At 63.4% G+C, this 114,252-nt stretch carries 99 protein-coding genes, 1 pseudogene and 1 riboswitch (2 of these 101 only partly in view); of the genes and pseudogenes, 61 read left to right on the top strand and 39 right to left on the bottom strand.

What is annotated here, in order from left to right; translation table 11 throughout:
• Together GE253_RS02130 and GE253_RS02125 are read right to left on the bottom strand one after the other, a co-directional pair.
• A protein-coding gene (locus GE253_RS02130) for an SPFH domain-containing protein (protein ID WP_153202465.1) crosses the window boundary here: on the bottom strand, nt 1–159 show its 5' portion. Its footprint begins 861 nt before the window's first position; only the first 159 of its 1,020 coding nucleotides appear in the window; the start codon lies at nt 157–159; its stop codon lies beyond the left edge, outside the window.
• An 86-nt stretch (nt 160–245) separates the two neighbouring features.
• Nucleotides 246–1,388 carry an AI-2E family transporter gene (locus GE253_RS02125; RefSeq protein WP_153202464.1) on the bottom strand — a complete coding sequence of 381 codons (1,143 nt, stop codon included), beginning with the start codon at nt 1,386–1,388 and terminating at the stop codon, nt 246–248.
• A 154-nt stretch (nt 1,389–1,542) separates the two neighbouring features.
• On the opposite strand from GE253_RS02125, the gene GE253_RS02120 reads away from it, so the two are divergent.
• The 3 genes from GE253_RS02120 (at nt 1,543) to GE253_RS02110 (ending at nt 5,606) form a co-directional block, all read left to right on the top strand.
• Nucleotides 1,543–2,040 carry a CreA family protein gene (locus GE253_RS02120; RefSeq protein WP_153202463.1) on the top strand — a complete coding sequence of 166 codons (498 nt, stop codon included), beginning with the start codon at nt 1,543–1,545 and terminating at the stop codon, nt 2,038–2,040.
• A 107-nt stretch (nt 2,041–2,147) separates the two neighbouring features.
• Entirely contained in the window at nt 2,148–3,890 is a 1,743-nt protein-coding gene (locus tag GE253_RS02115) for a hypothetical protein (RefSeq protein WP_153202462.1), read from the top strand.
• Between the two features lie 609 nt (nt 3,891–4,499).
• Complete coding sequence (locus tag GE253_RS02110; protein WP_247878429.1) at nt 4,500–5,606, top strand: OmpA family protein; 1,107 nt, start codon at nt 4,500–4,502, stop codon at nt 5,604–5,606.
• A gap of 163 nt (nt 5,607–5,769) precedes the next feature.
• Here the strand turns inward: GE253_RS02110 and GE253_RS02105 are convergent, their stop codons facing one another.
• The gene (locus tag GE253_RS02105; RefSeq protein WP_211101316.1) at nt 5,770–8,697 is read right to left on the bottom strand and encodes a TonB-dependent receptor; all 2,928 of its coding nucleotides are present in this window, start codon (nt 8,695–8,697) and stop codon (nt 5,770–5,772) included.
• A gap of 340 nt (nt 8,698–9,037) precedes the next feature.
• Entirely contained in the window at nt 9,038–10,468 is a 1,431-nt protein-coding gene (locus GE253_RS02100; protein ID WP_173012451.1) for a YihY family inner membrane protein, read from the bottom strand.
• On the opposite strand from GE253_RS02100, the gene fabI reads away from it, so the two are divergent.
• Both fabI and aroC read left to right on the top strand, forming a co-directional pair.
• Entirely contained in the window at nt 10,461–11,321 is an 861-nt protein-coding gene (gene fabI, locus GE253_RS02095) for an enoyl-ACP reductase FabI (protein WP_247878428.1), read from the top strand. The genes GE253_RS02100 and fabI overlap by 8 nt on opposite strands.
• A gap of 7 nt (nt 11,322–11,328) precedes the next feature.
• The gene (gene aroC, locus GE253_RS02090) at nt 11,329–12,405 is read left to right on the top strand and encodes a chorismate synthase (RefSeq protein ID WP_153202460.1); all 1,077 of its coding nucleotides are present in this window, start codon (nt 11,329–11,331) and stop codon (nt 12,403–12,405) included.
• Nucleotides 12,406–12,440: 35 nt separating this feature from the next.
• Here aroC and GE253_RS02085 read toward each other — a convergent pair whose 3' ends face one another.
• A complete protein-coding gene (locus GE253_RS02085) occupies nt 12,441–15,386 on the bottom strand; it encodes a methyl-accepting chemotaxis protein (RefSeq protein WP_173012450.1) in 2,946 nt (981 codons plus the stop codon).
• A gap of 368 nt (nt 15,387–15,754) precedes the next feature.
• On the opposite strand from GE253_RS02085, the gene GE253_RS02080 reads away from it, so the two are divergent.
• Nucleotides 15,755–17,281, top strand: a complete 1,527-nt coding sequence (locus tag GE253_RS02080) for a UbiD family decarboxylase (RefSeq protein ID WP_153202458.1) — start codon at nt 15,755–15,757, stop codon at nt 17,279–17,281.
• Nucleotides 17,282–17,482: 201 nt separating this feature from the next.
• Here GE253_RS02080 and GE253_RS02075 read toward each other — a convergent pair whose 3' ends face one another.
• Nucleotides 17,483–18,106 carry a flavin reductase family protein gene (locus tag GE253_RS02075; RefSeq protein ID WP_153202457.1) on the bottom strand — a complete coding sequence of 208 codons (624 nt, stop codon included), beginning with the start codon at nt 18,104–18,106 and terminating at the stop codon, nt 17,483–17,485.
• A 15-nt stretch (nt 18,107–18,121) separates the two neighbouring features.
• Entirely contained in the window at nt 18,122–18,985 is an 864-nt protein-coding gene (locus tag GE253_RS02070; RefSeq protein ID WP_153202456.1) for an N-formylglutamate amidohydrolase, read from the bottom strand.
• 188 nt (nt 18,986–19,173) lie between these two features.
• Here GE253_RS02070 and GE253_RS02065 point away from each other — a divergent pair, with 188 nt between their 5' ends.
• Both GE253_RS02065 and GE253_RS02060 read left to right on the top strand, forming a co-directional pair.
• Nucleotides 19,174–20,118 (top strand): succinylglutamate desuccinylase/aspartoacylase family protein, encoded by a 945-nt coding sequence (locus GE253_RS02065; RefSeq protein ID WP_153202455.1) that lies wholly within the window; start codon nt 19,174–19,176, stop codon nt 20,116–20,118.
• Nucleotides 20,115–21,221 carry an AbrB family transcriptional regulator gene (locus tag GE253_RS02060; protein ID WP_153202454.1) on the top strand — a complete coding sequence of 369 codons (1,107 nt, stop codon included), beginning with the start codon at nt 20,115–20,117 and terminating at the stop codon, nt 21,219–21,221. Before GE253_RS02065 ends, GE253_RS02060 begins: the two co-directional genes overlap by 4 nt.
• Here GE253_RS02060 and GE253_RS02055 read toward each other — a convergent pair.
• The gene (locus GE253_RS02055; protein WP_153202453.1) at nt 21,213–22,064 is read right to left on the bottom strand and encodes a class I SAM-dependent methyltransferase; all 852 of its coding nucleotides are present in this window, start codon (nt 22,062–22,064) and stop codon (nt 21,213–21,215) included. The two genes, GE253_RS02060 and GE253_RS02055, sit on opposite strands and share 9 nt — an antisense overlap.
• Nucleotides 22,065–22,147: 83 nt before the next feature.
• On the opposite strand from GE253_RS02055, the gene GE253_RS02050 reads away from it, so the two are divergent.
• From GE253_RS02050 to GE253_RS02035, 4 genes are all read left to right on the top strand, one after another.
• Complete coding sequence (locus tag GE253_RS02050; protein WP_153202452.1) at nt 22,148–22,573, top strand: helix-turn-helix domain-containing protein; 426 nt, start codon at nt 22,148–22,150, stop codon at nt 22,571–22,573.
• Between the two features lie 195 nt (nt 22,574–22,768).
• Nucleotides 22,769–23,215, top strand: a complete 447-nt coding sequence (locus GE253_RS02045; protein WP_153202451.1) for a tripartite tricarboxylate transporter TctB family protein — start codon at nt 22,769–22,771, stop codon at nt 23,213–23,215.
• A 4-nt stretch (nt 23,216–23,219) separates the two neighbouring features.
• Entirely contained in the window at nt 23,220–24,728 is a 1,509-nt protein-coding gene (locus GE253_RS02040; RefSeq protein WP_153202450.1) for a tripartite tricarboxylate transporter permease, read from the top strand.
• A 60-nt stretch (nt 24,729–24,788) separates the two neighbouring features.
• Nucleotides 24,789–25,763 (top strand): tripartite tricarboxylate transporter substrate binding protein BugD, encoded by a 975-nt coding sequence (locus GE253_RS02035; RefSeq protein WP_153202449.1) that lies wholly within the window; start codon nt 24,789–24,791, stop codon nt 25,761–25,763.
• A gap of 81 nt (nt 25,764–25,844) precedes the next feature.
• Here GE253_RS02035 and GE253_RS02030 read toward each other — a convergent pair whose 3' ends face one another.
• The gene (locus GE253_RS02030) at nt 25,845–26,201 is read right to left on the bottom strand and encodes a VOC family protein (RefSeq protein ID WP_153202448.1); all 357 of its coding nucleotides are present in this window, start codon (nt 26,199–26,201) and stop codon (nt 25,845–25,847) included.
• A gap of 228 nt (nt 26,202–26,429) precedes the next feature.
• Between GE253_RS02030 and leuD the strand changes: the two genes are divergently transcribed.
• From leuD to GE253_RS02010, 4 genes are all read left to right on the top strand, one after another.
• Nucleotides 26,430–27,047, top strand: a complete 618-nt coding sequence (leuD, locus tag GE253_RS02025) for a 3-isopropylmalate dehydratase small subunit (RefSeq protein ID WP_153202447.1) — start codon at nt 26,430–26,432, stop codon at nt 27,045–27,047.
• Nucleotides 27,048–27,176: 129 nt separating this feature from the next.
• Complete coding sequence (leuB, locus tag GE253_RS02020) at nt 27,177–28,289, top strand: 3-isopropylmalate dehydrogenase (protein ID WP_153202446.1); 1,113 nt, start codon at nt 27,177–27,179, stop codon at nt 28,287–28,289.
• A gap of 20 nt (nt 28,290–28,309) precedes the next feature.
• A complete protein-coding gene (locus GE253_RS02015; RefSeq protein ID WP_153202445.1) occupies nt 28,310–28,795 on the top strand; it encodes a GNAT family N-acetyltransferase in 486 nt (161 codons plus the stop codon).
• A 174-nt stretch (nt 28,796–28,969) separates the two neighbouring features.
• Nucleotides 28,970–29,209, top strand: coding sequence for a hypothetical protein (locus tag GE253_RS02010; RefSeq protein WP_153202444.1), 240 nt, complete (start codon nt 28,970–28,972; stop codon nt 29,207–29,209).
• A gap of 76 nt (nt 29,210–29,285) precedes the next feature.
• Here the strand turns inward: GE253_RS02010 and GE253_RS02005 are convergent, their stop codons facing one another.
• The 4 genes from GE253_RS02005 to GE253_RS01990 form a co-directional block, all read right to left on the bottom strand.
• Nucleotides 29,286–32,432 (bottom strand): efflux RND transporter permease subunit, encoded by a 3,147-nt coding sequence (locus GE253_RS02005; RefSeq protein WP_153202443.1) that lies wholly within the window; start codon nt 32,430–32,432, stop codon nt 29,286–29,288.
• An 83-nt stretch (nt 32,433–32,515) separates the two neighbouring features.
• Entirely contained in the window at nt 32,516–33,607 is a 1,092-nt protein-coding gene (locus GE253_RS02000; protein ID WP_153202442.1) for an efflux RND transporter periplasmic adaptor subunit, read from the bottom strand.
• 299 nt (nt 33,608–33,906) lie between these two features.
• Nucleotides 33,907–34,206 carry a hypothetical protein gene (locus GE253_RS01995; RefSeq protein ID WP_153202441.1) on the bottom strand — a complete coding sequence of 100 codons (300 nt, stop codon included), beginning with the start codon at nt 34,204–34,206 and terminating at the stop codon, nt 33,907–33,909.
• A 450-nt stretch (nt 34,207–34,656) separates the two neighbouring features.
• Nucleotides 34,657–34,842, bottom strand: coding sequence for a zinc-finger domain-containing protein (locus GE253_RS01990; protein WP_089287694.1), 186 nt, complete (start codon nt 34,840–34,842; stop codon nt 34,657–34,659).
• A gap of 213 nt (nt 34,843–35,055) precedes the next feature.
• Here GE253_RS01990 and GE253_RS01985 point away from each other — a divergent pair, with 213 nt between their 5' ends.
• From GE253_RS01985 to GE253_RS01965, 5 genes are all read left to right on the top strand, one after another.
• Complete coding sequence (locus GE253_RS01985; RefSeq protein WP_153202440.1) at nt 35,056–36,057, top strand: ABC transporter ATP-binding protein; 1,002 nt, start codon at nt 35,056–35,058, stop codon at nt 36,055–36,057.
• Nucleotides 36,041–37,069, top strand: a complete 1,029-nt coding sequence (locus tag GE253_RS01980) for an alpha/beta fold hydrolase (RefSeq protein WP_153202439.1) — start codon at nt 36,041–36,043, stop codon at nt 37,067–37,069. The genes GE253_RS01985 and GE253_RS01980 overlap by 17 nt, the downstream gene beginning before the upstream one ends.
• Entirely contained in the window at nt 37,066–37,929 is an 864-nt protein-coding gene (locus GE253_RS01975) for a ChbG/HpnK family deacetylase (protein WP_153202438.1), read from the top strand. Before GE253_RS01980 ends, GE253_RS01975 begins: the two co-directional genes overlap by 4 nt.
• A gap of 102 nt (nt 37,930–38,031) precedes the next feature.
• Complete coding sequence (locus GE253_RS01970; RefSeq protein WP_153202437.1) at nt 38,032–38,568, top strand: hypothetical protein; 537 nt, start codon at nt 38,032–38,034, stop codon at nt 38,566–38,568.
• Nucleotides 38,569–38,582: 14 nt separating this feature from the next.
• Nucleotides 38,583–39,107, top strand: a complete 525-nt coding sequence (locus GE253_RS01965) for a hypothetical protein (RefSeq protein ID WP_153202436.1) — start codon at nt 38,583–38,585, stop codon at nt 39,105–39,107.
• A gap of 764 nt (nt 39,108–39,871) precedes the next feature.
• Here the strand turns inward: GE253_RS01965 and GE253_RS01960 are convergent.
• The 5 genes from GE253_RS01960 to GE253_RS01940 all read right to left on the bottom strand — a co-directional run bounded on the left by GE253_RS01960 (nt 39,872) and on the right by GE253_RS01940 (nt 43,239).
• On the bottom strand, nt 39,872–40,276 hold the full coding sequence (locus tag GE253_RS01960; protein ID WP_153202435.1) for a helix-turn-helix domain-containing protein: 405 nt from the start codon (nt 40,274–40,276) through the stop codon (nt 39,872–39,874).
• A complete protein-coding gene (locus GE253_RS01955; RefSeq protein WP_153202434.1) occupies nt 40,273–40,533 on the bottom strand; it encodes a type II toxin-antitoxin system RelE/ParE family toxin in 261 nt (86 codons plus the stop codon). The genes GE253_RS01960 and GE253_RS01955 overlap by 4 nt, the downstream gene beginning before the upstream one ends.
• 165 nt (nt 40,534–40,698) lie before the next feature.
• The gene (locus tag GE253_RS01950) at nt 40,699–41,898 is read right to left on the bottom strand and encodes an NAD(P)/FAD-dependent oxidoreductase (protein WP_153202823.1); all 1,200 of its coding nucleotides are present in this window, start codon (nt 41,896–41,898) and stop codon (nt 40,699–40,701) included.
• 2 nt (nt 41,899–41,900) lie between these two features.
• Nucleotides 41,901–42,320, bottom strand: a complete 420-nt coding sequence (arfB, locus tag GE253_RS01945) for an alternative ribosome rescue aminoacyl-tRNA hydrolase ArfB (protein ID WP_153202433.1) — start codon at nt 42,318–42,320, stop codon at nt 41,901–41,903.
• Nucleotides 42,321–42,777: 457 nt separating this feature from the next.
• Nucleotides 42,778–43,239 carry a hypothetical protein gene (locus GE253_RS01940; RefSeq protein ID WP_153202432.1) on the bottom strand — a complete coding sequence of 154 codons (462 nt, stop codon included), beginning with the start codon at nt 43,237–43,239 and terminating at the stop codon, nt 42,778–42,780.
• Nucleotides 43,240–43,340: 101 nt separating this feature from the next.
• Here GE253_RS01940 and GE253_RS01935 point away from each other — a divergent pair, with 101 nt between their 5' ends.
• The 4 genes from GE253_RS01935 (at nt 43,341) to GE253_RS01920 (ending at nt 47,135) form a co-directional block, all read left to right on the top strand.
• Nucleotides 43,341–43,580, top strand: a complete 240-nt coding sequence (locus GE253_RS01935) for a ChaB family protein (protein WP_153202431.1) — start codon at nt 43,341–43,343, stop codon at nt 43,578–43,580.
• A gap of 68 nt (nt 43,581–43,648) precedes the next feature.
• Entirely contained in the window at nt 43,649–43,810 is a 162-nt protein-coding gene (locus GE253_RS01930; RefSeq protein ID WP_153202430.1) for a YqaE/Pmp3 family membrane protein, read from the top strand.
• A gap of 498 nt (nt 43,811–44,308) precedes the next feature.
• Nucleotides 44,309–45,559 (top strand): type III PLP-dependent enzyme, encoded by a 1,251-nt coding sequence (locus GE253_RS01925; RefSeq protein WP_153202429.1) that lies wholly within the window; start codon nt 44,309–44,311, stop codon nt 45,557–45,559.
• A 151-nt stretch (nt 45,560–45,710) separates the two neighbouring features.
• Nucleotides 45,711–47,135, top strand: coding sequence for a saccharopine dehydrogenase NADP-binding domain-containing protein (locus GE253_RS01920; protein WP_153202428.1), 1,425 nt, complete (start codon nt 45,711–45,713; stop codon nt 47,133–47,135).
• A gap of 55 nt (nt 47,136–47,190) precedes the next feature.
• On the opposite strand, the pseudogene GE253_RS01915 reads toward GE253_RS01920, so the two are convergent.
• From GE253_RS01915 to GE253_RS01895, 4 genes and pseudogenes are all read right to left on the bottom strand, one after another.
• A pseudogene (locus GE253_RS01915) lies at nt 47,191–47,547 on the bottom strand (transposase); the annotation flags it as partial.
• Between the two features lie 366 nt (nt 47,548–47,913).
• The gene (locus tag GE253_RS01905) at nt 47,914–48,684 is read right to left on the bottom strand and encodes a class I SAM-dependent methyltransferase (RefSeq protein WP_153202425.1); all 771 of its coding nucleotides are present in this window, start codon (nt 48,682–48,684) and stop codon (nt 47,914–47,916) included.
• A 175-nt stretch (nt 48,685–48,859) separates the two neighbouring features.
• Nucleotides 48,860–51,103, bottom strand: coding sequence for a primosomal protein N' (locus tag GE253_RS01900; protein WP_153202424.1), 2,244 nt, complete (start codon nt 51,101–51,103; stop codon nt 48,860–48,862).
• A gap of 49 nt (nt 51,104–51,152) precedes the next feature.
• A complete protein-coding gene (locus tag GE253_RS01895) occupies nt 51,153–52,343 on the bottom strand; it encodes a Bcr/CflA family multidrug efflux MFS transporter (protein WP_153202423.1) in 1,191 nt (396 codons plus the stop codon).
• 318 nt (nt 52,344–52,661) lie between these two features.
• Between GE253_RS01895 and fsa the strand changes: the two genes are divergently transcribed.
• The 4 genes from fsa to GE253_RS01875 all read left to right on the top strand — a co-directional run bounded on the left by fsa (nt 52,662) and on the right by GE253_RS01875 (nt 55,876).
• A complete protein-coding gene (gene fsa / locus GE253_RS01890; protein ID WP_153202422.1) occupies nt 52,662–53,342 on the top strand; it encodes a fructose-6-phosphate aldolase in 681 nt (226 codons plus the stop codon).
• Between the two features lie 70 nt (nt 53,343–53,412).
• Nucleotides 53,413–54,144 (top strand): DUF484 family protein, encoded by a 732-nt coding sequence (locus GE253_RS01885; RefSeq protein ID WP_247878427.1) that lies wholly within the window; start codon nt 53,413–53,415, stop codon nt 54,142–54,144.
• 4 nt (nt 54,145–54,148) lie between these two features.
• A complete protein-coding gene (locus tag GE253_RS01880) occupies nt 54,149–55,111 on the top strand; it encodes a tyrosine recombinase XerC (RefSeq protein ID WP_153202421.1) in 963 nt (320 codons plus the stop codon).
• 192 nt (nt 55,112–55,303) lie between these two features.
• Nucleotides 55,304–55,876 (top strand): hypothetical protein, encoded by a 573-nt coding sequence (locus GE253_RS01875; RefSeq protein ID WP_153202420.1) that lies wholly within the window; start codon nt 55,304–55,306, stop codon nt 55,874–55,876.
• Nucleotides 55,877–56,015: 139 nt separating this feature from the next.
• On the opposite strand, the gene grpE is transcribed toward GE253_RS01875, so the two are convergent.
• Together grpE and hrcA are read right to left on the bottom strand one after the other, a co-directional pair.
• Nucleotides 56,016–56,594 carry a nucleotide exchange factor GrpE gene (gene grpE, locus GE253_RS01870; protein ID WP_153202419.1) on the bottom strand — a complete coding sequence of 193 codons (579 nt, stop codon included), beginning with the start codon at nt 56,592–56,594 and terminating at the stop codon, nt 56,016–56,018.
• A 154-nt stretch (nt 56,595–56,748) separates the two neighbouring features.
• Nucleotides 56,749–57,786: a heat-inducible transcriptional repressor HrcA gene (gene hrcA, locus GE253_RS01865; RefSeq protein WP_153202418.1), complete on the bottom strand. Its 1,038-nt coding sequence runs from the start codon at nt 57,784–57,786 to the stop codon at nt 56,749–56,751.
• 159 nt (nt 57,787–57,945) lie between these two features.
• Here hrcA and rph point away from each other — a divergent pair, with 159 nt between their 5' ends.
• The 8 genes from rph to GE253_RS01825 all read left to right on the top strand — a co-directional run bounded on the left by rph (nt 57,946) and on the right by GE253_RS01825 (nt 62,983).
• Nucleotides 57,946–58,665, top strand: a complete 720-nt coding sequence (gene rph, locus GE253_RS01860; protein WP_153202417.1) for a ribonuclease PH — start codon at nt 57,946–57,948, stop codon at nt 58,663–58,665.
• Nucleotides 58,666–58,759: 94 nt separating this feature from the next.
• Complete coding sequence (locus tag GE253_RS01855; RefSeq protein ID WP_153202416.1) at nt 58,760–59,005, top strand: type II toxin-antitoxin system CcdA family antitoxin; 246 nt, start codon at nt 58,760–58,762, stop codon at nt 59,003–59,005.
• On the top strand, nt 59,005–59,235 hold the full coding sequence (locus tag GE253_RS01850; RefSeq protein ID WP_153202415.1) for a CcdB family protein: 231 nt from the start codon (nt 59,005–59,007) through the stop codon (nt 59,233–59,235). The genes GE253_RS01855 and GE253_RS01850 overlap by 1 nt, the downstream gene beginning before the upstream one ends.
• Before the next feature lie 53 nt (nt 59,236–59,288).
• A complete protein-coding gene (locus tag GE253_RS01845; protein WP_153202414.1) occupies nt 59,289–60,263 on the top strand; it encodes a DUF2971 domain-containing protein in 975 nt (324 codons plus the stop codon).
• Nucleotides 60,264–60,272: 9 nt separating this feature from the next.
• Entirely contained in the window at nt 60,273–60,890 is a 618-nt protein-coding gene (gene rdgB / locus GE253_RS01840) for an RdgB/HAM1 family non-canonical purine NTP pyrophosphatase (protein ID WP_153202413.1), read from the top strand.
• A 72-nt stretch (nt 60,891–60,962) separates the two neighbouring features.
• Nucleotides 60,963–61,340 (top strand): VOC family protein, encoded by a 378-nt coding sequence (locus GE253_RS01835; protein WP_153202412.1) that lies wholly within the window; start codon nt 60,963–60,965, stop codon nt 61,338–61,340.
• Nucleotides 61,341–61,448: 108 nt separating this feature from the next.
• Nucleotides 61,449–62,663 (top strand): radical SAM family heme chaperone HemW, encoded by a 1,215-nt coding sequence (gene hemW / locus GE253_RS01830; RefSeq protein WP_153202411.1) that lies wholly within the window; start codon nt 61,449–61,451, stop codon nt 62,661–62,663.
• A gap of 83 nt (nt 62,664–62,746) precedes the next feature.
• Nucleotides 62,747–62,983 carry a type II toxin-antitoxin system prevent-host-death family antitoxin gene (locus GE253_RS01825; protein ID WP_153202410.1) on the top strand — a complete coding sequence of 79 codons (237 nt, stop codon included), beginning with the start codon at nt 62,747–62,749 and terminating at the stop codon, nt 62,981–62,983.
• A 564-nt stretch (nt 62,984–63,547) separates the two neighbouring features.
• Here GE253_RS01825 and GE253_RS01820 read toward each other — a convergent pair.
• Nucleotides 63,548–66,769: a glycoside hydrolase family 15 protein gene (locus GE253_RS01820; protein ID WP_173012447.1), complete on the bottom strand. Its 3,222-nt coding sequence runs from the start codon at nt 66,767–66,769 to the stop codon at nt 63,548–63,550.
• 190 nt (nt 66,770–66,959) lie between these two features.
• Between GE253_RS01820 and malQ the strand changes: the two genes are divergently transcribed.
• Nucleotides 66,960–68,468 carry a 4-alpha-glucanotransferase gene (gene malQ, locus GE253_RS01815; RefSeq protein WP_153202408.1) on the top strand — a complete coding sequence of 503 codons (1,509 nt, stop codon included), beginning with the start codon at nt 66,960–66,962 and terminating at the stop codon, nt 68,466–68,468.
• A gap of 232 nt (nt 68,469–68,700) precedes the next feature.
• On the opposite strand, the gene GE253_RS01810 is transcribed toward malQ, so the two are convergent.
• Nucleotides 68,701–70,503, bottom strand: a complete 1,803-nt coding sequence (locus tag GE253_RS01810; RefSeq protein WP_153202407.1) for a patatin-like phospholipase family protein — start codon at nt 70,501–70,503, stop codon at nt 68,701–68,703.
• Between the two features lie 198 nt (nt 70,504–70,701).
• Here GE253_RS01810 and GE253_RS01805 point away from each other — a divergent pair, with 198 nt between their 5' ends.
• Nucleotides 70,702–72,282 (top strand): lysine--tRNA ligase, encoded by a 1,581-nt coding sequence (locus tag GE253_RS01805; protein ID WP_153202406.1) that lies wholly within the window; start codon nt 70,702–70,704, stop codon nt 72,280–72,282.
• Nucleotides 72,283–72,329: 47 nt separating this feature from the next.
• Here the strand turns inward: GE253_RS01805 and GE253_RS01800 are convergent, their stop codons facing one another.
• Both GE253_RS01800 and GE253_RS01795 read right to left on the bottom strand, forming a co-directional pair.
• Nucleotides 72,330–72,509, bottom strand: coding sequence for a DUF1289 domain-containing protein (locus GE253_RS01800; protein ID WP_153202405.1), 180 nt, complete (start codon nt 72,507–72,509; stop codon nt 72,330–72,332).
• Nucleotides 72,506–73,510, bottom strand: a complete 1,005-nt coding sequence (locus GE253_RS01795; RefSeq protein WP_153202404.1) for an FAD-dependent oxidoreductase — start codon at nt 73,508–73,510, stop codon at nt 72,506–72,508. The genes GE253_RS01800 and GE253_RS01795 overlap by 4 nt, the downstream gene beginning before the upstream one ends.
• A gap of 278 nt (nt 73,511–73,788) precedes the next feature.
• On the opposite strand from GE253_RS01795, the gene GE253_RS01790 reads away from it, so the two are divergent.
• From GE253_RS01790 to GE253_RS01770, 5 genes are all read left to right on the top strand, one after another.
• A complete protein-coding gene (locus GE253_RS01790; protein WP_153202403.1) occupies nt 73,789–75,279 on the top strand; it encodes an ATP-binding protein in 1,491 nt (496 codons plus the stop codon).
• 305 nt (nt 75,280–75,584) lie between these two features.
• Nucleotides 75,585–76,049: a spore coat protein U domain-containing protein gene (locus GE253_RS01785; protein ID WP_247878426.1), complete on the top strand. Its 465-nt coding sequence runs from the start codon at nt 75,585–75,587 to the stop codon at nt 76,047–76,049.
• 203 nt (nt 76,050–76,252) lie between these two features.
• On the top strand, nt 76,253–77,335 hold the full coding sequence (gene prfA / locus GE253_RS01780) for a peptide chain release factor 1 (protein ID WP_153202402.1): 1,083 nt from the start codon (nt 76,253–76,255) through the stop codon (nt 77,333–77,335).
• Between the two features lie 62 nt (nt 77,336–77,397).
• Nucleotides 77,398–77,826: a thioredoxin gene (locus GE253_RS01775; RefSeq protein WP_153202401.1), complete on the top strand. Its 429-nt coding sequence runs from the start codon at nt 77,398–77,400 to the stop codon at nt 77,824–77,826.
• Between the two features lie 71 nt (nt 77,827–77,897).
• Nucleotides 77,898–78,125, top strand: coding sequence for a RebB family R body protein (locus tag GE253_RS01770; protein ID WP_153202400.1), 228 nt, complete (start codon nt 77,898–77,900; stop codon nt 78,123–78,125).
• A gap of 137 nt (nt 78,126–78,262) precedes the next feature.
• On the opposite strand, the gene GE253_RS01765 is transcribed toward GE253_RS01770, so the two are convergent.
• The 3 genes from GE253_RS01765 to GE253_RS01755 form a co-directional block, all read right to left on the bottom strand.
• Entirely contained in the window at nt 78,263–79,276 is a 1,014-nt protein-coding gene (locus tag GE253_RS01765; RefSeq protein ID WP_211101315.1) for a LacI family DNA-binding transcriptional regulator, read from the bottom strand.
• 142 nt (nt 79,277–79,418) lie between these two features.
• Entirely contained in the window at nt 79,419–80,462 is a 1,044-nt protein-coding gene (locus GE253_RS01760; protein WP_153202399.1) for a lipid A deacylase LpxR family protein, read from the bottom strand.
• Between the two features lie 113 nt (nt 80,463–80,575).
• On the bottom strand, nt 80,576–81,421 hold the full coding sequence (locus GE253_RS01755) for an alpha/beta hydrolase (protein WP_247878471.1): 846 nt from the start codon (nt 81,419–81,421) through the stop codon (nt 80,576–80,578).
• Nucleotides 81,422–81,603: 182 nt separating this feature from the next.
• On the opposite strand from GE253_RS01755, the gene ggt reads away from it, so the two are divergent.
• From ggt to GE253_RS01735, 4 genes are all read left to right on the top strand, one after another.
• The gene (gene ggt, locus GE253_RS01750; protein WP_173012445.1) at nt 81,604–83,388 is read left to right on the top strand and encodes a gamma-glutamyltransferase; all 1,785 of its coding nucleotides are present in this window, start codon (nt 81,604–81,606) and stop codon (nt 83,386–83,388) included.
• Between the two features lie 77 nt (nt 83,389–83,465).
• The gene (locus GE253_RS01745) at nt 83,466–85,334 is read left to right on the top strand and encodes a DUF885 domain-containing protein (RefSeq protein ID WP_153202397.1); all 1,869 of its coding nucleotides are present in this window, start codon (nt 83,466–83,468) and stop codon (nt 85,332–85,334) included.
• A gap of 229 nt (nt 85,335–85,563) precedes the next feature.
• Entirely contained in the window at nt 85,564–86,496 is a 933-nt protein-coding gene (locus GE253_RS01740) for a 5'-methylthioadenosine/S-adenosylhomocysteine nucleosidase (RefSeq protein WP_153202396.1), read from the top strand.
• Nucleotides 86,497–86,714: 218 nt separating this feature from the next.
• A complete protein-coding gene (locus GE253_RS01735) occupies nt 86,715–87,749 on the top strand; it encodes an ABC transporter substrate-binding protein (protein WP_173012444.1) in 1,035 nt (344 codons plus the stop codon).
• An 11-nt stretch (nt 87,750–87,760) separates the two neighbouring features.
• Here GE253_RS01735 and GE253_RS01730 read toward each other — a convergent pair whose 3' ends face one another.
• The 5 genes from GE253_RS01730 to GE253_RS01710 all read right to left on the bottom strand — a co-directional run bounded on the left by GE253_RS01730 (nt 87,761) and on the right by GE253_RS01710 (nt 91,628).
• The gene (locus tag GE253_RS01730; protein ID WP_211101314.1) at nt 87,761–88,060 is read right to left on the bottom strand and encodes a DUF6429 family protein; all 300 of its coding nucleotides are present in this window, start codon (nt 88,058–88,060) and stop codon (nt 87,761–87,763) included.
• Complete coding sequence (locus GE253_RS01725; RefSeq protein WP_160105440.1) at nt 88,060–88,647, bottom strand: Uma2 family endonuclease; 588 nt, start codon at nt 88,645–88,647, stop codon at nt 88,060–88,062. The genes GE253_RS01730 and GE253_RS01725 overlap by 1 nt, the downstream gene beginning before the upstream one ends.
• A 67-nt stretch (nt 88,648–88,714) precedes the next feature.
• Nucleotides 88,715–89,620, bottom strand: coding sequence for a peptidylprolyl isomerase (locus GE253_RS01720; RefSeq protein ID WP_153202393.1), 906 nt, complete (start codon nt 89,618–89,620; stop codon nt 88,715–88,717).
• Between the two features lie 61 nt (nt 89,621–89,681).
• Nucleotides 89,682–90,944 carry a hypothetical protein gene (locus tag GE253_RS01715; RefSeq protein WP_153202392.1) on the bottom strand — a complete coding sequence of 421 codons (1,263 nt, stop codon included), beginning with the start codon at nt 90,942–90,944 and terminating at the stop codon, nt 89,682–89,684.
• Nucleotides 90,945–91,016: 72 nt separating this feature from the next.
• Nucleotides 91,017–91,628, bottom strand: a complete 612-nt coding sequence (locus GE253_RS01710; RefSeq protein WP_153202391.1) for a TetR-like C-terminal domain-containing protein — start codon at nt 91,626–91,628, stop codon at nt 91,017–91,019.
• Between the two features lie 244 nt (nt 91,629–91,872).
• On the opposite strand from GE253_RS01710, the gene GE253_RS01705 reads away from it, so the two are divergent.
• Entirely contained in the window at nt 91,873–94,815 is a 2,943-nt protein-coding gene (locus GE253_RS01705; RefSeq protein WP_153202390.1) for a 2-oxoglutarate dehydrogenase E1 component, read from the top strand.
• 58 nt (nt 94,816–94,873) lie between these two features.
• A complete protein-coding gene (odhB, locus tag GE253_RS01700) occupies nt 94,874–96,091 on the top strand; it encodes a 2-oxoglutarate dehydrogenase complex dihydrolipoyllysine-residue succinyltransferase (RefSeq protein ID WP_153202389.1) in 1,218 nt (405 codons plus the stop codon).
• A 108-nt stretch (nt 96,092–96,199) separates the two neighbouring features.
• Here the strand turns inward: odhB and GE253_RS01695 are convergent, their stop codons facing one another.
• Nucleotides 96,200–96,664: an AraC family transcriptional regulator gene (locus GE253_RS01695; protein WP_173012443.1), complete on the bottom strand. Its 465-nt coding sequence runs from the start codon at nt 96,662–96,664 to the stop codon at nt 96,200–96,202.
• A gap of 206 nt (nt 96,665–96,870) precedes the next feature.
• On the bottom strand, nt 96,871–97,857 hold the full coding sequence (gene ispH, locus GE253_RS01690) for a 4-hydroxy-3-methylbut-2-enyl diphosphate reductase (protein WP_153202817.1): 987 nt from the start codon (nt 97,855–97,857) through the stop codon (nt 96,871–96,873).
• Nucleotides 97,858–98,056: 199 nt separating this feature from the next.
• On the opposite strand from ispH, the gene GE253_RS01685 reads away from it, so the two are divergent.
• The 10 genes from GE253_RS01685 to GE253_RS01640 all read left to right on the top strand — a co-directional run bounded on the left by GE253_RS01685 (nt 98,057) and on the right by GE253_RS01640 (nt 109,482).
• Nucleotides 98,057–98,611, top strand: coding sequence for a hypothetical protein (locus tag GE253_RS01685; RefSeq protein ID WP_153202387.1), 555 nt, complete (start codon nt 98,057–98,059; stop codon nt 98,609–98,611).
• 76 nt (nt 98,612–98,687) lie between these two features.
• Nucleotides 98,688–98,788: riboswitch (glycine riboswitch) on the top strand.
• Between the two features lie 176 nt (nt 98,789–98,964).
• Nucleotides 98,965–100,083, top strand: a complete 1,119-nt coding sequence (gcvT, locus tag GE253_RS01680; RefSeq protein ID WP_153202386.1) for a glycine cleavage system aminomethyltransferase GcvT — start codon at nt 98,965–98,967, stop codon at nt 100,081–100,083.
• 182 nt (nt 100,084–100,265) lie between these two features.
• On the top strand, nt 100,266–100,637 hold the full coding sequence (gene gcvH / locus GE253_RS01675) for a glycine cleavage system protein GcvH (protein ID WP_153202385.1): 372 nt from the start codon (nt 100,266–100,268) through the stop codon (nt 100,635–100,637).
• Nucleotides 100,637–101,983, top strand: a complete 1,347-nt coding sequence (gene gcvPA / locus GE253_RS01670) for an aminomethyl-transferring glycine dehydrogenase subunit GcvPA (protein ID WP_153202384.1) — start codon at nt 100,637–100,639, stop codon at nt 101,981–101,983. Before gcvH ends, gcvPA begins: the two co-directional genes overlap by 1 nt.
• A gap of 5 nt (nt 101,984–101,988) precedes the next feature.
• Nucleotides 101,989–103,575 (top strand): aminomethyl-transferring glycine dehydrogenase subunit GcvPB, encoded by a 1,587-nt coding sequence (gene gcvPB, locus GE253_RS01665; protein WP_247878469.1) that lies wholly within the window; start codon nt 101,989–101,991, stop codon nt 103,573–103,575.
• 214 nt (nt 103,576–103,789) lie between these two features.
• The gene (locus GE253_RS01660) at nt 103,790–105,775 is read left to right on the top strand and encodes a methyl-accepting chemotaxis protein (RefSeq protein WP_153202382.1); all 1,986 of its coding nucleotides are present in this window, start codon (nt 103,790–103,792) and stop codon (nt 105,773–105,775) included.
• Nucleotides 105,776–105,810: 35 nt separating this feature from the next.
• Nucleotides 105,811–106,794: a BMP family ABC transporter substrate-binding protein gene (locus GE253_RS01655; RefSeq protein WP_173012442.1), complete on the top strand. Its 984-nt coding sequence runs from the start codon at nt 105,811–105,813 to the stop codon at nt 106,792–106,794.
• A gap of 87 nt (nt 106,795–106,881) precedes the next feature.
• Nucleotides 106,882–107,721, top strand: coding sequence for a transporter substrate-binding domain-containing protein (locus GE253_RS01650; protein ID WP_173012441.1), 840 nt, complete (start codon nt 106,882–106,884; stop codon nt 107,719–107,721).
• Nucleotides 107,722–107,728: 7 nt separating this feature from the next.
• Complete coding sequence (locus GE253_RS01645) at nt 107,729–108,301, top strand: methyltransferase domain-containing protein (RefSeq protein ID WP_211101313.1); 573 nt, start codon at nt 107,729–107,731, stop codon at nt 108,299–108,301.
• A 14-nt stretch (nt 108,302–108,315) separates the two neighbouring features.
• Complete coding sequence (locus tag GE253_RS01640) at nt 108,316–109,482, top strand: aminotransferase (RefSeq protein ID WP_153202378.1); 1,167 nt, start codon at nt 108,316–108,318, stop codon at nt 109,480–109,482.
• A 34-nt stretch (nt 109,483–109,516) separates the two neighbouring features.
• On the opposite strand, the gene GE253_RS01635 is transcribed toward GE253_RS01640, so the two are convergent.
• Complete coding sequence (locus GE253_RS01635) at nt 109,517–110,950, bottom strand: hypothetical protein (RefSeq protein WP_153202377.1); 1,434 nt, start codon at nt 110,948–110,950, stop codon at nt 109,517–109,519.
• Nucleotides 110,951–111,162: 212 nt separating this feature from the next.
• Between GE253_RS01635 and GE253_RS01630 the strand changes: the two genes are divergently transcribed.
• Nucleotides 111,163–114,252, top strand: partial view of an alpha-2-macroglobulin gene (locus tag GE253_RS01630; RefSeq protein ID WP_153202376.1) — the 5' portion only. 1,755 nt of this gene lie beyond the right edge of the window; only the first 3,090 of its 4,845 coding nucleotides appear in the window; it begins with the start codon at nt 111,163–111,165; the stop codon falls past the right edge of the window.

Genomic DNA, 114,252 nt, shown 5'->3' with positions numbered 1-114,252 from the left:
GAAGGGCACGATGAAATGCAGGCCGGGGCGCAGCGTGTGGGTATAGCGGCCAAACCGTTCCACCGTAAATTCCTGGCCCTGGGGCACGGTCTTGATACCGGCCCAGGCCACCAGAATGCCGAAGATGGCAACGATGCTGGCGAAGATGGTGGCGTCCATATTTTCCCCCTGGATGAACCTATCAACCAATATGGGGTATGCGATGGAGGCACGCCAGAGTTTCGCAACCGTGAAACGCCGATTTTCTATAAGGGTTTAACCTCCGCCTCGCGCGCCATCCCGCCCAACAGCGCGCCGACGGTGCGCAAGGGCGGGGTGGCATCGCACAGGATCTTGGTGACAGCCAGGATCGGCACGGCCAGCAAGGCCCCGGCGATACCCCAGAGCCAACCCCAGAACAGCACGGTGGCAAAGACGAAGATCGGATTCAGGGTCAGCCGGCGGCCGACAATCATCGGCGTCAGGAAATTGCCTTCCACTGAGGTGACAGCAATAAAGCAGAGCGCAGGCAAGAGCGATTGCGTCCAATTGTCGAAACTGACCACGCCCACGGCAAACAGCACCAAAGTGGTGGCGGCCGGTCCCAGATAGGGGATGAAGTTGAACAGCCCTGCCATCGCCCCCCAGAGCAGGGGGCTGGGCACGCCCAGCGTCCACATGATGCCCGCCGTCACCAGGGCCAGCACGGCATTGATCAGGGTGATGGTGGCCAGATAGGCAGTGATATTCACCTGGACCGTCTGCACAATGTCGGAGACATGCAGCCGGTCATCCCGTCGGGGCAGGGAGGTCAGCACCGCCAGCAGCGATTGCTTGCCAAAGGCCAGGAAGAAATAGGTCAGCGCCACCACCCCAAGCCCCTGGGTGACAAAGCTCTGTGCCTTGCCCAGGATGATGTCGGCCAGGGCCGGTCCGCGCATCACCACTTCGCGCTGGCCGGCCTCTGTCCGGGTCATGCGCTGCAGCCGCTCCGTCGCCTGCCGGGCGGGGGCCAGCGCACGCTCCAGCCCGGACATGCGGGCCTGCAAGGTCTCCATCACCTGGGGTGCCCGTTCCACCCAGCCGACGGCAGGGTCGGCCACGCTGCCGGCCCCCGCCCCCAATGCCCCCAGCACCAGCAGCAGCACCAGGGCCGCCCCCAGCGGCTCCGGCAGGCGCAGCCGGTGCAGCAGTCGCACCACAGGGCGTAGCAGCAGGGCCAGCAGCACGGCCAGAAAGACCGGCAGCAGGATGTCGCGGGCGAAATAAAGCGTATACATCAGCGCCAATGCCAGCAGCCCGCCCAGCAGCCAGGTCTGCACCCGGCGCACCTGTTCAGATCCACGCGCGGTCGGTGCCGTGCGGGCCAACAGGGCCCGCGTCATTCCCGCCCGATCCACCATGCCCATTCCGTGATCCCCCGTGACAATGCTGGGGTGACAACGCGCCAGCCCGCATCAGGTTGCGCCGCTGGTTCCATCAAATCTTGGGATACTGGCATTGCTCCGCCACGGGCAGCGGCGTAGCCTGCGCCGTCTCCCGGCTTTCGAGGTCACCCGCATCATGTCCATCCGCCCGCTGCTGTCCGCTGCCTGTCTGGCCCTGTCGCTTGCCGCCGCCCTGCCTGCCGCTGCGCAGGAGGATGTGGGGGAATTCAGCAATGACTGGACCGGCAATGGCCTGAAGGTGACGGCCTTCACCGACCCCGCCGTGCAGGGGGTGACCTGTCATATTGTGGATTTCGACCGGTCGCTGATCGACCGGCTGTCCAAGGGAAACTGGTTCGAAGACCCGTCCAACGCCTCCATCGCCTGCCGGCAGACCGGGCCGGTCACGGTGGGGGAGATCAATCTCTCCAAGCGGGGGGAGGAGGTGTTCTCTGAACGCAAGAGCTTGATCTTCAAGTCGATCGCGGTGCGCCGCATCTATGACAAGTCGAACGATACGCTGATCTATGTCGTCTATAGCCGGCAGGTGAAGGATGCCTCGGCCAAGATGTCCATCAGCACAGTGCCTTTGTTTGCCGCCAATGCCACCTGGACCAAGGGGCGCCCCCGGTAACCCTTGCTTGCGTTGTTCCCCGTATGGGTTAACCCCAAAATAGATGGTTTTTTATCCAACCTGTTCGATGGTATATATCTATCAGAGGGGTATAGGGGGGACGGGCCATGTGGCTGTCCAGTCTGATCGGCACGTCCGACAAGTCGGCAGTGGGACGCAGGCTGAATTTCGAGGTGCAAAGCTTCAAGGTCGATCATTGGGTGATCGAGGATGTCTTTGCTACCGAGGAGGAGGCGCGCGATCTCGTCAAGCAATTGATGGTCAATCGGGACGGAATGCGCATTGTGCGCGATTTTGCCGGTGCCCCCGGTATGCCCGCCACCCATACGATCATCTTTTCCGAACTGCGCGCACCCAAGGCCAAACCCATCACTGTGCAGCCGGTGGACGAAGCGCCGGTCTGCACGGAAAGCCGCGACTATCTTCAGCATGACAGCCGACAGATCATCTCCCGGATGCTCCGCCAATATCTGGAGGAGAAGGCGCTGACCGCGTCGGAACTGCTCTATAATGCCGGGGAGATGAAGCGGGCGATCAATTTTGAAAATATGATCCCGGTGGCCGTGGGGCGCATTGCCACCATCCAAGGCAAGACCACCGGCCAGGATGCGCGCGAACGGCGCGACATGATCTATGGCAGTCTGACCGATCTGCGGATGAAGGCGGAGGAGGCACAGAAACGCGCCACCTTCACCGTCAAGCAGGATGGTTTCCAGGGCGTCATGACCAAGGCGGAAACGCTGGCTGCCGGCGATACCGACATGGCCGATTACCTGTCCAAGGTGGTGCTCTGCCGCGATCTGGTGCAGATCCGCAACCTGCTGGGCAAGGTGGAATGGCTGCTGGAAACGGCAGGCGATGCCGGCACCCAGGCGCCGGCCCATATCCATATTATCGACACGCTGGTGGCCGACGCGCTGAGCTTTCCCAGTGTCATCCAGGATATGCTGGGCCGCCAGCCCGATCTGGGCACGGCGCTGAACCGTATCCTGGATATTTTGGAAGGCACGTTCGAGCCGCAGGAACGGGAAATGGCGCCTGCCATCACCCAGGTGCTCAGCCGCTGGATTGCCATCGGCCATGCGCCGCAATGCCGGCAGGTGGTGTTTGAAGGGCTGCTGCGTTCCATCCGGGGCACCCAGCCCCTGGCGCGCGACCCGGAACGCAACCGCAGCGCCTATGCCGCCCTGGTGGCGCGGGCGATGACGCCGCAGGGCCTGAATGGCGGTCGCCGCATGGCGGAGGCGCTGACCACCGGCTATCTGCGCTTTCTGGAACAAGGCGGCGGGGAGGGGCGGCGGCTTTCCATCGATGGGGTGACCGCCATGCTGCCCTCTGGCCGCGACCGGGCCATCTTTCTGGCGGAACTGGCGGGCACGGATCTGGGGCAGCGGGAGAAAGACAGCGTGCTGGGCCGGCTGCGCCCGCTGCTGGGGCCGGGGCAGGATGTCAACCGGCTGGTCGGTCTTCAGGTGCCGCTGAAGCCGAAGATGCAGGCCATGGCCTCGCTCTACCGCGCCGTCAATGAGAGCGGCTTGCCGGAGGCGGCAGAACTGGCCGACCGGGTGGACAGCATTGTTGCGGATTACATCGTCACTTCCCACGTCATCGAAAAGCTGGATGACCCGTCGGCCAACCTGCGCATCCGCGCCACCCGGTTGATGCAGTTCGCCGCCAATGACGTGCTGTCCAGTCCCAAGGCGCGCAAGATGGTGCGCGACCAGATTATCGGCCATCTGCGCCAGCCCAATTTCGACGGCAAGTTCGTGGAAGGGCTCAACACGCCGCAGGAACAGGCCCAGGCCTTGCGGAATTTCTATGACCTGCTGCGTCGCGCGCAGTTCATGTGAACCAGGGCATATTGCTGTCTCTCCACCCTGACGGCCGACAACGGCCGGCGTGAAGCCGTGTTTCCGGTCAACCGAAAGCACCCTGTCAGCGCGCCCATGCACGCCGGCGGTCGCCGGGCGTCAACGGGGCCTTTTCACGCCCCTTGCCATGCCCCCCTGCCGTGTCACGCCGGACTGGTGGGGTTCATTGACCGCCGCATCCGGGATGCTGTCCCTGGCGCTATATCCTGTTGCCCCATCCTCTGCTTCTGGCATCGACCATGCGGTGGGTACTATGTGGGCCTTTCTAGGCCATAAGACATAGATAAGTTATCGGAGTGACAATCGCTAGAATGACAAGCCTGCTTCACAGTTTTGCCTCAATCCGGCAGCAGATAAAGCGGTGTCAGACGGCGTTTGTTGAAAGTTGAGTTGAGCGTTGGATCGTGGGTATTCAAGCAGATCATTATATCGAAGCAAAATAGCTTCGTTGCAATTTGGTCACACCCATCCCCGCAAACAATTCAACCTCAATTTCCATGGGAACCGCCCGTCAGAGGCGGCGTTGTTTGATCCGATACGGGAGTTACCCGGCACGAGTGCCGGTCCTTATTCTGGAGGAATATGAGAATGAAGAAGTGGCACAGCTTGTTCGCGCCGATGGTGTCGGCCGCCGCCTTGATGGTGGCGCTGCCTTCGCTGGCGATGGCGCAGGATGGCGAGATCAAGACCGCTTCCGGTCCCTATCTGGGCCTGTCGGCCGGATATAACTGGACCCGTGACACCAATGTGAATGCCGGTACGGCCTTCAACAAGATGGATTTCAGCGAAGGCTATACGGGCATTCTGGAAGGCGGCTATCGCTTCGATAATGGCCTGCGCCCGGCGCTGGAGGTTGGCTACTCCAAGGACGTTGTCGATACAATCACCGGCGGCCCGGTTGGCCGTTACGGCAGCGGCGGCAATATGAGCGCCATCACCGTCATGGGTGTGGTGAATTATGACTTCCATACCGGTACGGCCCTGCGCCCCTATGTGAATGCCGGTGTTGGTCTGGCCCGGCTGCACATGAACCGCGTCGGTTCCCTGTCCGCTCCTGGTGTGCTGTATGATGATTGGGACAGCACCTTTGCCTGGCAGGTTGGTGCCGGTTTCTCCTATGCCGTGGCCGACAATGTGGATCTGACCGTCGGCTATCGCTACCTGGACACCGACAAGGGCACCTTCAAGGCCGGCACCCAGCGGGCCAAGGCTGATTATCGCAGCCACACGGCCCTGGTCGGCGTGCGTTATGTGTTCGGTGCACCGGAGCCGGCTCCGGTCGCCACCACCCAGATCGCCCCGCCGCCGCCCCCGCCGCCGCCGCCGCCCCCGCCGCCGCCGCCGCCGGTCGCGGCCCCGTCCATCACCCGCAACTTCACGGTCTTCTTCGATTTTGATAAGGCCACCCTCTCATCCGACGCCCAGGGCGTGCTGCAGAACGTGGCGCGTGATGCGCAGGCCGGCAAGATCGTCAACATCACCGTCAGCGGTCATGCCGACACGTCCGGTTCTGCTCAGTACAATCAGCAGCTCTCGCAGCGCCGCGCCGAAGCGGTCCGCGAATATCTGTTGAGCCAGGGCCTGGGTTCCGCCCAGATCAGCGTTGAAGCCAAGGGCGAAACCGACCTGCTGGTGCCGACCGCCGATGGCGTGCGTGAGCCGTCCAACCGCCGCGCTGTCATCATCTTCCCGTAAGACCAGCCAACCCGCTGATCTGACGGTGTGATGAACATCTGAACGGGGGCGCGACCAGCCAAGGGTCGCGCCCCTTTTCTTTTATCTGCCCAGCGGCCGGGCACAAAAAAATGGCGGGGCCGAAGCCCCGCCATCCCAATCAATACTGTCCCTGTTACCAGGATCAGAACTTGATCTGCGCACCCATGAAAATGTAACGGCCCATGGCGTCGTAGGTACCCGGATAGGTATTGCCGTTGCCATAGACAGAGGCATAGGTGGAGCTGTTCATCAGCGGCGGGTCTTTGTCGAACAGGTTGTTGATACCGCCGGAGATGGTGATGTTCTCCGTCGCGGAATAGCTCACGCCCAGATCAAAATAGTTGAAGGCGTCGATCTTGCGATCGATGGCGTTGATGTCACCCTTCAGCAGCGGGTTGGACGAGGCAGCCTCGTTCTTCACCGAACCGACATAGCGCCAAGTCAGCGACAGGTTCAAATCGAACGGGGTCGCCCAGGTGGTACGCAGACGGTGACGCCACTTCGGCGTCGGAACGCCGCAGGTGGAGCCATGCAGGCCGACGCAGTTGAAGGTGCCTTCGCCCGGCAGCGGTTCCTTGACGTACTTATCCATCCAGGTACCGGCCATCAGGAAGGACAGCGCACCGGCATCATTGACGCCGATATCTTCCAGATCAAAGCTATAGCGGGCTTCCATATCGATACCGGAGCTCTTCAGCGAGCCGATATTGACATTGGTGGCTTCGACATAGGCTTCCGGAACCGTGTGCAGGATGCCGGTCAGCGGGTCACGCTTGATCAGTGCGCAGTAAGCCGGGTTGGCGGTCAGGCCGCAATTCGTCACCGCCAGCGCCGACGGCACGGTGTCGATAACGTCCTTGATCTTGATGCTGAAATAATCGACCGACAGCGAGAAGCCGTCCAGCACCGACGGGGTGGCCACGAAGCCGATGGAGTAGGTGTCGGAGGTTTCCGGCTGCAGGTTCGGGTTGCCACCATCCAGCGAACCATACTGGCCGGCGGAATTGTCCAGGATCTTGCCATACTGGGCAGCGGTCACGCCCATATTGGCGCACTGGGCGGCCGTGAAGGCCGGCGTGGTGCCCGCGCAGGGATCGGAGGTCATGTTGAACAGCCCCTTGGTCTGCGGGGTGAACAACTCCTGCACGTTCGGCGCACGAACAGCGCGGTTATAGCCGCCGCGGAAACGGAGATCGTCAACCGGCGACCAGTCACCACCGATCTTGTAGGTGTTGGTGGTGCCGAAGTTGGAATAGTCAGAATAGCGGTAACCCAGGTCCAGGGTCAGCTGCTTGACGAACGGGGCGTCTTCCACCAGCGGAACACGCATTTCGCCGAACAGTTCGGTGACATCGAAGCCACCCTCAACGCCCTTGGTCGCACCACCCTGACCGGCCAGATCGCCGCTGGCAAAGGCGGTGTCCACGGTGCGGGACATGTATTCTTCGCGATATTCTGCACCCAGCGCGATGGCAATGCCGGTGGTCGCGGTCGGCAGGGTCAGGCCATAATCGCCCAGATCCTTGGAGACGCTACCGCTGGCGATCTTCTGCTCCGTATAGCCGCGCTGGAAGCCCGGGGTCTGCAGGTAGGCCAGGGCTTCCTTCGTCACGCCATTCGGGGTGAAGATATTATAGGGGACGCAGTCGCCAGCGCTGTTGCGGCAGACGAGATTACCGGAGCTGTCACGGATGACATCCAGCGCCTGAGCGGTCCGGGAGAGCGAGAAGTCGTTATAATAGGTTTCAGAGAAATTGACGCGGGCGTACTGGCCATAGACGTCATAGTCCCAGCCACCGAAGTCGCCCTTGAAACCACCGACCATGCGATAGGAGGTGTGCTGCAGGTCATCCTGACGGCCACCGCCTTCGACGTTACGGCGATAGACGGAAGTCAGGAAAGTCTGATTGGCGGTCGGGTTGGCGCCGCAAATCTGGGTCCGCTGGGCAGCGCTCAGCAGGGCGTTATCGCAGCGGATGGTGAAACGCTGACCGAACACGCCCGACGGGGCGATCTGTGCGACCGTCTGGTCGTTCATGAACATCAGCTGCGTATAGGCAGTGACATGTTCGTTGATCTGGTACTTGCCGAAACCACCCAGCGTGTAACGTTCGTCAGGACGCTGGAAGTAGTTGATCGGGCCGTAATTATACGTGTCGTTGCCGGTGAAGGCGCGGAACTGGCCCGTGCTGTTATCCAGCACTGCGTTGGCCATCGTGCCGCTGGCGCCAACCACAACCAAGCGGGTCGGGAAGGTCGTGCCGGAACCGGAGCAGGTGAAGGCCGTATCGGTCGAACCCAGGGCGCAGGAGGAATAGTCGCGCTTGGCCTGGGTGATCGGGTCGATCTTGCGATAACCGGCATAGAGCGTGACGTTGCCGCGGCCATCCTCGGTGGAAGCACCCATCACGACGGTGGCGTCGCGGGTGAAGCCGTCGGTCACGCTGTCATCGGGCAGCGGGAAGCCGCGGGTGCGGACGACGTCGCCGACCTTGTTGTTGTTATTATGCTGGTAGAAGGAGAACTGATAGTCGAAGGACACGCCTTCGAAATTGTCCTTCATGATGAAGTTCACAACGCCGGAGATAGCGTCGGAGCCATACACGGCAGAACCGCCGCCGGTGGCCACTTCGACACGCTCCACCAGCGCGGAGGGGATCTGATTGATATCGGGGGCGGAACCGCCATCGCCCGGGGAACCGGCCGGCAGACGGCGGCCGTCAACCAGCACCAGGGTGCGGGTAGAACCGAGATTGCGCAGGTTCACCGTCGCGGTACCGGTCGAACCGTTGGAGATGCTGCTGGTCTGGGTGGCGAAAGCCTGCGGCAGCTGATTGATCAGGTCTTCAACGCGGGTGGTACCGCTCAGCTTGATTTCTTCCTGACCGACCGAGGTGATCGGGCTGGTGGAAACCAGATTGGGGGAGGCGATACGCGAACCCGTGACAACGATTTCTTCTACCTGATCCTGCGCCATGGCGGGCAGCGCCGGCAGGGTAATCATGCCAGCAGCGGCACCGGCCAGCAGAAGGCTGCGCACGGACCGCGACGGATATACGGACTGCTTCATCTATCTCTTTCCCTTGTTCAGACGCCCATGTCGAACGCCGCATTGGGTTGCCCTTAATCCCGCGATCCACCCCAGTTGCGTCCGGATAGACCGACGGGCCCCGCCCTTATGATGGGAAAGGCGGGCCGCATGGCTGCTGCCCGCAAATAACAATCTAATCGCTCGCGCTTGCAATAGGTGTTTCACATCGGTGACTCAACATTGCTCAAGACCGTTGCAGTTTTGCACTCCTCGAACCGGTATCAGGGCATTTTTGAACAAAATTTACGCAGAGAGGGCAAATTGGCAGCAATGCATGTCACCACGCCGTTACAAAGTGGCAACACGAACCCGCGGGCTGTCAAAAATCCTTCTCTTGCATTGCAAAAATCGTTGCCAATGAAACAGATAGCGCCTGCCGGTCGTGTGTATCAACATCGGCCAACAGCCGAGCCACCTCGGGTTGCCATGGTGTGCTGAGACGCCCCACGGACAGCAGATCCCCCCGAATCGTCAGGTTGAGGGAACGGCGCAGATCATCCAGCGTGGCCTGATGAAGGTCGCGGCTGGCGATCCAGGCATTGCGGCTGGTGCGGTCCACCCAATGGGCGGCGCGCAGGCTTTCCAGCATGTCTGAAATGATGATGCTGCCCACGGGAATGCGCGCCGCCAGGGTTTCCCGCCGCACCCCCACCCCCAGTTTGGCAGCGCGGTGCAGTTCGGCCAGCACGGCCAGGGCTACCACCAGCCGGTGCCCGGACAGCAGCCCGTCGGCTCCGCCCTCTGTCATCCGTCCCGCCCGCCATTCCGGCAGGGTTGCTGTCAGTTCCGCCCCAAACAAAACCACCGACCAGACGGTGTAAAGCCAGAACAGAAAGATCGGCACCACCGACAAGGCGCCATAGATGGAGGCATAGGTGGGAAACAAAGTGACGTAGAAGACAAAGCCGGCCTTGGATATTTCAGTCAGCAACGCTGCCACAGTCCCACCGGCCAGCGCATCGCGCACCCTCACATCCCGGTTGGGAATGGCCAGATACATCACGCTATAAGCCAGCACTTCTGCTGCGAAAGTAACAAGGGTCCAGAGCAGGGTCAGGCCCGGCGCGCCGGCCGCCTGGGCCTGCGCCACGATGCCGGCCCCCACCGACAGGCTGGCCCCCATCAGCAGCGGTGTCATCGTCAACACTGCCCAAAAAGAGAGCAGTCGCGTCACGAAAGCGCGCGGTTCCACTTGGCGCCAGATGCGGTTGAAGGCCGTCTCAATGGAGAAAAACAGCAGAATCGAGGTGACGAACAGGCCGATAGCGCCGAATCCGGTCAAGGCCCCTGCATTGGCCATGAATGTCGATGCATAGCTTTGCACCTGATCGCCCACCTGTGGCACCAGCGTCTGGAACAGCAGGCTTTCCGCTTGTTCGCGCATCCGGCGATAGGCTGGAAATGCCGTGAAGATGGCGAAGGTGACAGTCAGCAGCGGCACCAGGGCCAGCAGCGTTGTATAGGTCAGCGAACCGGACATGATGAAGCCGCCATCGCGGCTGAACCGGCGCACCGTATGGGCGATGATGGCTCCCGCATCGCTTAGCAACCGCCAGGGCCGCCCATTCTGCTTTCCTCCCAACCGTGCCATCATACCCCGCATCAGCGCCCCCATTTCCGCCACCCGGCTTCCAGCCGCATCCGTTTGACCCTTATGAACGTTCGTGTAGGATGCGCGCCAATTATGGCCACGCCGTACCTCCCCCGCAGGCACGGCAAAGGCCATGCTGGAGAGCAAGAGAATGAGCAATACAGCAACCGTCACGACCCCGGCCACCGGCACCCTGATGCAGGGCAAGCGCGGCCTGATCATGGGGGTCGCCAACGACCGTTCCATCGCCTGGGGCATCGCCCAGGCCGTGGCCGCCCATGGTGCACAATTGGCCTTCACCTATCAGGGCGACGCCCTGCTGAAGCGGGTGAAGCCGCTGGCCGAACAGGTGGGATCGGACATCCTGCTGCCCTGCGACGTGACGGACGAGGCCAGCATCGACGCCACCTTCAAGGAGATCGAGGCGAAGTGGGGCGAGATCGATTTCGTCGTTCACGCCATCGCCTTTTCCGACAAGAGCGAGCTGGACGGGCTGTATCTCAATACCAGCCGCGCCAATTTCCTGCGCACCATGGACATTAGCTGCTATTCCTTCACCGCCGTCGCCCAGCGCGCCGTGCCCCTGATGAAGGAAGGCGGCAGCCTGCTGACGCTCTCCTACTATGGGGCGGAAAAGGTGATGCCGCACTATAATGTGATGGGTGTGGCCAAGGCCGCCCTGGAAGCCAGCGTGATGTATCTGGCCAATGATCTGGGCCCCAAAGGCATCCGGGTCAATGCCATCTCCGCCGGCCCGATCAAGACGCTGGCCGCCAGCGGCATTGGCGATTTCCGCTATATCCTGAAATGGAACGAGCTGAACGCCCCGCTGCGCCGCAACGTGACCATCAACGAGGTCGGCAATAGCGGCCTGTACCTGCTGTCCGACCTGGGCGCCGGCGTGACGGGTGAAAACCTGCATGTCGATGCTGGCTATCATACGGTGGGCATGGTGCAGGTGGATGCCGCCGTTGAAACCGGCAAGCTGCTGGCCGGCATGGGCGAGGGCTGATCACATCATGGCGGGCAACAGCTTCGGCACCCTGTTCCGGTTCACCACCTTCGGCGAAAGCCATGGCCCCGCCATTGGCTGCATCGTGGATGGGGTGCCGTCGCGCCTGGCGCTGGATGAGGCGTTCATCCAGTCCTTCCTGGACAAGCGCAAGCCCGGCCAGAACAAGTATGTCACCCAGCGGCAGGAGCCGGACCGGGTGCAGATCAAATCCGGCGTGTTTGAAGGGGTCACCACCGGCACGCCGATCATGCTGTTCATCGAAAACGAGGACCAGCGGTCCAAGGATTACGGTGACATCAAGGACAAGTACCGCCCCGGCCATGCCGACTTCACCTATATGGCGAAGTACGGCATCCGCGATTACCGGGGCGGTGGCCGGTCCAGCGCGCGGGAAACGGCCAGCCGCGTGGCGGCCGGCGCGGTGGCCCGCCGCGTGCTGGAACAGGCCGGCCCCATCAGTATCCGCGCCGCCATGGTGCAGATGGGTCCGCACAAGATCGACCGCAGCCGCTGGGACTGGGACCAGGTCGACCAGAACCCCTTCTTCTGCCCCGATCCGCTGGCTGCCCAGCAATGGGCGGAATATCTGGAAGGCGTGCGCAAGGCCGGATCGTCGGTCGGTGCGGTGATCGAGGTTGTGGCCTCTGGCGTGCCCGCCGGCTGGGGCGAACCGATCTATGACAAGCTGGACAGCGATCTGGCCTGCGCCATGATGACCATCAACGCCGTAAAGGGCGTTGAGATCGGTGACGGGTTCGATGCCGCCGCCCTGACCGGCGAAACCAATGCCGATGAAATGCGCATGGGGCCGGACGGCAAGCCGGTTTTCCTGTCCAACCACGCCGGCGGCATCCTGGGCGGCATTTCCACCGGGCAGGATATCGTGGTGCGCTTCGCCGTGAAGCCCACCAGTTCCATCCTCACCCCGCGCCTGACCGTGGATGTGCATGGGAATGAGACGGAGATTCTGACCAAGGGCCGGCACGACCCTTGCGTCGGTATCCGTGGCGTGCCGGTGGGGGAAGCCATGATGGCAACCGTGCTGGCCGATCATTTCCTACGCGCCCGCGCGCTGGGTTGATCTTCCCGCCACCGCCGAAGCGGTGGCGGGCCCCATCATTTACGGTAGGCAAGCCGGACATTGCCCCATTGCCGGCCATTCACCTGGATCGGCGCATCAACCTCCATCAGCCTGACCATCTGCCCTGCCCCCATATCCCGAAGATAGGACTGGATCAGGAAGGGCCGGGGATTACGGGCCGCTGCCAATCCGGCATTATCGTCGAACAGGCGCCGATGCCGGCTATGCGCCATGTTCCAGTCGCGTTCGCCCATCCGATGGGGTTCAGAATATTTCTTGTTATGGGTTGGCAGATAGCCGGCGCTGTTGACCGCCGCACAGAACTGCACGGCGGGGTCCATCGCCAGCATCTCCTCTTGCACCGGCGGGAACAGGCGATCCGTCAATTCATTGAACGGCGACGTATATTGATGCGGGTTCGTGCCGGGCACCAATGTCAGGTTATTGGAAAACAGGTCGTCTTCCTTGATCTGACCGTCGCGGACCGCCTTTTCCAGAATTGACCCGATGCGACCCGCCGCCTCCTGTGCGCCCTTGATGAACCGGCTTTCCTGGTCGGTCAGCTTTTGGACGAAGGCCGCCAGTTTCTCCATCACGGTTGGCGTGCCTTCGAAATTCAGATGGATACCCTGATCACTGGCACCGACAACCCTGCCCTTCAGAACATCCAGACCGGGAATATCAACCATGATCAGCAGGCCGGGTTCAAAAACAAGATCGTCGGTTTTTGACAGCAGCCCCCCGTCATGTGAAATATCCAGCAGGCGCACGGCATGTACCTCGCCGCCCATCGTCACCTGCACCGGCAGGTCTGTCGGGATGCGATCCAGGATGCGGCGATCACCGGTGATCGACTGGCGCAGAGTGGTCAGCATCCGGTTACGCAGCGCGCCGAACGCCTGCTGACTGTCCTGAACACCGGCCTGTACCTCATCGGCGACCAATGAGGCATCATCAATCTCCTGGCTGATGCGGGTGACACTGGTTGAAACGCGCGTTGCCCCCACGGCCGATTCATCGGCATTGCGCCCGATCTCCGCACTGGCGGAGGATTGCTGCGTTACCGCCTCTGCCGTTACCGCCGCAGCCTGATTGATTTCCTCCACCACCCGGATAACCGCCCGGATTCCCTCCACACTGCCGGTGACCGCCTGCTGAACGGCGGTGATGCGCTGGGCGATGTCATCGGTGGCATTGCGCGTCTGTGTCGACAGGCTTTTCACTTCACCCGCCACAACGGCGAAGCCTTTGCCGGCGTCACCCGCACGGGCGGCCTCAATTGTCGCATTCAACGCCAGCAGGTTGGTTTGCGCGGCAATGTCGGCGATCAAACCGACCACCTGCTGAATCTCCGTGGTCGCCTCGGCCATGTGCTCCACAGCCCTCTCGGCCTCGCGGGCGCTGCTGACGGCGCGCACCACCACCTGGCTGGATAAGGCTGCCTGCCGGGCGATCTCATCGCCCGATGCGCCCAATTCCTCTGTCGCTGCGGCGACATTCTGCGCATTGGCAGAGGTCTGCACGGCCACCGCTGACAGGGAGACCGCATTGTCACGCACCTGCCCCATGGCGGAGCCAAGCCGTCTCATCCCGGTTGCCACCCGCTGGGAACTCTGTTCCACCCCCTGCCAGGTGGAGACCATGTCGGCCTCCACCGCCTGGATGGTTTCCAGCAGCCGTGATCGGGTCTCCGCCTTCGCCTTGGCGTCCAGGGTCTGGCGTTCCTCCGCATTAAAGGCCAGTTTCGCCCGCGTCGCCCGCAACTGACCAAAGATGCCCTGAAACTCCCGCAGGCGCGTCATCTCGATCCGCTGTTCATATCGCTGCGCAACAATGGCATCGAAGGCGGCGCGCATGGCCCGGAGCGGTGCGCGCACCGTCTCGGACAACCACCAGCCTGACCACAGGGTCAATATGAGGCCGACCAAACCGATCGCCACCTGCAGCCAGAATATCAAACGAAATTCCGCCGCACTTTCGGCCAGGAACCTGGGACCATGGCCAATCTGGATATCCGTCAGGTTGCTGATGACCTCCGTCACCGGATCGATAGTTTGATAAAGCTGGCTTTTGACCAGATCGTCCAGCTTCGCCCTGTCTTTCGCGCGCATGGCGGCAAGCAGATCGGCGACGGTTTGATCGGCCGGCGCGATCAGGTGGGAGAGCTTGGCAATATTCTCCTTCTCATCGACCTCCGTGGCCGCACCGGTAAACGCCGTCCATTCTTTGGCGATATCGATCTTCGCCCTTTCGATCGAATGGATGCCCTCATCCCAGGTGAAGTTGCCGTTACGCACTTTATGAGAGGCATCAACAATGAAAACGGCATAGGCATCGGAGATAATCTTCAGCCCGCGCAAATGCTGCACAGCTTGGGTATTCAGTTCAGCCAGACGGCCATGTTCGTTATTGATTCCCCGATTACCGACAAGACCGATAACCAGTTGAAGCATAAGCATCACCGCAAAGACCAGCATCAACCGGCCACGGATGGAATCAATCCAGCGGTGCGCACCCGCGACGATGCCGGTTGTCTGTACCAGCCCTCCACGCAAGCCCACCCCAGCGGAAGCACCACGGCGAAGGTTCTCGTAAAGGGCCTCTGCCGCCGCAATATCGCCGCGTGAGGGCTTGGAGCGAATGGAGATGTAGCCGGTAACCTGCCCATCCTCAATTGCCGGCGTCACATTGGCGCGCACCCAGTAATGATGGCCATTCTTGCAGCGATTTTTCACGATCCCTTCCCAGGGACGTCCCGACTTCACTGTTTCCCACAGATCGGCGAAGGCTGCCTTGGGCATGTCGGGATGGCGGATGATGTTGTGTGGCTGTCCCAGCAATTCCGCTTCCGCAAAGCCGCTGATCGCCACAAAGGCTGCGTTCACAAAGGTGATACGCCCCGCCGTATCGGTTTTCGATACCAGCAGTTCGCCGTCGGCTATCTCGATTTCACGATTGGTAACCGGCCCATTGTCCCGCATGACATGCCCCGCCATATCCCCAACTTGGGGGATGAATGAAAAATTGAACATCGTTCATTGTATGCTGAACGGAGAAAAGGGAGACCACACGAAAAGAAGCGGGAAAAAGAAGAACGAATTATTACATGTTCTTCACTTTATCCCAAAATCATGGCTGTGACCTTCAGATATCCTTAATTCCCAGATTCTCAATCAGAACAGCTCGTTTGAAAATTTAGCGGATATCTGTCGTCACGCCATGGCCAAGTACCTATACAACCGGCTAGCGCCGAGCGACCATCGAGCGGTGTTTTGGCGCGGAGCCTTGACCTTGCCGCCGCCGGCACCGATGTTACGCGCCCATCCGTACCTGCCGCAGGCCGCCCATCATGCCCTATGCCTCCTTGCGCGATTTCATCACCAAGCTGGAAGAAACCGGTCGTCTGGTCCGCGTGAAGGAGCCGGTTTCCACCCAGTTGGAAATGACGGAAATCCACACCCGCCTGCTGGCCGAAGGTGGCCCGGCGGTTCTGTTTGAGAATGTCATCAAGGCCGATGGCAGCAAAAGCACCATGCCGGTGCTGATCAACCTGTTCGGCACCGTGGAGCGCGTGGCCTGGGGTATGGAGCGCGAACCGCACCAGTTGCGGGAGGTGGGGGAGACGCTGGCCTTCCTGAAACAGCCGGAGCCGCCGCGGGGCCTGCGCGAAGCCTTCGCCATGCTGCCGCTGGCCAAACAGGTCATGGCCATGCGCCCCGGCTCCGTCTCCAAGGCGCCGTGCCAGGAGGTGGTGCTGACCGGCGATGAAATCGACCTGTCCATCCTGCCGGTGCAAAGCTGCTGGCCGGGGGAGCCCGCCCCCTTGATCACTTGGCCGCTGGTCGTCACCAAGGGGCCGACGCATGATGACAAGGACGGCAAGCGGGAGGATAATTTCAACCTCGGCATCTATCGGATGCAGGTGCTGGGGAAGAACAAGACCATCATGCGCTGGCTGAAACATCGCGGCGGTGCACAGCATCACCAGCGCTGGAAACAGGCGGGCAAGCGCGACCCGTTGCCCGCCGCGGTGGTGCTGGGAGCCGATCCCGGCACCATCCTGGCCGCCGTCACGCCGGTGCCGGACACCTTGTCGGAATATCAGTTCGCCGGCTTGCTGCGCGGCAAAAAGGTCGATCTGGTGGAATGCAAGACGGTACCGCTGAAGGTGCCGGCCCATGCTGAGATCGTGCTGGAAGGCTATGTCAGCCTGGATGAATATGCCGATGAAGGGCCCTATGGCGACCATACCGGCTATTATAACTCGGTGGAGCCGTTCCCGGTTTTCACCGTCACCGCCATCACCATGCGGCGTGACCCGATTTACCTGTCCACCTTCACCGGTCGCCCGCCCGATGAACCCAGCGTGCTGGGCGAGGCGCTGAACGAGGTGTTCATCCCCCTGTTGCAGCAGCAATTCCCCGAGATCGTGGATTTCTGGCTGCCGCCGGAAGGCTGTTCCTATCGCATCGCCGTGGTGTCGATGAAGAAGGCCTATCCCGGCCACGCCAAGCGGGTGATGATGGGCGTGTGGTCCTTCCTGCGCCAGTTCATGTACACCAAATGGGTCATCGTGGTGGATGACGACATCAATGCGCGCGACTGGAAGGACGTGATGTGGGCGATCAGCACCCGCATGGACCCCGTGCGCGACATCACCATGATCGAGGGCACACCCATCGATTACCTGGATTTCGCCAGCCCGGAAAGCGGTCTGGGCGGCAAGGTCGGCATGGACGCCACCAACAAACTGCCCCCGGAAACCCATCGGGAATGGGGGGAGAAGCTGTTCATGGATCAGGGCACGGTGGATAAGGTGAGCGACATGTGGGGCAAGCTGGGCCTGCCCGGCAGCGGCAAGCCGATCTGGAAGTAAGGATAGGAGCTGCCGGGGCGCTTCTGCTATTCTACCCGCATCTTAACCGTCATTCCCGCGCAGGCGGGAATGACGGTTACGATATTGGAAATGCAAAGAAAATTTTCAGACGGACTCAAATGCCATCGGTCAAAATTCTTGACCGATGGTAATGCTGCGACTGCCGCCGCGCGGCCCGTGCCGCTGGTATAAGCCAGCCCCTCACGTTCCCGGCCGGCCCATCTTGAATTTCGCCGCCTCTGAAATGGTGAAATAATCCGCCGGGCCGCCACCACGCAGCACGGGGGCCGATTTCACCGTGTCATAGACACCGCCCTCAATCAGGGACTGATGGATGCGGATCAGCACCGCTTCCCCCAGCACCAGCCAGGTGTCGATCGCCGCCCCCTGGTGGTTGGTCAGGCGGATCAACTGGGTCAGCCGGCATTCAAAACTGACAGGGCTTTCCGCCACATAGGCGGCGTCGATCTTCGCACAAGCGGCCGGGGTCAGCCCGGCCAGCGCGAATTCATCGGTTTCACGGGAAACCATGGCCGCCGTTTCATTCATCGGGCGGGCCAATGGCTCCGTCACCAGATTCCAGGCGAAAACCCCGGTTTCCTGGATATTGGCGACACTGTCCTTCCAGCCGGTGCTGGCAAAGCCGATGATCGGGGGGCGGTAATTGAACAGGTTGAAGAAGCTGTAAGGGGCCAGATTATTGACCCCACCCGCCCCCCGGCTGGAAATCCAGCCAATGGGCCGGGGGCCGACAATGGAATTCAGCGGGTCATGTGCCAGACCGTGACCGGCGGCGGGTTCATAGACATGAAAATCCGCCACCATCGCCCGGCCCTTCCCTTATTCCGCCGCCGCCCGCGCGGCGGCACGGCGCTGCGCATAATCGCGGATTTCCGCCACCAGCAGGGAGAGGTCGCGGCGCAGCACCTCAAACCCCTCATGAATCTCCAGCGTTTCCTCGTTCATATAGAGGCGCCGGTCGATTTCCAGTTGCAGGGAATTGCGCCCCCGCGTCGGCAGGCCATAACGGCGCACCAGTTCGACCCCCTTGTAAGGATCGTTGATGCGCACCTTATAGCCCATGGCGCGCAGCCTTTCCGCCACCATGCGGGTAAAGCCCGCCTCGCAGGTGGAACCGTCGCGGTCGCCCAGCACGAAATCCGGTGTCTCCCGCTCCGGCCCGATGACGAAGCTGGGCATGGAATGGCAGTTGATATGGTAGACGGTGCCGAACCGGCTGTGCAGATCATCCAGGGATGCCGCCAGCAGATCGTGATAAGGCCGCCAGTAATTTTCCAGCCGGTCCATCACCACCGATACCGGCAGGCGGCCATCATACATCGGCATTCCGGGGCGGCAGAGATGACGCACCAGCCCCATGCCGGCCAGGCTTTTGCCCGACGGGTTCACGGGCGAGGGCCACTCACCCTCCAGCATGGCCGGATCAATATCATCGGGCGCCCGATTGACATCGATATAGGAGCGCGGAAAAAGCGCGCAGAGATAGGTTGCCCCGAAATCCGGCACCATGTTGAACAGCTCGTCCACATGGGTATCCTCTGCCTGACGCAGCAGCGGCAGCGGGCAGACAAAATTGAAATCGGCCGGGTAGCGGGTGCCACTGTGCGGCGAATCGAAGAGGACCGGAATCGGCGCACCGACCGGATCATGCCGGACGACGACATCGTCGATTACCAGACTCATCGGCGCTCTCTCGGGCTCAAGGGGCAGGCTCCGCCTAACGGACACGGAAGGCAGGGAAACTTGCCATCCGTCTTTCATCAAACTGTCTTGGACCCTATACAGTCAAGACCGTCCCCCGTCGAGGGACAAGCCGTCATGCCAGACCGGCGCACGGGACCGCAAACCCATGATGCAAAAGGCAGTTGCGGATGAAGAGCCTTCCACCCGTCTGCGTGCCACCGCCCGATATATCCCGCCATCAGGCAGGCAATCGGGGCATTCCTTATGTCTGGCAGTTCGACAGCGTGCATCCAGGCCCGCATGTCGCCCTGGTGGCTCTGATACACGGCAATGAATATGCTGGCGCCATTGTGCTGGATCAGTTGCTGCGATGCAACATCCGCCCCTGCCAGGGCCGGCTGAGCCTGATCTTCGCCAATGTATCGGCCTTTCAGCAGTTCGATCCGCGCTACCCCGCCCAATCCCGCTATGGGGAAGAGGATATGAACCGGGTCTGGGCGCCGGAACGGCTGACGGGTCCGGCCCGCACGGCAGAACAGGCCCGCGCCCAGACCCTGTGGCCGATATTGGCCACGGCCGACCGGGTGCTGGACCTGCATTCCATGCTGCATGATCCCATTCCCCTGATGCTGGCCGGGCGCAGCGCCGCTGCGGCCGCCCTGGCGCGGGAACTGGGGCTGCCCGGCTGGATCGTGGCCGACCAGGGCCATGCCGATGGCAGCCGGCTGATCGACCATCCGCAATTTCAGGGCGGCCATGCCCTGGCGCTGCTGGCGGAATGCGGCCAGCATTGGGCCGCCGATACGCTTGCCACCGCCTGGGCCATCACCGCCCGGTTTCTGGACATGTGCGGCGTGGTGGCAAAACCCGCGCTGGCCCCATGGCTGCCATCCGGCCCGCAGCCGCCGCCAAGGCTTGTCCGGGTGACGGAAACCATTACCGTAGGCAGCGAGCAGTTCCGTTTCGTAAGGGAAATGAACGGCATGGAGATCATCCCCGCCGCCGGCACCCTGATCGCGCAGGATGGCGACCGCGCCATCCGTACCCCGCATGATGATTGCGTGCTGATCATGCCCAGCCGCCTGCCGGCCATCGGCCATACCGCCGTGCGGCTGGGCATGATCGAGAGATGAGCGCCGCCAGCACCAAGCCTGCCCGGCGCGGCATTCCCGGCCGCGCCTTTTTCACCGCCCTGTGCCTGGGGGCCGGGGGTGGCTATCTGTTCTTTCGGCTGCATGTGCCGCTGGCCTTCATGCTGGGAGCCATGCTGGCCACCACCATCGCGGCTTTGTCCCGCTTGCCGGTGGGCATTCCGCCGGCGCTGCGCAGCTGGATGGTGGCGGTGCTGGGCATCATGCTGGGCAGCGCCTTCCGCCCCTCCCTGCTCTCCCATATCGGGGAATGGGGCTATAGTCTGGCGGGGCTGGGACTCTATATCGTGATCTGCGCCAGTGCCGGCCTGTTCTATCTGAAAAAGGCCGCCGGTTATGACCGGGTGACGGCCTATTTCTCCGCCATGCCCGGCGGTTTCAATGAAATGGTCATGATGGGTGGGGCGATGGGCGGCGATGACCGCACCATTGCGCTGGGCCACAGCCTGCGGGTCATGCTGGTGGTGCTGACCATCCCCTTCGCCTTTCAGGCCCTGCCCGGCTATGACCCGGCCGGGCGGGACTGGAGCCTGCGCGGCCTGGGCCCCGGTCTGCTGGACCTGCCCTGGCAGGATTATGCCATGATGGCGCTCTGTGCCGCCGGCGCCCCGCTGGCCAAGCGGCTGCGGGTGCCGGCGGGGATGCTGGTCGGCCCGATGCTGTTGAGCGCTGCCCTGCATCTGGCCGGCATGATGTCCGGCAAGCCGCCGGGCCTGCTGGTGGCGGCGGCGCAGGTGGTGATCGGGGCCAGCATCGGCGCCCGCTTCGCCAGCGTTCCGCTGGTACAGATCGCCCGCACCTTGCTGGTCGCCATCGGGCTGACCATCCTGCTGCTGTCGGTGACGCTGGTGATGGCGACGCTGCTGCATTTGCTGACCGGGCTGCCCCTGCCGGGGCTGATCCTGGCCTATGCGCCGGGCGGGCTGGCGGAGATGAGCCTGGTGGCCCTGTCGCTGCACGCCGACGTGGCCTTCGTCGCCACCCATCATATTGTGCGCATCATGCTGATCGTGCTGCTGGCCCCACCCGCCTTCCACCTCTGGCGCCGCTGGGCGGAGAGGCGGGGTGCTCCTCCATCACGATAGGGCCGTGACCTGCCAGCAGGCAGCCGTGAACAGCACCTTCTCTGCCTGGATAAAGGGGGCGAAGGCATTCAGCAGGTGGGCCAGTACATCCTGCCGCCGGTTGGGCTCCAGCCCCTCCATCACCCGCCCCAAAGCACCGAAGCGGGTGAGATATGTTGGCAGCTGATCCGTCGGCAGGCTGCATTCCACATCAACCGGCGCGATGTCGATCCCGCCCCAGCCGGAGTCGCGCAAAATACCCAGCACATGGTCACGGTCGGCGAAGGCGAACTGGCCGGGGGCACCGGGCCGTCGGGGCGGCAATGTCGGCAAAAGGGGGGCTGCCACCTGTTCGGCCAGGGTCATGAAGCTGTTTTCCGCCACCCCGCGCCAGGCAAAGAAATGCAGCGCGCCCCCCGGCCGTGTGGCCCGGCGCAGATTGGCGAAGGCCGCCACCGGCTGACCAAAGAACATCACCCCAAAGCGCGACACCACCCTGTCAAAGCCAGCGGCGGTGAAATCATGGCTTTCCGCATCGGCCAGCAGGAAGCGCGCCGCCACACCAGCAGCAGATCGGCGCGCCTCCGCCGCGGCCAACATGAGGGCGGAAATATCAATACCCGTCACCGCGTCCACCGACTGCAGCTTGGCTAAAGCCAGGGTGACGGCACCGGTGCCGCACCCGACATCCAGCACCCGTTCCCCCTGCCGCACCGCCACGGCGGCGACCAGCCGTTCCTGGAACGGGTGCAGCATATGATCCATCATCGCCTGCCCCTCTACCCAGGCGCGGCCCGCCGCGCCATTCCAGAGCTGTGCCTGATCTTCTCCAGGACCAGGGGATGGGGCTGCTTTCTCGGTCATTCTGATCTCCCTTCACTTGCCAAACCTGTTGGAATGGCAACATGCTGCCACTTGAAGTTCACTTGAGGTCAAGGGGCGATTTCATGCTGCTGGATATTGGCGAGGTGGCGCGGAAATCCGGCCTGAGCCCGGCCACCCTGCGCTTTTACGAAGAAAAGGGCCTGATCGCCCCCGTGGGACGCCGGGGTCTGCGCCGGCTTTACGAACCTGTGGTGCTGGAACGGCTGGCGCTGGTGGCGCTGGGCCGTGCCGCCGGTTTCACCCTGGCGGAAATCGGCCCCATGCTGGGGGACGATGGCGTCCCCGCCCTGAACCGGCAGATGTTGGCCGATAAGGCCGACGCACTGGACCGCACCATTGCCCGGCTGATGGCCATGCGCGACGGTTTACGCCATGCCGCCGCCTGCCCAGCCCCCCGCCATATGGAATGCCCCACCTTCCGGCGGATCCTGGATGCGGCGGCCCATGGATTCTTCAGCCGGGACAAGGCGGAGACGGCCCCCTTCTGATCGCTCCCACGACATTGGTCGGGGACGGCAATGGTTTGTTGAGCAGCGGGATTGCCGGCTCCCAGCACCCGCGCTACCATCAATTCAATATATCGATCGGAACGAACCGGCCCCGGCCGGCATAACGTGACCGGCAAAGGGAGGGCGGCTGGATGAAGCAATCCGACGGCAATCAATCATGCCTGCGGGGGCGCCATGCGTGTACGTAGCCCCCAGGATCTGGTGGGCGGCATCGCGCTGATCGCGCTGGCCGCCCTGGCATTTTCGCAAATCGGCGATCTGCGCTTTGGCACCGCCTCACGCATGGGACCGGGTTATTTCCCCACCGTGCTGGCCGCCCTGACCGGGTTGGTCGGGCTGGTGCTGGCCGTCCGCTCGCTGGTGCTGGACGGGCATGGGCTGGAAAGCCTGAACCTGCGGCACGGGCTGCCGCTGCTGGGGGCCATCCTGGTTTTCGGGCTGACCATCCGGCCGCTGGGTCTGGTGCTGGCGTCCGGCCTGCTGTTCCTGGTCAGTGCCTTTGCCTCGCCGGAACTGAAATGGCGGGAAACGCTGGTGGCGTCGGTCGTGCTGATCGGGCTGGCGGTGCTGCTGTTCGTGGTCCTGCTGGACCTGCCCTTCCCCGTCTGGCCGCGGATGTGAGCCCATGGATAGCGTCTTTTCCAACCTGGCGCTGGGGTTCAGTGCGGCGGGCACGCCCACCAACCTGGCGCTTTGCTTCATCGGGGCCTTGGTCGGCACGCTGATCGGCGTGCTGCCGGGGCTGGGCCCCATCGCCACCATCGCCATCCTGCTGCCCATCACCTTCAGCCTGGACCCGCTGGGCGCGCTGATCATGCTGGCCGGCATCTATTATGGTGCGCAATATGGCGGCAGCACCACGGCCATTCTGGTGAATATGCCGGGGGAAACCAGTTCGGTCGTCACCACGCTGGACGGGCACCAGATGGCCCGCCAGGGCCGCGCCGGTCCGGCGCTGGCCATCGCTGCCCTGGGTTCCTTCTTCGCCGGCACCGTTGCCACCTTTCTGGTGGCCCTGTTCGGGCCGATTCTGGCGAGCTTTGCACAGAATTTCGGCCCGCCGGAATATTTCGCCCTGATGCTGACGGGGCTGATCGGCGCCATCGTGCTGGCCAGCGGATCGGTGCTGAAGGCGGTGGCGATGGTGATTGTCGGGCTGCTGCTGGGCTGTGTGGGATCGGATATCGAAACCGGTGAACAACGCCTGACCCTGGGCATCGCCCAGATCGCGGAGGGGATCAATTTCACCACGCTGGCCGTGGGCCTGTTCGGTGTGGCGGAAATCCTGCGCAATCTGGAGAAGACCCAGGACCGCACCATTCTGGGGGCGAAGATCACCGGGCTGATGCCCACCTGGGCCGATATCAAACAGAGCATCATGCCGGTGCTGCGCGGCACTGGCATCGGCTCCGTGCTGGGCATCCTGCCCGGAAACGGGGCCGTGCTGGCGCCCTATGCCAGCTATACGCTGGAAAAGAAAATCTCCCGCACGCCACAGCGTTTCGGCAAGGGTGCCATTGAAGGTGTGGCCGGGCCGGAAAGCGCCAATAATGCCGGGGCGCAGACCAGCTTCATCCCGCTGCTGACGCTGGGCATCCCCCCCAACGCGGTGATGGCGATGATGGTGGGGGCCATGACCATTCAGGGCATCGTGCCCGGCCCTGCGGTGATGACTGAAAACCCCACCTTGTTCTGGGGCATGATTGCCAGCATGTGGATCGGCAATCTGATGCTGGTCATCATCAACCTGCCGCTGGTCGGTGTCTGGGTGCGGTTGCTGAAGGTGCCCTATCGCATCCTGTTCCCGGCCATCCTGATGTTCTGCTGCATCGGGGTTTATTCCATCAATTCGTCGGGGATCGAGGTGATGCTGGTCGCCCTGTTCGGGGCGGTCGGCTACTTCCTGGTCAAGCATGGGTTTGAGCCGGCGCCCCTGCTGCTGGCCTTCGTGCTGGGCCCCTTGATGGAGGAGAACCTGCGCCGGTCCTTCCTGATCGCCCGCGGCGACCCGATGATTTTCGTCAACCGCCCGCTCTCGGCCTTCCTGCTGCTGGTGGCGGTAGGGCTGCTGATTCTGGTGCTGCTGCCCGCCATCCGCAAACGCCGGGAGGAGGTGTTCCACGAAGAAGAGTGAAGCGTAACGCCCATCCCCAAACGCAATAACGACAGAACCAATCCCTGGGAGGAAATAACCATGCGTTTCAGCACCCTTGCCGTCACCGCCTTCGCCCTGGCCCTGGGCTCTGCCCCCGCCCTGGCAGAGAATTTCCCAAGCCGCCCCGTCACCATGGTGGTGCCCTTTTCCGCTGGCGGGCCGACGGATACGGTGGCCCGCCTTGTCGCCCAATCGATGAGCCAGACGCTGGGCCAGCAGGTGATTGTGGAAAATGTCGGCGGGGCCGGCGGCACCATCGGGGCCGGTCGGGTGGCCAAGGCCGATCCGGATGGCTATACGATTCTGCTGCACCATATCGGGCAGGCGACATCCGCCACGCTCTATCGCAAGCTGGCCTATGATCCGAAAACGGATTTCGCCCCTATCGGGCTGGTCACCGATGTGCCGATGACCATCGTGGCCAAAAAGGACTTTCCGGCCAAGGATCTGAAGGAACTGGTGGCCTATGTGAAGGCCAACCCGGACAAGGTGACGCTGGCCAATGCCGGCGTGGGCGCCGCCTCCCACCTGTGTGGCATGTTGTTCATGCAGGCCCTGCAAACCCCCCTGACCACGGTGCCGTACAAGGGCACCGGTCCCGCCATGAATGATCTGGTCGGCGGTCAGGTGGATTTGATGTGCGACCAGACCACCAACACCACCGGCCAGATCAAGGGTGGGGCGGTCAAGGCCTATGCCGTCACCACCCCCACCCGCGTCGCCTCACTGCCCGACCTGCCCACCACGCGGGAGGCCGGTTTGCCGGGGGTGGAGGTGGCGGTATGGCACGGGCTTTACGCGCCGAAGGGCACGCCGGATGCCGTGGTGACCAAGCTGAACGCGGCGCTGAAGGTGGCGTTGAAGGATGCAACGGTGAAGCAGCGCTTCGCCGAGCTGGGCACCGAACCGGTGGCGGAGGCGCGCGCCACGCCCAAGGCGCTGGGTGATTTCGTGGGGACGGAGATCGACCGCTGGCGCCCGCTGATCCAGGCGGCGGGGGTTTATGCGGATTGAGGCTAAATCGATCAGCGCCCGCCCGGCGCATGGGGGAACACAAAATCGCCCTGGATCGGTCACGATCAAGGGCGATTGCCATCAGTTTGTTCTTTCCGTGCCGGCTTCGACAAAGCAGAGCGCGTTGCCTGACGGGTCGGTGCAATGGAAGCTGCGCTCGCCGGAGGGCTCCACAATAATATCGCTGGGCGTGTCGCTGCCTGCCGCCAAGACACGCTGGCGGAATTCCTTCAGATCATGCACGGCGAAACAGACGGGTTCAGAGAGGGGAATGGGCATCCCGCCGGCCACCTGCCGGCAATCCAGCCGCACCTGTCCCACCTCGAACGAATGGCGGTCGGGGGCCACACGGGTGCCGGCCTGGGCCAGAACGGTGCCATAGAAACGGGCGGCGCTTTCCACCGACGCGACCGGCAAAGTCACCCTGAACAGACGCATGATGCCTCCATAAAACAAGGGGTGGCGATCTTCCCGATAGCAGATGGGGGCGACATAGCCCCGACACCATGGTTGTGGCTGGGAAATTTCGGGGGCAGGCGAGGGAAGGGGGAGTTTACGCAAGCATCTGTCGCAGACCAGCCTTACAACGATCATGTGTTGCGCGGCCGCACTGCGACATGGCAGAAGAATGGCAGGTTCCATTGCCAATCGTCCGGGTAAAGTCACATGCAGAAATTCACCCAGCTTACCGGTGTTGCCGCCCCGCTGCGGCTGATGAATGTCGATACCGACATGATCATTGCTGCCGAATATCTGAAGACGATCCAGCGCACCGGGCTGGGTGCCGGCCTGTTCGCCTCCATGCGCTTCAAGGACGGGCAGGAAGTGGCCGATTTCGTGCTGAACAAGCCGGCCTACCGCAATGCCTCTATCCTGATCGCCGGCGACAATTTCGGCTGCGGCTCCTCGCGCGAACATGCGCCCTGGGCTTTGGCTGATTTCGGCATCCGCTGCGTCATCGCCCCCAGCTTCGCCGACATCTTCTTCAATAACAGCTTCAAGAACGGCATCCTGCCGATCCCGATGCCGGTGGACATTGTCGAGAAGCTGATGGCCGCCGCCGATAATGGCGCCAATGCCACGTTCACCGTCGATCTGGAAACCCAGCAGATCACCCTGCCGGATGGGGAGAAGATCGGCTTTGACGTGGAGCCGTTCCGCCGCGAATGCCTGCTGAATGGCTGGGACGATATCGGCCTGACGCTGCGCAACGCGCCGTCGATCGATGCGTTCGAAGCATCGAACAAGCAGTCCCAGCCCTGGCTCTGGGCTTCGGCCTCCTGACCTTGCGCCGAAGGGTCCAAAGGGCGGCTGCCGTCACACTTGGCGGCAGCCGCCAATCGGTTTAGAACTCCGGGCAGCCCAGTAGGGGCTGTCCTTCATCATGCCTATTCATTCGAGGGGTTTTCCGTCATGTCGAAGCGTTCGCTGCTGCTGCTGCCGGGCGATGGTATCGGTCCTGAAGTCATGCGCCAGCTGCGGCGTGTGATCGACTGGTACGGCCGCAAGCGCGGGGTGGAGTTCCAGCTTGAGGAAGGTCTGGTCGGCGGCTGCTCCTACGACGCGCATGGCACGCCCCTGACGGATGAGACCATGGCTCGCGCCCTGGCGGTGGATGCCGTGATCCTGGCCGCCGTGGGTGGCCCGAAATGGGAAAATCTGGGCTTTGACAAGCGCCCGGAAGCAGGCCTGCTGCGTCTGCGCAAGGAAATGGGCCTGTTTGCCAACCTGCGCCCGGCCCAGGTGTTCGACGCGCTGGTGGATGCCAGCACGCTGAAGCCGGAAGTGGTGCGCGGCCTGGATATCATGATCGTGCGCGAACTGACCGGTGGCGTTTATTTCGGGGAGCCGCGCGGCATCATCGATCTGCCGAATGGCGAACGTCGCGGCATCAACACCCAGGTCTATGACACGCACGAAATCCACCGTGTTGCTCGCGTGGCCTTTGAGCTGGCGCGCAAGCGCGGCAACAAGGTCTGCTCTTCCGACAAGGGCAATGTGATGGAGTCGGGCCTGCTGTGGCGTCAGGAAGTGAACGCCCTGCACAAGGCCGAATATCAGGATGTGGAACTGTCCCACATGCTGGCCGACGCTGCTGCCATGCAACTGGTGCGCAACCCCAAGCAGTTCGACGTGATCGTCACCGACAATCTGTTCGGCGACATCCTGTCGGACGAGGCGTCCATGCTGACCGGTTCCATCGGGATGCTGCCGTCGGCCTCTCTGGGGGCGGTGGATGCGCAGGGCAAGCGCAAGGCCCTGTATGAGCCGGTGCATGGTTCCGCCCCGGACATTGCCGGCCGCGATCTGGCCAACCCGATTGCCATGTTCCTGTCCTTCGCCATGGCGCTGCGCTGGTCGTTCGACCTGCAGGAAGATGCCGACATTCTGGAAAACGCGGTGCAGAACGTGCTGGGCACCGGCCTGCGCACCGGTGACATCATGCAGCCGGGCATGGCCAAGGTGTCCACCTCCGTCATGGCCGACAGCATCCTGCGCGAAATGGACAAGCTAATCGCCGCCTGAGCGGGCCGGGATCGTTTGTGATGGAAGAGATCGGCATCCGTGCGGCGACCCGTGCGGATGCCGATGTTGTTTGTGCCCTGCTGGCCGCCCTTTCGGCGGAAGAGGGAATGGAACCGCCGGCCCTGACCCCGGCCTTGTTCCGGCAACAGGGGTTCGGTGTCGATCCGCTGTTCACCTGCCTGCTGGCTGACCGCCGGGCCTGCGTGGCCGGGGTGGCCCTGCTGACACGGGGATATGACAGCCAATCGGCCAGGGCTGGGCTGGTGCTGGAAAATCTCTATGTCGAGCCGTTGGCCCGCCGGGCCGGGGTGGGCCGCGCCTTGGTGGGGGCCTCTGCCCGGCTGGTGCTGAATCGCGGGCTGGGCTGGCTTTCCTGGCATATGCGCCCGGTCAATCTGCGCGCCGCCCTGTTCTATCGCAGCATCGGGGCCGATGCCGAGACCGTGACGCTGATGGGGATCAGCGGTGACGGGCTGCGTCGACTTGCTGTTTGCGACGGCATATGAAACCCCTGTTCCATTGTGGGGCGGTCGATTGGAATGAAATTTCGTCTTTCTCTTTCTGTTATCCCGATTGTAATAAAAATTGGATAAAGCTGCTGCCGCTCTGGTTGTGGTTGTGTTGTCTTATGCCCTAATGTAGAACTAGTGTGCTAGATGATCTACTTATAGGGGAGGAGGATGGCGCGCAGATATTGGTTCCGTTCCAAGCGGTCCGGGCCCGGCATCACGCCCGCCACTTGGGAGGGCTGGGCGCTGGTGGTGGGGCTGGTGGTGGTTGCCTTGGGGGGGGTGGCGTTGATCTCTTATTACGTCCCCTTTCCACCCGGCCCCTGGCGTTTCTTCGGACCGCTCGCCTTTCTGCTGCCGCTGCTGGCTCTGTTCTTCTGGATCACCGACCGGCATACGGGCGGGGATTGATGGCGGTCGGCCCTTTGGCTGGCGGCCTGGACTTCCACGCTGATATGAAAAGGGCGCCCGCTGGGGCGCCCTTTCATCATTCGGCGGGAACCTGGGGCGCTTCGTGGAAGCGCCTTTCCTGCTCCTCGATCAAGCGCCGCACCGTACCAATCGGCTGTACCCCCTGGGCAAACAGGCTGTAGAGCACCGGTGTGACGAAGAGGGAGATCAGCGTGCCGACACTGACCCCGCCGACGATCACCCAGCCGATGGCCATGCGGCTTTCCGCGCCCGCCCCATCGGCCAGCGCCAGGGGCAGTGCCCCGAAGACGGTGGCGATGGAGGTCATCAGGATGGGGCGTAGACGCAGGGCCGATGCCTCCACCACCGCTTCCAGCAGGGCCTTGCCCTCCTCGCGCAGCTGGTTGGCGAACTCCACAATCATGATGGCGTTCTTGGCAATCAGGCCGATCAGCATGATCAGGCCGATCTGCGTATAGGTGTTCAGCGACATGCCGGTCAGCTGGATGGCCAGCACCCCGCCAAAGCCGGCGGGCAGCACCGACACCAGGATCATGGCCGGCAGGCGGAAATTCTCAAACTGGGCGGCCAGCACCAGGAAGGCCACCAGCATGGCCATGCCCAGGGCAAAGTAAATGGCGCTGGAGGCTTCCAGCTGCAGCCGGGCGGCCCCTTCAAAGCTGACCCGCGCTTCCGGCGGCAGGGCCTCCGCCGCGGCCTGCTGCACCGCCTTGATGGCATCACCCATGGGGGTGCCGTTGGTCAGGTTGGCGGTGATGGTGATCGACCGCAGCCGGTTATAGCGGTTCAGCTCCGTCGGGGCGGCAATGTCATGGATCTGGATCAGGTTGGCCAGCGGCACCAGCTGGCTGGTGCCGCTGGCATTGCCGCCGCGCACGAAGATATTGTTCAGGTCACGCGGATTGGCGCGGTCGCCGCTATTGGCGCGCAGCACCACATCATATTCCTCGCCCCGGTCCAGATAGCGCGTCACCTCGCGCTCGCCCAGCATGGTTTCCAGGGTGCGGCCGATGATGGTGACGGGCACCCCCAGATCGGCCGCCCGGTCGCGGTCCACCGTCACCCGCAACTGAGGCTTGGTCTCGTCATAATTGGCCTGGAAGCCGGTCAGGCCAGGATATTCCCGCAGCCGTTCGATCAGCATGTCGCGCCACTCGGCCAGTTCTTCGAACGTGTTGCCGCCGATAACGACCTGCAGCTGGTTGGCATTGCCCCCGCCGCCGCCCAGGCCCGACGGCAGCACAACATTGATGCGGGCACCGGGAATGGCATCCAGCTTGGGTGTGATTTCCGCCACCAGGGCCTGCACGGAGCGGCTGTTGGCGGGTCGCTTGTCCCAGGTGGGGGAGCGGGCGATCACCATGGCCCGGTTGACGCCGGCACTGCCGCCCCAGCCGGGATTGACGATGGTCAGCGTATTATCCAGTTCCCGCGATTGCAGATAGGGGCGCAGCACCGCCTCCACTTCCGCCACCTCCTGGTTGGTGAACTCCACGCTGGCGCCTTCCGGCGCGGTGATACTGATGCGGAACTGGCCGCGATCCTCCGTCGGTGCCAGTTCCGACGGCAACGCCAGGGCGATCAGCCCGGTCAGCACCAGGGAACCCGCCAGCAGGGCCAGTACCAGCACCCGCGCGGCCAGGGCGCCGCGCAGCAGGGCGCGATAGCCCTGCGTCACCCGATCCAGCACCCGCTCCGTATAGCGGAACAGGCCGCGCGGCGCCGCATGGCCCTTCAGCAGCTTGGAACAGAGCATGGGCGACAGGGTGAGCGCCACCACGCAGGAAAAGCCGATGGCGGCCATCAGGGCGACGGCGAATTCGCGGAACAGGCGGCCCTGATCGCCGGCCAGCATCGACAAAGGCGCGATTACCGCCAGCAACACCAGCGTGGTGGCAATCACTGCAAAGCCGATCTGCCGCGCCCCGCGATAGGAGGCCAGCAGCGGCGGTTCCCCCTCCTCAATCCGGCGGGAGATATTTTCCACCACGATGATGGCATCATCCACCACCAGACCCACGGCCAGCACAAAGGCCAGCAGGGTCAGCACATTGATGGAAAAGCCCATGGCCGCCATCACGCCAAAGGCGGCCACCATGGAAACCGGGATGGCGACAACGGGAATGATGGTGGCGCGCAGGGTGCGCAGGAACATCCAGACCACCAGCACCACCAGCCCGACGGCCACGGCAATGGCGTGGAACACCTCATAGATGGACTGACCAATGAAGGCGGCATCGTCATGCCTTACCTCCAGGATCATGCCCGCCGGCAAATTGGCCTGGAACTGGGCCAGCAGCGCGCGCACGCCCTGCGACACGTCCATCGTGTTGGCGGTGGATTGGCGGACAATGCCCATGCCGACAGCGGCCGACCCGTTGATGCGGAAATCGGAACGGTCGTCGCGGGCCGCAACCTCCACCCGTGCCACATCGCCGACGCGGACCTGATTCATGCCATCCTGGCGGATCAGGATGCGGGCGAACTGTTCGGGGCGGTTCAGCCGCGTATCGGTGCGCACGGTGAATTCGCGCTGCTGGCTTTCGATGCGACCGGCGGGCAGCTCGGCATTCTCCCGCCGGATGGCATCTTCAATATCCTGCACCGTCACCCCGCGCGCCGCCATGGCGTTGCGGTCCAGCCAGACGCGCATGGCGAATTCCCGCGACCCGCTGATGCGGACAGAGGCCACACCCGGCACCGTGGCCAGCGCATCCTGATAATAGCGGCGGACGAAATCCGTCAGCTCCAGCTGGTCCATGCCCTGGGCGCGCAGGGAAATCCACATGATCGGGTTGCTGTCGGCATCGACCTTGCTGATTTCCGGTGTATCCGCCTCTTGCGGCAGATTCTCGGCAATGCGGCCCACGCGGTCGCGCACATCATTGCTGGCGCTGTCAATATCGCGGTCGATATCGAACTCCACCGAGACGGAGGAGGAACCTTCGCGCGACCGGGATCGGATGGTCTTGATCCCCTCGATCCCGTTGATCACGCCTTCGATCCGTTCGGTGATTTCATTATCCACCACCTCCGCGCTGGCACCGGGATAGTTGGTGGAGATGGAAACGACGGGATAATCGATCTTCGGCAGCTCGCGCACCGGCAGCTTCTCATAGCCCAGCACACCGAACACAACCAGCATGGCGCTGATCACGAAGGCAAGCACCGGGCGCTGGATCGAGAGGTCGGAGAGCACCATGGCAGGCGTAGCCCCTGGATTGACATCAAGTAGGACAGGGCGCCCGTGGCGCCGACGAAAAACAAATCGGTTGGGCGGTGGCCTCAGCTGGGCCGGGCTGCCGCCTGCGGCACATCACTGCCGCCGCTGATTTTGGCATTGACCGGCAGGCCTTCGCGCACCTTCTGGGTGCCACGGGTGATGATCAACTCACCGCCCTGCAGGCCCTGGGCCGCTTCCACATTGCCGCCGGACCGGGCACCGATGGTGATTTCCTGGCGCTGCACCTTGCCATCGACCACCAGATAAACGAACTGGCGGTCGCCGACCGGCACCAGCGCTTCTTCCGGCACCAGCACCACATTGGCGCGGTTTTCCAGGGTCAGGCGCACGGTCATGAACATGCCGGGGTGCAGATGGCCATCCGTATTGGGCAGGCGGGCCAGGGCTGCCAGGGTGCGGGTGACGCTGTCGATGCGGGTATCCACCGCCGACAGCGTGCCCTGGAAGGCCTGACCCGGATAGACATTGCTGCTGGCCGCGATCTCCATGCCCAGGCGCAGTTGCGGCAGGGCCACCTCCGGCACGGTGAATTCCAGCTTCATCACGCTGGTATCATCCAGCGTGGTCACCGGCGTGCCCGGCTGCACCAGGGCACCGGGGCTGACCTGACGCAGGCCGGTGACCCCGCTGAACGGCGCGCGGATGGTCAGATCCTGCAACCGGGCCTGGGCGGCGCGTACCGATGCCTCCGCGCCCTGGAGCTGCAGGTTCAGCTCATCCACCTTCGCCTGGGCGATGGCCTGGCGCGGCAAAAGCGCCTTGGACCGTTCCAGCAGCTGGGCGGCATTGCGGCGCGTCGCCTCCGCCACCGCCAGATTGGCGCGGACTTCCGTGTCGTCCAGTTCCAGCAGCACATCGCCGGCGGAGAGCTTTTGGCCTTCCTGGAAACGGATGGTGCGCACCAGGCCGGCGGTTTTGGCGGTCACCGTCACCGCCTCATTGGCGCGCAGGGTGCCCACGGCATCGAAAACGACCTTGATCTCCCCCCGCCCGACGCGGGTGGCCACCACATCCACCGGGCGGGCGGCAACCTGGCTGGTGCCTTCAGTACGGCCGGAACCGGTGACATACCAGATGCCGCCCCCCAGGGCGACCAGGGCAATGGCGGTGGCGATCTGAAGGTGAAGACGCATAATCCTTTTTCCGTTCTTTCGCAGGACGGCCGGTCAGGAAGGGCGACCCAGCGTCAATAGGACAATGAAAGGGACATCTTAACCCGCCGACGGGCGGGAGAACCGGCTAAAATGACATGGCCGAGCGACCGGCGTGGCAATGGTGCCGACGGCCGCCATTCGCTTGAACTGGCTTGCAGATTAGGAGTTAGTGTCTCCCCCCCGGCTCATCTACCGTGGAATTGTTACGGCATTGTAACTGATGGCGCTGCGCGACACTCTTTTACAATTAAGCCGGATTTGCCTGCCCTTGATCAGGATCAGGCTGCACTGGATGTCTTGCTGGAGCGTGAACGGGTGATTTCCCACAGGAAAGCCCGGTCCACCGCCGGGTAGCGCGACGGCATCTCCCGTTCGATCTTGTCCATCAGTTCTCGCGCAGCGGGTTTGCCGTTGGCTTCCTCATACAACAGGAACCAGGCGGCATAGGTCCGCCCCTGGATGCGCGGGTCAGCATCATCCGCCAGCGCCGGCAGAACCCAGTAGCCGAAACGCCCATCCGCGCTTTCCCCGACAAAGGGCAACCGCGTTACAGAAAGACGAAGGCGGGGGGCTGTCATGATGCGGGGCAGATCGGTCCGGGGCGGGGAAGAGGATAGGAGGGAAAAATGGGTGACAAAATGGAAATGGATGGATGTTGTTAACTTCTGGTTCACAAGTAATCGTGCTCAAGATGTATTATAACACTATAGACGGTGACGCACAGTCTGCAATCGTCTTCATGTGTGGTGATCGATAAATGTACGAAAGGTTATATCAGCCGGCTGGCGGACACGGGTGGCGCAACAAGGCACCGCCGGGATCAACCTGGGCGACCGTATTCTATCGGGGGGGGCGGACTTCTGGCCGCCCAGCGGCGGTTCGGCGTGGAACCACAACACGGAAGAGAATTTTCCAAGCCAGCGGTCAGCCGCTGTCGTGTGGTCAAAGGCCGGACGGATCGCCCCCGGCCGGGGTGACATGGGGTCAGCCGGGCCGGGGGGATCAGGACAGGGAGCGTGGCGGCCGGATCAGTGGCCGTGGCCGCCGGCGGCCTTGCTTTCCTCGGTCTGGATATAGAGGCGGCTGCAATAGGGGCAGGTGACCTGACCCGTGGGGGTGAGCGGCAGATAGACCAGCGGGTGGCCCAGCGCCCCGCCACCGCCATCGCAGCCGACGGTATCATCGTCGATGTAGATGGTTTCCAGCGGCTGCATGGGACGTTCCTTTGGATGATGGTGATCACAGATGCGATTTCGCGGCCGCATCATACTACTGGCCGCCATTTGCGCAATGGGCAGGAAGCGGGCGGGATGAATGCATGGAAGCTGCCCCTGCCCCTTGCGCATAAATTGACCCTGCCTGCGGGCGGGTGTAACCCAAGGGCACGCCCGCCCGGTCCCTTTGCCTTGATCCAGGATATGATCGACATGCCCGACAGTGTAAGCCGGACCCTTGCCGCCGATCCGTCCGGCAGCCTGCCCGAAGCCGCCATTGATATCCGCGATCTGCGCAAGACCTATCGCGGCACTGGCAAGGCCCCGCCGAAGGAAGCGCTGAAGGGCATCAACCTGTCCGTGCCGCGCGGGTCCATCTATGGTCTGCTGGGGCCGAATGGCGCGGGCAAGAGTACGACGATCAACATCCTGGCCGGGCTGGTGAACAAGACTGGCGGCACGGCTGCCATCTGGGGCATCGATATCGACCGGCATCCCCGCTCGGCGCGGGCCGCCATCGGCATCGTGCCGCAGGAACTGAACCTGGACCCTTTCTTCACCCCGCGTGAAATCCTGGACCTGCAGGCCGGGCTCTATGGGGTGCCCAAGGCGGAACGCCAGACCGACCGGCTGTTGGAAGCGGTGGGGTTGAAGGACAAGGCCAATGCCTATGCCCGCACCCTGTCGGGCGGGATGCGTCGCCGGCTGATGGTGGCCAAGGCCATGGTCCATGCCCCGCCCGTGCTGGTGCTGGATGAGCCGACGGCCGGCGTGGACGTCGAACTGCGGCAAAGCCTGTGGGCCTATGTGCGCGAATTGAATCAGGCCGGCACCACCGTGGTGCTGACCACGCATTATCTCGAAGAAGCCCAAGAGCTGTGTGACACCATCGCCATTGTCAATCATGGTCAGGTGGTGGCCTGCGAATCGAAGGAGGCCCTGCTGGGCCGTATCGATGCCAAGGAAATGGTGGTGACGCTGGAAGCACCGCTGGCAGCGATGCCCGGCGAGCTGGCGGGCTATGATGTCAGCCTGCCGAATCCGCAGCGGCTGGTGGTGCGCTATCGCCCCAGCCAGACGCGGGTGGCCGACCTGCTGGGCGCCATGGCGGCCGCTGGCCTGTCGGTGAAGGATCTCTCCATCGTTGAAAGCGATCTGGAGGATGTGTTCCTGCAGCTTACCCGTGCGCCTGCCACGGATGCTGACTATCGTTGAAGCCGGCCGGCTGCGGCCGGGCCTGTTGATCCGGCTGCTGGCACTGCTGGGCTGTCTTTTGGTCAGCGGCTGTGCCGGCACCTATCAACCGATGGGGCCGGCGCGCACGCCGCCGGCCCTGGCGGCAGAACGGCTGACCCTGGCCGACGGACTGTCCGTGCCGCTGCGGCGCTGGGAACCGGCGGCTTGGGTGCGGCCGCGCGCCGTCATCCTGGCCCTGCATGGCTTCAATGATTATGGCAACGCCTTCGCCCTGCCGGGCCGTTACTGGGCTGGGCAGGGGATTGTCACCCTGGCCTATGATCAGCGTGGATTCGGCGATACACCCAACCGCGGCATCTGGCCCGGCATCCCCACGTTGCAGGCAGATCTATCTGCCGCCATTGCCGCCGTGCGCGCAGCCTATCCCGATCTGCCGCTTTATGTGTTGGGGGAGAGCATGGGGGGCGCGGTGGTGGCCAGCCGCTTTACCGGCCAACCTTTGCCGGATGGGGTGGCCGGGCTGATTCTGTCCGCGCCCGCCGTCTGGTCACGGTCGACCATGCCCTTTTACCAGCGCTGGGCCCTGGCGCTGGCCGGCTGGACCGTGCCCTGGATGGAGCTGACCCCGCCGCGCGGGCTGAAAATCCAGGCATCCGACAATATCCCCATGCTGGTGGCGCTGGGCCGCGACCCGCTGATGATCCGCGCCACGCGGGTGGATGCGGTGCGCGGGCTGACCGATCTGATGGATCAGGCCATGGCGGCCATGGGCCAGCTGCCGGGCCCCACCCTGGTGATGTATGGCCGGCATGAACAGGTGATTCCGCCGGTCCCGGTAGCCCAGGCCCTGGCCAGCCTGCCCCGGCGCGCCGATATCCGCCCTGTGCGCTATCCGCAAGGCTGGCACATGCTGTTGCGGGATTTGCAGGCGGAGATTGTCTGGCGTGATGTAGCCGCCTTTGTCGGCAACCCAGCCGCCCCGCTGCCCAGCGGGCTGGACGGGGTGCGTACGGAGGCTCCCGGATCATGAGCCCGATTCCTGTCACCCTGATCGCCGATGATTACGCGCTTTCCCCCGGCATCAGCGATGCGGTGCTGGAACTGGCGGCGGCCGGGCGGCTGTCCGGTACGGGGGCCATGGTGCCCAGCCCGCTCTGGCCCGATCATGCGCGCCTTCTGGCCGCTGCCCCCGCCGGCTTCCAGGCCGGGCTGCATCTGACCCTGACCGGCGGCCTGGCGCCGCTGGGCGATCTGGGGCGGCTGGCACCGGCGGGCCAATTGCCGGGGATCGGCCGCTGGATGGGCTGGTCGCTGAGAGGCCGGCTGCGCGATCCAGCCGCTCAGCGGTTGATCGCGGCGGAGATTGCCCGCCAGTTGGACCGGTTTGAGGATGCGCTGGGCCGGGCGCCGGACTTCGTCGACGGGCACCAGCATGTGCATCTGCTGCCCGGCATCCGGGGACCGTTGCTGGATGAAATGGCGCGGCGCTATCCAGCCGGCCGCGTCTGGTTGCGTAATTGCGCGGCGGGGCCGGGTACCATTCTGGCGCGCGGTGTCGCCCCGGCCAAGGCGGGGCTGATCGCCGCCCTGGCCCTGGGGCTGGCGGCGGCAGCGCGCCGTCGCGGCATTCCCACCAACCGTGGCTTCGCCGGGGTCTATGGATTCGACGGGGACTTTCCGGCCCGGATGCGGCGTTTCCTGAAAGGGGCCCGGCCCGGCCTGCTGGTGATGGTACATCCGGGATATCCCGATGAAATTCTGGCCGCCCTGGACCCGTTGACGGAACCGCGACTGGCCGAACTGCATTATCTGGCCAGCCCCACCTTTGCCGATGATCTGACCCGGGCCAATTTGGTTGTAGTGCGCGGCCAAACTATCCCTTTGGGTTAGGCGCTGCCGCGCGACCATGGTAATTATTGATGATATCCTGGAGGGCGTTGGCCGTTTGACGGCCGCTTATTCGCCCGTTCCTGTTGCGCGAAGGTTGCCCCGTTGGAAGTCAATCTCACCCTGTTCGTCGTCGCCCTGCTGTCCGCCATCGGCGTGGTCAGCATCGCGCTCGTCCGGCAGGTGCTGTTCTATTCCAGGCGTGCCCAATTGCTGCGCCAGAAAGAGCGCAACCGCGAACTTCACCGCAAGCAGGAAGAATTGAAGGAAAATTACCGCCAAGCCCAGGAAAGGGTGCGCCAGGCGGAAGTGGACCGCAAGGCCATGGCCAACCAGTTGGTGGAGGCCAAGCGCCGGGTGCAGCAGGCCGAACAGGATAATTACGTCATCGTGCATGAGCTGGGGGAACCGGCGGGTGGCCGCCAGCTGTTTCAGTCCACCATGACGCTGGCCAGCAGCTTCACCATCGGCCAGACGCTGGTGAAGGATTGCAAGCTGCGTAATGTCCGCCATCTGGTGGAAATCTGGGCCGACAATGCCGATGAAGCGGCCAAGATGCTGCGGGCCACCTTCTCAGCCGATGCCGGGTTCAGCCCGTCGCGTCCCATCCCGCCCCCGGCGGGTATCATGGCGGCTGAATAGGGGCGGGGGCGCGGATGTTCATCCATGTCGGCTTGATTCTGCTGATTCTGGTGTCCATCACCTATGCCGCCGCCGTGCTGCGCAAGATCGAAGGGGATGTGGTGCAGCATCAGCGCGACATGCGCACGCTGGAGGAGGAGCATCACCAGCTGGAGGTGGCGTGCAACACATTGGGCGAATTGCTGTCGCAGGTGGGGGATGAACTGGCCAGCGCCCAGGCAGAGGTGATGCGCCTGAGTGATGAGAAGGCGCAGCAGGAAGCAGCCCTTGCCGCCCTGGAGGAAGCGCCCAAGCAACGCCTGTTCCTGGTTGACCGCTCCACGCTGACCCAGGCGAAACTATGGGAAGTGACGATCCTCAATGGGGGCGCTGGCAATGGGCCGGGTGTTCCGGTGGCCACCAGCATGGAATGGGCGGCCGGCCGCACCTATCTGATCGCCGGTGCCACCGACCGTGATGCGCGGTACCGAGCAGAACCACGGTTCCCCTCCGGCCAGGGCTATCGCATCGCCAAGATCGAACGGTTCCGCCGGGCCTGAGCCGGGGGGCAGCGGGCCTGTGCCGGCCCCTTCCGGCCTTGGGCGGGTTGTCCGCCTTGTGCTGCCGTCATATTCTCACCTTGTGGTCAAGTTAGGCTATTCCTGGCATAGGCATCGGGAATGAGCTTTTGAAAAGCTGATAGCTCATCGGTTGGGACGTATGCGGGCAACAGCGGAATGCCCTTGGCGTTTGCGACCGCAGTCCGATGATGGCCACCAGCTATAGAAATGCATTGCCCTTGGAAGACGCGGAGTAGCGGTGGAGTCATGCGTTCGCCTCGCACCCACCAAGCGACTGCTCTTGCGACCTTATGGGGACTGCCAACATCCCATATCTCCTCCGGACTCCGGCGGCTGTACTCGCAAAGAACGCTCCCCAATTGTTTCATTGGGACCATTATTGAGGTTAAACCCGCTGGAAACATCTTATCGATGTTGTCTCCAGATGTACCATCAAGGAACAGATGACGAGATTTCAGATCAAAGTCCCAACGTATTTCGAACGGAGGCCACTGGTCGACCGGTTTACCTTGAATTTGGTCAGCTTCTTCCCGCAGCTTCCTGCGACCCAATATGTCGCCTGGCATTAACTGGCAGGTCAACACAAGCATGAGTTCTTCATTCGACCATCCTTCCTGCGCTGCCCTGGAATACACTGCGTCTGAGTCCACTGGCTCACCTTTTGGTCATCTCGTTGGTGCTATGCGAGAGGTATCGTGGACTATCTTCCGTTGGCACCGGCCCCAGGTCATGAGCGGAATCGGTCAGCTGACAGCATCGCCGGTGGCGGGGCTGGGGTCGGGCACCAGATCATCCATATCAACACGCAGGGCCGTGGCCAGCGCCTTCAGCGCGGCGGCGCTGCCTGGTTTGCGACCAGTTTCGATTTCCGACAGGTAACCCGTCGCAATGCCGGCGGCGGCGGCCAGGGCACGGGCGGTCATGCCACGATGTTCCCGCCAGACCCGGACCGGGTTGGCGCCGTCCAGCAGAGCCTTGGCCATGTCCCAGGGCAGTGTTTCGGTACGACCGGCAGCCAGATCGGCCTTGAACTGCCGCACGGTCGCGATGTCCCGCGCTTCCTCCAGCGCTGCCAACAGCGCATCATAGTCGGCGCGAGTCAGCAGGACGGTATCGGCGGTGATGGTCAGGGGGGTAATGGTGTTCATTTATACACCTCTCCACGGATGTCGACGATGACCACCATCATGATGTCATCGATACGCACCAGCTCATACACGGCGCGCCAGTCACCCTGGCGGATACGGTACATGTCCTTCACGCCGGTCAACGCCTTCACGTCGAACGGGTGGCTGGCGAAGGGAGATGCCGCCACCGTTTCCAGCTTCTCCATCATGGAGGTGCGGGCCTTCGGCGGCATCTTCGACAGGCCCTTCAATGCGGCTTTGCTGAGTGCGAGCTTCATGGCCGAATATTCGCTGATAGAGAACGTGCCTTCAAGAGAAAATTCTCTAATAGAGAACGCTCTCAATGGGTGCGGGCCGGCGATGCGCCATATGGTTCTATGACAACCACGAAGAAGCCGGCCAGGTGGAGATTGTCCCCCTGGCTGAACAGGCTGGCACGTAACTCAGGCAGCCATGCCGGCCGCGTGGCCGCTGGACCAGGCCCATTGGAAATTATAGCCGCCCAGCCAGCCAGTAACGTCCACCGCTTCCCCCACCACATAAAGGCCGGGGATTTTTTTCGCCTCCATGGTTTTGGAGGAAAGCTCGGCCGTATCCACGCCGCCCAGCGTCACCTCTGCCGTGCGATAGCCCTCGGTGCCATTGGGGCTGACCCGCCAATGGTGCAGCGCCTGGGCCAGGGCCGTCAGGTCGGCATCGCGCTGATCGGCCATCGGGCGGCTGACCAAGGGCTGCGGGCCGATCAAGTCGGTTTCAAACAGCCGCTCCCCAAAGCGGCGGGGCAGCAATTCACCCAGAATGGTCCGCAGCTCCGCCTTGGCCCGCGTCCGCTTCAGCCCCTTCAGATGTTCGGCCAGCGGCAGGTCGGGTGACAGGTCGATGGTCACATCCAGCCCTTCGCGCCAATAGGAGGAGATTTGCAGGATGGAGGGGCCGGACAGGCCGCGATGGGTGATCAGCAGCGCCTCGCGGAAACGGCCCTTGCCACAGGTGACGGTGGCTTCCAGGGGTACGCCGGAAAGGTCGCGCAGCTTTTCCAGGTCGCGGTCGGCAAAGGTCAGCGGCACCAGGGCCGGGCGCGGTTCCACCAGCGCCAGCCCCCATTGCCGTGCCAGCCGGAAGGCGAAATCCGTCGCCCCCATTTTGGGGATCGACGGACCGCCGGTGGCCAGGATGAAACTGTCACCTGTGATCTCGCCCCGGCTGGTGGCGAGGGCAAAGCCGCCGCCCGGTTGGGGGGACACCTTGTCGATGCGGCACTGGGTCAGGATATCCACGCCGGCATCGGCGCATTCGGCCAGCAGCAGATCAACGATCTGCCGGGCACCATCATCACAAAAGAGTTGCCCCAGCTTCTTTTCGTGCCATTTCACCCCATGCCGGTCCACCAGGGCGATGAAATCATGCTGGCTGTAGCGTTTCAGCGCGGAGATGCAGAAATGCGGGTTCTGCGACAGGAACCGGTCGGGCTTGGCGTCCAGATTGGTGAAATTGCAGCGCCCCCCGCCGGAGATCAGAATCTTCGATCCCACCTTCTCCGCATGGTCCAGCACCAATACCCGGCGGCCCCGCCGCCCGGCGAAAATGGCGGCGAACAGCCCGGCGGCCCCGCCGCCGGCAACCACGACATCATAATGCTGCATCATCAATCCAGTCCGACCTTGCCGCGCATCTTCTTGATACCGGCACGGTTGCCCTTTTCATCCAGCCGGCGGACCTTGGATGCCTTGGTGGGACGGGTCGGGCGGCGTGGGGCCTGCCGTTCCGCCGCCTTGGCCAAAATCTCCACCAACCGTTCTTTGGCTTCCTCGCGGTTACGCTCCTGGCTGCGATGCGCCTGAGCCACCAGCACCAGCACGCCGTCCGCCGTCAGCTTCCGCCCCGCCACCCCGCGCACCCGCTGTTTCAGCCAGTCGGGCAGGGAAGGGGAATTGGCCACGTCGAAGCGTAGCTGCACCGCCGTTTCCACCTTATTGACATTCTGCCCCCCTGGCCCCCCGGCGCGCAGGAAGCTTTCCTGCAGCTCCTCCTCCGCGATGGAAATATAGGGGGTGATGGGGATCATGGCGAAAGGGTCCGGCGCGGGGTGGGATTCATCCGCCCTTGCCTACAGCATATCAGGTGGGGTTGGGAAGGGTGGGTGCGACGGGGCTGGGGTGCGACCATTGTCGGAAAGGTCCGGGAAAACACATCCTAAACCGCGATCAAGCGACCCATCATGCAGATAAAAGAATAGGCAAGACGCCGGCTTTTCTCTTTTAGAGAAATCAGCGTCTTGCCTATTATCTCCTCGTGACGCGGTAGGGGGTGGATAGGCCACCCCCCGTCACACGAAGGAGCAACCGGGATGTTCGGCTTAAAACAACCCAGCTCCTTTGAACTGGAAATCTCGTTCCTCGGCGTGAAGCTGCGGATCACGATCCAGTTCTAAGGGGAAGCCGGGGCGGGTGGCACCCCACCCCGGCGACCCTCATAATATAAGGCGAACTCCCCCGCCATGCAAGCGAGCCCCCTATGGGACCTCACTGCCCCGGCGGTACCGGTTTGCGATCCGGCACGGGGGAGGATTGCACCGGCGACGGCTTGCCCGGCGCCCGGCCATGGCTGATGCGCGGGGCCGGCATCTCCGCCCCCGGCAAGGGCTGGCCCTGACCCAGCGTGTCGCGCAAGGCTTTATCGCCCGGTGTCATCGGCACCGCACCCGGCCCTTGCAGGGAGCGGGTGATCTGGTCGGCCTGCAGCCGGTTGCTGGTGGCTTCCCGCTGCTGCATCGGGTCCGGTGGCAAGACCCCCAGCGACCGGTCTTCGGCGCGGGAGCGCAAAGCATCCGCCTGGGCACGGTCACGCTCCACCGACAGGGCCGATGGGCCACGGGTGGGCGTGGTGCCGGGGGCCGGGCTCAGCAGCGGATTATCCGCCAGGGCGGGGGCCGCCAGCAGGCCAAGGGCCAGCATCGGGCCAAAGAGGTGGGTGCGGTTTGTCATCGTCCAGATATGGGTGTCGGCGGCATCGTCGCATAGGGGCGGATGGGAACCACCGCCCCTGTGCCGGGTTTTGTCACCATACCCCGTCGACGGAGGCCCCCATGCGGTATGACAGCGATAGTGACCTGCCAGACACTGTACGCAATCAGTTGCCAGCCCCGGCCCAGGCGATTTTCCGCCAGGCCTATAACGCCGCCTGGGATGATTGGCAGGCGCCGGAAGACCCGGACATCGTTCATTCCGGCCGCGACGATGCTGCCCAACTGGCCGCCTGGGCTGCCGTGCGGGAACGGTATGAACGGGACACGGCGGACATCTGGCAGCCCAAGCCGGCGGCTTGAGCCTGCGGGAACCGGTGTGACGCTCATCCGTTAGCAAACAAAGGCTTCAACGCGAAAGGGCTCAAGCCATGGACGTCATCCGCATCATCCTTTCCATCCTGCTGCCGCCGCTGGGCGTGTTTTTGCAGGTGGGGTTCGGGATGCATTTCTGGCTGAACATCCTGTTGACGATTCTGGGCTATATCCCCGGCATCATCCATGCCATCTGGGTCATTGTGAAAGTGAAATGATCAGGGTCGTCCCTGCGCATGGGCTCCATGCGCAGGGGAATTGTGAAATTTCCTGTCCTGACCTTAAAGATGCTTGCGTCCCGCAGCCATTTGCATAAATAACAAGGTCAGACGCACCCGCACGTGCCCCTGGCCCTTGCGGCATCCGCCATCCTGGCGCTGCCCCTGGTGTTTATGCAACGACGTCAGGCGTCCTTTTTGGCAGAACCGGTCAACCGTGGGCCGGTCCCGAGAGGGAAGTCGATATGAACGCCGTTATGCCCAAAGGGGCCATGTTAGGCTGAGGCCTTCTCTGGTTCCTCTCGTCTGTTGACGCTTTGAGGTTCACTGCCATCCCCATCGGGGCCGCAGGATCGACCCGGCAATCACGACGCGACGCCAGACCCTTTTCCCCACCGCACCCAGCACCGCTTGGCTTTCCGCCATTCGCGGGCCTGATCTAGTTTTTCATGCCGTCCGGCAGCCCTGAACGGGCCGGGCGGCAGCGGGGATTTTGTCATGGCGCATATCCGCTTCCGTTCCGCCGTCGCACCGCTGCGTCGCAACCTGTTCACCCGTCCGGCCACCCTGCCCACCGTCGACCGGATGGTGGCGGATTTGCAGCCGGCGGAGCCGATGCATTGCATCCGCCCGCAGGTTCTGGTCAGCACTGCCCGCCGTTTCATCGATCTGTTCGGGGCGGCCACGGGTGGCGATGTGCTGTATGCGGTGAAGTGCAATCCCGATCCGGCCTTCCTGCGGGCGCTGTATCGCGGTGGTGTGCGGCATTTCGATTGCGCCTCGCCGGCCGAAATCCGCGTCGTGCGCCAGATGTTCAGCGATGCGCAGATCCATTACATGCATCCGGTGAAGAACCGTGCCGCCATCGCCAAGGCGTGGAATGAATTCGCCGTGCGCGACTTCTCCCTGGACAGCCAGGAGGAGTTGGACAAGATCCTGGCCGTCACCGGCAAGGCGCCGGCCGATCTGGGCCTGTTCATCCGGCTGGCGATGCCCAAGTCGGCGGCGGCCTATGATCTGTCCGGCAAGTTCGGGGCCACGCTGGAACAGGCGGTCGAATTGCTGCGCCGCGCCCGCCCGCGGGCGGCACGGCTGGGCATCTGCTTCCATGTCGGCAGCCAGATGATGGACCCGGCGGCTTACGAGGCGGGGCTGGCCATTGCCGGCCGCGTCATCCAGGCGGCCGGGGTCGCCATTGACGTGGTGGATGTGGGCGGTGGTTTCCCGGTCAGCTATCCGGATATGGCGCCGCCCGACCTGCGGCTTTACATGGATGCCATCGCCCGTGGCGTTAAGGCGCTGGACCTGCCCGCCGGCACCCGCATCTGGTGCGAACCGGGCCGTGCCCTGGTGGCCAGCGGCGGTTCGGTGGTGGTGCAGGTGGAACGCCGGCGCGGGGATGAGCTGTTCATCAATGATGGCGTCTATGGCAGCCTGTCGGATGCTGGCGTGCCGGCCTTCCGCTTCCCCTGCCGTTTGATTCGCCGCAGCGATGCCGATCTGGTGGCTTTCAGCTTCTGGGGCCCCACCTGTGACAGTGCCGACCGCATGAAGGGCCCCTTCCTGCTGCCAGCCGATATTCAGGAAGGCGACTGGATCGAAATCGGCCAGTTGGGCGCCTATGGCGCGACCCTGCGGACGGAGTTCAACGGCTTCGATCAGGCCCGTCTGGTGGAGGTGGTGGACAGCCCGCTGCTGGCCACGCCGGGCCATGCCATCGCGCCACAGTTGCCAGAAATGGCCGCTTAGGTCACTCTATGGTCACAAGTTAACCACAGCACGGCGCCGACCACATGGTTGGGGCCGTGCATTCCTGTTGTCTGCGTTCACCCTGAACCGTCAACTACCACAAGCCAAGAGGCACCCATAGGCGGGTAATAGCCCCGGAGCAAAAGCGAAAATGACCCAATATCAGAAGCATTGTGCCCTTCCTGGGCGTCTTGTGATGGTCGGTTTCGGCAGCATAGGCCAAGGCGTGCTGCCCCTGATTCTGAGGCATATCGAAACCAAACCTCAGAACATCACCATCGTCACGGCGGACGAGCGTGGACACGGTGAGGCTGACTATTTCGGCATCAAGTTCGTCAAGAACCCGCTGACCCGCGAGAATTATCGTTCCATCCTGGAACCATTGCTGAACAAGGGGGATTTCCTGCTCAACCTGTCGGTTGACGTCTCCTCCGTCTCGCTGGTCGAACTGTGCGCCGAGAAGGGCGCGCTTTATCTGGACACCTGTATCGAGCCCTGGCCCGGCGGCTATACCGATCCCAGCCTGACGCCCAGCCAGCGGTCGAACTATGCCCTGCGCGAAACGGCGCTGGCGATGCGGGAAAAGCTGGGGACCAGCGCCCCGACGGCGGTGCTGACCCATGGCGCCAATCCGGGCCTGGTGTCGCATTTCGTCAAGCAGGCCATGCTGAACATCGCGGAAGATACCGGCCGCGATGTCGCGGTGCCGACGGACCGCGCCGGCTGGGCCACGCTGGCCCAGGAACTGGGCGTGAAGGTGATCCATGTCGCCGAACGCGACACCCAGATTTCCAGCGTGCCCAAGCGCCGGGGCGAATTCGTCAATACCTGGTCGATCGACGGCTTCATTTCCGAGGGCTGCCAGCCGGCGGAACTGGGCTGGGGCACGCATGAGGCGACGTTCCCGCCTGATGGCATCCGGCATGATTTCGGCTCCCAGGCCGGCATCGTCCTGAACCGGCCGGGCGTGACCCAGCGGGTGCGCACCTGGACGCCGATGGAAGGCCCCTTCCATGGCTTCCTGATCACCCATAGCGAGGCCCTGTCCATCCCCGATTACCTGACGGTGCGGGATGAGGACGGCAATGCCACCTATCGCCCCACCTGCCATTACGCCTATCACCCCTGCGATGATGCGGTGAAATCGATCCACGAATTCGCCGGCAAGAATTATGTGCAGCAGGAAACCCAGCGCCTGTTGATGAAGGAAATCATCGAGGGCGTGGACGAGCTGGGCGTGCTGCTGGCCGGGCACGAGAAGGGGGCCTATTGGTACGGTTCCCAGCTTTCCTGTGCCGAAGCGCGGGAGTTGGTGGAGTTCAACAGCGCCACCAGCCTGCAGGTGACGGTGGCGGCGTTGTCCGGCATGATCTGGGCCATTGAGAACCCGAACCGGGGCATCGTGGAAGCCGACGACATGGATTTCCAGCGCTGCCTGGATATCTGTATGCCCTATCTGGGGCCGGTGGTCGGTGCCTATACGGATTGGACGCCGCTGGAGGGCCGGAACAAGCTGTTCCCGGAGGATGTGGATACGTCCGATCCGTGGCAGTTCAAGAATATCCGGGTGTTGTGATTTTGTTGAGGCCGGGATTGCAAAGCTCCCGGCCTTGTCTAGTGCCTGTTGAGATTCACCTGGAATGAATGACAGCAGCGGCAAGATAGATCATGGCCGTAAAGTTACGGTCTGTCTTGTCGCTGCGCATGGCGATTCTCTTGATTTTTTTGATCTTGCAGAAGAAATTCTCGATGAGGTGGCGCCACTTGTACATTTCGGCGTCGATTTGGTGCGGCTTAGCACGGCGGGGATGCTGGGAAATGACGACCTTGGCGCCACGTTCATCAAGGTCAGCAAGAATGGCGTTTGAGTCGAAGGCCTTGTCGGCGAGCAATGCTCCGAACTCGATATCTTCGATAAGCGGGGCGACGCCAACAGTATCAAATCGATGGCCCAGCAGTAGGACGAAGCGTACCAAATTTGCCAGCGCACCCGGGAACCGCCGAAATTACGGTGGCCCTGGACAATGCGCGTTACAACAGATCGAATGAATTGCAGGATTGGTTGAAGACAAGCCGAATCAAGTTAGTCTATTTTCCGCCATATGCTCCCAACCTTAACTTGATCGAGCGATTCTGGGGATTCCTGAAGAAAAATATCATCTGGAACCATTACTACCCAGCATTCGCATAATTCAAAGATGCGATAGAAAGGTTCCTCCAGAATATCGGCTCTTATCGAGACGATCTCCAAACCCTTCTATCCCATAGATTCCACCTCATCGGGAAATCATAGAGCGGGGATTCTTCCAGCACTTGGGTATATTAAGTGCCAGCCCTCTAACAAAAGGGATATATTATCCCCTTTTTGCGATGAAAAAACAAGCTGGGCCATTACTATAGTCAACATTGTTGACGCCCATTGAAATATCGCCAAAGCCGAGGCTCTTGAGAAGCTTCAATATGTCGTCGAGACCCATCCAGTAGGAATAGTCTTCAGGACCACCCGAGAAATACCCAGACTTTACCTCGTTGTATGATCTCCAGTGAAGATGAATCGGAAACCCCTGGGATGTGTCGATCTTATCCTTGGTCCGGTCAAAAAACGCCTCATTCCCGGTCCCAGCAATTTTTTCCTCAATATAATATTGAGTCCAAAGAAAAATAGAATTCGAGGTCTTGGAAATTGCTTTAAGAAAATGCACCGGATCTTTCAGGTGATAAAGCACACCAGAGGCCCAACAGACATCAAAAGTATTGTTAGTCTCATCCAGGTATTTTACAAAATCACCCAGAAGAAATACCGACTTAAGATTAAACGCGTTTTTTACAACAAGACATTTCATATAATTTACAATGTTCGACTCCAAAGCCAGAACAGAGGAGGCGCCATATATCTCAAATTGATAAGTATTATAGGCTTCAAAGGGGCCCAATTCCAGAATGTTCTTTCCAGAAAAGCCCCCTAGACGCTCCGCCGCCCAAGTCACCCTAGCATCTTCAAAATGAGGCAGATGACCACCCTGCAGCCCTGAGTACACCGGAAAACTGGATGCCCAACGGGGAAACAAATCGATGCTGTTCTGGTGCGAAGGAAGTTTATGACAAAAATCGCTGGTTTCAAACATGCTCTATCCAACATTGCAGGGGTGGATGAATCATTATGAACTTCTCAAAAGGCTTTATATCCTATTTTTTGGGAGAAGGGAAGCGGTAAGGCTCTAAGTCCCTGTTCAGCGAGCGGATTCACGCTCCAACGCGATTCCGCTTTTCCGTGATCCGCTTTAGCCAGCCCGCTGGCGCTTACAAAAAACTATAAGGATCGATATCCACCTGCACCCGCACGGCGGCGGGGATGTCCACCTGGGCCAGCCAGTCGGCCAGCACCGGCTGCAGGGCCAGGTTCTTCGGCCCTTTCAGCAACAGGCGCCGCCGGTGCCGGCCGCGCAGCACGGCCAGCGGGGCGGGGGCGGGGCCCAGGATCGTCAATTCCTCCCACGTGCGCGGGGCGGTGCGGCCCAGGCGGCTGGAAATCTGGTCCACCAGCGCCTCATCCTCCCCCGACACGATCAGGGCGGCCAGCCTTCCATAGGGCGGCATGTCCAGGGCGCGGCGCTGTTCGGCCTCAATCGCCAGGAAGCCGTCGCGGTCATGGGCCAGCAGGGCCTGCATCACCGGATGTTCTGGCATATGGGTTTGCAGCATTACCCGGCCCGGCCGGCTTTCACGCCCCGCCCGTCCGGCCACCTGATGCAGAAGCTGAAAGGTGCGCTCGCCCGCCCGCAAATCGCCGCCGCCCAGCCCCAGATCGGCATCCACCACCCCCACCAGGGTCAGCAGGGGGAAATGGTGGCCCTTGGCCATCACCTGGGTGCCGATCAACAAATCCACCGCCCCGTCGCGCACCTGTTCGATCACGTTCAGCATGGCGCGGGGGCCGGCCAGCGTGTCCGATGTCATCAGCGCCACCCGCGCCTCGGGGAACAGATTGGCCACTTCCTCTGCCACCCGCTCCACCCCAGGGCCGCAGGCGACGAAACTGCCTTCCGCCTCGCATTGTGGGCAATGGTCGGGGCTGGGGGCGGTATAGCCGCAATGGTGGCATTGCAGCCGCCGGGTCAGCCGGTGTTCCACCAGCCAGGCGGTGCAATGGGGGCATTGCAGCCGGTGGCCGCAGCCCCGGCACAGGGTCAGCGGCGCATAGCCCCGGCGGTTCAGGAACAGCATCCCCTGTTCGCCCGCCGCCATGGTTTCCGCCAGCGCATTGCGCAGGATGGGGGACAGCCATTGCCGGGCCGGCGGGGCGGCATCCTTGCGGCGCAGGTCGATCAGGGTGACATCGGGCATCTGGGCCCCGCCATGCCGGGCCGGCAGGTCGATGCGGGCATAGCGGCCGGTCTCCGCATTGGCCAGCGTTTCCAGCGAGGGCGTGGCGCTGGCCAGCAGAATGGGGATTTGCCCCAGATGCGCCCGCACCACCGCCATGTCGCGGGCGTGGTAGACGACGCCTTCCTCCTGCTTGAAGGCGGCCTCGTGCTCCTCATCCACCACGATCAGGCCCAGATCGGGATAGGGCAGAAACAGGGCCGAGCGTGCGCCCACCACCACCCGCGCCTCGCCATTGGCCACGGCGCGCCAGGTGTGGCGGCGCAGGGGCGGGGCCAGTTCGGAATGCCATTCGGCGGGGCGCACGCCGAAGCGCCCGGCGAACCGGTCCAGCCACTGGCTGGAAAGGGCGATTTCCGGCAGCAGCACCAGCACCTGTTTGCCGGCACGCAGGGCGGCCGCCACCGCTTCGAAATAAACCTCCGTCTTGCCGGAACCGGTGACGCCATCCAGCAGCGTGGCGCTATAGCCGCCGGCGGACACTTTGGCGGTCAGGTCGTCGGCGGCGGCGCGCTGAATCTCCGACAGTTCCTTTGCGGCGGCATCCGGGTCCGGTACCGGAAAGCGGGGCAGGGCCCGCATGGGGACCGGCGTCAAGGCCCCGGCATCGGCCAGCGCCCGTACCACGGCGGGGCCGCAACCGGCATCATTGGCCAGATCGGCGGCCAGCCGTGGCGGCCCGTCCAGCAGCAATTCCAGAATCCGCTTGCGGGCGGGGGTCAGGCGCAGTCCGTCGGGCAACTCGCCCTCGCTGCGCATATAGGCGGTGAGGGCGCGTGGCTCCTCCAGTGCGGCGGAAACCGACACGGCCATGCGCATCACCGCACCCAGCGGTGACATGGTGTAGGTCGCCACCCAGGCGATGAAACGGCGGGTCACCGCCGGCATGGGCGGCAGGTCGAAGACGCGGATCAGCGGGCGCAGCTTGGTTTCCGCCACCCGGTCGGCGTTATGATCGGCATCATCCTGCCAGACGACGCCGAACAGGCGGCGGGGGCCCAGCGGCACCTCCACATAGGTGCCGGGCGGGGCCTCTACCCCTTCGGGCACGCGGTAATCATAGGGTTCGGCCAGCGGCAGGGGCAGCAGCACGCGCACCCGGCGCACCGCCAGCGCCACTGGCCCGTCGCCCAGAAGATCACCCTGTCCGCCTGTCGCCATAACCTGCCGGTTCCCGATATCAATCACCGGGTGTTAACACCGATTGGCGTTACTTCACCAGCACCCGGTGCAGGATCACCCCGGTGATGGCGCAGCCGCCCAGCACCAGACACATGGGCAGCGGCGTACCGTCGGACAACAGGCCGACCAGCGCCCCGGCCGCCGCCCCTGTGCAGAGCTGCAAGGCCCCGGACAAGGCCGAGGCCGACCCGGCCAGATGCGGGAAGACAGAGAGCGAGCCGGCCATGCCATTGGCCCCCACCAGACCCATGCAGCCCAGATAGAAGAACAAGGGCACCATCAGCCCGAACAGCCCGCCAAAGCCGGTGAGTGCGATCACCGGCAGCACCAGCCCGATACCCGCCGTCACATAAAGCCCCAGCTTCATCAGCCGGTCCAGACCATGGCGCATGACCAGCCGGCTGTTCACCGCGCTCATCGCCATCATGGCAATGACATTGGCCCCGAAATAGTAACCGAAATGCTCCGGCGAGACCTTGAAATACTCAATATAAACAAAGGGGGTGCCGGAGATATAGGCGAACATGCCGGCAAACACGAAGCCACCGGACAGCGAATAGCCCAGGTAGCGGCGATTGCTCAGCAGGGTCAGATAATTGCGCAACATGCCGGCATTCTGGTGCTGTCCGGGCGATCTTGTCTCCGGCAGGTACAGCAGGCCCAGCAGCGACAGCACGCCGAAGCCACAGAGAATCCAGAATACGCCGCGCCAGCCCAGATAGACCAGCACCTGCCCACCCAGAATCGGGGCCACCATGGGGGCCGCCGCCGTCACCAGCATCATCAGTGACATCACGGACGCGGCGCGGTTGCGTTGAAACAGGTCGCGGATCATGGCGCGGGCCAGCACCGGCGGCGCACAGGCACCGGCCCCCTGCACCACGCGCCAGGCCATCAGCGACCAGATATTGGTGGAAAGCGCACAACCGACCGAGGCGATGACGAACATGATGATGCCGGCCGCCGCCGGAGCCCGCCGGCCATAGCGGTCGCCGAGCGGCCCCCAGATCAGCTGGCTGATGCCTAAGCTGCCCAGAAAGGCGGACAGGGTGAGTTGAACCAGCGACGGGTCCGTGCCCAGATCGCGGGCAATCTGCGGCAGGCCCGGCAGATACATGTCAATCGACAGCGGGCCGAACATGCAGAGCAGGCCCAGAATCGTCACGAACAGCCGGAAGCTGGTGCCGGGCGGCAGGCCCGGTGATCCATCCTGTTCCATCTGTCCGCCGGCGCCGGCAGGGCTAATCGCATCCACTTGTTCGCGGCCGCGCATCGTTGAAAACCCATATATCGACGAGAGAATAGCAGGCCGGAAAGCGCATCGGCCATTATTAAAGATAACATTCCGGCACGGTCGCTTGAATGCCCCTGGCCCCATGGCAGCCGCCCTTATGCTGCATAGCAACATGAATCGCGTGCCGCCGGGCCATGCGTGGGCAATGCTGGCGGGCGGATGCTGCTTTGGGTATTGTCCGCGCCATCGTGGCGGCCCTGGTACGGGGCGCGCCCACCCATTGCCGTGCAGGACGCCCTTGCCATGAAGTTCTTTGTCGATACCGCCGACCTGGCCGAAATCCGTGATCTGGCCGCCACCGGCCTGCTGGATGGCGTGACCACCAACCCGACGCTGGTGGCCAAGGCCGGCCGCAACTTCATCGAACTGGTTGCGGAGATCTGCGACGTGGTCAGCGGCCCGGTTTCCGCCGAGGTGGCGGCCACCGATTTTGAGACCATGCTGAAGGAAGGCCGCCATCTGGCCAAGATCGCCCCGAACGTGGCGGTGAAGGTGCCGCTGACGCCGGCCGGTCTGAAGGTCTGCCGCACGTTGGCCAATGAAGGCACCATGGTCAATGTGACCCTGTGCTTCTCCGCCGCCCAGGCCATCCTGGCCGCCAAGGCTGGTGCCGCCTTCATCTCCCCCTTCGTCGGCCGCCTGGATGATATCGGCCAGAACGGCCTGACCCTGATCCAGGAAATCGTCGAGATCTATGCCAACTACCCGGCTTTCACGACCGAGGTGCTGGTGGCGTCCGTGCGCAACCCGATCCATGTGGTGGAATCGGCCCGCATGGGTGCGCATGTCGCCACCATGCCGCCGAACGTGATTCGCCAGCTGGCCGGCCATGTGCTGACCGACAAGGGCCTGGCCCAGTTCGTCTCCGACTGGGCCAAGACTGGCCAGTCGATCCTGGATCAGGAAATCCCGGTTCGTAAGTAAGTGATACAGCCCCCTCCGCCGGAATCGGGGGAGGGGGCCTGTTTTCTGCTGCCATGGAAGGTTCGCGCTCATGACCATCGGCCCCGATCCAAGCGCCAATGCCGCGATGGATGAGTTGACGGCCGATGATGTGGCGGAGTTCCTGAAAGAACATCCTGACTTTCTGACCCGCCGGCCAGATGTCATCCCGTACCTGATCCCCCCTGCCGGTCCGCATGGCGACAGCGTGGTGGATATGCGGCAATATCTGCTGGAAAAGCTGCGGGGGGAGCTGGGGCGGCTGTCCGACCAGCGGCGGGAACTGGTGGAAACCACCCGCGCCAATTTCCTCAACCAGCAGCGGGTTCATGCCGCCGTGCTGCACCTGCTGGCAGCCCAAGGGCTGGAAGAGCTGGTGCGTGCCGTGACCGGCGATCTGGCGGTGCTGCTGGACCTGGATGCCGCGGTGCTGGTGATGGAAAATCCCGATGACAAGATCGCCGTGCTGGCACCGCTGACCGGCCCGGCCGGGCTGGTGATGACCCCGCCAGGGGCGGTGAACCGCCTGCTGGGCCGGTCCGATGTGGCGTTGCGCGGGGATATTTTCGGGGCGGCCGACCTGTGGGGTCATTGCGAATTCCCCGTGCGGTCGGAAGCCCTGGTCCGCCTGCGCTTTGGCGCGACGGAGATGGGGGAGGGCACGGAAGGGCTGCTGGCTTTCGGTTCCATGGAGCCGGACATGTTCCAGCCCGGCCAGGCGACCGACCTGCTGGTCTTCCTGGCCGGCGTGGTGGAACGCGCCATCACCCTGCGGCTGGATTGAGGATATGGCAGGGCCGGCCCCCTTTCTGGGTTTCGCCGCCCAGCCAGATCTGGCAGACGCCATTGACCGCTGGCAGCGCTGGCTGGCCAATGAAAAGGGTTGTGCTCCGGCAACGCTGAAATCCTACAGCGCCGATCTGGCGGGTTTCCTGGCCTTCATCGCGGAATATCGCGGTCGTGCGCCGGGGCTGAGCGATCTGTCTGCGCTGGGGTTGGCTGATTTTCGCGCCTGGTTGTCGGCGCGGGCAGGGGAGGGGGCGGCGGCGGGCACAAGGGCGCGCGGGCTGGCGGGGGTGCGCAACCTGTTCCGTTGGCTGGACCGGCAGGGGATTGTGCATAATCCGGTCATACAGATTCTGGGCAGCCCCAAGGTGAAACGCCCGCTGCCTCGCCCGCTGACGGCACCGGACGCGGCGCAATTGCTGGATGCGGCGGCGGAGTTGCCGGAAGCGCCCTGGATCGGGCTGCGCGACCGGGCCTTGCTCACCTTGCTCTATGGCTGCGGCCTACGCATTTCCGAAGGGCTGGCCCTGAACCGCCATGATCTGCCGCCGGGGGCGGAGACCGTGCGGGTGCTGGGCAAGGGGGCCAAGGAACGGCAGGTGCCGCTACTGCCGGCGGTGCATCACGCCGTCGCCGCCTATCTGGAAGCCTGCCCCTTTCGCCTGCCGGGCAGCGCGCCCTTGTTCCTGGGGGCGCGGGGCGATCGGCTGAATGCCTCGGTGGCGCGCAAGGCGATGCAGGCGCTGCGTGGGTTGCTGGGCCTGCCGGACAGCGCCACCCCCCATGCGCTGCGCCACAGCTTTGCCACCCATCTGCTGGGCAGTGGGGCGGATCTGCGCGCCATTCAGGATTTGCTGGGCCATGCCAGCCTCTCCACCACCCAGCGCTATACCGATGTGGATGCGGAAACGCTGCTGTCCGTCTATGAAAATGCTCACCCCCGGGCCCTGAAGAAGGAAGGGTAGGACGGGTCGGCCCGATCAGCGGGGGAAGTCGTTGCGGATCAACGGGCAGGGGGAGACATTCCCTGGCAATGGGCCTTGCTGTTGCAACGTCGCGGCGGCAGGATGCCGGCCATCGAACCGCCATAGATATCGTCCAAGTTACCTTGAAATTGCTCCACCTCCCGCAAGGGAAGTCAGCATGGGAACGGAAAAATGCTGCGACGCCTTTTCATTGCCGCCTGTTTGTCTTTGGTGACCTTGCCCGCCCTGGCCCAGGGGGGAGCGCTGGATTTTACGGCGAAAGACCCGATCACGTTGGATGTGGCCAGCATCGACGTGGAAAGCGAGTATGTGGCGCCGATGAGGGAACCTAATGTCGATCACCTGATCACCATCACCCCATCGGATGCGGTGCGCCTTTGGGCTTCGCAGCGGCTGAAGGCTGGCGGCACACAGGGGCGTGCCCGTGTCATCATCCGTGATGCCTCGGTGAAGGAGAAGGAGTTGGCGCGGACCACGGGCATCAAGGGTTGGTTCACCAAGGACCAGTCCGAGCAATATGATGGTCGGCTTCAGGTTGATATCATTGTAGAGGGCACGGCGCGCGGCTTCTCTGGCAGCGTCTCGGCTATCGTCACCCGCTCCACCAGCGTGCGGGAGGATGTCAGTCTGGCAGAACGTGACAAGACCATGCTGGCCATGGTCACGGAAATGGGAACCGACCTGGATAGCCAGTTGGAGGCAGCCATCAAGGCCAACCTGTTCCCGGTGATCATCATCCAGTGATATAAAGAGCCATGGGGCATGGCTCTTTATAAGTGCGTTCGCCCTCAGGCGCCGGGCGGCGGCATCCGCCGCCCTGGCTTACGCGCACATGTGTGCGCGGGCCGGCGGTCGCCGGCCCGCGCAAGAGGGGGTAAAAGCCTTACGCGCTGGTCTTTACATGGCCGGCATCGCTGCCCTTGGCGACACCGACGATGGCTTCACGCAGCAGGCGGCCATGGATGGTGTAGCCCGCCTGCAGTACCTGCACCACAGTGCCCGGCACCTTGTCGGTGCCTTCCATCTCCATCATGATCTGATGGAAATTCGGGTCGGCCGGCTGGCCCAGGGCTTCCATGCGGGTGATGCCGGCGCGGTCGAAGGCAGCTTCCAGCTGGCGCTCCGTCGCTTCCACCCCGGTCAGCAGGTTGCTGACGCCGGCATTCTCGGCGCGGGTTTCCGGCGACACGGCTTCCACGGCGCGGCGCAGATTGTCGGCCACGGCCAGCAGATCCTTGGCGAACTTGGCCACGGCGTATTTGGCGGTGTCTTCCCGCTCCCGCTCGGCCCGGCGGCGGATATTCTCCGCTTCTGCCAGGGAACGCAGCAGCTGGTCCTTCAGTTGGGCGACCTCCGCCTCCAACGCGGCAACGCGGCCGGCATCGGCGGCGGGTGCGACCGCCTCGGCCTGTTCGGCACCGGTGGCGGTTTCGGTTTCGTTGGTGTTGGTCGTCTCACTCATCGCGGTTCCAAGCCTCGGGCTTTTTACGAAACGTCATCCGGCGGGCTGCCGGTGACAGAGGTTTAGGGGGGATTGTCCCGCCTGTCGAGATGATAGGCGGGTTGGAGATGGTGTTTCACACGGGTCGATTGCAAGGGGGGAACCGTCACCGCCCCTATCCCATCAGCCGCCCGATCACCTTGGCGGTATAATCCACCATGGGGATGATGCGGGCGTAATTGATGCGGGCGGGGCCGATCACGCCGATGGCCCCGACAATCTGTTCCTTGGTGTTCATATAGGGGCTGACGATCATGGAACAGCCGGCATGGCTGAACAGCTCGCTTTCCGCGCCGATGAAAATCTGCACCCCTTCGGCCTTGCCGGTGGCATCCAGCATCCGCATCATCTGCTCGCGGGTTTCCAGCGCTTCGAACAGGTTGCGGATGCGCTCCAGGTCGGACAGGGCCGTCACATCCTCCAGCAGCCGGGCTTGACCGCGCACGATCAGGTAACCCTGGCTGTCGCGCGTGCCGGCCCAGGTGGCCAGCCCGGTTTCCACCACCTTGGCGGTCAGCGTATCCAGCTGGCTTTTCTGCTCCTCCATCTCCTTCTGGATGAAGGCGCGGGCTTCGGCCAGGGTGCGGCCGACCACGCGGGCATTCAGGTAATTGCTGGCCATCTGCAGGGCAGAGGGTGGCAGGCCCACAGCCACCTCCACCACCCGGTTTTCCACCAAGCCATCTTCCGTCACCAGCACCACCAGGGCGCGGCCGGGCGACAGGTTGATGAATTCGATATGTTTCAGCGGCCGGTCGGTCTTGGGGGCCAGCACCAATCCTGCGCAGGAGGACAGGCCCGACAGCAGGTTCGTCGCCTCCTCCAGCATTTCCGGCATGGACCTGCCACCGGCGGCGCAGCGCGCCTCGATATCTGTGCGCTCCTTCTCCGACAGGGCGCCGATTTCCAGAATGCCATTGACGAACAGGCGCAGGCCCGCATCGGTGGGCACACGGCCCGCAGAGGTGTGCGGGGCCATCAGCAGGCCCAGATCCTCCAGATCCGCCATGACATTGCGGATGGTGGCCGGCGACAGCGCGGTGGTGAGCCGGCGCGACAGGGTGCGGGAACCCACCGGTTCCCCCGTCTGGACATAGGCTTCCACGATTTCGCGGAACACCTCACGCGAGCGCTGGTTCAGTTCGCTGATCATGCCCTTCGCAATTTATCTGCCACATTTACAAAGAAGGAGCTTAGGCGCGGGCGCGGCGCAAATCAACGGACGGTCATGCCCGGCAGGCAAGTGGACTTCGCTAGGCTGGCGTTGGTATGAGAATGCAGCGATTCAATCAGACCCGAAATGGATAATCCCATGACCCGCCCCTCCGGCCGCCTTGCCGACCAGCTCCGCGCCGTCAGCCTGGAAACCCACTTCTCCCGCCATGCCGAAGGCTCCTGCTTCGTGAAGTTCGGTGACACGCATGTGCTGTGCACCGCCAGCGTGGAAGAGAAGGTGCCGCCCTTCCTGCGCGGCAAGGGGGAGGGCTGGGTGACGGCGGAATATGGCATGTTGCCCCGCTCCACCCACACCCGCACCGACCGTGAGGCCGCCAAGGGCAAGCAGTCCGGCCGCACCCAAGAAATCCAGCGCCTGATCGGTCGTTCCTTGCGCGCCGTCACCGATGTAAAGGCGATGGGCGAGATTCAGGTGAAGGTGGATTGCGATGTGATCCAGGCCGATGGCGGCACCCGCACGGCATCGATCACCGGCGCCTATGTCGCCCTGCATCTGGCCTTTCAGCACCTGCAACGCATCGGCGTGCTGAAGGAAATCCCGCTGATCGACCAGGTGGCCGCCATTTCCTGCGGCATCTATAATGGCGTGCCGGTGCTGGACCTGGATTACCCGGAAGACAGCAATGCCGGGGCCGACGCCAATTTCGTGCTGACCGGCCGTGGCGGCATCGTGGAAATCCAGGGCACGGCAGAGGATAAGCCGTTCCAGGAGGCCGAGTTCCTGACGCTGCTGTCGCTGGCCCGCAAGGGCATCGCCGAACTGACGGCGATGCAGCGGGCTGTGCTGGGGCTGTGAGGGTGTGGCCATCGGGTGGTGTCGGTTGACGATGCCACCCCTTGACCTCTGCCGGGGAATCGCCACCATGATGGTGTGATTGAAGGAACGGCTGATGACGATCCAGACCAACCAGTCGGGGCCCAAACGACAGGCCAGCCTCTCCATTTCCGCTGATCTGCTGGCGCAGGCGGAAAGCCTGTCGATTGACCTTTCCGCTGCGGCAGAGCGGGGAATTCAACTGGCCATCCGCCAACAGGCTGAACAGGATTGGCTGGACCGGAACCGCGATGCCATCCAGAGCGCCAATGATCATGTAAGCCAGCATGGGATGCCGTTGCAGCAGTTCAGGCAGTTCTGATGGCTCGCTTCGATGTTTACCCGCTGGGCAGCGGCACCGGCTATGTGCTGGATGTGCAGGCCAACCTCCTGCGTGATTTGAATACAAGGATGGTGGTGCCGCTGGTCGCCCGCTCCCAAGCACCGAAGCCGATCAGCCGTCTGAACCCGATATTTCGGGTGATGGGAGAGGATTTTGTCATGATGACGCAACAGCAGACGATGGCGCGTTTTCAAGTGGGGTGCCAATAGATTATATTTTTGATTGGGATGATGCCAAATCACGGATTTTATGAAGGTGCTAAATGGACCTATTTCATTATACGAAAGAAGAAAGTGCATTTAAAATTATTGAAAGTAGAAGCTTGCGAGCTAGTCGTTTTGACTCGCTTAATGATACGCAAGAGGTTAAGCATATAGACTCTTTTCTTGAAAGAGAAATTGAAGCCGGTGTTGAGATATTTTTCAATAATCTTCCAAGAAAGGAAAAAAATAGAATAAAGTCTGTTTCTAAGAAACAAAATGTTTTCCGTTTTTCTTCATATTCAGCGCATCGCTTGCTAACAGTTTGTCGTCACGTGCTTTTTTCAGAGAGAGAAAATCGCCCGGCTGCTCTTGATCCATTTATTATATCATTTTGTTCTCATGATGAGGGGGCATATGAGTATAACAATGGAATGTTAAGCCAATGGAGGGCGTATGGTAGAGATGGCTATTGTTTAGTTTTCGATAGACAAAAAATGTCGCATTTTTTAGAGATGGAAAGGGATGAATTCATTTATAATTTTTGTGAAATTGCGGATGTTTGTTATGGTCACGATATTTATTATTTTCGTAAATCACATGACTTCCTGATTCGGGCCGGTGTGGATGCAGCATCCAGGGGAATATACAACAGAGATGATGAAATGTTTTATCTTCTTCAAAAATTTATCAGCGAGTACGTTAAATGTTCTGTTATTTTTAAGCACATTGGATTCATTGAAGAAAGAGAAACGCGAATTATTCTTAGTCCTGTTGGAAAAGAACTGAGAGAGATTTTTGAAAAAAATGGAGAAAAAATAGACAGGAAAGAAAAGGAAAAAATTTCAAATGCAGAAGGATTGCCTAATATATACCTAAATTTTGAAGAAAAATTCCCATTAAAAAAAGTTATTGTCGGTCCTGGGCTTGATCAGGATGAAAGACTTAATAAAATGAAAAATTTGGTTGCTGGTTCTGTTCCTGTGATAAAATCTGAGACTCCGTATATCGATAGAACCACATGTAGGCATAGATAAGTGAAGACCATGTCCGCCCCCCGTCAGTTCACCGGCGATACGCTGGTCATCGCCACCCATAACAAGGGCAAGGTGCCGGAAATCGCTGCTCTGCTGAAAGATTATGTGGCGAAGTTTCCGTCCGCTGGGGAACTGGGGCTGGCGGAGCCGGAGGAGACCGAAAGCACCTATATCGGCAATGCGGCCTTGAAGGCGCGGGCGGCCGCCATCGCGTCGGGCCTCCCGGCGCTGGCGGATGACAGCGGGGTGTCGGTGGCGGGGCTGGATGGGGCGCCGGGCATCTATTCGGCCCGCTGGGCTGGACCGGGCAAGGATTTCACCCTGGCCATGGAAAGGGTACAACGGGAGTTGGAGGCCGCCACCGATCGCAAGGGTGACCGCGCCGCCTTCATCTGCGCCCTGGCCCTGGCCTGGCCCGATGGGCATGTGGAGGCAGTGGAGGGCCGGCTGGACGGCACCCTGACCTTTCCGCCACGCGGTGGACGCGGCTTCGGTTATGATCCCATCTTCACCCCCGATGGCTATACCATCACTTGTGGTGAGATGGACCCGGCAGAGAAACAAGCCATCAGCCACCGCGCCGATGCTTTCCGGAAGTTGAAGATTTTGTGTTTCGGGGCAAAATGACTCGCCAAGGGGTGTTTGTTCCTGTATTGTTCTGCATCGCATCGATATTGATGCGGAACATGGGGGGAACAGATGATCGGCTATGTAACGCTGGGCACCAATGATCTGGCGCGGGGTGCGCCCTTCTATGATGCCATCGCGGCGGAACTGGGCGTGGGCCGGATGATGGAATTTCCCACCGGCATCGCCTGGGGCAAGCCGGGTGGCGCTGCTGGTGTGGCGCTGATGAAGCCCTATGACGGCAACCCCGCCACGGTGGGCAATGGCGTGATGGTGGCGTTTGAGGCGAAGGACACGGAACAGGTCCATCGCCTCTACGATATCGCCATCGCCCATGGCGGCACGTGCGAGGGCCCGCCGGGCCCGCGTGGTGACAGCTTCTATGCCGCCTATTTCCGTGATCTGGACGGCAATAAGCTGAATGCCTTCATCATGACCGGTCCGGTGTGATTGGCAACACCATGGCAGGGCGGTCACCGCCCTGCCATGTCCGGCCATGGCTTGCCAGGGCCGGGGCGCTCCGCCATATCCAGCACTTCGCTTGGGGGGGATGGTGTGATGGTGGGGCAGACGGGACAGCTTCCGGGCGTGGAAACGGCGGGGGGCTTCCCCGATCCGGGTTTCGCGCTCTATGTGCATTGGCCGTTCTGCGCCAGCAAATGCCCCTATTGCGACTTCAATTCCCATGTGCGGGAAAACGTGGACCATGAAAGCTGGGCCGAAGGGCTGTTGCGGGAGCTGGACCATTTCGCCGATCTGACGCCGGGCCGGCGATTAACGTCGGTTTTCTTCGGCGGGGGCACGCCATCGCTGATGCGGCCGGAAACGGTGGCCGCCATCCTGCGCCGGGCGGATGAGCGCTGGGGCCTGCCGGCGGGCACCGAGGTGACGCTGGAGGCAAACCCGACCAGTGTGGAGGCGGCGAAGTTCCGGGGCTTCCGCGCCGCTGGGGTCAACCGCGTCAGCCTGGGTATCCAGTCCCTGAATGCAGCGGACTTGCAGGCGCTGGGCCGCCGGCATTCGGCCGAGGATGCGCTGGCGGCCATCGCCCTGGCGCGTGACCTGTTCCCGCGCTACAGCTTCGATCTGATCTATGCCCGCCCCGGCCAGACGGTGGCGGCGTGGCGGGAGGAGCTGCACCGCGCGCTGGACCATGCGGTCGGCCATCTCTCGCTCTATCAGTTGACGATTGAGGAGGGAACGCAGTTCCACACGCTGCACGCCCGCGGCGATCTGGTGCTGCCGGCAGAAGAGGTGCAGGGCGACCTGTATGCCATGACGCAGGAGGTGCTGAATGCCGCCGGCCTGCCGGCCTATGAGGTTTCCAACCATGCGCGTCCGGGGCAGGAAAGCCGCCACAATCTGACCTATTGGCGCTATGGCGATTATGTCGGCATCGGGCCGGGTGCCCATGGCCGGCTGACGCTGGAGGGGGAGAAGCGGGCCACCCGCACCCACCGCGCGCCGGAGGTTTGGCTGGAACGCACGCTCGCCATCGGCACCGGTGCCAAACCGTTCGAACCGGTGGCGGCACAGGACCGGCTGACGGAAATGCTGATGATGGGTCTGCGCCTGTCCGAAGGCGTGCCGCTGGCCCGAGTGCAGGCGGAAACCGGCAAGCCTTTGGCGGATTGGCTAGCCCCCGACGCCCTGCCCCGCCTGCAGCGGATCGGGATGCTGGAACAGGTGGGGCAGGGGACGGCCAGCGTGTTGCGCGCCACCGCTGATGGGCGGGAGCGGCTGAACGCCGTGCTGGCGGCGCTGCTGGGGTGACATCGCGTTCAGAACCCGCCCCATATTCAAAGCCGGATTCTGGTGTATGATCCGTCTGATCGTTTCCTTGGGGGAGAGCTTCCATGGCGATTTCCGTTTCCATCACCCAGGCGAAGCTGGATCTTGCCGCCCTGGTGGCGCGCAGCGAGGCGGGGGAGGAAATCATCCTCACCCGTGACGGTGCACCGGTTGCCAAGCTGATGGGCTTGGCAACAAAGCCGGTTGTTTATGGGGACTTGCAGGGCTTGTGGATGGCAGATGAGCAGTCACTGCCGGAAGAACTGCTCTCGGCCTTCGAACCGAAAATGGATCAGCAGTGAACCATCCGATTTCGATTTCATACGCGATATTTTAAGTTGTATTCTTTATTATTTTTTTGATAAAATTTTTATATCTAATTTTCATTATATAATAGTTCGGAAAAACTAAATATACGAGCATTGAAAATAATAGTACATTAAAACTTAAACTAAAAACAGAATACATAAAAAAAATTAGAGAAAAGAAAATATAAATAGATCTGAACAGGATGTTGGTTCTTATAATAAAATTAACAATCAAAACATCATTAGCCAAGTCAAAATGGACGGATCCACCCTCAATGGCTACAAATAAGTCGGTTGATAATCTAATAAATTTTAAATCCATAAATTCAACGCGATTGTCCGAAACCGTTACCTTGAGCGACTTGCCATTTTTCTCAGATTTTATATTTTTTATAAGGTCGTCGATGGAAAATTCATTTCCAACCAAGCAAGAAAAACGACCTGACGCATCAAATGGGAACATTTCCATCTCATCAACAAATGACAATATATAGAATTAAGCATGGCATTCCCACTTGAAGGGAGCGCCAAATAAGTTCTCAGAAGCTTTACTTTTCTTCACGCCGCGCTGGCCACCGGGGCCACCACGCCGGCCAGCGTCAGCGCCGCCATGGCCAGATGTTCGGCGGCCAGGACGGGGGAGAGGTTGTAGAAGGACTTCCAGGCCAGGGCGCCCAGGGGATCATCATGGTGCGGGTGCAGCAGGCACCAATGGCGGGCCACCGCCTCGGCAATCACCTTGTCGGTTGACAGCAGGCCGGGCCAGCGCACCGCCTGATGCACGGCCAGCACTTCCGACATGGCCCACAGCGCCTCCACCGTCAATTGCCGGTATTCCGGGTTCAGGATACGGTCCAGCCGCCATTCCACCTCCCGCGCGAAATCGCGTTCCGCTGGCGTGCTGTCGGCGCGCAGGGTGGCGCTGCTCAACCGGTGGTCGGGCTGGGAGGCGTCGGCGATGGCCAGTTCCTCGCAATGGCGCAGCACGGCCCAGACGCGCATGAAGAATTCATCGGGCACCGGCAACAGCGTGCCGGTGACATCGCGCCAGCCCCACCAATCGCCCCCGGCCAGGGCATGGGCGGCCCAATGGTCGCTTTCCAGGGCGAATTCCGGCTGATCCACTGCGCAATTGCGCGCCAGTACCGGCAGGCAGAAATCCCCCGTCATGCCGGGGCAGCGGGAAATCAGCCGGCGCAGCCGCGTCAGCATGGCGTGCGGCCCCTCCGCCTTCAGCAGGTCCAAAGCCTGGGCGTCCGCCAGGCCGCGCTGGCGGGCCAGGGACCGGCAGAGCAAACCCAGCAGCTCCGCCGGGCGGGCCGACAGCGTGTAGCGGAACAGTTCAGGGCTGGCCTTGATCAACATGCCGCTGAACAACAGCATTTCTTCGCGCAGCATGATGGTCGCACCATCGCCACCCAGGGCCGCCAGCCGGTTGGTGATGGTGGCATTGTCCACCGGCCGGTCAACCAGGGAGCCATGATCATGCCAGGCCCCGAACATCACATGTTTCTGCCGGACGACGATTTCCTTCACCGCATCCTGCAACCGCTCATCATGGCGGCCCAGCAGGAAGGCCAGCGGGCGCACGATATCCCAACGGTCGGCCCCGCCGGCCGCCCGGTAGAGCCGTTCGGCCATGACCAGCAGGCTGGGCCCGTCGGGATGCGGCTGGAAATCCCGCCCCTGGCGGTGCCAGAGCAGACCCAGCATGTGCAGATGCCGCCCGACATGCCGTTCCTCCGGCAGGTGATGGGCCAGCCAGGGCGTGTCCGCCTCCTCCAGCTTGGTCTGCTCTTCCGCCGTCAGGGCAGGGGCCGCCAGGTCGAAGATATCCCCCACCGGCATCGGCCGCACCGGCCGGGAGGTGACCGGGCAGGAGGGGGCGGTATCCTGTAGCGAGACGATGCGGGCAGCGGCATAGCTGTCCGCCAGATCGCCGCCGCGCACAAACGTGTCCGGCACATTGCCGTTGCACAGGTCGGTCAGGGTGCGCGCCAGCTCGTCAAAGGCCCCGCCTGCCGCCATGGCGCGGGTGACCGGGAACACCATCAGCGGCGGCTTGGTGAAGGTCCAGGCGCGGTTGATATAGGCCACCTCCGACAGCAGCCGTTCCACCAGGAAGCCGTTATCGAAGGTGAAATAAAACCCGTCCTGCCCATCAACAAAGGTGGGGATGATGACGGCAGGCTGCCCGGCAAAGCGATAGCCGCAGCCGGTGATCAGCGTGCCCAGCCGGCGCGGCGGCCGGCCCGACAGGCCCAGCGGCGGGCAGCTTCCCAGCTCCGCCAGCGCCCCCACCAGCACATCGGCATGGCAGATATGGATGGACTGGCCCGCCTGTTCCAGCGTCTGGCACCAGAGCCCATGGTCACGCAGCTTGCCACGCACCGCCGCATCCTCGGCCAGCACCACCAGACGCAGCGGCACCGGCGGCTTGGGCTTCAGCTTGGCGCGGCGGTTCAGCGGGTCAATATCGCCGGCGGACAGGAAGCCTTCATCCAGCAACAACCCCATGATGAACAGGCTCTGCGCCCAGAGCAGGGGCACATTATCATTGGGGATACGCGGCTGGCTGCCGGGATGGGCCTTTTCCGCCTCCACCGCCTCTTCCGGCACAATGAACAGTTCCGGCAGCAGGGCGTCGGCGTCGCGCTGCACCAGCAGCTTTTCCAGCTTTTCCCGATAATCGGCGGCGCTGCGGGCATCACCCGTCAACAGGGCGGTGACATAGAGATAGGTGAAGAATAGCGGCCATTCGCTTTCAATGCCGCGAAACCGCTCCAACTCGCCAGCCTCGTAATGCAGGCGGGCATGGTCTTCCAGCACGGTCTGGTGCCCGTCGCGCAGGAAACGCTTGCAGCCATAGGGACCGGCCAGCTTGTCCAGAATCTCAGCGCGCGTGCGCTCCACAATCTCCGGCACATCCACGGCGAAGGCGGGCCAGCCGATGACACCCAGCAGGGCGGCATCCACCTCTTTCGAGCCGCTTTCGCGGGGCAGCAGGGCTTCCAGCGTGGCGCGGGCGCGGGCAATTTCGTCCGGTACGGCGTGGATCACCGCCACGCGGCCGCCATCCTCCCCGAACAGGTCCAGGCCCTGGATGGCCTCCAGCGCGGCCTTGGCCATGCCGATGGAACTGGCATTCAGCTCCACGGCGCCATCATTGATCTTGCGCCCCCGCTCCCAGATGCCGAAATCGGCGATTCGATAGGCGGGGCCGATGTAATGCACAAGGTTCTGGACAAAGGCCACCTCATCCATCGTGTAGATCAGGTTCATGCCACAGCGCGTCATCTGCGCCAGCATCAGCAGGAACAGGGAAGTGGCATCGATCTGCAGGTGCCCCCAGCCATCATCGGCCGCCACCGCTTCCCCGGTGGCGGCGGAATATATCGCGTGCAGGCTGTCCAGCGGGGCCTGGGTATGTTTGAACCGCTCCACCTTGGCGGCCTGTTTCATCATGGCCTGCAGCAGGCCGCGCATGGTCTTGATGACGCTCTGTTCCAGCAGGCGGGCGCGGGCGGCACTGTCGCCCCGGCGGCGCAAGGCCAGCGCCAGCGCCCAGGGCCCGATGATGGAATAGACATTATCGCGCACCCAGGCATGGGTGTAATTGCCATGCACGGTGATGGCGGTGCTGGCCGGCAGCAGCCCGGTCACCGGGTGCTGGCGGGACAGGATCACCCGGTTCACATGGTCGAACAGCCGGTCCAGCGCCTGCTTTGACGCTTCGACCCCGGCTTTGCCCACCCCACGTGGCAAGGGTGCATCCACCATTCCCCATCCCCTCAAACGCGTTCCGGTACCATTATTCCGGCTGTAAAGAAGACTGTAACAGGAAACCGATGCGTGCAACCGTTGCATTGCACCATGCTATGCGAAATCATGGGGCGCCGGGGCGGGTCACGCATCGGCAGCGTTCATTCATCCGCCTTCCTTCCCCCTGTCCCGGAAAGCCTGTCCGCAGATGATCGACCAGCGCGCCAGTGGCATCCTGATGCATCCGACCTCCCTGCCCGGCGGGCATGGCATTGGCGATCTGGGGCCGGCGGCCCGGCGCTTTCTGGAACAGTTGGACATGGCGGGGCAGCAGGTCTGGCAGATCCTGCCGCTGGCCCCCACCAGCATGGGCAACAGCCCCTATTCCGCCCTGTCCAGCTTTGCCGGCAACCCGCTGCTGATCAGCTTCGATGATCTGGTGGCCGATGGTTTTGCCCCGGCCAGCCTGCTGGACGGGCTGCCGGGGAATGAGGCCGCGCGGGTGGATTATGACCGGGTGGCCGGGGCCAAGCTGGCAGCCCTGGATCAGGTGGCCGATGCCTTTCTGAAACGCCCGCCGGAAGATGCGGAATGGGGCGATTTTGAGCTGTTCCTGGCCCACAATGAGGCGGAATGGCTGGATGATTTCGCGCTTTACACCGTGTTGAAGCAACGCCATGGCGGTTCTGCCTGGATGGGCTGGGAACCGCTGCTGGCCACGCGCGATCCGGTGGAGCTGGACGCGGCGCGGGAAGCGCTGGGCCATGAACTGGCCAAGGTGAAGGTGATCCAGTTCCTGTTCTTCCGGCAATGGCAGCGCCTGAAGGCGGCGGCCAACCGCCGCGCCATCCGTATCATGGGCGATCTGCCGATTTTCGTGGCCGGTGATAGTGCCGATGTCTGGGCCAACCGGCATCTGTTCGAGATGGCAGAGGATGGCAGCCCCACCCTGGTGGCCGGTGTGCCGCCCGATTATTTCAGCGCCACCGGCCAGCGCTGGGGCAACCCGCTCTACCGCTGGGACGCGCATCGGGCAGAGGGTTTCGCCTGGTGGCACCGCCGCATCCTGAAGACGCTGGAGACGGTGGACATGGTGCGAATCGACCATTTCCGCGGCTTTGAAAGCTATTGGGAAATCCCGGCGTCGGAGGAAACCGCCATCAATGGTCGCTGGGTGCCGGCACCGGGCTATGAGCTGTTCCAGTCCCTGCGCGACCGGTTCGGTGAACTGCCGATCATCGCCGAAGATCTGGGTATCATCACCCCGGAGGTCGAACGGCTGCGCGACCATTTCGGCTTCCCCGGAATGCGGGTGCTGCCCTTTGAATGGGGCGATCATTTCGATCCGGGCCAGTACGATCCCAACCGTTACAGCGCCAACAGCGTCTTCTATACCGGCACCCATGACAATGACACGATCATGGGCTGGTTCAACAGCCTGGGCGGGCGCGACAGTGATCGCGGCGGCACCATCCTGCATTATCTGGGCAGCGATGGCTGGGCGCCGCAATGGGATTTCATCCGCTTTGCCCTGGGCGTGAATTCCCACCTGACCATCACGCCCTTGCAGGATGTGCTGGGCCTGGGCACGGAAGCGCGGATGAATATACCGGGCCTGCCCGATGGCAATTGGGGCTGGCGCCTGCAGGCGGAATTGCTGACCGACGGGCACCTGACCTATCTGCGCCAACTGACGGCGGCGGCGGGGCGGGTGTGAGGGCCTGTCCGGAAAATTCTATGTTTTTTTCAGTTCTTTACGCGATTGTACTTTCTGAATCACCGTCACCCCGGCGAAGGCCGGGGTCCAGAATCACAGGCACTTTGCTCTACGAACCTGGACCCCGGCCTTCGCCGGGGTGACGGTGGGGATACAGTAAGGTATTGATAATGAATAAAAAAGTCCCAGACAGACACTGAGGGGTGCCGGTTGCCCGGCCCCCATCCGCCGATCACAGATCCCATTCCTTCTTCTGTGCCGTCAGATATTTCTCCACCTCTCGGCGCAACGCGCCATAGCCAACCAGGCACAGGCCGAGGCGCACCAGGGTGCGGGTCAACCAGCCGAAACCGGCCGTCAGCGCCGTGCCCAGGGCGCGGGCGCGCCGTTCCACCTGTTTGGCCACGGCGGCAGGGTCGACGGCTCCCACCGGCCAGGGTTCTTCCTTCTGTTCGGGTATCTTGTAGCGGGGATCGATGCTCACCCCGCCGCCATCGCGCAGCAGCGGGATGATGGGCAGGAAGCGCTTGCCATGTTCGTCCAGGGCGACCTTGCCATCATAATCCAGCGCGTAATAGGCGGCGGCAAAGGGCTTGTCCTTCCAGTTCTTGAACAGCGGATTGTCTTCCGGCAACACCATATGATCCAGCAGCAGCTTTTGCGCGTTGCGGCGGCCCAGCATGAAATCATGCACCCGCTGCCGGCGGGAAATAAAGCCGCCGAACCCGCCCAGAAAGCCGCAGGCCAGGCTGTATTTTCCCTTCACCGGCTTGCCCGCCTTGGGCACCACGATGAAGCGGCTGAAGACATTTTCCACATTGGCCAGGATCAGATCCTTGGCATTGAAGCGGGCCTGTTCCTTCATCACCGACAGAAGATTGACCAGGGCACGGGTGACGGTCAGGGCAGACGCCTCCGCCGGGCCATAATTCGGCACTTCCGGGAAGGGGTTCACCATCAGCACGCTGCGCGTCGCCTCGTTCCCCTTGCGCGGATTCTGCCCGCAGCCGCCGGCCAGGATGTCATGCGCCACGCCGAACGGGTCATTATCGATCACCCCGCCATCAATGCCGGCATAGGGGCGGGGCTGGGTATAGGCGGGGTCTTTTCGGTCCGGCCAGTCGCTGCCCTGCGGCGGCACCACCACCAGATCATCCCCATCGGCGAAATAGACGCGATAGGCGTAATCTTCCGGCTTGGCCTGCATCTGGCGCGGTGGCAGGCCGATGGGGAAGGCCCCGCTGGCAATGGCCGCATCGGTCAGCCGGGTCCAGTCGCTACCGGGGCTGGGCGGGCCGGACAGGGGCTGTTCGTCGGGAAAGGCCGGCTGTTGCGTTGGACCGCCCGGCACCGCCACGGCAAAGCGCGCCTGATCGCCATGCTGCATCATGCCCTGGCCGGCGGTGCTGTTGGCAAAGGGCACGAAATAGGGCACGCCCCGGCTGTTCGACTGGGTCAGGATCACCCGCAGCGGGTCGGCCAGCCAGCGCCGCTTGACGGGGGGCAGGGTGCTGGCATCGGCCAGGGCGCGCTGGGCGATGATGGGCAATACGCTGCCATCCAGCAGCGATTGCGGCGCCTGCCCCTTGGCGATATCCGTGTCCGCCAGCAGATTGGCGATGCCGATGCGGTTGACCCAGGTATCGAAAATCGGGTTGCCGGTGGGCTGTTCCCCGCCGCCGGGATTGGGATCGCTGGCGAAATGCTTGAAATCGCGGTCGCGCAGCACGGCCAGCAGGGCGGCATTGATGGCGCCGGCCGATGCCCCCGTCAGCACCCGCACCAGCACCTTATGGTCGGGGATAAGGTCGCGCATGGCGGGATCGTCCATCGCCGCCTGCCAGGCATCCAGCGCCTGCACCAGGAAATCCATCACCCCGGCGATGTAGGCCCCGGCGGAGATCGCCCCCGCACTGGTCAGCCCCAGCTCATAGGGCTCGTCGGGCAGGTTGGGCTGTGGTCGCACCCGCGGCGACAGCTCCGCCACCGGAAAATCACGCGTCTGTTCCGATGCGCGTAGAACAACCCCGGACATGTGGTCCCTCCCCCGTCAATCTGCTTTCCATCCTTTTATAAGACGGGAATGATTGCAATATTTTTGCTACCTCAGATAATCGCCGGTCATGCGGTCCCCTTTGTCCGGGTATGCCCGCCCCGGCTCGGGCGGTGATTGACCGTCGGGCGCAGCCGACCTAGGGTGCGGGCGTTATGTGTAACCCCTTGGTCATTGGTGATGACGATGAGCGATCAGGAACTGGCATTGGCGGCGAAGGCTTGGCCGTTTGAGGAGGCACGCAAACTGGTCGCGCGCCTTGGCGGCAAAGCCCCGTCCAAAGGCTATGTCCTGTTCGAGACCGGCTACGGCCCGTCGGGCCTGCCGCATATCGGCACCTTTGGCGAGGTGGCGCGCACCACCATGGTGCGCCGCGCGTTTGAACGCATGGCCCCTGGCGTGCCCACCCGTCTGTTCGCCTTTTCCGACGATATGGATGGCCTGCGCAAGGTGCCGGACAATATCCCCAATCGGGAAATGGTGGCCCAGCATCTGGGCAAGCCGCTGACCAAGGTGCCGGACCCGTTCGGCACGCATGAAAGCTTCGGCCATCATAACAACGCCATGCTGCGGGACTTCCTGGACCGGTTTGGCTTTGAATATGAGTTCCAGTCGGCCACCGACTGGTATACGTCCGGCCGCTTCGACCATGCCCTGCTGGCCGTGCTGCGCCATTATGATGAAGTGATGGCGGTGATGCTGCCCACCTTGGGTGCTGAACGTCAGGCAACCTACAGCCCCTTCCTGCCCGTCAGCCCCTCCACCGGGCGGGTTTTGCAGGTGCCGCTGCTGGAACGCAATACCGATGCCGGCACCATCGTCTTCGAGGATGAGGACGGCAAGAAGGTCGAGGTGCCGGTCACCGGCGGCCATGTGAAGCTGCAATGGAAGCCGGACTGGGCCATGCGCTGGTTTGCGCTGGGCGTCGATTATGAAATGGCCGGCAAGGATCTGATCCCGTCCGTCGAACTGGCCGGCAAGATCGTGAAGATCCTGGGCGGCACCCCGCCGGAAGGCTTCAATTACGAGCTGTTCCTGGATGAGAAGGGTCAGAAGATTTCCAAGTCGAAGGGCAATGGCCTGACGATGGAAGAATGGCTGCGTTATGCCCCGCCGGAGAGCCTGGCGCTCTATATGTTCAACAAGCCGCGCGCGGCCAAGAAGCTGTATTTCGATGTCATCCCGCGCGCCGTGGACGACTACCTGACCTTTGTGGAGAAGTTCGACGCGGCAGAGCCGGCGCAGAAGCTGGAAAGCCCCGTGCTCCACATCCATAACGGTGTGGTGCCCAGCGCGGTGAAGGGCACGGCGGGCCTGACCTTTGGCCTGCTGCTGAATCTGGCCGGTGCGGCCAATGCCGAAAGTGCCGATGTGATGTGGGGCTTCATCCGTCGCTATGCGCCGGGTGCCTCCCCGGAGACGACCCCGTTCCTGGATAAGCTGGTCGGCTATGCCGTCACCTATTACCAGGATTTCGTCAAGCCGACGAAACAGTACCGCGCCCCGACGGAGCAGGAACGCGCCGCCATTACCGAGCTGCGCACCGTGCTGGCCGGGCTTGCCACCGACACGCCGGCCGATCAGTTGCAAAATCAGGTGTTCGAGGTGGGCAAGAAGCACGGCTTCACCGAGCTGCGCACCTGGTTCCAGGCCCTGTATGAGGTGCTGCTGGGCCAGACCACCGGCCCCCGCATGGGCAGCTTCATCGCGCTTTATGGCGTGACTGAAACGGTCGCCCTGATCGACAAGACGCTGGGCTGAGTGTTCATCCCCTCCCGGCTGGGGGTGACCCCGCCGGGAGGTGTTTTCTACTTTCGTGTTTTCAGCGCCGCCCAGACGGCGCGGCGTTCATCCGGGGTCATGCTGCCCCAGCCGGTGATCTCCGCCAGCGTGCGGCGGCAGCCGGTGCAGAAACGTCCCTGGCGGTCCAGGGCGCAGCGGCGCTGGCAAGGGCTCGGCACATAATCATCCGGATCGGGGATGTTCATGCCGCCCCCATGACCCCGGCCAAGTGATGGCCGCTGAGGAAGGCGGCCTCTGCCCTGGCATCCAGGCACCAATCCCCTGCCACACCGATGCCCAGTGTTTCATCGAACAGGAAGCCATCGCGCAGCGGCCGGCTGGGCAGGGCATACCGCCAGCGGTGGGCGGCGATGAAGGCCGGTGCGGCGTCAATGCCGGTGGCGGCCGCAAAGGCGGCCCGCAGCGGCCCTGTCACCTGATCGGCGGTTTCTTCCAGATGGCGCTGTGACCAGTCGGGGCTGGCATGGGCCACCCAACTGGCAGCCCCGCCGCGTCCCGGCTTGGCGCCATCATGGGCGATCCAGGAAAGCGGCCGATCCTCCCCGCCGGCGGCGGCGATGAAGGCGGCATCCCAGCCAATATCCGGCACCGGCCCGGCAAAGCCCAGCATCAGCGCCCAGCAGGGGGCCAGGATGGCCGCCGCCGCCTGTTCGGCCAGGGCCGGGGCGGGGATGCGCAGCAGCTCCACCACCTGCGGGGCCGGAATGGCCAGCACCAGCCGCCCGAAATGGCCCAGATCGCCGCCATCCTCCCCCTGCAAGTGCCAGTCACCGGGGCCGCCGCTGATGGCGGCCACCCGCGTGCCCCAGCGTGGGGCACAGGCGGCTGGCAGGTCGGCGGCCAAGCCATGGATCAGCCCGTTCATGCCGGGCGTGCCGACAAACCGTTCCACCGGATGCGGGCTGATGCCGCCATCGCTTTCCAGCCGGACGATGCGCCCGTCCCAGCGGGCGGCATGGCCGGCGCGCAGCAGCCCCGCCATCACGGCCTGAAAGGCAGGGTCGCGGGCGGTGACGAACTGCCCGCCATGATCGAACCGCCAATCCCCGGCCCGGCGGGTGGAAAGCCGTCCGCCGGGCCCGCGCCCCTTGTCGAACAGCGACACCGCGCGCCCTGCCGCCGTCAACCGCCTTGCGGCGGCCAGCCCGGCCAACCCGGCCCCGATGATGGCGATTGCGTGCGGCATGGTGCATGTCCTTTATGGGGAGCAATATGATAAGGGGCGGCCCCTCCCCTGTCTGGATAATAGATCACCCAGGTGTGGCTGCCAGGAGCCCCGTGCGGGCTTTCCGTCATGGCAACCGGGGTGATGGATTTTCTACTTTGTGGATACGCATGGGCATTAACCGAAACCCGATTGAGTGCTACTTATAATTCCAGATACCCCGCCTTCCCACCCCCCGTCCCAGGAACCTTCTGTTGCAGGACAAGCGTAGGACCGATCGCGGGAACGGGCCCCGGCCCGTGTCGCGGCTGTTTGGCCTGATCGGACACCCTGTCGGGCTGGCCGTGGGGCTGGCGCTATCTTTGGCCCTGTTGATCCTGGTGGCGGCCCATGGTGTGGCGGTGCTGGGGCTGATCCCCGATCCGCTGGCCCCGGCCGGTGGCCATGAATTGCCGGATTTGCTGCGCTGGCATCCGCTGGCTGATATTTTCTTCTGTCTGGCTTTGGGCGTGCTGGTGGCTGTGCTGGCCCATGGGTTGAAGCTGGAACTGGGCGCCCGCGCCCAGGCACGGGCCCAGGCGGCGTTGGAACCACTGGCCGCCCGCATCGCCCAGCTGGAAGCCGAAAAGGCAGAACTGGCGGCGGCGGAACGCAAATACCGGGACATGTATGAAACCGCCCTGGAAGGGCTGTTCATCACCGACACCGAAGGCCGCTTCCTGTCCGCCAACCCGGCCCTGGTCGCTCTGTTGGGCTATGAGAGCGAGGCGGAGTTGAAAAACCGCATCGCCGATGCCTCCGCTGACCTGTATGTCGATCAGGAGAACCGGGCGGAGATCACGCGCACCGTTCTGAAGCAGGGCTTTACCGGCAGCATGGAGCTGGAGGTTCGGCGACGGGATGGCAGCCCCATCTGGGTGGCGCTGACGGCGCGGATCATCCGCGATGCTGCCGGCACCCCCATCGCCTTTCAGGGGGCGGCGCGTGACATCACCGAACGCCGGCTAGACCGTCTAGCCCTGGAACAGGCGTTGGCGGCGGCGGAAATGGCCAACCGCGCCAAATCTGAATTCCTGGCCAATATGAGCCATGAGCTGCGCACGCCGCTGAATGCCGTCATCGGCTTTTCGGAGATCATCGGCACCCAGGCGCTGGGGCCGATGGGTAATGCCAATTATGTTGAATATGCGCAGGATATTCATGATAGCGGCCTGATGCTGCTGGAGCTGATCAACGACATTCTGGACCTGTCGAAGATCGAGGCCGGCAAGAAGGAATTGCAGGAACGCGTGGTGGATATCCCCCGCATCGTCCGGGCCAGCCTCCGGCTGGTGCGCGAACGGGCGGAAAAGGGCGGGGTGACCCTGGAAGCCGACATGACCGAAAGCCTGCCACCCGTGCGCGCCGATGAGGTGGCGTTGAAGCAGATCCTCTCCAACCTGCTGACCAATGCGGTGAAATTCACCAAGGCCGGTGGCACCGTCACCTGTGGTGCCCGGCTGGCGGAGGGCGGTCGGCTGGAACTGGTGGTACGCGATACCGGCATCGGGATGCGGGAAGAAGATATCGCCAAGGCCCTGGAACCCTTCCGCCAGGTGGAAGGCAGCCTGTCACGCCGCGCCGGTGGCGTTGGGCTGGGTCTGCCGCTGGTGCAGGCGCTGGCCCGGCTGCACGGCGGGGGCTGTCTGGTGAAAAGCCGGCCGGCCCAGGGCACCACTGTCACCGTCTGGCTGCCGGCCGACCGGGTGCAGGATCAGCCGCATCTATTTCTGGCTGGCATTGGCGGCTGAAACCCGCCCCACCTCTCCCAAAATGCTCCTTGAACACGGATACCTGACCGAAAGGTTAGGTCGCCCCGCTGTGCCTGTCACGATTGGCACAGGTGCGATTCGTTGCATTATGCATAAGTTATATTTATGCAATTGCACAATTCAAAAATTTGCATATTGCAGTGATTTCCCTCGGGCGTTTCTGTCCGGAGACATTCATAATTTCAACGATTTACCCTATGTCACCCACTTGGCATCGCGGATGCATTCCTTCCTCGGCATGAAGGCGACAAAGCCTCAAACACACTGAGCCGATGGAGTTGACAATGCTGAAGACTTTCGCCCGCGCCGCTGTCCTGACCGTTGCCACCGCCGCTGCCTTCGCCGCCCCGGCCCTGGCGCAGAATGCCAACGGCACCATCCAGCTGCGCGGCAGCGTCGCCCTGTCCTGCACCATCGCCGTTACCGACCTGTCGCAGTCGCTCTCCCTGAAGAATGGTGAGAACCAGAAGACGGTCGGCAATGTCACCGAGACCTGCAATTCCGGCAACGGCTACAAGATCACGCTGGCTTCCACCAATGCTGGCAAGCTGAAGTCCGGCAATAACGAGATCACCTATCAGGTCAATTACGACAACCAGGGCGGTGGCCTCACCTCCCAGATGGTGGTTGACCGCGCCAATGCCCAGTTCAACAAGAAGTCCGACCTGAAGGTCACCGTCCCGGCTTCTGACCAGTACATCGCTGGTGACTATTCCGACACCATCACCGTCACCATCGCTGCCAAGTAAGGCGGCCCCGGTCTCCATCGGCCATGCGGCCGGTTTGCCGCGTGGTTTCCTTCACCCCCGTCCTGCCCAGGACGGGGGTTTTTTCGTTGCGAAAGACAGGACCGACCCAGGCACCATGCCAAGGGGCGTGACCGGGGCCGCTGGATCGCCTATATCCAGTCACCGCTTTGTCATTTGCTGTTGCCGTGTCCGGGGGCCGTTCCTTGTCCGATTTTGAACAGAGATTTGGTGAGCCGCTGGCCCGTGTGATGATGCGCTTTGATGAATTGCGCGACGGGCTGGCCACGGGTGCCCTGGCGGGCGACGCCTTCGTCAAGGCCAGCCAGGAATATGCCGAGCTGGAGCCGGTAGCCGCCGCCATTGCCGAGATGCGCCGCGCCCGTGCCGACCTGACCGACCTGGCCGCCATGGCGGAAGGCGAGGATGCGGAGATGCGGACCCTGGCGCTGGAGGAACTGGCCGACGCCGAACGCCGCCTGCCGGAATTGGAACGCCAGGTGATGCTGGCCCTGCTGCCCAAGGATGAGGCGGACGAGAAGAACGCCATCCTGGAGGTGCGGGCCGGCACCGGTGGGGATGAGGCGGCCCTGTTCGCCGCTGAGCTGTTCGAGATGTATAAGCGCTATGCCGGCCTGCGCGGCTGGCGGTTTGAGGTGATGGAGATCAGCGAGACCGGCATTGGCGGCTATAAGGAGGCCAGTGCCACCATCACCGGGCGCAGCGTGTTCCGGCAGTTGAAATTCGAAAGCGGCGTGCATCGGGTACAGCGCGTGCCGGCCACCGAAACCCAGGGCCGTATCCACACCTCTGCCGCCACCGTGGCCGTGCTGCCGGAGGCGGAGGAGGTGGATGTACAGATCGATGAACGCGACCTGCGCATTGATGTGTTCCGCTCCTCCGGCCCCGGCGGCCAGTCGGTCAACACCACCGACAGTGCGGTGCGCATCACCCACCTGCCCAGCGGCATCGTGGTCAGCCAGCAGGATGAGAAAAGCCAGCACAAGAACAAGGCCAAGGCCCTGAAAGTACTGCGCGCCCGCCTCTATGAGGCGGAACGCCAGCGCCTGGCCAACGCGCGCGCCGCCGACCGTAAAAGCCAGGTCGGCAGCGGCGACCGCTCCGAACGTATCCGTACGTATAATTTTCCGCAGGGACGCATCACCGACCATAGGATTAATTTAACAGTTTATGGCAAGATTGATCGGTTCATGGCTGGCGAGATCGACGAGGTGGTCGATGCGCTGATCGCCCAGGAAGAGGCGGAGCGACTGGCCGAACTGCAATAGGCGGCCTTGCCGCGGCGTTGGCGACCCTGGTTACACCCTGTCCCAAATGGGGAGACACGCCCATGTCCGCCGTACCGCAGTTTTTTGAACAATTTCCCATGCGCCGCGTGACGGCGGCCGAACTGGATGCGGCGCTGGCGGAGGCCGATGCCCCGCCGCTGACCATCCTGTTCCTCTGGGGCCGCGACTGCCCCAATTGCGATATCGCCAAACAGGCCATCCTGTCGGCGCCGTTGCGGTTTGACTGGCCGCAGGTGCGCTGGCTGCAGGATAATGTCTATGACGACCTGGACATGGCGCACCGGTTCGCCCTGCACGGCATCCCGGTTTTCTTCGTCTTCCGGGGCAGCCGGCTGATGGGCCGCATCACCAGTTGGCCCGGTCTGGGGGAATTCACCCAGGCTATCGGGCGACAGATCGCGGCTTTGGGTGCCCATCCCCCCGTCGGGCATGACGGGCACCGGCCCTACCTGACCCTGGTGAAAGGATAGGCAGAGGACGAATGGCGAAAAACCCGTTAAGATGGTGTACGGCCTATGCTGTGCAGCCAAAGGGGGTAACCATGTCCGACCAGCCGGTTAACAGTCAGATCACCGATGCCGTGACGCAGGCCAATGTGAAGGTGGTGGGGGAGGCGGCAACCACCCTGGGCCTCACGCAGCTTTACAGCCTGGAAACAACGGCCGTTGCCGGGGCACCTGCGAAGGTGGCGCAGACCGGGGTCGCCGATAACCTGACAAGCCTGCTGACCGTGTTGAATGCCTTCAAGGGGGGCAACGGCCAGTCCTGAGTGTCTGTCCGGAAAGTTATCCTGACTTTCGAAACCCTGCCCGTTCTCCACCGTCATTCCCGCGAAGGCGGGAATGACGGTTAAGAGGTTGGAAAAGAAGTAAAAGTTCTTGGACGAACTCTGAGGCAGGGGTGGCGTCACGCCGCCCCGCAGGACCGGCGCACCACCAGTTCGGCCGGCATGGTGGCGGAAGGCGTGTCCTCCCCCTCCATCCGGCGGAACAGCAGGTCCACCATCACCCGGGCCCCGCGCGCCAGATCCTGGCGCACGCTGGTCAGTGGCGGGCTGCTATAGGCGGCGACAGTGATATCGTCAAAGCCGATCACGGCCACATCGTCGGGCACCCGCCTTCCGGCGGCGGACAGCGCCTTCATGGCGGCAATGGCGATCACGTCCGACACGGCGAACACGGCGTCAAAGCCGATACCGCTGTCAATCAGATGACGCATACTGTCATAGGCCGTATCCAGGGTGAAATGCGCCGGCTCCATCAAAGCGGGATCGGCCGGGATGTCGGCCTCGGCCAGGGCGCGCAGATAGCCCTCGCGGCGCAGGCTCACCTCCGGCACATCGGCGATGCCCAGAAAGGCGATGCGGCGGCGACCCTGGCGGATCAGATGGCTGACCGCCGTATAGGCGCCGCCGATATTGTCCGACCCGACCGAACAATAAAGCTGGTTGGGCATATGCGCGCCCCAGACCACCAGGGGCAAATGCGTGCGGGCAGTGTTGTTCAGCGCCTCATGCTGGTCGCTCTGCCCGATGACGATCAGCCCGTCGGTGCGCTGCGACTGGATCAGCCGGTCCAGCCAGCCCGGCTCCGGCTTGGCGATCTTGCTCAGCAGCACATTGTAATCGCGCGCCGTGATCTCATCGGCCAGCCGGCCGAACAGCTCAATGAAGAACGGGTCGGAGATTAACTGCCCCACCTCGTGCCCCAGCGGGATGACGACGCCGATGGTGCGGGTTTTCTTCAGGCGCAGGTTGCGCGCCTGTTCATTGATGACGTAACCCTGGGCCTGGGCGATGGCCAATATCTCTTCCCGCTTGGCGGCGGGGACCAGGGAACTGCCCGCCAGCGCGCGGGAAACGGTGGAAACCGATACCCCCGCCAGCCGGGCGATATCCGCCATCTTGATCGGTACTGCCATGCCTCTTGCCGCCTTCTTCGCGTTCCACCCTTTTTCAGCAGCATACAACCAGATCAGGTGGATTGTCGCCGAAAGTTACCCATCGCTAGGTCCGACTCGGTAGTTTTATTCCGAAAATATCTCCCATATTTTGGGAAGTTTACTACCACTGCCAGGTCAGCGCCACGGCGCCATATTGGTCACCCTTATCCTGGGTGGTGAATTCGCGGCTGCGGAAGACATGGGTATAGGTCAGGCGCACATCGTAAAGATTGATGGCGATGCCGGCCTGCAGGTCGCCGACCCAGAATTTCCGGTCGACGCTGCGGCTGTCGCGGAATGTATTGCCATCCAGGAAGATGTTGCGCGCCACGCCCCGGCCGGAAGCGCCGAAAAACAGATACCAGCCGATCGGGTGCGCGGCATCCGGTTCAAAAAAGCCGCTGCCGGGCAGCGATGGCTGGATGCGCGCCGGGCCGAAATCGGCGGGCAGGTGCCAGCCGGCGCGGAACATCAGCCCGGCATCGGCATAGGTGGAGACATTGCCCACCGCCCCGCCGACATGCGGCATCATATCGATGCCAAACCCCTGTCGGCCCAGCAGATCCTGCCGCCAGCTCCGCTGATAGGTCAGTACCAGCCCCGGTTCATTATGTAACTGGGTGTCCCAGCCCATGGGCTTGGGCGAATCGATCAGCTTATGGATGAATTTCTGCGCTGGCTCCGCCAGCGAGGCTGGGCCGATGACGCCCAGCGTCAGTTGCAACTGGTCCATCCGCTTGTTGTTCTCATTGATCAGCCCGACCGAGCCATGCAGCCAGCCGGCATAGGGCCGGTCGGTCCGGGGTGGATCGGCGACCTTGATATCGCTGGATGTGTACATGTTCTGGCCCAGCGCGAAGACGGCGCGCAGATGGCCATCCTGGGCGAAGAAGGGTACCAGTTGGGCCCATTCCTTCGTCCAGTCCGGCACCCCGTCGCGCGCCGTCGTCCAGACCGCCTGCACCCCGTTGGTGTAGTGCCGGTCGATATTATAGAACAGATCGTTTTCCAGGATCAGCGTCAGCGTGCCTGTTTCCGCCCCCGCCGTGGGGGTGTTGATCTGCGGGGCGGCCGGGTCCGCCGGTCCGTTTTGCGCCAGGGCAGGGCCGGTGATCAGCAGCAGGGCGGCGGACAAAAGGGCAGGCAGGCAGAGGCGCTGGCGCATGGTCGGCGTCACTTCCGTGATTTTGAGCGCTGTTCAGCAGTGGCAATGCAGGGAATGCCGGTCCAGGGCTATGACCGGCATCACTGCATCGCCCCTGCGCAGCGTCGCCGCCGTCAGACTTGCATGAACTCCCGCAGCAGGTCGAAGGTTCCCGCCGGCTGGTCGCGGAAGGTGCCATGCCCGCAGGCGGCAAACCGTTTCAGCGTCGATGTCGCCTTGGGCAGATGGGCGATCAGCTCTTCTGCCGCTTCCCAGGGGGTGATGGGGTCATCGTCACCGGCCAGCACCAGCACGGGCGATTGCGCCTTGCCCAGGCTTTCCCGGAAATCCATCCCCCACATCTCCCCATGACGGCCGGAGAAATGTTCCAGCACCTGCGGCCGGACGATGGAACGGGCGCGCCCGATAATGCCGCCGGGGGCGGGGTTGACCGTATAGCAGCCCATGCAGGTGTTGCTGTAGGTGGCCACCTTGTCGGCCCGCACATCGGTCCAGAAATCCCGCGCGGCGGCGGCGACATCTGCCCCGGCGCGGCGGTCAAAGGCGTTGATGATCCGGTCCAGTTGCATCCGCGCGGCGGTGGAAGACAGAATGACCCCCGCCGCATGGCCCGGATGGCGTTCCATATAGGCCTGGGCGACGAAGCCACCAAAACTGTTGCCCAGCACATAGGGCTTCTCAATCTCCAGCGCGTCGCAGAAGCCCTTCACATCATCGGCCCATTGCGCCAGCGTCCAGGTGGCGGGATCATCCCCGCCGCTGCGCCCCTGGCCGCGATGGTCGATATAGATCACCTGCGCCACGTCCGCCAACGCGCCGAAGGCCGGCTTGAAGGAGGCATGGTCGAACCCGGGCCCGCCATGCAGCAGGATCAGGGTTGGCCGCGCCCGCATCGTCTCGCCATCCGGCACCAGCTTGGCGCCCTCCACATCAAACCAGATCGGCGCACCATTCACCATCACCCGCACGGGACATACTCCTGCAATCGGTCATATTGCCAAAGAAACAGGCTGGCACAGGGCGTTGGGCAGGGCAATGGTTGCAGCACCCAAGGCGGCACCGTAAAATCTGCACAACTGCTTTCATAACCACAAAGGGGCGAAGCCCCATCCCATCCATGCACGGGGAAGGTTTCCGGACGATGCAATCCATCCATTCGCGCCGGCGGGCGCTGTTGCTGCTGGGGGCGACGACATTCATGCCGACCATCATGGGCGATCTGGCCGTGGCCGCCGAGGCGGTGAGCATCCCCCAACCCGGCCGGGGTGACCGGCTGGTCGGGGCTAATTTCGCCGGCCGATCGGAAGTGATCGCCCGCAATGGCGCGGCGGCCACCAGCCAGCCGCTGGCCACCCAGGTGGCGATTGCCATCCTGCAGCAGGGTGGTTCGGCCGTCGATGCGGCCATTGCCGCCAATGCCACGCTGGGCCTGATGGAACCGACCGGCAGTGGCATGGGCGGCGACCTGTTCGCCCTGGTCTGGGACCCCAAGACCAACAAGGTGCATGGGCTGAACGCCTCTGGCCGCGCGCCCAAAGGGCAGAGCCTGGAAGCCTTGACCCAGCGGCTGGGGCCGGGCAAGCCCATTCCGTCGCACGGGTCGCTGTCCGTCACGGTGCCGGGGGCGGTGGATGGCTGGTTCGAACTGCATGGCAAGTTCGGCAAGCTGTCGATGGAACAGGTGCTGGCGCCGGCCATCAACTATGCCCGCGACGGCTTCCCGCTGTCGCCTTTCATCGCCAAGGGCTGGGCCGGGAATTTCCGCCGGTTTGAGCAGTTGGGCGGGGTGATCGAAGAGTTTGAGAATGCCCGCAAGACCTATCTGATCAATGGCAAGCCCCCGGTGGCGGGGCAGATTTTCCGCAATCCCGATCTGGCCAATTCCCTGTCGCTGGTGGCCAAGGGCGGGCGCGATGCCTATTACAAGGGCACCATCGCCCGCACCATCGATGCCTATATGAAGCGCATCGGCGGCCCGCTGCGGTACGAGGATTTCGCCGCCCATCACAGCGACTGGGTGCAGCCCATCACCACCAGTTACCGTGGGCATGATCTGTGGCAGATCCCGCCCAATGGCCAGGGGCTGGCCACCTTGCAGATGATGAACATCCTGGAAGGGTACGACCTGAAGGCGATGGGCCATAACAGCGCCGATTTCATCCATGTCTCGGTGGAGGCCAAGAAGCTGGCCTTCGCCGATCGCTCCCGCTGGTATGCCGATCAGGCCTTCGTGAAGCTGCCCATCGAAAAGCTGATCTCCAAGGATTATGCCGCGCAGCGCCGGGGCCTGATCGACAGGACCAAGGCCGGCGCGCCGCAAACCGGCATCATGCCGGAAAGCCACGACACCATTTTCCTGACCACGGCCGACAAGGACGGGATGATGGTGGCGCTGATCCAGTCCAATTATCGCGGCATGGGATCAGGGCTGGTGCCCGATGGGCTGGGCTTCATGTTGCAGGATCGCGGGGAGCAGTTCGCGCTCGATCCCAAGCACCCCAATGTCTATGCGCCCGGCAAGCGCCCCTTCCACACCATCATTCCCGGCATGGTGACCAAGGATGGCCAGCCCTTCCTCTCCTATGGCGTGATGGGCGGGGCCATGCAGCCGCAGGGCCATGTGCAGGTGCTGGTGAACATCATCGATTTCGGCATGAATGTGCAGGAAGCGGGCGACGCCGCCCGCTGGCAGCATGAAGGCTCCCCCGAACCGACGGGGGAGAAGGGCGACGGTGTCGGCACGCTCTATCTGGAACAGGGGATTGCACCCGATGTGGTGGAGGCGTTGAAGACGCGCGGCCATAAGGTGGAGATCAAGCCCGGCCTGCATTATGGCAGCTACGAAGCCATTCTGCGCGATTCCGCCAATGGCGTTTACCATGCCGGCACGGAAATGCGCGTGGATGGCAATGCGGCGGGTTATTGAGGCACGCCAAGGGGCGCGGCTTTGCGCTATCTTATCGCCAAAGTGACGGGTTAACCATAAAGAACAGAAGGCAATCCATGGTCATTTCCCCCTCCCGCCGCGCCATGCTGGGCGGTGTTGCCACGCTGGCGCTGGGCCTTACCGGTGCGCTTCCCGCCTTTGCCCAGGCGGCCGGTCCCGGCCCGCTGACCCTGTCGCCCGCCGCCACGCCGAAGGACAAGGGCGATGTGGCCGCCCTGAATGCCTTCCTGGAAGAGGTGTATGAGGCGGCGCTGTCATTGTCACCGGAAACGCAGACCTATCGCGGGCGCAAAACCAATTATGACCGCTGGGATGATGACAGCGACGCCTTTGCCGATCTGGCCGTCGACCGTACCCGCCAGGCGTTGAAGCTGCTGCGCCAGGGCTGGGATCCGGCCAAGCTGCCGCCGGCTGCGCGGCTGAATTACCGGCTCTATGAAAATGAGTGCGAGATGGAGATTGCGGCCCACCGCTGGCGGGCCTGGAATTATCCGCTGAACCATCTCTGGGGCCGGCATACCGGCATCCCCAGCTTCCTGGTGAATGCCCATCAGGTGGCGGATATCGGCGATGCGCGGGCCTATCTGGCCCGGCTGGAGGGGATTCCCCGGCTGATCCAGCAGACCATCGATCGTGGCTATGACAGTGCCGCCAAGGGCATCATCCCGCCCAAATTCTCCCTGACCCGGATGCGGCCGGATATCCGCTCCATCATCAGCGGCGTGCCCTTCGATGACAGCGGCGACGACAATATGCTGTTCATCGATTTCAAGGCCAAGGTGGATGCGCTGAGCATTCCCCAGGCGGAGAAAGACAAGCTGGTGGCCGATTGCCGCCGTATCCTGGTGGAAAAGGTCAAGCCCGCCTATCAGGCGCTGGATGTGGCCGCCGGCAAGCTGGAGGAACAGGCGACCCAGGAAGATGGCGTCTGGAAGCTGCCGGATGGTGATGCCTATTACCGGCTGGCCGTAAAGCTGCAGACCACCACCGACATGACGCCGGACCAGATCCACGCCCTGGGCCTGAAGCATGTCGGCCTGTTGCAGGCGGAAATGCGCGGCATCATGGAGAAGGTCGGCTTCAAGGGCAGCCTGCAGGAATTCTTCCAGCATCTGCGCACCGATCCGAAATTCTATTTCAGCAATGATGAGGCCGGCCGCGCTCTCTATCTGACCCATTGCGAGAAGGTGCTGGCCGATTTCACCGCCCGGCTGGATGAATGGTTCATCACCAAGCCCAAGGCGCCGCTGGTGGTGAAGGCGGTGGAGCCGTACCGGGAAAAGACCTCCCCGCCGGCCTTTTATAACCAGCCCTCGCCTGATGGCAAACGGCCCGGCATCTTCTATGCCAACCTGTCCAACATGCAGGAAATGGCCAAATGGCAGTCCGATGCCATCATCTATCACGAGGGCATTCCCGGCCATCACATGCAGATCGCCATTTCCCAGGAACTGGGCGATGTGCCCAGCTTCCGCCGGTTCAGCCTCTATGGCGCCTATGTGGAAGGCTGGGGGCTCTATTCGGAGATGCTGCCTAAGGAGGTGGGGTTCTATCAGGATCCCTATGCCGATTTTGGGCGGTTGACGACGCAGATCTGGCGGGCCGTACGGCTGGTGGTGGATAGCGGTATCCATGCCAAGAAATGGACCCGCCAGCAGGCCATCGATTATTTTGTGTCCAACACCCCGCTGAACCGCGATCAGGTGGAGCGGGAGGTGAACCGCTACATCGTCAGCCCCGGTCAGGCCACCAGCTATTATGTCGGCATGTTGCGCATCATGGAGCTGCGCGAACAGGCCAAGCGGGAACTGGGCCAGAAGTTCGACCTGCGCCAGTTTCACGATCTGGTCCTGCGCACCGGCGCGGTGCCGCTGGAGATATTGGCCGAACAGGTGAAGGACTGGATCAAGACGCAGAAGGCGTGAGGATTGAACCAGACGCGGCGGGCCTCCTCTGGCCCGCCGTTTTTTTTGTGATGCGTGTCCAGCGGGAAGGTTATTGGTTTTCCGAAGCCTTGCCACTTCACCACCGTCATTCCCGCGAAGGCGGGAATCCAAAATCCGCGCTGTCTTATGGATTCCCGCCTTCGCGGGAATGACGGTTTAAACGATTGAAAAGTCGTAAGAAATTCATGGAAAGACTCTGAGAGGTCAGATGAAACGTCTGCTTGCTTCTGTTCTTCTGCTGGCGGCCCTTTTCCTGCCGGCAACCGGCTTTGCCGCGCCGGTTTTGGATGCCACACCCCGCATCGCCGTGATGTCGGCCTATGCCCCGGAACTGGTGGTGCTGCTGGCAGCAACCACGGACAAGCAGACGCACAGCATCAATGGCATTGATTTCACCACCGGCACGCTGGGTGGCAAAAAGGTGGTGCTGGTGCTGTCCGGCATCAGCATGGTCAATGCCGCCATGACCACGCAGATGCTGCTGGACCGGTTCGAAGTGCGGGCCCTGCTGTTCAGCGGCGTTGCCGGCGGGGTGGATGGGGGCTTGCATATTGGCGATGTGGCCGTGCCCGGCCGCTGGGGTCAGTATCTGGAAACCCATATCGTGCGACAGACGGCGGATGGTTCCCTGGCCCCGGTGCCCTGGGCCAGCCTGCCCTATCCGCCGATGGGGGTGTTCCAGCCCTCCAACGCCTATGTTCGCCGCGACGGCAAGGCGGAGCCGGAGCGCAAATTCTGGTTCGCCGTCGATCCTGCCCTGCTGGCGCTTGCGGAAAGGCTGGTGCCGACGGTGGCGCTGGATCGCTGTGCCGCCAACAAGACCTGTCTGGAAGCCACGCCCAAGGGGGTGGTGGGCGGTGATGCCGTCTCCGGTCCCGCCTTCATGGATAATGCGGCCTGGCGGGATTATCTTTCCCGCACCATGCAGGCGCGTGTCGTGGATATGGAAACGGCGGCCGTGGCCCTGGTGGCCGAACAGAATCATCTGCCTTTCATCGCTTTCCGCAGCGTCTCCGACCTGGCGGGGGCAGACCCGGATACCAACCGGATCAATACCTTCCTGGGATTGGCGGCCAGCAATGCCGCCAAGGTAGTGACCAGGTTTCTGGCGGAAATGCCGCTTGTAGAACGAAAGAGTTAACCCGTGAAGATGTAAATACCTATCCGATTGGGTGGGAAAACCCGGCTTTAAACCGAGCTGGAACGGTCTACAATCAATCAAAGAAGCTATGGTGACAAATAGCGAAGCTGGTTGAATTGTTGCGATCCGTCCTATCCCGCCGATCTTTTCTCGCCATGGGTGCTGCAGCCGGAATTTGTTCCGGTCGGCCTGCCCGGGCCAATGCGGGCCGCCTGCGGGTGGCCCTGGCTGCGCCGGGCCGGCAGTCCGACCCGTTCTGGCAGATGTCCGCGTCGATCATGCGGGCGGCGGCCCGCGATCTGGATATTGACCTGATCATCGAATGGGGGGAGCGCGACCGCAGCCAGATTATCGCGGTGGGCGAAGCACTGGTCGATCAGCGGCCCGACTATCTGCTGGTGGTCAATGAATATCGCACGGCCGTCCCCATCATTCAGGCCGCTCAGCGCCGCAATATCCCCTGCCTTCTCACCTTCAGCGGCCTGATGGAAGAAGATGTTGCCATGCTGAATAATAGCGGCGGGATTCAGTATTTGCTGGGCTCCCTGATGCCGGATAATCTCGGCGCCGGCCGCTTCATGGCCCACGCCCTGATTGAGACAGCGCGGCGGGCCGGCCTGTCCAGGGATAACAAGGTACCGCTGATCGCCATTGGTGCTACACGTTCCACCTCCTCGGCGCTGGACCGGTTGAACGGGCTTTATCAGGTGTTGCGCGCCGATCCCGCCGCTCAGTTGCTGGATGTGGTATCAGTGAACTGGAGCCGGGATGAGGCCTATCAGCGCACCCTGGCCCTGCTGCGCCGTCAGCCGCAGGTCAACGCTGTCTGGGCGGCCAATGATGATATGGCGCTGGGGGCCATGCAGGCCGCCAGCGATCTGGGCCGGCGCCCCGGCGGCGATATTTTCTTCGTCGGCCTGAACTGGCAGCGGGAAGCGCTGGATGCCGTGGCCGACGGGCGGATGCGCCTTTCCATGGGTGGCCATTTCCTGGTCGGCGCCTGGGCGCTGGCCCTGCTGCGCGACCATTTTGACAGCGGGCGGGGCCCTGTCACGGGTGTGCGCGAAGTGGTGAAGCTGGCCGTGATGGATCGGGAACGGGTGGCCTTCTATCGCCAGTATTTCGATGGCGGGGGATGGGAAAAGTTGGATTACCGGCGTTTCCGCCAAGGTAACGCCGCCCCTGGTTTCGCGGTGGAGCCGCTGCTGGTCCAATTGCCGCCGGCCAAACCGCTGGGCGACTTCCGGGGTTGAACAGGCCGGGCTCAGCTGCGGCGCTGAAATAGCGCCGCCACCGCTGCCTTGCCCTGTGCCAATCCCTCATTGGTCAGGTACAGGCTTTTACGTTTGTTGCGGGCATCATCGATCAGCCCCATGGCGTGCAGCTTATCCAGCACCGACCAGTCATAGCCTTTCCAGGTCTGATGCAACCCCTCCCGCCCCAGATAAAGCAGGGCCAGGGCGGCCTTGGCCACCGCCTCCTCATCAATCTGGTCCCAGTCGATGCGGTGCTGATCGACCAGCGCCTGTATTTCCGGTGTCATCCAGGGCTCTGAGTGGGACATCAGGCTTCTCCCTCTGCGGTGAGCAGGCTGGTGCCTGCATAGATATCGGCCAGGGACAGCTGCACATCCAGCAGGGCCAGGGGCAGCAGCGGCTGGCGGCTTGTCACCAGATCAATATGCCAGGGGCCGCCCGCTTCGGCGCGGTGATAATGGGTGATGCGGGCGGCCTTGGTGTCCAGCACCAGATAATGCCGCAGCTCCGGCATTTCCCGGTACAGTTCCCATTTCCAGCTGTAATCATCCTCTGCCGTGGATTTTGACAGAACCTCCGCCACCAACCCGGCGCCGCCGATGAATTGGTCTTCATCGCGCACCGGGCGACAGGTGACAAATACATCCGGATAGACGACATCCTGGGCGTGATCGGGGGCCAGCTTCTGGTTCTGCTGGAACGCCTCGCAGCCGTGCTGGCGGGCGGCAGGGGCCAGCAGCAGGAACAGGTTGCCGGCGATGCGGTTATGCACCACCTGCCCACCCGCCATCATGCGGATGATGCCGCCCAGAAATTCGTAACGATCCTCCGCCTGGGCTTCCCAGGCCAGGAACTCATCACGGCTGTTGATGCGGTAGCGTCGTGCCTCGGCCATGCCAGCCTCCCTCATCCTCGCCCCATCATAGGCCGAAATCGGGCCGGGATGAAGGGCGCCACGTGCGTTACCCCGGTATCCGCCGCACCGGCGGCAGGGCGTTGCACAGGTCGATATGGCCGGCGGGTCGGATGAAGAAATCATCCTGGCGTTGCCGCCGCGCCTCCAGCCACTGATCATAGCTGGGGCTCTGGCCCGACAAAACGTGGATTTTCTCCCGCGCTGCCGCCGGCACATCGGCGGCCAGTGTCACGGATTTGATCGGCGTGCGCTGTTCCGGCTTCTCATAGAAGCCCAGATTGCCGGTGCCGCGGGGCAGGGCCGTCAGATGCTCCATCCCCCACAGCACCCGGCCCACCACGGTGATCACCCGGTCCAGCGCGCGGGGGCTGTGGCCGATGACAGTGTAAAGCTCCGCCCCGCTGCCGCTGTCGGGGGCCATGTCGCGGCCCACACCGACTATGCCATAGCAATGGGTCATCCAGGCTTCACCAGTCTGCCGGTCACGGGCCGCGGGGAAAATGTCGGAAATCCCCACTTCCGGGGCAAAGGCATCCGGGTCGGGCAGCGGGGTGAAGGGCAGGCTTGCCACGCCGCCCGGTACGGTGAATTCCGGCGTCAGCCTGTCCTTGGCCGTCTTCATCGGGCGCGGGGTTTCTTCCGGCATCCCCCATTGGGTGACGTAATTATCCTGCACCCGCACCACAGCGGTGCCGTCATACCAATGTTCGCGCGCCAGCTTGCGCATATTGTCCACATGTGCCGGCGCGAAGCCGGGGGCCAGTTCCACCACCACCCGGCCCGTTGGCAGCTCTATATATAAAGTGTTCTCCGGCACCGGTTCGCGCCAATCCGCCAGGGGGGAGGCGTCCAGCACCTCCTTGGGCGTGGGATGGCGGGTGTCGGCCGCATCGGCAGGGGCCGCCAGTGCCAGGGCAAGGGCCAGCAGGGGCAGGCAACGGGCAAGGCGCATTTCGATTATTCTTTCCGTCGGGATTGCTGTGCGCCTACTGTCCCAGAAGCGACGGTTTCCCTCAAGGTTCCAGCTTTTTGCCGGTGAAGGGGTTCCAGCCCTTGGCGGCCAGCACGGCCCAGGCGGTGGCGCCCAGATGCGGCTGGCGGAAATAGAAGAAATCCGCCTCCTTGCTGTCCGGCCCGATGGCAAAGCCGGTGCTGAGCTTGGCCCCGCGTGTGGCCCAGAGATAGCCGCCGGGGCTGATATCGCCGGTCAGGCTTTCCAGCAGGGCGGCCGCCTTTTCCGCCTGACCGGTGGCGCGATAGGCGAGCGCTGCCTGTGCCGTGCCCTCCACCCACACACCATCGCGGTCGGCGTTGAAATCAAACCCGCCTGCCACCCCATGGGCCTGTTCGGCATAGGTGAGCGCGCGCCGCCAGTCCGCCGGCGCATCGGCCAGCAGCAGGGGCCAGAGCTGGGCATCCAGGCCGGAATTGCCCTCATTCACCGTGGTGCCATCCTCCAGCGTGCCGGTGGGGAACCAGCCCTTGTCCGCACGCCAGAGGGCATCCAGAAAACCACGCGCCCTGGCGGCCCCCTCCGCCCAGGGGCCGGGCGCGCCCGCGCGGTGCAGCCAGCCGAACAGGGCCAGCAGATCGGTATTATGCTCGGTCGATTTCCAGCTCAGCTTCACCGGCTGGGTATCATAGCCATGCAGCCCGCCGGTAAAGCCACCGGGGCCGCGCGTGTCGGCAGCATTGTCCAGCACCCATTGGCCCAGCTTGGCCGCCCCTTCCTGAAACCGTTTGTCGCCCGTCGATTCCGCCAGCGTCAGCAGGGCCAGTCCGGCCCAGGCGACATTGCCGGTGCTGGTGCCCACCTGATAGGCGTCTTCCGCCCAACGGCCCGGCTTTTCCTGCCACCAGCCATTGGGCGGGATGGGCCGTTCCTGCTGCGGCCCGGCGCGATAGGCAGTGCGCAGCCGCCCGGCCACCGATCCGGCCCGATCCTCCAGCGTGGCGGCCAGCAGCGCCTCCCCGATGCGTTTGGCCTGGGCGCGTTCACCACAGGCGGTCAGCGCGATGACGGCCAGGGCATTGTCATAGGTGAAGGCGGCAGTCTTCAAGGCCGGCTCCGCCGGCGCGCCGCTGCCGCTGGCGGCATCATAGCTGCGCAGGAAGGCGGGGCCTTTGCCGGGGATGCTGTCCACGGCGATGGAAAGGGTTTGGCAGGCACGACTCGCCAGAACCATACCGGGACGGGATTGCGCTAGGGACGCACCGGTCGTCACGCCGACCAGGGTCAACGACAGAATGGTCGCCTGATAAAATCCCCATTTCATTCGCTCACCCGTCCGCGACGACAACATTGGTTCAAGAAGTAGTCACAGAACCGTTGATGCGGAAGGGGCAAACTACCCCCGTGCCCGCAACCCGGCGGCAAGCGTGGCGACCAGCTCTTCCATCAACAGATTGGGATCGGTGCCGGAGACACGGGCGAGGTTGCCCGACACAATGCCCTCGCACAGGCCATTCACGGAGGCCCAGATGGTGGTGGCCGCGCGTTCCAGCCGCGCCTCGTCCCCATCGGGGATCAGCGGCGCGATGGCGGCCTCCACCCCGCGCCGGAGTCGGGCCACTTTTTCCAAAAACCAGTCGGGGGCCGGCTCATCCGTCGTCGGGGGGCGGTTATCGATCAGGGCCAGATACAGGTTCAAATGGGTAGAGGCAAAGGCCAGATAGGCACGCGCCTGGGCCAGCAGGCGCTGTTCGGGACTGGCCTGGGGGCCACCGGCCGCCGCATCCGCCACCCCCACCGCCACGGCCAGCCGTTCCAGCAGCTCTGCGTTCAGATGCAGCTTTACCGTGTCCAGATTGGGGTAGAGGTTATACAGCGTACCGACAGAACAGCCGACGGAGAGTGCCAGTTGCCGTGCCGTCAGGGCACCCAGACCATGGTCGGCAACCAGCCGCCTTGCCTCCTGCAGCACAACCTGGGCAAGTTCGGCACGCGGCTGACGGCTCATGTGATTTTTTCCTGAAAATCCTGGACCTTCTGGGAAACGATCTTATCTGTACTGCGTGACGCTGGCAGCAAGGATTAAAGAAAATTGTCGTCGCGCTGACCGTGCTACAGACAGAAGGCAGACACCGCAGAGCTGCATATTGAAGCCACGCGAACCCTGACGTAAAACCCAACGCGGAATTTTACGCTACTGCACCCGGCCCGGCATTCGAGAAAAATGCCGGGCGCATCGACCGGAACTCCCAATGGCCCCCTACGATCAAGCCCCGAGCGAGCGCTATTCCTTCCTCTTCGGCGCCAACGGCACCTTCATCGCGGAACTGTACGCCCGGTATCAGCAGGACCCTAACAGCATCGATGCCAGCTGGCAGCGCTTCTTCGCCGAACTGGGCGATGAAGGCCAGGCCATCCTGGCAGAGCTGAACGGTGCCTCCTGGGCGAAGAATACCGCCAAGGTGATCGGCGCCGCCGACCCGGATGCGCCCGTTGCCAAGTCGGGCAAGGGTGATGCGAAGGGTGACAAGGCTGCCGCCGCGCCGGCCCCGGCCGCTGCCGCGGGCGTCGCCCCGGCCCAGGTGCGTCAGGCCCAGTTGGACAGCATCCGCGCCCTGATGCTGATCCGCAATTACCGCGTCCGTGGCCATCTGCTGGCCAAGCTGGACCCGCTGGGCATGGACAAGCGCGCCGAGCACGCGGAGCTGGATTACCGCCATCACGGCTTTACCGATGCCGACCTGGACCGCCCCATCTTCATCAACAATGTGTTGGGGATGGAAACGGCGACGCTGCGCCAGATCGTGGATGCGCTGCACAGCACCTATTGTGGCCATATCGGCGTGGAGTTCATGCATATCCAGGATCCGGAGCAGAAGGCCTGGATTCAGGAACGCATTGAAGGCATCCGCAACCAGACGGATTTCACGACCCTGGGCAAGAAGGCCATTCTGCAGCGCCTGACGGCGGCGGAAGGGTTCGAGAAGTTCCTGCAGCTCAAATATACCGGCACCAAGCGTTTCGGCCTGGAAGGTGGTGAGGTGCTGGTACCCGCCATCGAACAGGTGATGAAGCGCGGCGGCCAGTTGGGCCTGAAGGAAATCGTGCTGGGCATGGCCCATCGCGGCCGCCTGAACGTGCTGACCAACGTGCTGGGCAAGCCGTTCAAGGCCGTGTTCAGCGAATTCCAGGGCAACCCGGCCAACCCGGAAGATGTGCAGGGTTCCGGCGACGTGAAGTACCATATGGGGACTTCCAGCGACCGTGACTTTGATGGCAACACCATCCACCTGTCGCTGTCGCCCAACCCGTCGCATCTGGAAGTGGTGAACCCGGTTGTCTGCGGCCGCGTGCGCGCCAAGCAGTGCCAGATTTCCGGCCAGGTGCCGCCGGCTGACGAAAGCCGCAACCAGGTTCTGGGCGTGCTGCTGCATGGCGATGCCGCCTTTGCCGGCCAGGGCCTGGTGCCCGAGACGCTGCTGCTGTCCGAACTGAAGGGCTACCGCACCGGCGGTATCATCCATTTCATCATCAACAACCAGATCGGCTTCACCACCGCCCCGCAGTACAGCCGTTCCGGCCCGTACCCGACGGAAGTGGCCAAGTCGATCCAGGCCCCGATCTTCCATGTCAATGGTGACGATCCGGAAGCCGTCATCCATGTCAGCCGCATCGCCATCGAATTCCGTCAGAAGTTCCTGAAGGATGTCGTGGTCGACGTGGTCTGCTATCGCCGCCAGGGCCATAATGAAGGCGACGAGCCGGCATTCACCCAGCCGCTGATGTACAAGACCATCGCCAAGCAGGAGACGACGCGCCAGCTCTATGCCAAGCAGCTGGTCGCCGAGGGTGTGGTCAGCCAGGAAGAATCCGACGGCATGGTCAGTGAATTCATGGGCCATATGGACCAGGAATTCCAGGCCAGCACCTCCTTCAAGCCCAACAAGGCCGACTGGCTGGAAGGCAAGTGGTCGGGCCTGAGCGCTGCCGGTGCCCAATATAGCCGTGGCACCACCGCCGTGCCGGTGGATGTGCTGAAGGAAGTGGGGCTGGCCATTTCCCACACGCCGGACGGCTTCAACGCCAATTCCAAGGTCGCCCGCCAGTTGAAGGCCAAGCAGCAGGCGATTGAGACCGGCGAAGGCATTGACTGGGCCACCGGCGAAGCCCTGGCCTTTGGCACGCTGGCCGTGGAAGGCAACCCGGTCCGCCTGTCGGGCCAGGATGTCGGCCGTGGCACCTTCTCCCAGCGCCATTGCGTGCTGACCGATCAGGTGAACGAGGAGAAGTATGTCGCGCTGAACCATATCCGTCCGGGCAAGCAGGCGACGTTTGAGGTGCATGACAGCCCGCTGTCCGAAGCCGCCGTGCTGGGCTTCGAATATGGTTTCTCGCTGGCCGAACCGCACGCGCTGACCATCTGGGAAGCCCAGTTCGGTGACTTCGTGAACGGCGCGCAGGTCATCATCGACCAGTTCATCAGCTCGGCCGAATCGAAGTGGCTGCGCATGTCCGGTCTGGTCATGCTGCTGCCGCACGGCATGGAAGGCCAGGGTCCGGAACACAGCTCCGCCCGTCTGGAACGCTTCCTGCAGAACTCGGCGGAAGATAACTGGCAGGTCTGCAACATCACGACCCCGGCCAATTACTTCCACGCCTTGCGCCGTCAGTTGCGCCGCGATTTCCGCAAGCCGCTGATCGTGATGTCGCCGAAGTCGCTGCTGCGTCACAAGCTGTGCGTCTCCCCGCTGTCTGACTTCACCGGTGACAGCACCTTCCACCGCGTGCTGCGCGATGCCGCCCCGGATCTGGTGGCGGGCGAACAGGTTCGCCGCGTCGTGCTCTGCTCCGGCAAGGTCTATTACGACCTGTTCCAGGAACGTGAAGCACGCGGCATCAAGGATGTGGCCATCGTCCGTCTGGAACAGCTCTATCCCTTCCCGCATGAGGCGCTGGCGGTGGAACTGGGCAAGTATCCCAACGCCGATGTGGTCTGGTGCCAGGAAGAGTCGGAAAACCAGGGTGCCTGGAACTTCGCCGACCGTCGCATCGAAAAGGTGCTGACGGCCATCGGGCACAAGGCCGGTCGTCCGAAATATGCCGGTCGTCAGGAATCGGCGGCCCCGGCCACCGGTCTGCTGCGCCGTCATAACCAGGAGCAGGCAAAGCTTCTGAACGACGCGCTGTCGGTCTGATCGATCCCAATCAACCTATCCAACATATTTTCACGGCAAACGACAAAGGTCCGCAGTCATGGCGACGGAAATCAAGGTGCCGACCCTCGGCGAATCGGTGACGGAAGCAACCGTCGCCCGCTGGCTGAAGAAGGTCGGCGAGACGGTTCAGGTGGATGAGGCGCTGGTTGAACTGGAAACCGACAAGGTTACCCTGGAAGTCAACGCCGCCGCCGCTGGTACCCTGACGGAGATCGTGGCCGGTGAAGGCGCCAACGTCGCCGTTGGCGCCCTGCTGGGCACCATCAGCGCGGGCGGTGCCGCCGCCGCGCCGAAGCCGGCTGCCGCCGCTGCTCCGGCACCGGCCCCGGTCGCCGCTCAGGCCCCGGTTGCGGCCCCCGCCGCCGCCGGCGTGATGCCGGCCGCCCGCAAGGTGGCCGAGGATAACGGCGTCGACCCGACCACGCTTGCCGGCACCGGCAAGGATGGCCGCGTCACCAAGGGCGACGTGATCCAGCATCTGGAAACCCCGAAGGCTGCCCCGGCTCCGGCCCCGGCACCCAAGGCCGCCGCCCCGTCCGGCCCGCGCAGCAAGGCCGACCTGGAAGAGCGCGTGCGCATGAGCCGCCTGCGCCAGCGCATTGCCGAGCGTCTGAAGGAAGCGCAGGACACCGCCGCCATGCTGACCACCTTCAACGAGGTGGACATGACGAACGTGATCGCCATGCGCAACCAGTTGAAGGACGCGTTCGAGAAGAAGCACGGCGTGAAACTGGGCTTCATGTCCTTCTTCGTGAAGGCCTGTCTGGTGGCCCTGAAGGAGCTGCCGGCGGTCAATGCAGAGATCGACGGCACCGATCTGGTCTACAAGAACTATTACGACATCGGTGTCGCCGTCGGCACGCCGCAGGGTCTGGTGGTTCCGGTGGTCCGCGATGCCGACAAGCTGTCCTTCGCCGGCGTGGAAAAGACCATTGGCGAGCTGGGCAGGAAGGCCCGTGACGGCAAGCTGTCGATGGAAGACCTGTCGGGCGGCACCTTCACCATCTCCAACGGTGGTGTCTATGGCTCGCTGATGTCCACGCCGATCCTGAATACCCCGCAGTCGGGTATCCTGGGGATGCACAAGACCATGGACCGCGCCGTTGTCATCAATGGCAAGGTCGAAGTGCGCCCGATGATGTATCTGGCGCTGTCCTACGATCACCGCATCATCGATGGCCGCGAGGCTGTGACCTTCCTGGTGCGTGTCAAGGAATGCATCGAGAATCCGGAACGCATCCTGCTGGATGTCTGATCCGGGCGCTTGGGCGCATTGCTGATCGGGAAAGGGCCGTCCGCAGGGGCGGCCCTTTTCTATTGCTACATGTCTATTGGGATCTGATGTTGCTGGAGCCGGGCCGTTTCAGGCCGCTTCCCCGGCCATCAGGCAGGCATAACATTCATCCCGTTCGGTGCGGTACCCGCCGGGGGTAATGCCGACATGGCGACGGAACATGCCGGTGAAATGGCCCTGGCTGGAAAAGCCGGTGGCCACGGCGATTTCCGCCAAGGGCGTCTCACTTTCCAGCAGCATTTTCTTGGCGGCGTTGATCCGCCTTGCCAGCACATAGCCATGCGGCGCCATGCCGGTGGAGGCCTTGAAACGCCTTGCGAAATGGCTGGGGCTGAGGCCGGTTTGGGCGGCCAGCAACGGCAGGGCCAGCGGCCCGTCCAGATTATCCTCAATGAACAGCACCACCCGGCGTAGCTGCGCGGCCGTCAGGGCCGGGCAGGTGGAATCGCCCAAGGGCGGGCGGGCCAGGATGCTGTCGACGCTGATGGTTTCTTCGGCAAGGCAAGCCGCGATGATGGGTGTCGGTGCAAGCATCGGCTGTCCCTTCGGATCGGGGCCGCCGCCAAAAGGGAAGGGCGGAAGGCCGGGCATGGAGAATGATATGATGGTCCACCCCGACGAAAGCCGGATTTGAACCTGCATCTATCTGGTGGAGAGGGTGCCCGCTTAAAGGGGCACCATCACCCACCATTGCCATGCCCGCTGACTGGGCGCTGTGCGCCCGGTCACGCTTGTTCATTTTATTCCGCCGCCAGCACGCGCGGCAGCTTGAACACCACGTTTTCGGTGGCCGTCACCACCTCTTCCACTGTCACGGTGAAGCGCTCCCGCAGGGCCGTCAGCACCTCATCCACCAGCACTTCCGGGGCAGAGGCGCCGGCGGTGATGCCCAGGGTGCGGATTTTATCCAGCCGGGGCCAGTCGATCTGGGCGGCCCGCTGCACCAGCATGGCCCGCGTGCAGCCATGGCCGCGCGCCACCTCCACCAGCCGGACGGAGTTGGAGGAGTTGGGGGCCCCCAGCACCAGCAGCGCGTCGGCCTTGGGTGCTATTTCCTTCACCGCGGCCTGCCGGTTGGTGGTGGCGTAGCAGATATCCTCCCGCTTCGGCCCGGCAATGTTGGGGAAACGTTCACGCAGGGCGTCGACAATGGCCCCCGTATCATCCACCGACAGGGTGGTCTGGGTGGCAAAGGCCAGGTTTTCCGGGTCGGCCACTATCAGGGTCGCCACATCTTCCACCGTTTCCACCAGATGCACGGCACCGTCCGGCAACTGGCCGATGGTGCCCACCACTTCGGGATGGCCGGCATGGCCGATCAGCACGATGGCGCGACCGCTTTCATGATGGCGCTCCGCCTCCCGATGCACCTTGGAGACCAGGGGGCAGGTGGCATCGACATAGATCATGTTGCGGCGCTGTGCCTCGGCGGGAACAGCCTTGGGTACGCCATGGGCGGAAAAGACGACGGGTCGGTCATCCGGCACCTCGTCCAGCTCCTTCACGAAGACGGCCCCCTTGGCCTCCAGGCTTTCCACCACGAAGCGGTTATGCACGATTTCGTGGCGCACATAGACGGGCGCGCCAAATTTCTGCAGCGCCACCTCCACGATCTGGATGGCCCGGTCCACCCCGGCGCAGAAACCGCGCGGGGCCGCCAGCAGCACATGCAGCGGCGGCAATTGGGGCTGGGCGGCGGCGGTTTCTGGCGCGGTGATCTCGGTCATGATGCTGGGAAATTCCTGACGCTGCGTGTAAGGCGGAATGGTGATCGTCGGTGATGCCATGAAATGGCCCTTCTTGGCGGGCTTGTGCCGTCGAAGGGGGCTCTATATTGTCGCGGTGCCGCGCCGCGGCGGGCTGTCGAAAGCTCGTATCCGGGATGCGCGGCATTTGTCCCGGATGGTGGAAGTGAACGGACGCTTGATGACCAGCCCCTGCACGATGACGACCCAGCCCGACCATAATATAGGTTCGCCGGCCAGGAAAGCCGCCCGCCCCTGGCGCATGGCCGCGTGTGCGGGACTGGCGATGCTTGCCCTGTCCGGCTGTGCCGAAAATGAAGGCTTCAAGGCCGGCTGCCCCAATGTGGGTATCCTGCGCGATGCCGGCACGCTGCGGACCGACCAGGGTGTCGCGGTGCTGTCCGGCATCTTTGCCAACTGCGCCTATGACGATACGCACGTCAATATCGCGGCGAACCTGGATATTTCCGGTCGGGTGAATGAAGGCGGCAGCGCCACCTCGTTGCCCGTCACCTATTTCGTGGCGGTGGTGGACCCCAACCGCAACATCATCACCAAGAAGGATTTCAGCACCACTATCCTGCTGAATGGCGGCACCGGCATGGTGCAGGAGACGCTGGAACAGACGATTCCCGTGCCCAAGACGGTGGATGCCCGCTGGTATGAGGTGCTGGTCGGCTTCCAGATCACCCCGGAACAGGCGGACGCCAACCGGGCGGCCAACGAAGGCCGGTAATTACCGCATTGGGCCTCTTCCCACGCCGCCATTGACAGGCGGCGTGGGTTGTTTAGTTTGTATGCTGCAAAGCCGATCACCCTTTGCGGGAGAGACCGGTGCCCTGGTAACAGGGCCTCGGCGCCGAAGGAGCAACCGCCCCCGGAAACTCTCAGGCAAAAGGACCGCAAGGGGTAGGCGCATCTGGAAAGCAGGCGGGCAGGGGTTCCACCCCAGCCGACAGCCCACCGACGGAGTAAGCTGACAACCACAAGGTTGCAACGAATCTCTCAGGGGCCAGGACAGAGGGGGGCAACCGCCACGGGGACGATCCCCGCGACGGCCGTAACCTGTCCTGAAGGGAGTGTCCCGTCTTGGGTGACACCAGCCTGTTGCGCACGCCGCTTTACGATCTCCATATCGAACTGGGCGCCAAGATGGTGCCGTTCACCGGCTATGACATGCCGGTGCAGTACCCGCTGGGCGTGCTGAAGGAACATCTGCACACGCGAGAGAAGGCGGGGCTGTTCGACGTTTCCCATATGGGCCAGGTGCGCCTGCGCGGGGCCGATATTGATGCGGTGATCAAGGCGCTGGAAGCGCTGGTGCCGGGCGATATCGCAGCCCTGGCACCGGGCCGCATCCGTTACACCATGTTCACCAATGATCAGGCCGGCATTCTGGACGACCTGATGGTGACGCGGTTCGAGGATCACCTCTATGTCGTCATCAATGCCGGCTGCAAGGTGGACGATCTGGCCCATCTGAAGGCGCATCTGCCGGCAGGTATTGAGATCGAGTATCTGGGCGATGATGCCGGCCTGTTGGCGCTGCAGGGCCCGGCGGCGGCCACGGTGATGGCCCGCCTGCTGCCCGAAGCAGCCACCATGGGTTTCATGAGCGCGCGGGCCGCGACCATCCAGGGCATTCCCGTGCAGATCAGCCGGTCTGGCTATACTGGTGAAGATGGGTACGAGATCAGCGTCGGTGCCGCCGATGCCGAGAAACTCGCCCGTCTGTTGCTGGCCGAGCCGGAGGTGGAGGCCATCGGCCTGGGTGCGCGCGATTCGCTGCGCCTGGAAGCCGGCCTGTGCCTGTACGGCCATGATATCGACACCGGCACCAACCCGGTGGAAGCGGCCCTGACCTGGACCATCTCCAAGCGCCGCCGCACGGAAGGCGGCTTCCCCGGTGCCGCCATCGTGCAGGCCCAGTTGGCGGAAGGCCCGGCGCGTAAGCGCGTGGGCATTCAGCCGGAAGGCAAGGCGCCGGCCCGCGAACATACCGAAATCCAGGATCTGGCCGGCAACCGCATCGGGGAAATCACCAGCGGCGGCTTCGGCCCCACCGCCGGCGGTCCCGTCGCCATGGGCTATGTCACGGCGGGTTCCGCCGCTGTGGGCACGCGCGTGCAGTTGATCGTGCGCGGCAAGGCTCTGCCGGCGACTGTCGCCGCTATGCCGTTCGCACCGCATCGTTATTTCAAGGGGTGAGACGGGCCGCGCCTAACCCTACCGTCACCCCGGCGTAGGCCGGGGTCCAGGGGCCAGAGGCGCTTTTCTCTACGAAACTGGACCCCGGCCTTCGCCGGGGTGACGGTGGAGAGAGCAAAGCCGACAATCCCTTTTCACCAACGACACGTCATTCCCCCCCCCAAGACCCGAAAGACCTGACCATGACCATCCGTTTCACCCAGGACCATGAGTGGATCAAGCTCGACGGCGATGTCGCCACCGTCGGCATCACCGATTATGCCCAGCAGGCTTTGGGCGATGTGGTGTTTGTTGAGGTGCCGGAAGCCGGCCGCGAGCTGACCAAGGGCAAGGATGCCGCCGTGGTCGAATCGGTGAAGGCCGCCTCGGAGGTCTATGCCCCGGTCGATGGCACCGTGGTGGAAGGCAATGGGGCCGTGGCCGACGAGCCGTCGCTGGTGAACACCGACCCGGAGGGTGAGGGCTGGTTCTTCAAGATGAAGATCAAGGACATGGCCCAGTTTGAGGCGCTGATGGACGAGGCCGCCTACAAGTCCTTCATCGCGGGGCTGTGATGCGTTACCTGCCGCTGACCGAAACCGACCGCAGCGCCATGCTGGCCACCATCGGGGTGGACAGCGTGGATGCCCTGTTCCGCGACGTGCCCGAACAGGCCCGCCTGAAGGGCCCCATCGCCGGCCTGTCCAACCATATGGGCGAGTTGGCGGTGGAACGCCATTTGTCCCGGCTGGCCGACAAGAACGTCACGGCGTCTGCCGTGCCGTTCTTCATCGGCGGCGGTGCCTATAAGCATCATGTGCCGGCCTCGGTCGACCAGACGCTGCTGCGCGGGGAGTTCCTGACCAGCTATACGCCGTATCAGCCGGAAGTCACCCAGGGCACTTTGCAGTACCTGTTTGAATTCCAGACCCAGGTGGCGCTGCTGACCGGCATGGAGGTGGCCAATGCCTCCATGTATGACGGGGCGACCGGCACGGCGGAAGCCGTGCTGATGGCCGCCCGCATCAACAAGCGCAACAAGGTTATCCTGTCCGGCGGGCTGCACCCGCATTACCGCGAAGTGGTGGAAACCACCTGCGGCGTCATGGGCATGGATATCCGCGCCCAGGCCCCGGACTGGAAGAATGCTGAGGATCTGACGGCCCTGATCGATGGCGAGACCGCTTGCATTGTGGTGCAGACCCCCTCGCTGTTCGGCCATCTGCGCGACTTCACCGCTTTGTGCGACGCCGCCCACGCCAAGGGCGCCTTGGTCATCGTGGTGGTGACGGAGGTGGTGTCGCTGGGCCTGTTGACCCCGCCGGGTGAAATGGGTGCCGATATCGTCGTCTGCGAAGGGCAAAGCATCGGCAATGGGCTGAATTTCGGCGGCCCCTATGTCGGCCTGTTCGCCACCCGCGACAAATATGTGCGCCAGATGCCGGGCCGCCTCTGCGGCCAGACCGCGGATGCCGATGGCAAGCGCGGCTTCGTGCTGACGCTGTCGACCCGCGAGCAGCATATCCGCCGCGAGAAGGCCACGTCGAACATCTGCACCAATTCCGGTCTGTGCGCGCTGGCCTTCACCATTCACCTGTCGCTGCTGGGTGAACAGGGGCTGACTAAGCTGGCCCGGGTCAACCATGCCAATGCCGTGACCCTGGCCGACAAGCTGGAAGCGGTGAAGGGCGTGAAGATCGTCAATGACGGGTTCTTCAACGAATTCACCGTGAAGCTGCCCAAGAAGGCGGCCAAGGTGGTGTCCAAGCTGGCCGAGCGCGGCATCCTGGCCGGCGTGCCGGTCAGCCGCTTCTACCCGGAGATGGACGGTCTGGAAGACCTGCTGCTGGTCGCCAGCACCGAGGTCAACAGCCTGGAAGACATGGACGCGCTGGTGCGCGGCCTGGAGGAGGTTCTCTGATGGCCATGAATAATCAGGGTCGCGACAGCACCCCCCACGCCGTTGCCGTTGCAGACGAGCTTGTCACCTTCACCGGCAACAAGGCGTTGCAGCAGGAAGAAGCGCTGATTTTTGAGCTGGATAATCCCGGCGCAGTTGGCGTGGATCTGGAGGCACCGGTCACCACCAAGACCCGTCTGGATGGGGTGAAGACCCGCGCCAGCGTCGGCCTGCCCTCGCTGGCCGAGCCGGACGTGGTGCGCCATTACACGCGCCTGTCCCAGAAGAACTTTGCCATCGACACGACCATGTATCCGCTGGGCTCGTGCACGATGAAGCATAACCCGCGCCTGAATGAAAAGATGGCGCGGCTGCCGGGCTTCAGCGACATCCACCCGCTCCAGCCGGTGGAAACCGTGCAGGGGGCGCTGGAACTGATCGACCAGTTGGCCCATTGGCTGAAGACGCTGACGGGGATGCCCGCCATCGCCATGTCGCCGGGTGCCGGTGCCCATGGCGAGCTGTGCGGCCTGATGTCGATTCATGCCGCATTGGATGCGCGCGGCGAAAGCCATCGCCGCCGCGTGCTGGTGCCGGAATCGGCCCATGGCACCAACCCGGCCACGGCGGCTTTCTGCGGCTTCACCGTGGATACGATCCCGGCGGAAGAAAATGGCCGCGTCAGTGTGGAGGCCGTGAAGGCCAAGCTGGGCGATGATGTCGCCTGCATCATGCTGACCAATCCCAATACCTGCGGTCTGTTCGAACCGCAGATCCGGGAAATCGCCGATGCCGTTCACGCGGCGGGTGGCTATTTCTATTGCGACGGCGCCAATTACAACGCCATCGTCGGCCGGGTCCGCCCCGCCGATCTGGGCGTGGATGCCATGCATATCAACCTGCACAAGACCTTCTCCACCCCGCATGGTGGTGGCGGTCCGGGTTCCGGCCCGGTGGTCCTGTCCGACGCCCTGGCGCCTTATGCCCCGTTGCCCTTCGTGGTGCATGGCAAGAACGGCTTCGATCTGGTGGAACAGGCGGCCGATGCCAAGGGCGCCAAGCCCTTTGGCCGGCTGAAGGGCTTCCATGGCCAGATGGGCATGTTCGTGCGCGCGCTGGCCTATATCCTCTCCCACGGGGCGGATGGGCTGCGGCAGGTGGCATCCGATGCGGTGCTGAATGCCAATTACCTGCTGGCCAACCTGAAGGATGTCATGTCGGCATCGTTCGACGGCCCCTGTATGCATGAGGCTCTGTTCGATGATCGCTTCCTGAAGGGCACCGGCGTGACGCCGCTGGACTTCGCCAAGGCGATGATCGACGAGGGCTATCACCCCATGACCATGTATTTCCCGCTGGTCGTGCATGGGGCTTTGCTGATCGAGCCGACGGAAACGGAAAGCAAGCAGACGCTGGACCGTTTCATCGCCACCATGCGCCATCTGGCGGAAAAGGCGAAGGCCGGCGATCTGGCCCATTTCCAGGCCAGCCCGCGCCTGACCCCGCGCAAGCGCCTGGACGAAACCCAGGCCGCCCGCAAGCCGGTGCTGCGCTGGGTGAAGCCGGCGACCCCTGCTTCTGCACCGGCGGGTGTGGCGCAGGCAGCGGAGTAATCCTTACCTGCTTGTGCAGGGTATCGATAAAAGGGAGCGGTGTCCAAAACGGACACCGCTCCCTTTTTTGTCGCAAGGCCAAATTTGTAAAATTTACATAAAATTCAATAATTAATTTATTCTTACAAGCCGCTGCTGTGCTTTCTCCCCTGCCCAAAAAGGCATATTGCAGCGCCATACTTTTCTTTTTCGGAACTGGTGGCGGGGGCGGCGAATGAACCAATCGCGGCTTGGCGTTGTTGCTTTTGCCGGCGGCCGGGTTTCCTTCGGGATCGGCGCGCGGCTTGGTCTGGCCTTTGCGGCCATTCTGCTGGCGGTACTGGCCATTATCGCTCAGACCTGGATGGCCTATGGCCGGGTCGAGGTGACCCTGAGCGGGGTGGTGGAGGAGACGCTGCCACGCTTCAAGGTGCTGGACCGGCTGTCACACGCCGCCGACGGGCTGGCGGCGGCGGCGATGCAGGCGGCGGTGGCCGGCAACCCGACCGAGGCACAATCGGCGCGGCAGCGCCTGACCGAGGCGGAAACAGGCCTCAGCGGGGCGCTGCGCGCCGCGCCCGGTGACTTGGGCAACCTGCCGCAGCTGGATGATCTGCACACCATTGCCGGCCGCTTCTCCTCCCAGCTGCAAATCCTTAACGGCACGGTGGATGGGCGCTGGCAGTTGCGGGAAAAGGCGGATCAGGTTTTATCGACCCTGGGTGAGAGGCTGGCGGCCTATGAGACCGGGCCGGCTCTGTCCACCCTGCGTGCGGCGGTGGATGCCGCCACCGGGGCCCGCACGGCGGAAATCCTTACCCTGCTGAGCAATCGTGCGACCGATGCGCTGGCGCAGCTGCCGGCCGATCAGGCCGGGGTGCTGCGCCCGCTGCTGCTGGGTCGGGATGGCTTGTTCGGGCTCTATGGCCGCCTGCTGGCTGCAGACGAGCAGTTGCGCCGCTCTGTCCGGCTGGCGGGGGAAAATGCCGCCAATGTGCGTTCCATCGTGGCCGACATTGCCAGTGGGGTACAGACCCAGGTGCGCGCTCAGGCTGATGATCTGGCGGGACAGATCGGCTTTGCCCGGCAATTGCTGATCGGTTTCGGCCTGCTGGCGCTGGTGATCGCCGTGGTGGCGGGTGTCTATTATGCCGGTTTCCGGGTGGCCGGGCGGATTGCCCGGCTGTCGCGCCGGATGCTGGATCTGGCGGGCGGCAATCTGGATGTCGTCATCGATGCCTCTGGCCGGGATGAGATTACGGAGATGGCCCGCGCCATGCGTACCTTCCGCGCCAATGCCCTGAAGGTGCGGGAGCATGATGCCGCGCTGGAGGCGGAACGGAGCGCGGCGGCAGAGGCGCGGCAAGCAGAGATCGAACGGCTGGCCGCCCGCTTTGAACAATCGGTGGGGGCCATCGTCTCTCGCTTCGCCGCGGCGGCGGGCGACATGAATGACCTGTCGCTGGGCATGGGGCAGGCGGCCGATGCCACGGCGGAGCAGGCCGACGCGGTGGCCCGATCCTCTGAAGCGGCGACCAGCAATGCCCAGACCGTGGCCGCCGCCACCGAACAGCTCTCGCTCTCCATCCAGGAGATCAGCGGCCAGCTGCAGCGCGCCATCGGCATTTCCCGGCAGGCCAATGGGGAGGCGGTGGGCGCTGCCACCATCGTGGAGCGGCTGACCAGTGCGGCGGAGAAGATCGGTGATGTGGTCCGCTTCATCGATGATATCGCCGCCCAAACCAGCCTGCTGGCCCTGAATGCCACCATTGAGGCCGCCCGCGCCGGCGATGCCGGCAAGGGCTTTGCCGTGGTGGCGGGCGAGGTGAAAAGCCTGGCCGGCCAGACGGCGCGGGCGACCGGCGATATCGCGGCGGAGATCGGTGCCATCCGCAAGGTGGTGGCCGATGTCGCCGGTGCCATCCGGCAGGTCGGCGGCACGATTGAGGAACTGACTGTCGTTTCCGGTTCCGTCGCCGCCGCCGTTGAACAGCAGAATGCCGCCACGGCTGAAATCAGCCGCTCCATTGGGGAGGCGGCGGTCGGTGTCGGTCATGTCACCTCCACCATCGGGGAGGTGCGCAGCGCCGCCGTCAGCACCGGCCAGTCGGCCGGGCGGGTGCGCCATGCCGCCGATCAGCTTTCCGGCATGGTGGGGGCCCTGGATCAGGCCGTGGCGGATTTCCTGATACATGTTCGCGCCAGCCAGCAGGTGGCATGATGGGATATCCGAAAGTGCGAAAGGGTACCGGGGTCATGCGGCGTTGGACGCTGGGACTGCTGATAGCCCTGGTGCTGGCCGGACCGGCAGCGGCGGCCCCTTTTCAGCCGTGCGTCGTCTATACCGAGGCGGGGAAGTTCGACAAAAGCTTCAATGAAATGGCCTATGCCGGCGTCACCGCCTTTCAGGCCGGCGGCGGGGCGGCGGTGAAGGAGTTCGAACCGTCCAGCCCCGCTGATTATGTGCCGCGCATGGAAGCGGCGGTGCAGGCCGGCTGCAGCGATATTGTGGTGATCGGCTTCCGGTTCGCCGAGGATCTCGCCACCGTGGCCCCCCGGCACCCGTCGGTGCATTTTTCCATCATTGACGGGGTGGTGGAAGGCACCAATGTGGCTTCCATCCTGTTTGCCGAGAATGAGGGGGCCTATCTGGCCGGGGTGGCGGCCGCACTGGCCAGCCAGACCGGGCATCTGGGCTTCATCGGCGGGATGCCGGTGCCGGTGATCCGCCGTTTCCAGGCGGGCTTCACCCAGGGGGTACGCGACACGCGGCCCGATGCCCGGGTGAGTGTGGCCATGCTGTCCGACAGCCCCAAGGGCTTTGCCGATCCCTTTGCCGGCAGCGAGGCGGCGCGCGACCTGCTGGCCAGCGGGGTGGATGTAGTGTTTCCGGCAGCCGGTGCCTCCGGCCTGGGCGCGCTGGACGCGATGAGTGCGGCCGGAAGGCTGGGCATCGGCGTGGACAGCAACCAGGATTATCTCTATCCCGGTCATATCCTTACTTCCATGGTCAAGCGGCTGGACCGGGCGGTGAAGACCATTTTCGAGACAGGTGCAGCCGGCGGCTTCCGCCCCGGCCTGACCCGGCTGGGGCTGCGCGAAGGTGGGGTGGATGTCACCATCACCCCCTATAACCGCACGCTCTGGACGGCGGATGTCGAGGCGGCGGTGAAGAAGGCGCGGGAGGATATTCTGGCCGGACGGATCAAGGTGGGGGACGAGACGGCTGTCCCGTCCTGAGCCGGCCACCGGATGGCTTTGACCCAGGGGCGGACTTGGGCATATGCTCAACTGTTGAAGGATCAAAGCCCGGACGGTATTTCCGCCTTGAGAATACGCCTTCCCTTGCGCATCCGCCTGTTCGCGCTGGTTGGGTTGCTGATGGGCCTGTCTTTGGGGCCGGCGCGCGTGGCGGCGCAGGATATGGCGCCTGCGGATGCCGTGCGTCCGATCATCATCGCGTCTGATCCCTGGTGCCCCTATGCCTGCGACCCGGCCATCGATGGGCGCGAGGGCTATATGGTGGAACTGGCGCGGGAGATTTTTCAGGAAGCTGGCTATCAGGTGGAATATCGCGTGGTGAATTTCGCCATGCTGAAGCGGATGCTGCATGATGGCAGCGCCACGGCGGTGCCGGGGGCGGCCACGGATTTGGGAGGTGCCCTGTTGCTGCCCGCCCTTGCCCAGGGCAATTCCGCCAATGCGGTGGCCTTGCAGCGGGAAAGGGATTTCACCTACACCAAGCCGGATGATTTCGGCCCCTACCGCGTTGGCGTCATCAAGGATTATGCCTATGGCGGCGATGTGCAGCGTTACATCGACCAGCATCATGCCAATCCGGATAGGGTGCGGGTGCTGAGCGGTTTTGGCTATTCGCAGCTGGTACAGGGGTTGCGCCAGCTTCAGGCCGGTGAACTGGATATGCTACTGGATGACTATAATGTGCTGCGCTGGCAGCTCCGTCGCCTTGCCTTGGGTGATCAGATGCGGGTCGTCTCATTGCGGGATGATGCTGATTTGTTCGTTGGTCTGTCCCGCAGCGATGCCCGCGCCCCGTTTCTAGCCAAGTTACTGGAGGACGGAACGCGGCGGTCGCGGGCGCAGGGGCGGTTTCTTGCCATCCTTGCCCGCTATGGGCTGCATGAACAACCGATGCCCGAACGGTGATTATGGAATGAATGCTGTAAAGACGATGTTGCATGTGGGGTGTGGGCCGAAGATCGGCGCACTCTCTTCCATTTTCCAATCTCTTGGCGGTGATTGGCGGGAAGTCCGCCTTGATATTGATCCAGTGGTACAGCCCGATATCATCGGCTCCATCACCGATATGGGAATGGTGGCTGGGGAGACCATGGATGCGGTCTATTCCTCCCATAATCTTGAACATCTTTACCCGCATGAGGTGCCGCTGGCGCTGGCAGAGTTCTTCCGGGTGCTGAAGCCCGGTGGATTTGTGAATATCGCCACCCCGGACCTGGAACAGGTGGCGCTGCAGCTGTTGAATGGCGGGTTGGAAAGCCCAGCCTATATTTCTCCAGCCGGGCCCATTGCGCCGCTGGATATGCTGTATGGCCTGCGTCCCTCTGTGGCTGCCGGAAATCACTATATGGCGCACCGTACCGGCTTTACCCCCGACAGCCTGCATCAGGCACTGATCAAGGCTGGCTTTGCCACGGTCACGGTGGTCAAGGATCAATGTTTCGCGCTTCATGCCACGGCATGGAAGGCGGGAAACCAGGGCGGGTAAGGGATAGGGCGGGCATGAAAAGCGGCAATGCGGTGCTGTCGGGCTATGGCACCACGATTTTTGAGGTGATGTCGCGGCTGGCCGACCAGCATAAGGCGGTCAATCTGGGCCAGGGCTTCCCCGATGGCAATGGTCCGGCCGATCTGGTGGCCGCTGCTGCGACATATCTGGCGGAAGGCTGGAACCAATATCCGCCCATGCCGGGATTGCCGGTGCTGCGCCAGGCGGTGGCGGCACATAATCAACGTTTCTATGGGCTGGATGTGGATTGGGCCCGCCAGACCCTGGTGACCAGCGGGGCGACGGAGGCACTGGCCGCCTGTCTGTTCGGCCTGCTGGAGCCGGGGGATGAGGTGGTGCTGTTCCAGCCGCTTTATGACAGCTATGTCCCCATCATCCGCCGGGCCGGGGCCGTGCCGCGCTTTGTCAGCCTGCGCGCCCCCGGCTGGGATGTCGATCCGGCAGAACTGCGCGCCGCCTTCGGGCCGCGGACCAAGCTGGTGCTGCTGAACAATCCACAGAACCCCATTGGCAAGGTCTGGCAGGCCGACGAACTGGCCCTGCTGGCCGACCTGGTGCAGGCGCATGATGCCATCGCGCTGTGCGATGAGGTTTATGAACATCTGGTGTTTGATGGCGCCCGGCATCGGCCGCTGATGGCGCTGCCCGGCTTGGCGGAACGCACCTTGCGCATCGGCTCTGCCGGGAAAAGCTTTTCGCTGACCGGCTGGAAGGTGGGCTATGTCACCGGGCCGGCCGATTTGCTGCCGCCGGTGGTGAAGGCGCATCAGTTCCTGACCTTCACCACCCCGCCCAACCTGCAGCACGCGGTGGCGCTGGGGCTGGGCAAGGATGATGCCTATTTCCAGGGGCTGGCCAGTGGGATGCAGGCGGGGCGCGACCGGCTGACAGCGGGCCTGCAAGCGGCGGGCTTTACCGTGCTGCCGGCCGCCGGCACCTATTTCCTCACCGTCGATCTGCGGGCCAGCGGCTTTAACACGCTGGACACGGATTTCTGCCAGCGGCTGACCGTGGAAGCGGGGGTTGCCGCCATCCCGATCAGCGCCTTTTACGAGGTGGATGCCCCGCGCCACCTGATCCGCTTTTGCTATTGCAAGAAGCCGGCAACCTTGGACGAGGCGGTGCGGCGGCTGAAGGCATGGCGCGATCTTGATGAATAACGATTAAATCAACTGCTTACTGAAGCCGTTTCATTCAATCCTGACCTGACCGCTTTCCCTCTCGCCAGGCCACGGCTGCCATGGTCACCACCATGGTGGCCAGCCAGATCATCCGGCTTTGATAGCGGTCATGCGGGTTGGACAGGGCGCCATTGATGAAGGCATTGCCCAGCAGGGCCAGCGCCACGAACAGGGCAAATGCTGCCAGATCATGCCGGTCCCGCCGCAGACCCCAGCCGATCACCAGCAGCAACCCGATCATCGACAGATAGCCTGCGGGCACATGGACCCGGTTCAGGGCGGTGAACAGGGCGGGGCTGATCTCTTCTTTCTGCTGCCGGGCCGCGTTGAATTCCAAATCCTGCTGGGCGGGCAACATGCGATCGAACACCCGCCGCGTCATATATTGCCATTCCGTCAGCCCGTCGCCGCTGCCGATGGTCAGCAACTGTTCCCCGGTGGCTTGCAGCGCGGTGGTCAGGAAGTGGCCGGGATAGGCCAGGATGGTGGCCCTCACCAGGGCAGCCAGTTCCGGCTCTGCCCCTTTCCAGCCGCCGATATCGTTCAGGGGGCTGTCCTCGTGCCAGAGGAAGTCATTGGCATTGTCGGGTAGCCGGTTTTGCAGGGCGCAGAGCTTATAGGGGGCGGGGCTGCCATCTTTGGGGCAATGGTCAGCCAGATAGCGCTGGGCCAACCCATCCTGCACCAGCCGTCCATAGAGAAAGAAGGGGCCGCCCGGCGTATAGCCGGCATGGCCCACCAGGGCCAGATGCGCCAGCGGCATCAAAATCAGGCTGGCGGCAACGATGGCAAAGGGCGGCAGCACGCGCGGCTGGATATTCCAGCCCAGCCGGGGCGCCAGCAGCCGGGCGGCACCGGTGGCCGCCACCAGCCCGATGGCCAGCGCCATCCCGCTCATATGCGACAGCAGGGAGAACAGGGCGATCAGTGCCACACCGGTTCGTTCGCGTACTGACAATGTGTAGCCCTTGAAGCCCAGCAACCACAGGCTGAGCACCAACAGCGGCATCCAGATGTCCGGCATCAACTGGCTGCTGTACCAGGCGATCCCGGTCAGGGCGGATAAGACCAGCGCCATCGCCCCCGCCCGTGCCTGCGGTGGCCAGCCGGCGGGGCCGATGGCGTGCGCCCGCAGGCAAAGATGGATCAGCCACAAGGTGGCGGCGCATTGCACCAGCACCGGCCCCCAGAAGCTGAGCCAGCCCAGCGAGCTGGCATAGAGGAACAGGCCGTAAAAGACGGATCGCCCTGCCTCCAGGCTGCCATCCAGCACGCGGCGGATATAGCCGCCAGTATCAAAGAAGACGATGGCGAAGCCGTTCCACACCGCCGGCCCGGCGAGTGCGATGATGCCCAGCCAGAGCGTCAGGCGCGGCCAGTCAATGCCAACCCGCCGCGCCTTGGGGCTGTCATCATCATCCAGCGTGGAGGCGGGGGGCGGTGTCATGGTCATCCGATATTTTTGGTTAATTTTGGCCCAAGGTTGGGATTAGGAACGCCAAAGGCGGCAAGTTCAAGGCCGCATCGCAACGGTGTTGTTGCAAAGCGGCTGAAAACAGCGTCCTGTTGGCCCCGGCCGTGCCATATTGCGGGCCTATATGTTGTACACCATCTGCTTGCCTGCTCCATTCCACCCGCCGCCATAACAGCCCCCGCCCGATGATGCCGCGACTTCCCGCCGCCCTGCTGCTTGTCTCTGGTCTGGCCCTGGCCACCGCCGTCTCCGCACAAGAGTCCCGTCCCCCGGCGGATGCACCGCCCCCGCCACCGGCGGCACCGCCGCCCAAGCCGTCGGCCGTGCCGGCGGCGGAACGGCCGTTTGAGCTGTCGGGCGTGGATGTGGCCTCTGAACGGGACAAGCCGCAGGTTTGTTTCAACTTCACCCGCTCCCTGCCCCGGCCGCGCAAGGGCCTGGATCTGGCCCGCTTCGTCACCGTGGCCCCGGCCGACCCGGTGACGGTGACGGCGCGCGACCGTGATCTCTGCCTGGAAGGGCTGAACCATGGTCAGCGCTATACCATCACTATCAAGGCCGACCTGCCCAGCGCCAATGGCAAGGAAAAGCTGGCCGGGGCGATCACGCGTGAAGTGCAGGTGGCCGACCGCAAGGCGGTGCTGGCCTTCCGGGGCCAGGGTTATCTGCTGCCGCGTGTCGGCGCGGAGGGGCTGCCGCTGCGCGGCGTGAATATCGACCGTGCCCGTGTCTCTGTGCTGCGCGTCAATGACCGCGCCCTGGTGGAGCAGATTTATTACGGCCGTATCAACCAGACCATGACCGATTTTGAGGTCGGCGACATTCTGGACCAGAAGGGCCAGGTGGTGTGGAAGGGCGAAATGGCCATGGGCGGCCAGCGCAACCGCGCCGTGCAGACACCGTTCCCCATTGATGCCGTGCTGGGCAAGCTGGCGCCGGGTGTCTATGTCGCGGTGGCGGAAAATGCCGCCCTGCCCATGGTGGCCTGGGACCAGCGGGCCACCCAATGGTTCGTCGTCTCCGATGTCGGCTTGACCAGTTTCAAGGCGGCCAACGGGCTCTATGTCTTCGCCCGCTCCCTGGCCGGAGCCAAGCCGCTGGCGGGGGTGGAACTGCGGCTGGTGGCCCGCAACAAACAGGAACTGGGCCGTGTCACCACCGGCCCCGACGGGCTGGCCCAGTTCAGCCCGCAACAGGTGGGCGGCAAGGATGATGCCGCCCCGCAGGCCCTGTTCGCCGCCAGCCCGGATGGCGGCTTCTCCCTGCTGGATTTCGGCACGCCCGCCGTGGAACTGGCCGGGCGCGGTGATGGTGGCCGGCTCAATCCCGGTGCCCTGGATGCCTATCTGGTCAGCGACCGGGGCGCCTATCGCCCTGGCGACGCGCTCTATCTGATCGGGCTGGTGCGCGACGCCGATGGCCGCGCCGCGGCCGGGCAGAAGCTGACCGTGAAGCTGTTCCGCCCCGATGGGCTGGAGGTGGAGCGCCGGGTTGCCGATGATCAAGGCGCCGGCGGGCATCTGCTGCGAATCGAACTGCCGGCCAATGCCCCGGCAGGCCGTTGGACGGCCACCGCCCATGCCGACGCTAATGGTCCCGCCATCGGCCGCGTTCAGTTCAATGTCGGGGAGGTGGCGCCGGTCCGGCTGGAATTCGATCTGGCGGCCGACCGGCCCCGCATCGGTGCCGATGGCAAGCTGACCCTGTCGGTGGATGGCCGTTATCTGGCGGGTGGCCCTGCTGCCCGCCTGCAGGGCGAACTGACGGTGCTGCTGCGCCCGGCCGACCGGCCTTATCCGGGGCTGGAGGGGTACCGGTTCGGTCTGGCGCAGAAGCCGCTGGCCCCGGAAAAGCGCACCCTGCCGGGCTTCACCACCGGCCCGGACGGGCAGGCCCGCGTGGCGGTGGATCTGGGCAAACTGCCGGAGACCACCCGCCCGCTGGAGGCCGTGCTGCGCGCCACGCTGCATGATGTCGGCGGCCGCCCGGTGGACCGCGACATGGTGCTGCCGGTTGATCATCAGGCCTTCGCCCTGGGGCTGAAGCCCAATTTCAGCGGTGATGCCGTGCCGGAAGGGGCGACGGTTGCCGTCAACGTCGTCGCCATTGCCCCGGATGGACAGGCGCAGACCCGCAAGGGTCTGTCCTGGGAGCTGTTCGAGGAAGAGTATGATTATGACTGGTACGCTGCCGATGGGCGCTGGGAATATCGCACCACGGTGCGCGACAAGCGGCTGACCGGTGGCAGCGTCGATGTCGCCAGCGACAAGCCCGGCCTGATCGAAGAGCAGGTGCGCGCCGGCCGTTACCGGCTGGAAGTGTTCGACCCGGCCACTGGCATTGCCAGTTCCCTGCGCTTCTCGGCCGGCTGGTGGGTCAGCGCCAAGGTGGGGGAGACGCCGGACGCGGTGGAAGTGGCTGTGATGCAGCCGCTGCACAAACCGGGGGAGACGGCGCGCGTCTTCGTGAAGCCGCCTTATGCCGGCACCGTCACCGTTGCCCTGGCAGATCGTGCCATACGGCAGGTGATGGTGAAGGAAATCGGCACCGAGGGTGCCTTCCTGGATATTCCGCTGCCGGCCGATGTGACAGCGGGGGCCTATGTGCTGGCCACCGCCTTCGCCCCCGCCGATCCGGCCAGCCGCACCCCGCCGCGCCGCGCGCTGGGCATGGGCTGGGTTGCGGCCGATCCGGCCGACCGTACCTTGAAGGTGGAAATGGCGCCGCCCGCCGGCGTGCATCCGCGCGGACCTGTCAGCATTCCCGTCACCATCACCGGGGCGGAACCCGGTGCCACGGTGCGGCTGGCGGTGACGGCGGTGGATGAAGGGATCGCCCGGCTGGGTGACCGCCTGGCGCTGGACCCGGTGGGCTGGTTCTTCGGCAAGCGCCGCCTGTCGGTGGAACTGCGTGACGTCTATGGCCGGCTGGTCGGCCCGGCGGAAACGCCGGTGGCCGCCGCCCCGCCGGCTGCCCCCGCGACCCCGGCCGATGCCGGCCGCACGCCGCCGCGACCCCCGGTGGCCGCACCAGCGTTGCGCAACGGCCCGGTGACGGCGCTGCATTCCGGCATTGTGCAGGTGGGGGCGGATGGCAAGGCCACTGTCACCCTGACCCTGCCCGACACGCAGACGCGGCTGGCCCTGACGGCGCTGGCCTGGAGCGATGGCAAGGTCGGCACTGGTCATGCGGCGATGGATGTGCGTGACCCGGTGGTGGCCGATGCCGTGCTGCCGGCCTTTGTCGCACCGGGCGACAAGGCCCAGGTCACGTTC

Source organism: Niveispirillum sp. SYP-B3756 (assembly GCF_009495745.1).
GTDB lineage: Bacteria > Pseudomonadota > Alphaproteobacteria > Azospirillales > Azospirillaceae > Niveispirillum.
Note: the sequence above shows the minus strand (reverse complement) of the source record. Positions and strands in the feature narration are given on the sequence as shown.

What these genes read in the sequence shown, in the direction of transcription:
- leuD (WP_153202447.1), top strand. Translation starts at nt 26,430, where the DNA reads ATGCAGAAATTCACCCAGCTTACCGGTGTTGCCGCCCCGCTGCGGCTG.
- GE253_RS01940 (WP_153202432.1), bottom strand. Translation starts at nt 43,239, where the DNA reads ATGACAAACCGCACCCACCTCTTTGGCCCGATGCTGGCCCTTGGCCTG.
- GE253_RS02040 (WP_153202450.1), top strand. Translation starts at nt 23,220, where the DNA reads ATGGATAGCGTCTTTTCCAACCTGGCGCTGGGGTTCAGTGCGGCGGGC.
- GE253_RS01725 (WP_160105440.1), bottom strand. Translation starts at nt 88,647, where the DNA reads ATGGCCGAGGCACGACGCTACCGCATCAACAGCCGTGATGAGTTCCTG.
- rdgB (WP_153202413.1), top strand. Translation starts at nt 60,273, where the DNA reads ATGTCCGCCCCCCGTCAGTTCACCGGCGATACGCTGGTCATCGCCACC.
- GE253_RS01880 (WP_153202421.1), top strand. Translation starts at nt 54,149, where the DNA reads ATGGCAGGGCCGGCCCCCTTTCTGGGTTTCGCCGCCCAGCCAGATCTG.
- GE253_RS02015 (WP_153202445.1), top strand. Translation starts at nt 28,310, where the DNA reads ATGGAAGAGATCGGCATCCGTGCGGCGACCCGTGCGGATGCCGATGTT.
- GE253_RS01875 (WP_153202420.1), top strand. Translation starts at nt 55,304, where the DNA reads ATGCTGCGACGCCTTTTCATTGCCGCCTGTTTGTCTTTGGTGACCTTG.
- GE253_RS01920 (WP_153202428.1), top strand. Translation starts at nt 45,711, where the DNA reads ATGACCCAATATCAGAAGCATTGTGCCCTTCCTGGGCGTCTTGTGATG.
- gcvPA (WP_153202384.1), top strand. Translation starts at nt 100,637, where the DNA reads ATGCGTTACCTGCCGCTGACCGAAACCGACCGCAGCGCCATGCTGGCC.
- odhB (WP_153202389.1), top strand. Translation starts at nt 94,874, where the DNA reads ATGGCGACGGAAATCAAGGTGCCGACCCTCGGCGAATCGGTGACGGAA.
- GE253_RS02030 (WP_153202448.1), bottom strand. Translation starts at nt 26,201, where the DNA reads ATGCGTCTGTTCAGGGTGACTTTGCCGGTCGCGTCGGTGGAAAGCGCC.
- GE253_RS01885 (WP_247878427.1), top strand. Translation starts at nt 53,413, where the DNA reads ATGACCATCGGCCCCGATCCAAGCGCCAATGCCGCGATGGATGAGTTG.
- GE253_RS02085 (WP_173012450.1), bottom strand. Translation starts at nt 15,386, where the DNA reads ATGCGGGACAATGGGCCGGTTACCAATCGTGAAATCGAGATAGCCGAC.
- GE253_RS01720 (WP_153202393.1), bottom strand. Translation starts at nt 89,620, where the DNA reads ATGCGCCTTGCCCGTTGCCTGCCCCTGCTGGCCCTTGCCCTGGCACTG.
- GE253_RS01715 (WP_153202392.1), bottom strand. Translation starts at nt 90,944, where the DNA reads ATGAAATGGGGATTTTATCAGGCGACCATTCTGTCGTTGACCCTGGTC.
- malQ (WP_153202408.1), top strand. Translation starts at nt 66,960, where the DNA reads ATGATCGACCAGCGCGCCAGTGGCATCCTGATGCATCCGACCTCCCTG.
- ggt (WP_173012445.1), top strand. Translation starts at nt 81,604, where the DNA reads ATGCAATCCATCCATTCGCGCCGGCGGGCGCTGTTGCTGCTGGGGGCG.
- GE253_RS01960 (WP_153202435.1), bottom strand. Translation starts at nt 40,276, where the DNA reads ATGAACACCATTACCCCCCTGACCATCACCGCCGATACCGTCCTGCTG.
- GE253_RS01835 (WP_153202412.1), top strand. Translation starts at nt 60,963, where the DNA reads ATGATCGGCTATGTAACGCTGGGCACCAATGATCTGGCGCGGGGTGCG.
- GE253_RS01805 (WP_153202406.1), top strand. Translation starts at nt 70,702, where the DNA reads ATGACGATGAGCGATCAGGAACTGGCATTGGCGGCGAAGGCTTGGCCG.
- GE253_RS01655 (WP_173012442.1), top strand. Translation starts at nt 105,811, where the DNA reads ATGCGGCGTTGGACGCTGGGACTGCTGATAGCCCTGGTGCTGGCCGGA.
- GE253_RS01695 (WP_173012443.1), bottom strand. Translation starts at nt 96,664, where the DNA reads ATGCTTGCACCGACACCCATCATCGCGGCTTGCCTTGCCGAAGAAACC.
- GE253_RS01755 (WP_247878471.1), bottom strand. Translation starts at nt 81,421, where the DNA reads ATGGTGAATGGTGCGCCGATCTGGTTTGATGTGGAGGGCGCCAAGCTG.
- GE253_RS01855 (WP_153202416.1), top strand. Translation starts at nt 58,760, where the DNA reads ATGACGATCCAGACCAACCAGTCGGGGCCCAAACGACAGGCCAGCCTC.
- GE253_RS01660 (WP_153202382.1), top strand. Translation starts at nt 103,790, where the DNA reads ATGAACCAATCGCGGCTTGGCGTTGTTGCTTTTGCCGGCGGCCGGGTT.
- GE253_RS01990 (WP_089287694.1), bottom strand. Translation starts at nt 34,842, where the DNA reads ATGCAGCCGCTGGAAACCATCTACATCGACGATGATACCGTCGGCTGC.
- GE253_RS02105 (WP_211101316.1), bottom strand. Translation starts at nt 8,697, where the DNA reads ATGAAGCAGTCCGTATATCCGTCGCGGTCCGTGCGCAGCCTTCTGCTG.
- leuB (WP_153202446.1), top strand. Translation starts at nt 27,177, where the DNA reads ATGTCGAAGCGTTCGCTGCTGCTGCTGCCGGGCGATGGTATCGGTCCT.
- GE253_RS02070 (WP_153202456.1), bottom strand. Translation starts at nt 18,985, where the DNA reads ATGAGTCTGGTAATCGACGATGTCGTCGTCCGGCATGATCCGGTCGGT.
- GE253_RS01740 (WP_153202396.1), top strand. Translation starts at nt 85,564, where the DNA reads ATGAAACGTCTGCTTGCTTCTGTTCTTCTGCTGGCGGCCCTTTTCCTG.
- GE253_RS01800 (WP_153202405.1), bottom strand. Translation starts at nt 72,509, where the DNA reads ATGAACATCCCCGATCCGGATGATTATGTGCCGAGCCCTTGCCAGCGC.
- GE253_RS01850 (WP_153202415.1), top strand. Translation starts at nt 59,005, where the DNA reads ATGGCTCGCTTCGATGTTTACCCGCTGGGCAGCGGCACCGGCTATGTG.
- GE253_RS01705 (WP_153202390.1), top strand. Translation starts at nt 91,873, where the DNA reads ATGGCCCCCTACGATCAAGCCCCGAGCGAGCGCTATTCCTTCCTCTTC.
- GE253_RS01905 (WP_153202425.1), bottom strand. Translation starts at nt 48,684, where the DNA reads ATGTTTGAAACCAGCGATTTTTGTCATAAACTTCCTTCGCACCAGAAC.
- GE253_RS01765 (WP_211101315.1), bottom strand. Translation starts at nt 79,276, where the DNA reads ATGGCAGTACCGATCAAGATGGCGGATATCGCCCGGCTGGCGGGGGTA.
- GE253_RS01985 (WP_153202440.1), top strand. Translation starts at nt 35,056, where the DNA reads ATGCCCGACAGTGTAAGCCGGACCCTTGCCGCCGATCCGTCCGGCAGC.
- hrcA (WP_153202418.1), bottom strand. Translation starts at nt 57,786, where the DNA reads ATGATCAGCGAACTGAACCAGCGCTCGCGTGAGGTGTTCCGCGAAATC.
- GE253_RS01810 (WP_153202407.1), bottom strand. Translation starts at nt 70,503, where the DNA reads ATGTCCGGGGTTGTTCTACGCGCATCGGAACAGACGCGTGATTTTCCG.
- GE253_RS02010 (WP_153202444.1), top strand. Translation starts at nt 28,970, where the DNA reads ATGGCGCGCAGATATTGGTTCCGTTCCAAGCGGTCCGGGCCCGGCATC.
- GE253_RS01770 (WP_153202400.1), top strand. Translation starts at nt 77,898, where the DNA reads ATGTCCGACCAGCCGGTTAACAGTCAGATCACCGATGCCGTGACGCAG.
- GE253_RS01745 (WP_153202397.1), top strand. Translation starts at nt 83,466, where the DNA reads ATGGTCATTTCCCCCTCCCGCCGCGCCATGCTGGGCGGTGTTGCCACG.
- GE253_RS01645 (WP_211101313.1), top strand. Translation starts at nt 107,729, where the DNA reads ATGAATGCTGTAAAGACGATGTTGCATGTGGGGTGTGGGCCGAAGATC.
- rph (WP_153202417.1), top strand. Translation starts at nt 57,946, where the DNA reads ATGACCCGCCCCTCCGGCCGCCTTGCCGACCAGCTCCGCGCCGTCAGC.
- GE253_RS01965 (WP_153202436.1), top strand. Translation starts at nt 38,583, where the DNA reads ATGTTCATCCATGTCGGCTTGATTCTGCTGATTCTGGTGTCCATCACC.
- GE253_RS02045 (WP_153202451.1), top strand. Translation starts at nt 22,769, where the DNA reads ATGCGTGTACGTAGCCCCCAGGATCTGGTGGGCGGCATCGCGCTGATC.
- GE253_RS02110 (WP_247878429.1), top strand. Translation starts at nt 4,500, where the DNA reads ATGAAGAAGTGGCACAGCTTGTTCGCGCCGATGGTGTCGGCCGCCGCC.
- GE253_RS01895 (WP_153202423.1), bottom strand. Translation starts at nt 52,343, where the DNA reads ATGGAACAGGATGGATCACCGGGCCTGCCGCCCGGCACCAGCTTCCGG.
- GE253_RS01635 (WP_153202377.1), bottom strand. Translation starts at nt 110,950, where the DNA reads ATGACACCGCCCCCCGCCTCCACGCTGGATGATGATGACAGCCCCAAG.
- GE253_RS01995 (WP_153202441.1), bottom strand. Translation starts at nt 34,206, where the DNA reads ATGACAGCCCCCCGCCTTCGTCTTTCTGTAACGCGGTTGCCCTTTGTC.
- GE253_RS02120 (WP_153202463.1), top strand. Translation starts at nt 1,543, where the DNA reads ATGTCCATCCGCCCGCTGCTGTCCGCTGCCTGTCTGGCCCTGTCGCTT.
- GE253_RS01975 (WP_153202438.1), top strand. Translation starts at nt 37,066, where the DNA reads ATGAGCCCGATTCCTGTCACCCTGATCGCCGATGATTACGCGCTTTCC.
- fsa (WP_153202422.1), top strand. Translation starts at nt 52,662, where the DNA reads ATGAAGTTCTTTGTCGATACCGCCGACCTGGCCGAAATCCGTGATCTG.
- GE253_RS02065 (WP_153202455.1), top strand. Translation starts at nt 19,174, where the DNA reads ATGAAGAGCCTTCCACCCGTCTGCGTGCCACCGCCCGATATATCCCGC.
- GE253_RS02060 (WP_153202454.1), top strand. Translation starts at nt 20,115, where the DNA reads ATGAGCGCCGCCAGCACCAAGCCTGCCCGGCGCGGCATTCCCGGCCGC.
- GE253_RS01900 (WP_153202424.1), bottom strand. Translation starts at nt 51,103, where the DNA reads ATGGCGACAGGCGGACAGGGTGATCTTCTGGGCGACGGGCCAGTGGCG.
- GE253_RS01795 (WP_153202404.1), bottom strand. Translation starts at nt 73,510, where the DNA reads ATGCCGCACGCAATCGCCATCATCGGGGCCGGGTTGGCCGGGCTGGCC.
- GE253_RS01710 (WP_153202391.1), bottom strand. Translation starts at nt 91,628, where the DNA reads ATGAGCCGTCAGCCGCGTGCCGAACTTGCCCAGGTTGTGCTGCAGGAG.
- GE253_RS01980 (WP_153202439.1), top strand. Translation starts at nt 36,041, where the DNA reads ATGCTGACTATCGTTGAAGCCGGCCGGCTGCGGCCGGGCCTGTTGATC.
- gcvH (WP_153202385.1), top strand. Translation starts at nt 100,266, where the DNA reads ATGACCATCCGTTTCACCCAGGACCATGAGTGGATCAAGCTCGACGGC.
- GE253_RS01640 (WP_153202378.1), top strand. Translation starts at nt 108,316, where the DNA reads ATGAAAAGCGGCAATGCGGTGCTGTCGGGCTATGGCACCACGATTTTT.
- gcvPB (WP_247878469.1), top strand. Translation starts at nt 101,989, where the DNA reads ATGAATAATCAGGGTCGCGACAGCACCCCCCACGCCGTTGCCGTTGCA.
- GE253_RS01955 (WP_153202434.1), bottom strand. Translation starts at nt 40,533, where the DNA reads ATGAAGCTCGCACTCAGCAAAGCCGCATTGAAGGGCCTGTCGAAGATG.
- GE253_RS01685 (WP_153202387.1), top strand. Translation starts at nt 98,057, where the DNA reads ATGACCAGCCCCTGCACGATGACGACCCAGCCCGACCATAATATAGGT.
- GE253_RS01775 (WP_153202401.1), top strand. Translation starts at nt 77,398, where the DNA reads ATGTCCGCCGTACCGCAGTTTTTTGAACAATTTCCCATGCGCCGCGTG.
- ispH (WP_153202817.1), bottom strand. Translation starts at nt 97,857, where the DNA reads ATGACCGAGATCACCGCGCCAGAAACCGCCGCCGCCCAGCCCCAATTG.
- GE253_RS01825 (WP_153202410.1), top strand. Translation starts at nt 62,747, where the DNA reads ATGGCGATTTCCGTTTCCATCACCCAGGCGAAGCTGGATCTTGCCGCC.
- GE253_RS01925 (WP_153202429.1), top strand. Translation starts at nt 44,309, where the DNA reads ATGGCGCATATCCGCTTCCGTTCCGCCGTCGCACCGCTGCGTCGCAAC.
- grpE (WP_153202419.1), bottom strand. Translation starts at nt 56,594, where the DNA reads ATGAGTGAGACGACCAACACCAACGAAACCGAAACCGCCACCGGTGCC.
- GE253_RS02115 (WP_153202462.1), top strand. Translation starts at nt 2,148, where the DNA reads ATGTGGCTGTCCAGTCTGATCGGCACGTCCGACAAGTCGGCAGTGGGA.
- GE253_RS02080 (WP_153202458.1), top strand. Translation starts at nt 15,755, where the DNA reads ATGCCCTATGCCTCCTTGCGCGATTTCATCACCAAGCTGGAAGAAACC.
- GE253_RS02055 (WP_153202453.1), bottom strand. Translation starts at nt 22,064, where the DNA reads ATGACCGAGAAAGCAGCCCCATCCCCTGGTCCTGGAGAAGATCAGGCA.
- GE253_RS01845 (WP_153202414.1), top strand. Translation starts at nt 59,289, where the DNA reads ATGGACCTATTTCATTATACGAAAGAAGAAAGTGCATTTAAAATTATT.
- GE253_RS01950 (WP_153202823.1), bottom strand. Translation starts at nt 41,898, where the DNA reads ATGCAGCATTATGATGTCGTGGTTGCCGGCGGCGGGGCCGCCGGGCTG.
- arfB (WP_153202433.1), bottom strand. Translation starts at nt 42,320, where the DNA reads ATGATCCCCATCACCCCCTATATTTCCATCGCGGAGGAGGAGCTGCAG.
- GE253_RS01785 (WP_247878426.1), top strand. Translation starts at nt 75,585, where the DNA reads ATGCTGAAGACTTTCGCCCGCGCCGCTGTCCTGACCGTTGCCACCGCC.
- GE253_RS01820 (WP_173012447.1), bottom strand. Translation starts at nt 66,769, where the DNA reads ATGGTGGATGCACCCTTGCCACGTGGGGTGGGCAAAGCCGGGGTCGAA.
- aroC (WP_153202460.1), top strand. Translation starts at nt 11,329, where the DNA reads ATGGCGGGCAACAGCTTCGGCACCCTGTTCCGGTTCACCACCTTCGGC.
- GE253_RS01760 (WP_153202399.1), bottom strand. Translation starts at nt 80,462, where the DNA reads ATGCGCCAGCGCCTCTGCCTGCCTGCCCTTTTGTCCGCCGCCCTGCTG.
- fabI (WP_247878428.1), top strand. Translation starts at nt 10,461, where the DNA reads ATGAGCAATACAGCAACCGTCACGACCCCGGCCACCGGCACCCTGATG.
- GE253_RS02125 (WP_153202464.1), bottom strand. Translation starts at nt 1,388, where the DNA reads ATGGGCATGGTGGATCGGGCGGGAATGACGCGGGCCCTGTTGGCCCGC.
- GE253_RS01935 (WP_153202431.1), top strand. Translation starts at nt 43,341, where the DNA reads ATGCGGTATGACAGCGATAGTGACCTGCCAGACACTGTACGCAATCAG.
- GE253_RS02075 (WP_153202457.1), bottom strand. Translation starts at nt 18,106, where the DNA reads ATGGTGGCGGATTTTCATGTCTATGAACCCGCCGCCGGTCACGGTCTG.
- GE253_RS01730 (WP_211101314.1), bottom strand. Translation starts at nt 88,060, where the DNA reads ATGTCCCACTCAGAGCCCTGGATGACACCGGAAATACAGGCGCTGGTC.
- GE253_RS02050 (WP_153202452.1), top strand. Translation starts at nt 22,148, where the DNA reads ATGCTGCTGGATATTGGCGAGGTGGCGCGGAAATCCGGCCTGAGCCCG.
- GE253_RS02035 (WP_153202449.1), top strand. Translation starts at nt 24,789, where the DNA reads ATGCGTTTCAGCACCCTTGCCGTCACCGCCTTCGCCCTGGCCCTGGGC.
- GE253_RS01930 (WP_153202430.1), top strand. Translation starts at nt 43,649, where the DNA reads ATGGACGTCATCCGCATCATCCTTTCCATCCTGCTGCCGCCGCTGGGC.
- GE253_RS02005 (WP_153202443.1), bottom strand. Translation starts at nt 32,432, where the DNA reads ATGGTGCTCTCCGACCTCTCGATCCAGCGCCCGGTGCTTGCCTTCGTG.
- GE253_RS02000 (WP_153202442.1), bottom strand. Translation starts at nt 33,607, where the DNA reads ATGCGTCTTCACCTTCAGATCGCCACCGCCATTGCCCTGGTCGCCCTG.
- hemW (WP_153202411.1), top strand. Translation starts at nt 61,449, where the DNA reads ATGGTGGGGCAGACGGGACAGCTTCCGGGCGTGGAAACGGCGGGGGGC.